The 115,343-nt window shown below is 71.9% G+C and carries 86 protein-coding genes and 6 pseudogenes (1 of these 92 cut by a window edge); 43 read left to right on the top strand and 49 right to left on the bottom strand.

Going from position 1 to position 115,343, the window contains the following annotated elements; all coding sequences use genetic code 11:
- Positions 1–494: 494 nt before the first annotated feature.
- From tuf to ABXS69_RS03165, 11 genes and pseudogenes are all read right to left on the bottom strand, one after another.
- A pseudogene (tuf, locus tag ABXS69_RS03215) lies at positions 495–1,686 on the bottom strand (elongation factor Tu).
- A 208-nt stretch (positions 1,687–1,894) separates the two neighbouring features.
- Positions 1,895–4,031: pseudogene (gene fusA / locus ABXS69_RS03210) on the bottom strand (elongation factor G).
- 141 nt (positions 4,032–4,172) lie between these two features.
- Complete coding sequence (gene rpsG / locus ABXS69_RS03205) at positions 4,173–4,643, bottom strand: 30S ribosomal protein S7 (RefSeq protein ID WP_006548368.1); 471 nt, start codon at positions 4,641–4,643, stop codon at positions 4,173–4,175.
- A complete protein-coding gene (rpsL, locus tag ABXS69_RS03200; RefSeq protein WP_017177329.1) occupies positions 4,643–5,017 on the bottom strand; it encodes a 30S ribosomal protein S12 in 375 nt (124 codons plus the stop codon). Before rpsL ends, rpsG begins: the two co-directional genes overlap by 1 nt.
- 534 nt (positions 5,018–5,551) lie before the next feature.
- Complete coding sequence (locus ABXS69_RS03195; RefSeq protein WP_366181151.1) at positions 5,552–7,294, bottom strand: FHA domain-containing protein; 1,743 nt, start codon at positions 7,292–7,294, stop codon at positions 5,552–5,554.
- Positions 7,291–8,175 carry a protein phosphatase 2C domain-containing protein gene (locus tag ABXS69_RS03190; RefSeq protein ID WP_366181150.1) on the bottom strand — a complete coding sequence of 295 codons (885 nt, stop codon included), beginning with the start codon at positions 8,173–8,175 and terminating at the stop codon, positions 7,291–7,293. Before ABXS69_RS03190 ends, ABXS69_RS03195 begins: the two co-directional genes overlap by 4 nt.
- 1 nt (position 8,176) lies before the next feature.
- On the bottom strand, positions 8,177–10,084 hold the full coding sequence (locus tag ABXS69_RS03185) for an FHA domain-containing protein (protein WP_366181149.1): 1,908 nt from the start codon (positions 10,082–10,084) through the stop codon (positions 8,177–8,179).
- A 301-nt stretch (positions 10,085–10,385) separates the two neighbouring features.
- Positions 10,386–11,351 carry a MoxR family ATPase gene (locus ABXS69_RS03180; protein WP_366181148.1) on the bottom strand — a complete coding sequence of 322 codons (966 nt, stop codon included), beginning with the start codon at positions 11,349–11,351 and terminating at the stop codon, positions 10,386–10,388.
- A 354-nt stretch (positions 11,352–11,705) separates the two neighbouring features.
- Positions 11,706–15,662: a DNA-directed RNA polymerase subunit beta' gene (locus tag ABXS69_RS03175; RefSeq protein WP_366181147.1), complete on the bottom strand. Its 3,957-nt coding sequence runs from the start codon at positions 15,660–15,662 to the stop codon at positions 11,706–11,708.
- 19 nt (positions 15,663–15,681) lie between these two features.
- Positions 15,682–19,203 (bottom strand): DNA-directed RNA polymerase subunit beta, encoded by a 3,522-nt coding sequence (gene rpoB / locus ABXS69_RS03170; RefSeq protein ID WP_366181146.1) that lies wholly within the window; start codon positions 19,201–19,203, stop codon positions 15,682–15,684.
- Positions 19,204–19,571: 368 nt separating this feature from the next.
- Complete coding sequence (locus tag ABXS69_RS03165; protein ID WP_366181145.1) at positions 19,572–20,003, bottom strand: prepilin peptidase; 432 nt, start codon at positions 20,001–20,003, stop codon at positions 19,572–19,574.
- A gap of 373 nt (positions 20,004–20,376) precedes the next feature.
- Between ABXS69_RS03165 and aroA the strand changes: the two genes are divergently transcribed.
- The 3 genes from aroA (at position 20,377) to ABXS69_RS03150 (ending at position 23,850) form a co-directional block, all read left to right on the top strand.
- Positions 20,377–21,828, top strand: a complete 1,452-nt coding sequence (gene aroA / locus ABXS69_RS03160) for a 3-phosphoshikimate 1-carboxyvinyltransferase (RefSeq protein WP_366181144.1) — start codon at positions 20,377–20,379, stop codon at positions 21,826–21,828.
- Positions 21,828–22,952, top strand: a complete 1,125-nt coding sequence (rsgA, locus tag ABXS69_RS03155) for a ribosome small subunit-dependent GTPase A (RefSeq protein ID WP_366181143.1) — start codon at positions 21,828–21,830, stop codon at positions 22,950–22,952. Before aroA ends, rsgA begins: the two co-directional genes overlap by 1 nt.
- Positions 22,953–23,097: 145 nt before the next feature.
- Positions 23,098–23,850 carry a helix-turn-helix domain-containing protein gene (locus tag ABXS69_RS03150; RefSeq protein ID WP_366181142.1) on the top strand — a complete coding sequence of 251 codons (753 nt, stop codon included), beginning with the start codon at positions 23,098–23,100 and terminating at the stop codon, positions 23,848–23,850.
- Between the two features lie 68 nt (positions 23,851–23,918).
- Here the strand turns inward: ABXS69_RS03150 and ABXS69_RS03145 are convergent, their stop codons facing one another.
- The 3 genes from ABXS69_RS03145 to ABXS69_RS03135 are packed head-to-tail and all read right to left on the bottom strand — an operon-like array spanning position 23,919 to position 27,917.
- A complete protein-coding gene (locus ABXS69_RS03145) occupies positions 23,919–25,412 on the bottom strand; it encodes a multicopper oxidase domain-containing protein (RefSeq protein WP_366181141.1) in 1,494 nt (497 codons plus the stop codon).
- Entirely contained in the window at positions 25,396–26,856 is a 1,461-nt protein-coding gene (locus ABXS69_RS03140) for a hypothetical protein (protein ID WP_366181140.1), read from the bottom strand. Before ABXS69_RS03140 ends, ABXS69_RS03145 begins: the two co-directional genes overlap by 17 nt.
- Complete coding sequence (locus tag ABXS69_RS03135; RefSeq protein WP_366181139.1) at positions 26,853–27,917, bottom strand: hypothetical protein; 1,065 nt, start codon at positions 27,915–27,917, stop codon at positions 26,853–26,855. Before ABXS69_RS03135 ends, ABXS69_RS03140 begins: the two co-directional genes overlap by 4 nt.
- A gap of 259 nt (positions 27,918–28,176) precedes the next feature.
- On the opposite strand from ABXS69_RS03135, the gene ABXS69_RS03130 reads away from it, so the two are divergent.
- From ABXS69_RS03130 to ABXS69_RS03120, 3 genes are all read left to right on the top strand, one after another.
- The gene (locus tag ABXS69_RS03130) at positions 28,177–28,479 is read left to right on the top strand and encodes a DUF2249 domain-containing protein (RefSeq protein ID WP_366181138.1); all 303 of its coding nucleotides are present in this window, start codon (positions 28,177–28,179) and stop codon (positions 28,477–28,479) included.
- A gap of 86 nt (positions 28,480–28,565) precedes the next feature.
- Positions 28,566–29,753, top strand: a complete 1,188-nt coding sequence (moaA, locus tag ABXS69_RS03125; protein ID WP_366181137.1) for a GTP 3',8-cyclase MoaA — start codon at positions 28,566–28,568, stop codon at positions 29,751–29,753.
- A gap of 80 nt (positions 29,754–29,833) precedes the next feature.
- Complete coding sequence (locus ABXS69_RS03120) at positions 29,834–30,103, top strand: MoaD/ThiS family protein (protein WP_366181136.1); 270 nt, start codon at positions 29,834–29,836, stop codon at positions 30,101–30,103.
- 47 nt (positions 30,104–30,150) lie between these two features.
- Here ABXS69_RS03120 and ABXS69_RS03115 read toward each other — a convergent pair whose 3' ends face one another.
- Positions 30,151–30,606 carry a molybdenum cofactor biosynthesis protein MoaE gene (locus ABXS69_RS03115; RefSeq protein ID WP_366181510.1) on the bottom strand — a complete coding sequence of 152 codons (456 nt, stop codon included), beginning with the start codon at positions 30,604–30,606 and terminating at the stop codon, positions 30,151–30,153.
- Positions 30,607–30,705: 99 nt separating this feature from the next.
- Between ABXS69_RS03115 and glp the strand changes: the two genes are divergently transcribed.
- The 3 genes from glp to ABXS69_RS03100 are packed head-to-tail and all read left to right on the top strand — an operon-like array spanning position 30,706 to position 33,252.
- Positions 30,706–32,067, top strand: a complete 1,362-nt coding sequence (gene glp / locus ABXS69_RS03110) for a gephyrin-like molybdotransferase Glp (protein WP_366181135.1) — start codon at positions 30,706–30,708, stop codon at positions 32,065–32,067.
- Between the two features lie 13 nt (positions 32,068–32,080).
- A complete protein-coding gene (gene moaC / locus ABXS69_RS03105; RefSeq protein ID WP_366181134.1) occupies positions 32,081–32,569 on the top strand; it encodes a cyclic pyranopterin monophosphate synthase MoaC in 489 nt (162 codons plus the stop codon).
- Positions 32,566–33,252, top strand: a complete 687-nt coding sequence (locus ABXS69_RS03100; protein WP_366181133.1) for an NTP transferase domain-containing protein — start codon at positions 32,566–32,568, stop codon at positions 33,250–33,252. The genes moaC and ABXS69_RS03100 overlap by 4 nt, the downstream gene beginning before the upstream one ends.
- Here the strand turns inward: ABXS69_RS03100 and ABXS69_RS03095 are convergent.
- Positions 33,246–33,740, bottom strand: a complete 495-nt coding sequence (locus ABXS69_RS03095; RefSeq protein WP_366181509.1) for a MogA/MoaB family molybdenum cofactor biosynthesis protein — start codon at positions 33,738–33,740, stop codon at positions 33,246–33,248. The two genes, ABXS69_RS03100 and ABXS69_RS03095, sit on opposite strands and share 7 nt — an antisense overlap.
- A 404-nt stretch (positions 33,741–34,144) precedes the next feature.
- On the opposite strand from ABXS69_RS03095, the gene ABXS69_RS03090 reads away from it, so the two are divergent.
- The 11 genes and pseudogenes from ABXS69_RS03090 to ABXS69_RS03040 all read left to right on the top strand — a co-directional run bounded on the left by ABXS69_RS03090 (position 34,145) and on the right by ABXS69_RS03040 (position 48,500).
- Complete coding sequence (locus ABXS69_RS03090) at positions 34,145–35,470, top strand: MFS transporter (RefSeq protein WP_366181132.1); 1,326 nt, start codon at positions 34,145–34,147, stop codon at positions 35,468–35,470.
- Between the two features lie 160 nt (positions 35,471–35,630).
- Positions 35,631–39,372: pseudogene (locus tag ABXS69_RS03085) on the top strand (nitrate reductase subunit alpha).
- Positions 39,372–41,057, top strand: coding sequence for a nitrate reductase subunit beta (gene narH / locus ABXS69_RS03080; RefSeq protein ID WP_366181131.1), 1,686 nt, complete (start codon positions 39,372–39,374; stop codon positions 41,055–41,057). Before ABXS69_RS03085 ends, narH begins: the two are co-directional and overlap by 1 nt.
- Complete coding sequence (gene narJ, locus ABXS69_RS03075; protein ID WP_366181130.1) at positions 41,054–41,821, top strand: nitrate reductase molybdenum cofactor assembly chaperone; 768 nt, start codon at positions 41,054–41,056, stop codon at positions 41,819–41,821. The genes narH and narJ overlap by 4 nt, the downstream gene beginning before the upstream one ends.
- A gap of 2 nt (positions 41,822–41,823) precedes the next feature.
- Complete coding sequence (gene narI, locus ABXS69_RS03070) at positions 41,824–42,615, top strand: respiratory nitrate reductase subunit gamma (RefSeq protein WP_366181129.1); 792 nt, start codon at positions 41,824–41,826, stop codon at positions 42,613–42,615.
- Between the two features lie 16 nt (positions 42,616–42,631).
- Positions 42,632–43,429 (top strand): molybdate ABC transporter substrate-binding protein, encoded by a 798-nt coding sequence (modA, locus tag ABXS69_RS03065; RefSeq protein WP_366181128.1) that lies wholly within the window; start codon positions 42,632–42,634, stop codon positions 43,427–43,429.
- The gene (locus ABXS69_RS03060) at positions 43,426–45,399 is read left to right on the top strand and encodes an ATP-binding cassette domain-containing protein (RefSeq protein ID WP_366181127.1); all 1,974 of its coding nucleotides are present in this window, start codon (positions 43,426–43,428) and stop codon (positions 45,397–45,399) included. Before modA ends, ABXS69_RS03060 begins: the two co-directional genes overlap by 4 nt.
- Before the next feature lie 337 nt (positions 45,400–45,736).
- Positions 45,737–46,755: pseudogene (locus tag ABXS69_RS03055) on the top strand (zinc-binding dehydrogenase).
- Entirely contained in the window at positions 46,718–47,404 is a 687-nt protein-coding gene (locus tag ABXS69_RS03050) for a DapH/DapD/GlmU-related protein (RefSeq protein WP_366181126.1), read from the top strand. The pseudogene ABXS69_RS03055 and the gene ABXS69_RS03050 overlap by 38 nt, the downstream one beginning before the upstream one ends.
- Positions 47,405–47,518: 114 nt before the next feature.
- Complete coding sequence (locus tag ABXS69_RS03045; RefSeq protein WP_366181125.1) at positions 47,519–47,992, top strand: Eco57I restriction-modification methylase domain-containing protein; 474 nt, start codon at positions 47,519–47,521, stop codon at positions 47,990–47,992.
- On the top strand, positions 47,913–48,500 hold the full coding sequence (locus tag ABXS69_RS03040) for a hypothetical protein (RefSeq protein ID WP_366181604.1): 588 nt from the start codon (positions 47,913–47,915) through the stop codon (positions 48,498–48,500). The genes ABXS69_RS03045 and ABXS69_RS03040 overlap by 80 nt, the downstream gene beginning before the upstream one ends.
- 338 nt (positions 48,501–48,838) lie before the next feature.
- Here the strand turns inward: ABXS69_RS03040 and ABXS69_RS03035 are convergent, their stop codons facing one another.
- On the bottom strand, positions 48,839–49,924 hold the full coding sequence (locus tag ABXS69_RS03035; RefSeq protein WP_366181124.1) for an ATP-binding protein: 1,086 nt from the start codon (positions 49,922–49,924) through the stop codon (positions 48,839–48,841).
- Between the two features lie 171 nt (positions 49,925–50,095).
- Here ABXS69_RS03035 and ABXS69_RS03030 point away from each other — a divergent pair, with 171 nt between their 5' ends.
- Positions 50,096–50,776 (top strand): response regulator transcription factor, encoded by a 681-nt coding sequence (locus ABXS69_RS03030; protein ID WP_366181123.1) that lies wholly within the window; start codon positions 50,096–50,098, stop codon positions 50,774–50,776.
- Between the two features lie 10 nt (positions 50,777–50,786).
- On the opposite strand, the gene ABXS69_RS03025 is transcribed toward ABXS69_RS03030, so the two are convergent.
- The 9 genes from ABXS69_RS03025 to ABXS69_RS02985 form a co-directional block, all read right to left on the bottom strand.
- Entirely contained in the window at positions 50,787–52,040 is a 1,254-nt protein-coding gene (locus tag ABXS69_RS03025; protein ID WP_366181122.1) for a S8 family serine peptidase, read from the bottom strand.
- Between the two features lie 56 nt (positions 52,041–52,096).
- Positions 52,097–52,465 (bottom strand): hypothetical protein, encoded by a 369-nt coding sequence (locus ABXS69_RS03020; RefSeq protein WP_366181121.1) that lies wholly within the window; start codon positions 52,463–52,465, stop codon positions 52,097–52,099.
- A 17-nt stretch (positions 52,466–52,482) separates the two neighbouring features.
- Positions 52,483–54,585 (bottom strand): prolyl oligopeptidase family serine peptidase, encoded by a 2,103-nt coding sequence (locus tag ABXS69_RS03015; protein ID WP_366181119.1) that lies wholly within the window; start codon positions 54,583–54,585, stop codon positions 52,483–52,485.
- Positions 54,582–57,101: an ABC transporter ATP-binding protein gene (locus tag ABXS69_RS03010; RefSeq protein WP_366181118.1), complete on the bottom strand. Its 2,520-nt coding sequence runs from the start codon at positions 57,099–57,101 to the stop codon at positions 54,582–54,584. Before ABXS69_RS03010 ends, ABXS69_RS03015 begins: the two co-directional genes overlap by 4 nt.
- 22 nt (positions 57,102–57,123) lie before the next feature.
- Positions 57,124–57,351 (bottom strand): actinodefensin-associated protein B, encoded by a 228-nt coding sequence (adfB, locus tag ABXS69_RS03005; protein ID WP_366181117.1) that lies wholly within the window; start codon positions 57,349–57,351, stop codon positions 57,124–57,126.
- Positions 57,348–58,511 carry an actinodefensin-associated protein A gene (gene adfA / locus ABXS69_RS03000; RefSeq protein ID WP_366181116.1) on the bottom strand — a complete coding sequence of 388 codons (1,164 nt, stop codon included), beginning with the start codon at positions 58,509–58,511 and terminating at the stop codon, positions 57,348–57,350. Before adfA ends, adfB begins: the two co-directional genes overlap by 4 nt.
- Before the next feature lie 100 nt (positions 58,512–58,611).
- On the bottom strand, positions 58,612–58,818 hold the full coding sequence (locus ABXS69_RS02995; RefSeq protein ID WP_366181115.1) for an actinodefensin: 207 nt from the start codon (positions 58,816–58,818) through the stop codon (positions 58,612–58,614).
- Between the two features lie 152 nt (positions 58,819–58,970).
- A complete protein-coding gene (locus ABXS69_RS02990) occupies positions 58,971–61,460 on the bottom strand; it encodes an FtsX-like permease family protein (RefSeq protein WP_366181114.1) in 2,490 nt (829 codons plus the stop codon).
- A complete protein-coding gene (locus tag ABXS69_RS02985) occupies positions 61,460–62,248 on the bottom strand; it encodes an ABC transporter ATP-binding protein (protein WP_366181113.1) in 789 nt (262 codons plus the stop codon). The genes ABXS69_RS02990 and ABXS69_RS02985 overlap by 1 nt, the downstream gene beginning before the upstream one ends.
- Positions 62,249–62,595: 347 nt before the next feature.
- Between ABXS69_RS02985 and hisN the strand changes: the two genes are divergently transcribed.
- The 4 genes from hisN (at position 62,596) to ABXS69_RS02965 (ending at position 69,175) form a co-directional block, all read left to right on the top strand.
- Positions 62,596–63,408 (top strand): histidinol-phosphatase, encoded by an 813-nt coding sequence (gene hisN / locus ABXS69_RS02980; RefSeq protein WP_366181112.1) that lies wholly within the window; start codon positions 62,596–62,598, stop codon positions 63,406–63,408.
- Positions 63,409–63,676: 268 nt separating this feature from the next.
- Positions 63,677–64,516: an undecaprenyl-diphosphate phosphatase gene (locus ABXS69_RS02975; protein ID WP_366181111.1), complete on the top strand. Its 840-nt coding sequence runs from the start codon at positions 63,677–63,679 to the stop codon at positions 64,514–64,516.
- 139 nt (positions 64,517–64,655) lie between these two features.
- A complete protein-coding gene (sbcD, locus tag ABXS69_RS02970) occupies positions 64,656–65,996 on the top strand; it encodes an exonuclease subunit SbcD (protein WP_366181110.1) in 1,341 nt (446 codons plus the stop codon).
- Positions 65,993–69,175 carry an SMC family ATPase gene (locus tag ABXS69_RS02965; RefSeq protein WP_366181109.1) on the top strand — a complete coding sequence of 1,061 codons (3,183 nt, stop codon included), beginning with the start codon at positions 65,993–65,995 and terminating at the stop codon, positions 69,173–69,175. The genes sbcD and ABXS69_RS02965 overlap by 4 nt, the downstream gene beginning before the upstream one ends.
- A 47-nt stretch (positions 69,176–69,222) precedes the next feature.
- Here ABXS69_RS02965 and ABXS69_RS02960 read toward each other — a convergent pair whose 3' ends face one another.
- The 6 genes and pseudogenes from ABXS69_RS02960 to ABXS69_RS02935 all read right to left on the bottom strand — a co-directional run bounded on the left by ABXS69_RS02960 (position 69,223) and on the right by ABXS69_RS02935 (position 75,540).
- Positions 69,223–70,161, bottom strand: coding sequence for a sugar ABC transporter substrate-binding protein (locus tag ABXS69_RS02960; protein ID WP_366181108.1), 939 nt, complete (start codon positions 70,159–70,161; stop codon positions 69,223–69,225).
- 45 nt (positions 70,162–70,206) lie between these two features.
- On the bottom strand, positions 70,207–71,175 hold the full coding sequence (locus ABXS69_RS02955; RefSeq protein WP_366181107.1) for an ABC transporter permease: 969 nt from the start codon (positions 71,173–71,175) through the stop codon (positions 70,207–70,209).
- A 10-nt stretch (positions 71,176–71,185) separates the two neighbouring features.
- Positions 71,186–72,670 (bottom strand): sugar ABC transporter ATP-binding protein, encoded by a 1,485-nt coding sequence (locus ABXS69_RS02950; RefSeq protein WP_366181106.1) that lies wholly within the window; start codon positions 72,668–72,670, stop codon positions 71,186–71,188.
- A 241-nt stretch (positions 72,671–72,911) separates the two neighbouring features.
- Positions 72,912–73,358 (bottom strand): annotated as a pseudogene (locus ABXS69_RS02945) (hypothetical protein); the annotation flags it as partial.
- 4 nt (positions 73,359–73,362) lie between these two features.
- Positions 73,363–73,929 carry a hypothetical protein gene (locus ABXS69_RS02940; RefSeq protein WP_366181105.1) on the bottom strand — a complete coding sequence of 189 codons (567 nt, stop codon included), beginning with the start codon at positions 73,927–73,929 and terminating at the stop codon, positions 73,363–73,365.
- Between the two features lie 837 nt (positions 73,930–74,766).
- Positions 74,767–75,540 (bottom strand): hypothetical protein, encoded by a 774-nt coding sequence (locus tag ABXS69_RS02935; protein ID WP_366181104.1) that lies wholly within the window; start codon positions 75,538–75,540, stop codon positions 74,767–74,769.
- Between the two features lie 114 nt (positions 75,541–75,654).
- On the opposite strand from ABXS69_RS02935, the gene ABXS69_RS02930 reads away from it, so the two are divergent.
- Positions 75,655–75,876, top strand: coding sequence for a helix-turn-helix domain-containing protein (locus ABXS69_RS02930; RefSeq protein WP_366181103.1), 222 nt, complete (start codon positions 75,655–75,657; stop codon positions 75,874–75,876).
- A 4-nt stretch (positions 75,877–75,880) separates the two neighbouring features.
- Here the strand turns inward: ABXS69_RS02930 and ABXS69_RS02925 are convergent, their stop codons facing one another.
- Entirely contained in the window at positions 75,881–76,411 is a 531-nt protein-coding gene (locus ABXS69_RS02925) for a Fis family transcriptional regulator (protein WP_366181102.1), read from the bottom strand.
- A gap of 134 nt (positions 76,412–76,545) precedes the next feature.
- Here ABXS69_RS02925 and ABXS69_RS02920 point away from each other — a divergent pair, with 134 nt between their 5' ends.
- Positions 76,546–77,412, top strand: a complete 867-nt coding sequence (locus ABXS69_RS02920) for a hypothetical protein (protein WP_366181101.1) — start codon at positions 76,546–76,548, stop codon at positions 77,410–77,412.
- 93 nt (positions 77,413–77,505) lie between these two features.
- The gene (locus tag ABXS69_RS02915; RefSeq protein ID WP_366181100.1) at positions 77,506–78,036 is read left to right on the top strand and encodes an Rv3235 family protein; all 531 of its coding nucleotides are present in this window, start codon (positions 77,506–77,508) and stop codon (positions 78,034–78,036) included.
- Between the two features lie 87 nt (positions 78,037–78,123).
- On the opposite strand, the gene secA is transcribed toward ABXS69_RS02915, so the two are convergent.
- Positions 78,124–80,943, bottom strand: a complete 2,820-nt coding sequence (gene secA / locus ABXS69_RS02910) for a preprotein translocase subunit SecA (RefSeq protein ID WP_366181099.1) — start codon at positions 80,941–80,943, stop codon at positions 78,124–78,126.
- 263 nt (positions 80,944–81,206) lie between these two features.
- Here secA and ABXS69_RS02905 point away from each other — a divergent pair, with 263 nt between their 5' ends.
- Both ABXS69_RS02905 and raiA read left to right on the top strand, forming a co-directional pair.
- On the top strand, positions 81,207–82,079 hold the full coding sequence (locus tag ABXS69_RS02905; protein WP_366181098.1) for a phosphoribosyltransferase family protein: 873 nt from the start codon (positions 81,207–81,209) through the stop codon (positions 82,077–82,079).
- Positions 82,080–82,340: 261 nt separating this feature from the next.
- Positions 82,341–82,979, top strand: a complete 639-nt coding sequence (gene raiA / locus ABXS69_RS02900; protein ID WP_366181097.1) for a ribosome-associated translation inhibitor RaiA — start codon at positions 82,341–82,343, stop codon at positions 82,977–82,979.
- A gap of 59 nt (positions 82,980–83,038) precedes the next feature.
- Here the strand turns inward: raiA and ABXS69_RS02895 are convergent, their stop codons facing one another.
- The 3 genes from ABXS69_RS02895 to mtrA are packed head-to-tail and all read right to left on the bottom strand — an operon-like array spanning position 83,039 to position 87,276.
- On the bottom strand, positions 83,039–84,784 hold the full coding sequence (locus ABXS69_RS02895; protein ID WP_366181096.1) for a GerMN domain-containing protein: 1,746 nt from the start codon (positions 84,782–84,784) through the stop codon (positions 83,039–83,041).
- Positions 84,781–86,592 carry an MtrAB system histidine kinase MtrB gene (mtrB, locus tag ABXS69_RS02890; RefSeq protein WP_366181095.1) on the bottom strand — a complete coding sequence of 604 codons (1,812 nt, stop codon included), beginning with the start codon at positions 86,590–86,592 and terminating at the stop codon, positions 84,781–84,783. Before mtrB ends, ABXS69_RS02895 begins: the two co-directional genes overlap by 4 nt.
- 3 nt (positions 86,593–86,595) lie before the next feature.
- A complete protein-coding gene (gene mtrA / locus ABXS69_RS02885; protein ID WP_073451082.1) occupies positions 86,596–87,276 on the bottom strand; it encodes an MtrAB system response regulator MtrA in 681 nt (226 codons plus the stop codon).
- A 191-nt stretch (positions 87,277–87,467) separates the two neighbouring features.
- On the opposite strand from mtrA, the gene ABXS69_RS02880 reads away from it, so the two are divergent.
- The 5 genes from ABXS69_RS02880 (at position 87,468) to ABXS69_RS02860 (ending at position 93,037) form a co-directional block, all read left to right on the top strand.
- Positions 87,468–88,640 carry a hypothetical protein gene (locus ABXS69_RS02880; RefSeq protein WP_366181094.1) on the top strand — a complete coding sequence of 391 codons (1,173 nt, stop codon included), beginning with the start codon at positions 87,468–87,470 and terminating at the stop codon, positions 88,638–88,640.
- 30 nt (positions 88,641–88,670) lie between these two features.
- Positions 88,671–89,405 (top strand): DUF4129 domain-containing protein, encoded by a 735-nt coding sequence (locus tag ABXS69_RS02875; protein ID WP_366181093.1) that lies wholly within the window; start codon positions 88,671–88,673, stop codon positions 89,403–89,405.
- Positions 89,402–90,616: a DUF4350 domain-containing protein gene (locus ABXS69_RS02870; RefSeq protein ID WP_366181092.1), complete on the top strand. Its 1,215-nt coding sequence runs from the start codon at positions 89,402–89,404 to the stop codon at positions 90,614–90,616. Before ABXS69_RS02875 ends, ABXS69_RS02870 begins: the two co-directional genes overlap by 4 nt.
- Positions 90,613–91,674 carry a MoxR family ATPase gene (locus tag ABXS69_RS02865; protein WP_366181091.1) on the top strand — a complete coding sequence of 354 codons (1,062 nt, stop codon included), beginning with the start codon at positions 90,613–90,615 and terminating at the stop codon, positions 91,672–91,674. The genes ABXS69_RS02870 and ABXS69_RS02865 overlap by 4 nt, the downstream gene beginning before the upstream one ends.
- 70 nt (positions 91,675–91,744) lie before the next feature.
- On the top strand, positions 91,745–93,037 hold the full coding sequence (locus ABXS69_RS02860; protein WP_366181090.1) for a DUF58 domain-containing protein: 1,293 nt from the start codon (positions 91,745–91,747) through the stop codon (positions 93,035–93,037).
- 107 nt (positions 93,038–93,144) lie between these two features.
- Here the strand turns inward: ABXS69_RS02860 and ABXS69_RS02855 are convergent, their stop codons facing one another.
- A complete protein-coding gene (locus tag ABXS69_RS02855) occupies positions 93,145–94,158 on the bottom strand; it encodes a stage II sporulation protein M (RefSeq protein WP_366181089.1) in 1,014 nt (337 codons plus the stop codon).
- Between the two features lie 3 nt (positions 94,159–94,161).
- Here ABXS69_RS02855 and ABXS69_RS02850 point away from each other — a divergent pair, with 3 nt between their 5' ends.
- Positions 94,162–95,019: an RDD family protein gene (locus tag ABXS69_RS02850; protein WP_366181088.1), complete on the top strand. Its 858-nt coding sequence runs from the start codon at positions 94,162–94,164 to the stop codon at positions 95,017–95,019.
- A 111-nt stretch (positions 95,020–95,130) separates the two neighbouring features.
- Here ABXS69_RS02850 and ABXS69_RS02845 read toward each other — a convergent pair whose 3' ends face one another.
- A complete protein-coding gene (locus tag ABXS69_RS02845; RefSeq protein ID WP_366181087.1) occupies positions 95,131–95,574 on the bottom strand; it encodes a DUF3499 domain-containing protein in 444 nt (147 codons plus the stop codon).
- Between the two features lie 94 nt (positions 95,575–95,668).
- Here ABXS69_RS02845 and ABXS69_RS02840 point away from each other — a divergent pair, with 94 nt between their 5' ends.
- The gene (locus ABXS69_RS02840; protein WP_366181086.1) at positions 95,669–96,130 is read left to right on the top strand and encodes a metallopeptidase family protein; all 462 of its coding nucleotides are present in this window, start codon (positions 95,669–95,671) and stop codon (positions 96,128–96,130) included.
- A 51-nt stretch (positions 96,131–96,181) separates the two neighbouring features.
- Here ABXS69_RS02840 and ABXS69_RS02835 read toward each other — a convergent pair whose 3' ends face one another.
- The 3 genes from ABXS69_RS02835 to ABXS69_RS02825 form a co-directional block, all read right to left on the bottom strand.
- Positions 96,182–97,699: a DUF5719 family protein gene (locus ABXS69_RS02835; RefSeq protein WP_366181085.1), complete on the bottom strand. Its 1,518-nt coding sequence runs from the start codon at positions 97,697–97,699 to the stop codon at positions 96,182–96,184.
- A 2,493-nt stretch (positions 97,700–100,192) separates the two neighbouring features.
- Positions 100,193–101,473 carry a glycosyltransferase gene (locus ABXS69_RS02830; RefSeq protein WP_366181084.1) on the bottom strand — a complete coding sequence of 427 codons (1,281 nt, stop codon included), beginning with the start codon at positions 101,471–101,473 and terminating at the stop codon, positions 100,193–100,195.
- Entirely contained in the window at positions 101,470–101,784 is a 315-nt protein-coding gene (locus tag ABXS69_RS02825; protein WP_073451071.1) for a WhiB family transcriptional regulator, read from the bottom strand. Before ABXS69_RS02825 ends, ABXS69_RS02830 begins: the two co-directional genes overlap by 4 nt.
- 210 nt (positions 101,785–101,994) lie before the next feature.
- Between ABXS69_RS02825 and ABXS69_RS02820 the strand changes: the two are divergent.
- Positions 101,995–102,714 (top strand): annotated as a pseudogene (locus tag ABXS69_RS02820) (TIGR03089 family protein); the annotation flags it as partial.
- A 26-nt stretch (positions 102,715–102,740) separates the two neighbouring features.
- On the opposite strand, the gene manA reads toward ABXS69_RS02820, so the two are convergent.
- Positions 102,741–103,934 (bottom strand): mannose-6-phosphate isomerase, class I, encoded by a 1,194-nt coding sequence (manA, locus tag ABXS69_RS02815; RefSeq protein ID WP_366181083.1) that lies wholly within the window; start codon positions 103,932–103,934, stop codon positions 102,741–102,743.
- Positions 103,935–104,004: 70 nt separating this feature from the next.
- On the opposite strand from manA, the gene rfbA reads away from it, so the two are divergent.
- The 4 genes from rfbA to ABXS69_RS02795 all read left to right on the top strand — a co-directional run bounded on the left by rfbA (position 104,005) and on the right by ABXS69_RS02795 (position 108,798).
- A complete protein-coding gene (rfbA, locus tag ABXS69_RS02810; RefSeq protein ID WP_366181082.1) occupies positions 104,005–104,877 on the top strand; it encodes a glucose-1-phosphate thymidylyltransferase RfbA in 873 nt (290 codons plus the stop codon).
- Positions 104,878–105,018: 141 nt separating this feature from the next.
- On the top strand, positions 105,019–106,845 hold the full coding sequence (locus tag ABXS69_RS02805; RefSeq protein WP_366181081.1) for an NTP transferase domain-containing protein: 1,827 nt from the start codon (positions 105,019–105,021) through the stop codon (positions 106,843–106,845).
- Positions 106,845–107,795 carry a DMT family transporter gene (locus ABXS69_RS02800; protein ID WP_366181080.1) on the top strand — a complete coding sequence of 317 codons (951 nt, stop codon included), beginning with the start codon at positions 106,845–106,847 and terminating at the stop codon, positions 107,793–107,795. The genes ABXS69_RS02805 and ABXS69_RS02800 overlap by 1 nt, the downstream gene beginning before the upstream one ends.
- Positions 107,796–107,919: 124 nt before the next feature.
- Positions 107,920–108,798, top strand: coding sequence for a LicD family protein (locus ABXS69_RS02795; protein WP_366181079.1), 879 nt, complete (start codon positions 107,920–107,922; stop codon positions 108,796–108,798).
- Here ABXS69_RS02795 and ABXS69_RS02790 read toward each other — a convergent pair.
- From ABXS69_RS02790 to ABXS69_RS02780, 3 genes are read right to left on the bottom strand one after another with little or no spacing between them, the layout of a single operon-like run.
- Complete coding sequence (locus tag ABXS69_RS02790) at positions 108,776–110,038, bottom strand: oligosaccharide flippase family protein (RefSeq protein ID WP_366181078.1); 1,263 nt, start codon at positions 110,036–110,038, stop codon at positions 108,776–108,778. The genes ABXS69_RS02795 and ABXS69_RS02790 overlap by 23 nt on opposite strands.
- A gap of 7 nt (positions 110,039–110,045) precedes the next feature.
- Entirely contained in the window at positions 110,046–110,963 is a 918-nt protein-coding gene (locus ABXS69_RS02785; protein ID WP_366181077.1) for a glycosyltransferase family A protein, read from the bottom strand.
- The gene (locus ABXS69_RS02780) at positions 110,953–111,798 is read right to left on the bottom strand and encodes a LicD family protein (protein ID WP_366181076.1); all 846 of its coding nucleotides are present in this window, start codon (positions 111,796–111,798) and stop codon (positions 110,953–110,955) included. Before ABXS69_RS02780 ends, ABXS69_RS02785 begins: the two co-directional genes overlap by 11 nt.
- A gap of 224 nt (positions 111,799–112,022) precedes the next feature.
- Here ABXS69_RS02780 and ABXS69_RS02775 point away from each other — a divergent pair, with 224 nt between their 5' ends.
- A complete protein-coding gene (locus ABXS69_RS02775) occupies positions 112,023–113,132 on the top strand; it encodes a glycosyltransferase (RefSeq protein WP_366181075.1) in 1,110 nt (369 codons plus the stop codon).
- Here the strand turns inward: ABXS69_RS02775 and ABXS69_RS02770 are convergent.
- The 3 genes in view from ABXS69_RS02770 to ABXS69_RS02760 are tightly spaced (each overlapping or abutting the next) and all read right to left on the bottom strand, a layout consistent with a single transcriptional unit that may run on beyond the window.
- On the bottom strand, positions 113,120–113,581 hold the full coding sequence (locus ABXS69_RS02770) for a DUF2304 domain-containing protein (protein WP_366181074.1): 462 nt from the start codon (positions 113,579–113,581) through the stop codon (positions 113,120–113,122). The two genes, ABXS69_RS02775 and ABXS69_RS02770, sit on opposite strands and share 13 nt — an antisense overlap.
- Positions 113,578–114,336: a glycosyltransferase family 2 protein gene (locus ABXS69_RS02765; RefSeq protein WP_366181073.1), complete on the bottom strand. Its 759-nt coding sequence runs from the start codon at positions 114,334–114,336 to the stop codon at positions 113,578–113,580. The genes ABXS69_RS02770 and ABXS69_RS02765 overlap by 4 nt, the downstream gene beginning before the upstream one ends.
- Positions 114,326–115,343 carry the 3' portion of a DUF2142 domain-containing protein gene (locus ABXS69_RS02760; protein WP_366181072.1) on the bottom strand. 764 nt of this gene lie beyond the right edge of the window, so 1,018 of the gene's 1,782 nt are visible here — the last part of the coding sequence; the start codon falls outside the window, past its right edge; the stop codon is at positions 114,326–114,328. The genes ABXS69_RS02765 and ABXS69_RS02760 overlap by 11 nt, the downstream gene beginning before the upstream one ends.

Below are 115,343 nucleotides of genomic sequence, written 5' to 3'. Positions count from 1 at the left end.
TCCTCCAACCGGCCACTGCGGCACGCGCGGCCCCCGGCGAACGGGCGAGCACGAGCCGGGCCCGACCCCGCACAAACCGTCTCACCCCCGGGATACCGTCTCACCCCGCACAAACCGCCTCACCTCACAGAAACCGTCTCGCCCCGCAGATACGGCCTCAAACTACGAGAATGAGGGCGCAAGGCCGGGCCGAGACGGTATCTGCGGGCCCAGGCGGTATCTGCGGGCCCAGGCGGTATCCCCGGGCCCAGGCCGCGAACCCGGCACCCCGGGGGCCAGCGAGGCCCTCGCCGTCGTCCTGGCGCCCTCTAGGCGCCCCCCCTCCAGGCGGGGCTCTCTAGCACTCCGCCCTCCAGGCGCTCCGAGCGCGCCGAGCCTCCGCGCACCCCGAGAGAATGGGCGCCACCCCGGAGAGAAAGCGGTTCCCCCGGCACTCACAGGGAGTGCCGGGGGAACCGGGTGCTCAAGAAGAGCGGCTGCTCACGCAGCGATCATCACTTGATGATCTTGGTGACGCGGCCGGAGCCGACGGTGCGGCCACCCTCACGGATGGCGAAGCCGAGGCCCTCCTCCATGGCGATGGGCTGGATGAGCTCGACGCTCATCTCCGTGGTGTCGCCGGGCATGACCATCTCAGTGCCCTCGGGCAGCGTGATGACGCCGGTGACGTCCGTGGTCCGGAAGTAGAACTGCGGACGGTAGTTCGAGTAGAACGGGTTGTGGCGGCCGCCCTCGTCCTTGGTCAGGATGTAGACGTGACCCTCGAACTGGGTGTGCGGCGTGATGGAGCCGGGCTTGCAGACGACCTGGCCGCGCTCGACGTCCTCGCGCTTGGTGCCGCGCAGGAGCAGGCCGCAGTTCTCGCCGGCCCAGGCCTCGTCCATCTGCTTGTGGAACATCTCGATACCGGTGACCGTGGTCTTCTGGGCCTCGCGGATACCGAGGATCTCGACCTCGGAGTTGATCGGCAGCTTGCCGCGCTCGACACGGCCGGTGACGACGGTGCCGCGACCGGTGATGGTGAAGACGTCCTCGATGGGCATGAGGAACGGCTTGTCCATGTCGCGCTCGGGAGTCGGGATGAAGGTGTCGACCTCGTCCATGAGCTCCTTGATCTTGGCGGCCCACTTGGCGTCGCCCTCAAGGGCCTTGAGCGCGGAGACGCGGACCACGGGGGCGTTGTCGCCGTCGTAGTCCTGGGAGGACAGCAGCTCGCGGACCTCCATCTCGACGAGGTCGAGGAGCTCCTCGTCCTCCACCATGTCGGCCTTGTTGAGGGCGACGAGGAGGGCGGGGACGCCGACCTGGCGGGCGAGCAGGACGTGCTCGCGGGTCTGGGCCATCGGGCCGTCGGTGGCGGCGACCACGAGGATCGCGCCATCCATCTGGGCGGCACCGGTGATCATGTTCTTGATGTAGTCGGCGTGGCCGGGGGCGTCGACGTGCGCGTAGTGGCGCTTGTCGGTCTGGTACTCGACGTGCGCGATGTTGATCGTGATGCCGCGCTGGCGCTCCTCGGGAGCCTTGTCGATCTCGTCGAAGGGGGTGAAGGGGTTGAGCTTCCGGGTACTCGTCGTGCAGAACCTTGGAGATCGCGGCGGTCAGCGTCGTCTTGCCGTGGTCGACGTGACCGATCGTTCCGATGTTGACGTGCGGCTTGGTCCGCTCGAACTTGGCCTTGGCCACTGGTGTCCTCCTGGGACTCGGGTAGTGCTCTTCGTCGGGATTCGACTAGCACATGCTAGCCGGTCCCCCTGCCAGAGCCACTACAGGATGGTTGTTGGAAATCTTACTGGAATGCGGGCTCGGGGCCGAACGGCCCGAGAAGTCCCGGGGACCGGGCCGGATCGATCCGGCCCCCGGGCTCATGAGGTCCCGCGCGGGACCGGCGGGCTCAGGCGCCCTTCGCCTTGGCGACGATCTCCTCCTGCACGTTGCGCGGGACCTCGGCGTAGGAGTCGAAGGTCATGGAGTAGACCGCGCGGCCCTGGGTCTTGGAGCGCAGGTCGCCAACGTAGCCGAACATCTCGCTCAGCGGCACGTTAGCGCGCACCACCTTCACGCCCACGGCGTCCTCCATCGACTGGATCATGCCGCGGCGGGAGTTGAGGTCGCCGATGACGTCGCCCATGTACTCCTCGGGAGTGCGGACCTCGACGGCCATGATGGGCTCGAGGATGACCGGGCTGGCCTTCTTCGCGCCCTCCTTGAAAGCCATGGAGCCAGCGATCTTGAAGGCCATCTCGGAGGAGTCGACCTCGTGGTAGGCGCCGTCGATGAGGGTGGCCTTGATGTCCACCATCGGGTAGCCCGCGAGGACGCCGGTGAGCATGGCGTCCTGGACGCCGGCGTCGACGCTGGGGATGTACTCGCGGGGCACGCGGCCACCGGTGACGGAGTTGACGAACTCGTAGTGGACCTTCTCCTCGCCCTCGGCGGCCTCCACGACCTCCAGGGGCTCGAAGGACATCTGCACCTTGGCGAACTGGCCCGAGCCACCCGTCTGCTTCTTGTGGGTGTACTCGACCTTGTCCACCTTCTTGCGGATGGTCTCGCGGTAGGCGACCATCGGGTTACCGACGTTCGCCTCCACCTTGAACTCACGGCGCATGCGGTCCACGAAGACGTCCAGGTGCAGCTCACCCATGCCGCCGATGACGGTCTGGCCGGTCTCTTCGTCCAGGCGGACGGTGAAGGTCGGGTCCTCCTCGGAGAAGCTTCTGGATGGCCACGCCCAGCTTCTCCTGGTCGCCCTTGGTCTTGGGCTCGATGGCCACGTGGATCACCGGGTCCGGGAAGGTCATGGACTCCAGGATGATCGGGGCGCTCTGCGACGAGAGGGTGTCACCGGTGGTGACGTCCTTGAGGCCGATGAACGCGTAGATGTGGCCCGCGGAGGCCACCTCCACCGGGTTCTCCTTGTTGGAGTGCATCTGGAAGAGCTTGCCGATGCGCTCCTTCTTGCCCTTGGTGGCGTTGAGCACCTGCTCGCCCTGGGCGACCTTGCCGGAGTAGACGCGGACGTACACGAGTTTGCCGTAGAAGGGGTGCGTGGCGACCTTGAAGGCCAGGGCGGAGAACTCGGCCTTGGCGTCAGCCGCACGAGTGTCGGACTCGTCCTCGTTACCGGGCTTGTGGCCCTCGACCGCCGGGACGTCCAGCGGGGAGGGGAGGTAGTCCAGCACGGCGTCGAGAACGGGCTGGATGCCCTTGTTCTTGAAGGCCGAGCCGGCCAGGACCGGGAAGGCCTTGCCGGCGATGGTCAGCTTGCGGATGCCGGACTTGAGCTCGGCGACGCTGAGCTCCTCGCCCTCCAGGTACTTCTCCATGAGGGCGTCGTCGGCCTCGGCGACCGTCTCGACGAGCTCGGCGCGCAGCTCCTCGGCCTTGGACACGAGGTCGGCGGGGATCTCCTCGTACTCGACGACGGAGCCACGGGTCTCCTTGCCATCGGCGTCCTTCTCGGGGAAGCGGATGGCCCGCATCTCCAGGACGTCCACGAGGCCGGAGAACTCGCTCTCGGCACCGATGGGGAAGTTGATGACGATCGGGGTGGCGTGGAGGCGGTCCCGGATGGTCTGGACGGAGAAGTCGAAGTTCGCGCCCAGCTTGTCCATCTTGTTGATGTAGCACACGCGCGGGACGTTGTACTTGTCCGCCTGGCGCCACACCGTCTCGGACTGGGGCTCCACGCCCTCCTTGCCGTCGAAGACCGCGACGGCGCCGTCGAGCACGCGCAGGGAGCGCTCGACCTCGACCGTGAAGTCCACGTGGCCGGGGGTGTCGATGATGTTGATCTGGTTCTTCTTCCAGAAGCAGGTGGTGGCGGCGGAGGTGATGGTGATGCCGCGCTCCTGCTCCTGCTCCATCCAGTCCATCGTCGAGGCGCCGTCGTGGGTCTCGCCGATCTTGTAGTTGATACCCGTGTAGAAGAGGATGCGCTCCGTCACGGTCGTCTTGCCGGCATCGATGTGGGCCATGATGCCGATGTTGCGGACCTTGGTGAGGTCGGTCAGCACGTCGAGTGCCACGTGTGGTGTCCTTCGTTCGAGAGATCTGTGGATTCGCGTCGGCCGGGGCGGGCCCGGTGGCCCGCGAGCGGGCTCATGCGGGACCGGCTCCCGCGAGCGGCGGGCGGGCGCCGTCGGGCCCGCCCCGGCCGACGATGGGCTTTACCAGCGGTAGTGCGCGAAGGCCTTGTTGGACTCGGCCATGCGGTGCATGTCCTCGCGGCGCTTGACCGCGGCGCCGAGGCCGTTGGAGGCGTCGAGGATCTCGTTCATGAGGCGCTCGGTCATGGTGTTCTCGCGGCGCTGCCGGGAGAAATCGACCAGCCAGCGCAGGGCCAGGGTGGTGGCGCGGTTGGGGCGGACCTCGACCGGGACCTGGTAGGTCGCGCCGCCGACGCGGCGGGAGCGGACCTCGAGAGCCGGGCGGATGTTGTCCAGCGCGCGCTTGAGCACGGAGACCGGGTCCTGGTCCGTCTTGGCGCGGACGCCCTCGAGGGCGCCGTAGACGATGCGCTCCGCCGTCGACTTCTTGCCGTCGAGGAGGACGCGGTTGACGAGCTGGGTGACGACCGGGGAGCCGTAGACAGGGTCGACGACGAGCGGGCGCTTCGGGGCGGGGCCCTTACGAGGCATTACTTCTTCTCCTTCTTGGCGCCGTACTTGGAGCGTGCCTGCTGGCGGTTCTTGACACCCTGGGTGTCGAGCGCGCCGCGCACGATGTGGTAGCGGACACCGGGAAGGTCCTTCACACGACCACCGCGGACGAGCACGATCGAGTGCTCCTGGAGGTTGTGCCCCTCGCCGGGGATGTAGGCCGTGACCTCGATGCCGGAGGAGAGGCGCACACGGGCGACCTTCCGGAGGGCGGAGTTCGGCTTCTTGGGGGTCGTGGTGTACACGCGGGTGCACACGCCACGACGCTGCGGGCTGGCCTTCAGCGCGGGCGTCTTGGACGCGGAGCGCTTGGTCGAGCGGCCCTTGCGGACCAACTGCTGAATCGTAGGCACTACGGATTCTCCATCTTGAGTGCATGCTGACAGTGCTGCTGCCCTCACCGGCCCCGCCCCCGGTCCGCGACGACGCGCACCGCCAACTGGCGAGGCCGGCCCGCCCGGGGCACGGCCCTCGGACGCCCGGAGCCCTCCGGCCACTGGGGCACGGGGAGGACCCGTCGGTTCCCGCCGCGGCAGACCCGCGTGGCGAGGGGAAGGGCGCGATTCGCGCCATGCCCGCCCGCTGGGAACGGAAATGGAGATCGGAGCCCGCATGCGGGCACCGGGGGACACAGTACCCGGGCGGCGCCAGCCGGGCCAGGCCCGCGGCTCCCGCCGGCGCATGATCCTCGCCACGCCTCCCCGCGCCCCTCACGACCGAGACCGGTCGATATCACGACCGAGACCGGTCGCGCACGCACAGCCCGACCGGATCGGAGCGCGCCCCGCCACTCCCCTGGACGACGGACCGGTCTCGTTCCTGTTTTCGACCGGTCTCGTTCCTGTTTTCGACCGGTCTCGCTCTTGTTTTCGACCGGTCTCGCTCCTTCAGGCCTCGACGAGGACCGAGACGCCGTCGCCCAGGTCGATGACGTCGCCCGTGCGCAGCAGCGCCCGCTGGTGCTGGGTGAGGCGGCGCGGGGGCTCCGAGGGCCGCATGAGAATCGTTCCGTTCGTGGATCCCAGGTCCTCGACGCTCAGGTCCCAGTCATCCAGCCTCACCGCGCAGTGCGACTTGGAGATCGCCTTCGAGGGGCTGATGACCGCCATGAGGCGCGGCTGCGGCTCGCCCTCCGGGGCGTCCGACTTGGGAACGCGCCCGATGATGATGTCCCCGTCGATAGGCAGGGCGGTGCCGTCTGAGGCGTGCAGCGTGCCGAGCACGGGCCGGTTGACGTGCCCGGTGCGGCTGGTCAGCGCCCCGCCGCACACCCGGCAGTGCGGGGCGTGGATCGGGCTCGGGTGACCCTCGGCGCAGAACGCGGCGAGAACCTTGACGGCGTTCTCCGGGACGACGGGCTCGTCCTCGCGCGCGGCGGCGGGCCCGCCCTCGCCCGACAGCCCCGCCGCGGGCATGCTGGTGAGCGTCTGCCCGTCATGCGACCAGGCCTCCGCGGCCTTCTCGCCGACGGCCCCGCCAGCCTGGGCGGGGATCGGCAGGACCGGCGTGGGCTCCGCGGCGGCGGCGATCTCGGCCTCCGCATAGGCCTCAAGCCTCTTCGCGGCACGAGTGAGCGCGGACAGGTCGTTGACGGCGGGGACGTCGCCGGCGGTGATGGGCTCGACGGCGGCGATCGGCTCTGCGGCGTCGGAGCGAGCCCGCCCGGCGGCAGCGGCCGCCTCGTCATCGGCACCGGGTCGGCGCTCAGCCTGCCACCGGCTGATGACGGCGTCCTCGGGCGCGCCGGTGGCGGAGAGCACCGGGGACTTCGCGGAGGAAGCATCCGTCGGGGCGAGCCGCGGGTCCGCGGGCTTCTCGGCGCCCGCGCCATCACCGGCGCCGGGCTCAGCGGCGGCGTCCTTGTCCCGGATGGGTCCCGTGGCGGCAGCCCGGGAGGGGAACCCCACGATCGCGTCGATCTCGGCGAGGTCGGCCTGCGAGGGATCACCGGCGGCGGCCTGGACGGCGGCGCGGCGGCCGCCGCGGCCGCGGCCCTGAGCGGCCTCGGCCGTGGGGTCAGCGGCGCCCGTCTCGGCGGCGGAGGAGGAATCAGAGTCGTCAGTGGTACCAGCGGAGCCCGCTGGTCCAGCCTCCTCGTCGTCGGAGGACGGCGCCTCCGGCCTCGACGACTTCCGAGAGCCCTCGGCCAGCGAGCCCAGGGCGACGGAGGATGCCGCGACAACGCCGGAGGCCACCGGCAGCGGAGCGGTGTCCGTGGAACCGGAGTCGGTGAGCTCCAGGCCGATGCCGCGCACGCCCCGCAGGCGGACCTCCTCCCAGGCGAGCACCTCGGGGGCGGAGATCGTCCGCATGCCCTCGTCAGTGTCGACGATGAGCTTGAGACTGCCGCGCACGGCCGCGGTCAGCTCGCCATCCTCCAGGACGGCGACGACGAACTCGGGCAGGTCGAAGACGCTCCCGCCGTGGGTGTCCATGAGCCCGTGAAGGAGGTCGATGAGGGGGGCGCCATCGAGCATCGAGGCCCAGAGCCGGGGGACGTCCTCGACGGAGGCCTGACCACCGGGGGCGGCGGCGACGGCGGCGAGGCCGCGGTCGCAGATGGCGGTGCGGGTCGATCCAGGGATATGGAGGGCGGCGGCATGGCCAGGGATGCTCTGCGCGTGCCTCATGAGGGGTTCTCCTTGTTGCTGTGCTGCTCCCGCGCTCGGGGCAGTGTGTCGTGCTTCGTCGACGGGATCGTCGAGCTGTCCACGTCCGTCGCCGCGTCCGGCGCAGCGGGCGGAGCGTGGGTAACGTCAATGACGATAACCGTCGCATTGTCTCTGCCACCAGCCCCCAGGGCAGTGGCGATCAGCGCATCCGCCGTCTCCTGGGGCCCCTGGCCTCGGTGAATGACCTCCGCGAGGGAATCGTCATCTATCTCACCACTGATGCCGTCAGTGCACACGATGAGTCGGTCGCCGGCCCGCGCGGGGATGAGGACGTGGTCGGCGAGGGCCACGGGGCCGATCCCCGCGCCCAGCGCGCGAGTGATGACGTGGCGGCGCGGGGAGGCCCGCGCCTCTCGCTCGGTGAGCTGGCCGGAGGACATGAGCTCCTGGACCTCCGAGTGATCCACCGTGATCTGCTCGACGCCGTCGGGCGTCATCCGATAGGTCCGAGAATCCCCGATGTTGAGCACTTGCAGACAGGGGCGCCCATCGATCCTCGTGACGACGACACCGCTCAGGGTGCAGCCAGGAAGGCCCATGAGGGGGTCGCGGCCAGCACCGAGGGCGTCGACGTCGCGCGCGGCGCGCCCCAGGCACTCCGCGAGGGCGTCGCCGGTGATCTCAGGGGCGCCGACGCACGGGGCGAAGGCGGCCAGGGCCGTCCGGGAGGCCACGTCCCCGGCCTCATGACCGCCCATCCCGTCCGCGACGAGGAAGACGGGACGGGCGGCGAGGTAGGAGTCCTCGTTGTGGCCGCGGGTGAGGCCGGTATCGGTGGCGGCGCCATGCTCCAGGAGGATCTCGTCGGAGCCCGCCCCCGACTCGCCTGCTCGCGACATCTCAGGCTTCCACTCGCGCCGCGCGCTCGCCCAGCCGGATCATGGCGCCGACGGGCAAGGGGACCATCATGCCGGGCAGCACCTGGGTCGCGGCCCCGTTGGGCTCCACGACGACCGTCCCGTTGGTGGACTGGAGGTCCTGGATGACGAGGCGGCCGCCGTCGTGGGTGATGACGGCGTGCGTCTTGGAGATGGAGAAGGCGGGGTCGTCCACGGGCACCGGCTGGGCATGCGCCCAGGGCCCCGCGGCCACGGGGGCGCGGCCGATGAGGGAGGGCCCTGCGAGCGGCACCACCTGGCCGGTGTCGAGGGCGAGGCGGAGCGCGGGAGCGCCGATCCCTGCCTGCTGGGCGGAGGAGCGGTCGAAGACGACGGTGGCTGCGGCGCCGGCTACCTGGGCCTCGTAGGCGCCGGGGCTCGGGGCCTGGGGCGCTGGGACGCCGGGGCTCGGGGCCTGGAACGGCGCCGTTCCAGCGGGCTCGCCCCCCTGGGCGGGCACGCCGTGCTGGGCCTGTGGGAACGACGACTGGTAGGGGGCCGGCTGCTGGAAGGGCTGCGCGGGCTCCACCGCGCCGGGCGCCTGGTGGGCCTGGCCGGGGGCCTGGTAAGGCTGCTGGGGGGCCTGCGGGAACCGCTGGCCGGTCTGATAGGCCTGCGCGAGCTGGTCCGCCGGGGCGTATCCCTGCTGGAGGGGCTGGGCGGTCTCGGGGGCGGCGGGGGCCTGGGCCCACCCGCCGGGCTGCCAAGGGCCTGAGGCGGGCACGCCCTCGGGGCCGGTCTGGGGGGCCTGCGGCTGGGCGGACTGGAGAGCGGAGAGCCAGCCGGAGGGGGCCGGGCCAGCGGGAGCCGCCCCCTGGGACTCGGGAGAGGGCCACTGGCTCGGCGTCCCGGCGCCGGAGGAGGCCACCGGGGCCGACGGCGCCTGGGGGGCCGAAGCGGCGTGAGGGGCCGCGTGGGCCTGGGGGGCCGAGGCGGCGTGAGCGCCCCGGGGACCGCCGGAGGAGTCGTCGAGATGGCCCTGGGAGCCCTCGAAGGCGGCGCGGGCCGAGCGCTGATCGATGTAGGCGGTCTGCGCCTGGAGGGGGGCGAGCATCTCGGCCGCGTCGGGCGCCGGCGCGAGGGCCGGCCCCGGCTCGGTGGCGGAGGGGAGCGGGACCGCGTCGGGCGCCGGGGCGGGGGCGACCCGCCAATCGGCCTGGCCCATGGCCTGGTCGTCCTGCTGCCAGGGGGCCTGGTGGGCCTGGGCCCCGAGGCCGGGGCCCTCAGCGCGCGGGGCCCCGTCGGGGCGGAGCCGGGGGTCGCCAGTCGAGGGCTCGGCGCCAGCGGCGCCGCCCATCGGGGAGCCCCCCATCATGGCCAGGGGCGATCCAGCCTCGTCGTAGGCGGGGGCCACCGCGATGGGCTCCTGGCCCCAGGGCAGGGAGGAGCTCTTGGCGTCGGCGACGTAGATGTCGGTGACCCGGTCGAACCAGAAGCGGTTGTACTCGTCGCGGGTGAAGAGGTAGACGATGATCGTCCCCACGTTGGCCGTGAGCGCGCCGATGAGCAGCTGGACGATCCTCTTGAGCAGGCCCTGCCGCCCGGGGTAGTCGGGGTAGGACCAGCGGACCCAGGTCACGCCGGCGATGCGCATGCCGGGCGTGGCCCCCGTCCTCATCAGCGCGATGAGCCAGCACCTGATGAGCGCCCACAGGACGACGATCCCGCCGACCGCGCCCCCGATCGCCGCCCCGGTCGCGTCGGCTGCCATGCCGCCGGCCCCGACGGCCACGCCCACGACGAGGCCAAGCAGTCCCAGGAGGATGCTGTCGAGCAGCAGGGCGATGAATCTCGCTGACAGCCGCGCTGGCGGCGCGCTTGCGAGATGCGGCGGGAGCAGCCTGGTACCGCTGGTGCTGGAGAGGGTCATAGTCACGTCCATCCTGATCAGCGCCGCCCGGCCAGTGGCTCGGGGCGCGGATTGCAGAGCCTTCCGCGCCTTAACGGGCCCGGAATCGGATGCGGCGCTCCGGCGTCGTCCTGGATGAATGACGGGAGTCTTGACCGATCCGTGATCAGAGCGTAGCGAGAACTGACCGCTCGCGCTCCCCCCGCACGAAGGCATGAGCGCATCCGCGGGCGTGGGATATCTCGCCCTCCGGACGGCCCGTGGGCCGTCCGGAGGGCGAAAGCGGCCCCCCAGGACGTCGCGGCGTCACGGCGCCGCGTCGTCACATGCGGGCCGTGGGAGCCGGGATCTTCTCCACGGCGTCCGCGATGACCTCCGTGGCCGTGGCCCCGGCGAACTCGGCGTCGGGATCCATGACGAGGCGGTGCGCCCACACGACCTCCGCGAGGGCCTTGACGTCGTCGGGCAGGACGTAGGCCCGCCCCTGGGAGGCGGCCCACACGCGGATCGCGCGCGTCATGGCGATAGCACCACGAGTGGACACGCCGAGGCGGGTGGAGGAGTTCTCCCGCGTGGCCTCGACGAGCGCGCCGATGTAGTCCAGGACGGCGGGCTCCACGTGGTTCTCCGAGGCCAGGTCGGACATGGAGGCGACGGCGGAGGAGGAGATGACCGCGGGGATCTTCTGGGAGCGGTCGGGCCGGGCCGAGTCGCTGAGCACCTTGGTGAGGGCGGAGCGGTCCGGGTACCCCACGGAGGTCTTCATGAGGAAGCGGTCGAGCTGGGCCTCCGGGAGCCGGTATGTGCCCGCCTGCTCCACGGGGTTCTGCGTGGCCACGACCATGAAGGGGCGGCCCGCGTCGTGGCGGACGCCGTCGACCGTCACATGCGACTCCTCCATGACCTCCAGGAGGGCGGACTGCGTCTTGGGCGAGGCCCTGTTGATCTCATCGGCCAGGACGATCGAGGAGAAGACGGGGCCGGGGTGGAAGTCCCAGGAGCCGGTCTTCTGGTCGTAGACGGTCACGCCCGTGATGTCACTGGGCAGGAGGTCGGGCGTGAACTGGATGCGCGAGTGCGAGCCCTGCACGGTGGCCGCGATGGCGCGGGCCAAGGCCGTCTTGCCGGTTCCCGGGGCGTCCTCCAGGAGGAGGTGCCCCTCGGCGAGCATCGTGGTCAGGGCGAGGCGGATGACATCCTCCTTGCCCAGGAGGGCCTGGCCGACGTTGTCGACCATCTTGCCGAAGGTCTCTGCGAACCAGGTCGCGTTCTCCTGGGTGATGGGCATGGCTGGGTTCCTGTTCGGGTCACGTAAGAGAGGAGGCTAGGGACGGGAGGGCTCCGCTGGAGCTCAGGCCCACTCCCGAGGCACCCCGCGCGTCAGGCCCGCCTGTTCAGGGATATGCGGACCGACTCGGCAGGATGCCTCCGTTCGCCAAGGATTCTCCCACACTCGCGGGCGCCGACCGCGGCAGGCGGGGCCCCTCCAGGCCACGAATTGGACTCAATGATGAATGCCCAGGTGAAGCACCATAACGACTGATGGCCGTGGGCCGGCCCCCGCTTGGGGGCCGGCCCACGGCCATCGTCCGCGTTCCGGGGCGCGGCCCGGCTCAAAGAGCCCACCGCGCCCCGGGGGCGGTCAGAACTCCACGTCCTGGCTGTTGAAGCCCGTGCGGAAGTCGTCGGAGAAATCCGCGCGGAAGTCGCCGCCGAAGGAGAAGTCGTCCAGCGCGATGCTCTCCCCCACGCCGAACATGTCCTCGGAGAAGCCGGTGCGGGAGAAGACCTCCGCCTTCGTCTCCTCGGTGGGCTCCACCTCGATGTCCGAGTAGCGGGCCAGGCCCGTGCCGGCGGGGATGAGCTTGCCCAGGATGACGTTCTCCTTGAGCCCCACCAGCGGGTCGGACTTGCCGTTCATGGCGGCCTCGGTGAGCACGCGCGTGGTCTCCTGGAAGGAGGCGGCGCTCAGCCAGGAGTCTGTGGCCAGGGAGGCCTTGGTGATGCCCATGAGCTCGGTGCGCCCGGAGGCGGTCTTACCGCCCTCGGCCACGACGCGGCGGTTCTCCGAGCGGTAGGTCATGACGTCCACGAGGTCGCCCTGCAGGAGCGTGGTGTCGCCCGGGTCGAGCACGGTCACGCGGCGCAGCATCTGGCGCACGATGACCTCGATGTGCTTGGAGTGGATGTCCACGCCCTGGGAGCGGTAGACCTCCTGGACCTCGTCCACGAGGTGGCGCTGGGTGGCGCCGACGCTGCGCAGGCGCAGGATCTTCTTGGGGTCCACCGGGCCCTCGGTAAGGGCCTGGCCGGGCTCAAGGCGCTGGCCGTCGACCACCAGGAGGCGGCGGCGCGAGGAGACGGGGACCACGAGGTCCTCCTCGCCGTCGTCACGCTTGATGACCAGGCGCTTTCCGTCGGCGTCCTGCTCGATGGCCAGCGTGCCCGCGGCCTCGGCCACGACGGCCTCGCCCTTGGGGGTGCGGGCCTCGAAGAGCTCCTGCACGCGGGGAAGGCCCTGCGTGATGTCCGCGGCGCCGGCGGCGCCACCGGTGTGGAAGGTGCGCATCGTCAGCTGCGTGCCGGGCTCGCCGATGGACTGGGCGGCGATGATCCCCACGGCCTCGCCGATGTCCACGCGCTTGCCGGTGGCCAGGGAGCGGCCGTAGCAGGCCGCGCAGGTGCCGACGGCGGAGTCGCAGGTCAGCACGGAGCGGACCGTGACCTCCTCGATGCCGGCCTCGATCGCGGCGTTGGCCTCGGCAGTGCCGATGTCGGCGCCGACGGGGATGATGACACGGCCCTCGGCGTCGACGACGTCACGGGCGGCGGTGGTGCCGATGACCGTGGTGTCGAGGATCTCCGAGACGTCCTTGAAGCGCTCGCCGTCGGCGTCCTTCCAGGTGAAGAGGCGCTTGGTGAGGCCCTTGCGGGTGCCGCAGTCGTCCTCGCGCACGATGACGTCCTGGGACACGTCGACGAGCCGGCGGGTGAGATAGCCGGAGTCGGCGGTCCGCAGGGCGGTGTCCGCCAGGCCCTTGCGGGCGCCGTGGGTGGCGATGAAGTACTCCAGGACGCTCAGGCCCTCGCGGTAGTTCGACTTGATCGGACGCTCGATGAGGCGCTGCTTGGGGTCGGCCACCAGGCCGCGCATACCGGCGAGCTGGCGGATCTGGTCCCAGTTGCCTCGCGCCCCGGAGACCACCATCTGGTAGACGGTGTTGCGGTGCGGGAAGTTCTCGCGCATGGCCTCGGCGACCTCGGCGGTGGCCTTGGTCCAGATGTCGATGAGCGAGGAGTAGCGGTCCTCCTCGGTCAGCGCGCCGAGATCGAACTGCTCCTCGATCTGGGCGGCCTCGGCCTCGTGGCGGGCCAGGATCGCCGCCTTGGACTCCGGGGAGACGACGTCGGCGAAGGCGACCGTGATGCCGGACCAGGTGGACCAGTAGAAGCCGTTGGCCTTGAGCGCGTCGAGGGAGGCAGCCACGTCCACGCGCGGGAAGGACTCGGCGAGGGTGTTGACGATGTTACCCAGGGCCTTCTTGTCCACCGTGTAGTTCACGTAGGGGAAGGCCTCGGGCAGCGCCGTGTTGAACAGGGCGCGGCCCAGCGAGGTGCGCAGGGTGATCGGGTCGCCCTCGCTCCAGCCTTCGGGGGCCTGCCAGCCCTCGGGGGCGACGATCCCCTCGGTGAAGCGGATGTCGCAGGCGGCGTTGACATCGAGCCTGCCGAAGTCGTGCGCCATGACCGCCTCCGCGAAGGAGGAGAAGGCCGGGACGATCTCCTCGCCGTCGGCGTCCCTGGCGACCTCGACGGCCGGGTCGGGCTCCTGGGTGAGGTAGTAGGTGCCGATGATCATGTCCTGGCTGGGCATGGTCACGGGGCGCCCGTCGGAGGGCTTGAGGATGTTGTTGGACGAGAGCATGAGGATGCGGGCCTCCGCGGAGGCCTCGGCGCCCAGCGGCAGGTGGACCGCCATCTGGTCGCCGTCGAAGTCCGCGTTGAAGGCGCCGCACACGAGCGGGTGCAGCTGGATGGCCTTGCCCTCGATGAGCTGGGGCTCGAAGGCCTGGATGCCCAGGCGGTGGAGGGTGGGGGCGCGGTTGAGCAGCACGGGGTGCTCGCGGATGACCTCGGCCAGGACGTCCCAGACCTTCGGGTTGGCGCGCTCCACCATCCGCTTGGCGGCCTTGACGTTCTGGGCCTCCTTGAGCTCGACGAGCCGCTTCATGACGAAGGGCTTGAACAGCTCCAGGGCCATCTGGCTGGGCAGGCCGCACTGGTGGAGCTTGAGCTGGGGGCCCACCACGATGACGGAGCGGCCGGAGTAGTCCACGCGCTTGCCCAGAAGGTTCTGGCGGAAGCGGCCCTGCTTGCCCTTGAGCATGTCGGACAGGGACTTCAGCGGGCGGTTGCCCACGCCGGAGACGGGGCGGCCGCGGCGGCCGTTGTCGAAGAGGGCGTCGACGGCGTCCTGGAGCATGCGCTTCTCATTGTTGACGATGATCGTCGGGGCGCCCAGGTCCATGAGCCGCTTGAGGCGGTTGTTGCGGTTGATGACGCGGCGGTAGAGGTCGTTGAGGTCGCTGGTGGCGAAGCGGCCGCCGTCGAGCTGCACCATGGGACGCAGGTCCGGCGGGATGACAGGGATGTTGTCCAGGACCATCGACTCCGGCTTGGTGCCGGTCATGCGGAAGGCGTTGATGACCTTGAGGCGCTTGATGGCGCGGGTCTTGCGCTGCCCGGCGCCGGAGGCGACCACCTCGGACAGGGCCTCGGCCTCGGCCTCCAGGTCGAAGCCGCGCAGGCGGTCCTGGATGGCCTGGGCGCCCATGGCGCCCTTGAAGTAGATGCCGTAGTCCGCCTGCATGTCGCGGTAGAGGACCTCGTCACCCTCGAGGTCCCCGACCTTGAGGCCCACGAAACGGTCCCAGACCTTGTCCATGTGCTCCAGCGTCCGCTGGTTCTTGCGGCGCATGGCGCCCATCTCGCGCTCGGCGGTCTTGCGGAGCTTGTCGCGCTGGGAGGCCTCGGCGCCCTCCGCCTCGGCGGCGGCCAGGTCCTCCTCCAGGCGGCGCTGGCGGGCCTCGACGTCGGCCTCGCCGGCCTGCTCGACGTGCTTCTTCTTCACCTCGAACTCGGCGCGAAGGGAGGGCAGGTCGTCGTGGCGGCCCTCCTCATCGACCTCGGTGACCATGTAGGCCGCGAAGTAGATGACCTTCTCCAGGTCCTTGGGGGCGAGGTTGAGCAGGTACCCCAGGCGGGAGGGCACGCCCTTGAAGTACCAGATGTGGGTGACGGGGGCGGCCAGCTTGATGTGGGCCATCCGCTCGCGGCGCACCTTGGAGCGGGTGACCTCCACACCGCAGCGCTCGCAGACGATGCCCTTGTAGCGCACGCGCTTGTACTTGCCGCAGGCGCACTCCCAGTCCCGGGTGGGGCCGAAGATCTGCTCCCCGAACAGGCCGTCCTTCTCCGGCTTGAGCGTGCGGTAGTTGATGGTCTCGGGCTTCTTGACCTCACCGTGCGACCAGGACTTGATGTCCTCCGCGGTGGCCAGTCCGAGCTGGATGCGATCGAAGACGTTGGCGTCGAGCACAGTTCCTACTTCCGATGGGTCAGATCTCGTCGATGGTGGAGGCCATGGCCCCGCCCGGGCGGCGGCCCAGGTCGAAGCCGAGCTCCTCGGAGGCGCGGCGGCCGTCGTCGTCGGTGTCGTCCAGGCCGATGACATTGCCCTCCGCGTCCAGTGCCTCGACGTTCAGGCACAGGGACTGCATCTCCTTCATGAGCACCTTGAAGGACTCGGGGATGCCGGGCTCGGGGATGTCCTCGCCCTTGACGATGGCCTCGTAGACCTTGACCCGGCCCACGACGTCGTCGGACTTGACGGTGAGCAGCTCCTGGAGCGCGTGGGCGGCGCCGTACGCCTCCATGGCCCACACCTCCATCTCGCCGAAGCGCTGGCCGCCGAACTGGGCCTTGCCGCCCAGCGGCTGCTGCGTGATCATCGAGTACGGACCCGTGGAGCGGGCGTGGATCTTGTCATCCACGAGGTGGTGGAGCTTGAGGATGTACATGTAGCCGACCGAGACCGGGTACGGGAAGGGCTCGCCGGAGCGGCCGTCGAAGAGCCGGGCCTTGCCGTTGGGGGCGACCAGCTGCTCGCCGTCGGCGCCCGGGATGGTGGAGTTCAGGAGGCCCATGAGCTCGTCGTCCCGCACGCCGTCGAAGACCGGGGTGGCCACGGGGGTGCGCGGCTCGGCGGTCACGCCGTTGTCCGGCAGGCGCAGGGCCCACTCCTCCCCCGCCTCGCGGGCCGCGGTGGCGTCCCATCCGCGGGAGGCCACCCAGCCCAGGTGGAGCTCGAGGACCTGGCCGATGTTCATCCGGCTGGGCACGCCCAGGGGGTTGAGGATGACGTCCACGGGAGTCCCGTCGGCGAGGAAGGGCATGTCCTCCACGGGGAGGATCTTGGAGATGACGCCCTTGTTGCCGTGGCGGCCGGAAAGCTTGTCACCCACGGTGATCTTGCGGCGCTGGGCGATGTAGACGCGCACCATGCGGTTGACGCCGGCGGGCAGCTCGGCGTCCTCGCTGGCGGCGTCGAACTCGCGCACGCCGGTGACGATGCCGTACTCGCCGTGGGGGACGCGCAGGGAGGTGTCGCGCACCTCGCGGGCCTTCTCACCGAAGATGGCGCGCAGGAGGCGCTCCTCACTGGTCAGCTCGGTCTCCCCCTTGGGGGTGACCTTGCCGACGAGGATGTCACCGCTGCGGACCTCGGCGCCGATGCGGATGATGCCGCGCTCGTCGAGGTTGGCCAGGGTCTCCTCGGAGACGTTGGGGATGTCCCGGGTGATCTCCTCGGCACCCAGCTTGGTGTCGCGGGCGTCGACCTCGTGCTCCTCGATGTGGATGGAGGTCAGGATGTCCTCGGAGACGACCCGCTGGGACAGGATGATGGCGTCCTCGAAGTTGAGGCCCTCCCAGGTCATGAAGGCCACGAGGAGGTTCTGACCCAGGGCGAGGTCGCCCTCGGCGGTGGCGGGGCCGTCGGCCAGGACGGTGCCCTCCTCCACGCGCTCGCCCTCGGAGGCCACGACGCGCTGGTTGTAGCAGTTGCCCTGGTTGGAGCGCAGGAACTTGGCGACCTTGTAGACCGTCTCGGAGCCGTCGTCGTTGGCCACCCGCACGAAGTCCGCGCACACCTCGGTGACGACGCCCGCCTTGGAGGCCACGAGCACGTCCCCGGCGTCGACGGCGGTGCGGCGCTCCATGCCCGTGCCCACGAGGGGGGCGTCGGGGCGGATGAGCGGCACGGCCTGGCGCTGCATGTTGGCGCCCATGAGGGCGCGGTTGGCGTCGTCGTGCTCCAGGAAGGGGATGAGCGAGGTGCCGACGGAGACCATCTGGCGCGCGGAGATGTCCATGAGGTCCACCTGGTCCGCGGGGACCAGGGCAGGCTCGCCGCCGGTGACGCGGCACAGGACGTGGTCCTCGGCGAAGCGCCCCTCCGCCGTGAGCTCCACGTTGGCCTGGGCGATGACGTGGCGGTCCTCGTCGTCGGCGGTCAGGTAGTGGGTCTCATCGGTGACCAGGCCGTCCTTGACGACGCGGTACGGGGTCTCGATGAAGCCGAAGGGGTTGATGCGGGCGAAGGTCGCCAGTGAGCCGATGAGGCCGATGTTCGGGCCCTCGGGGGACTCGATGGGGCACATGCGCCCGTAGTGCGAGGTGTGGACGTCACGGACCTCCATGGAGGCGCGCTCGCGGGACAGGCCCCCGGGGCCGAGGGCGGACAGGCGACGCTTGTGCGTCATGCCGGCCAGGGGGTTGTTCTGGTCCATGAACTGGCTCAGCTGCGAGGTGCCGAAGAACTCCTTGATCGCGGCCGTGACGGGCCGGATGTTGATGAGGGTGTTCGGCGTGATGGCCTCGACGTCCTGGGTGGTCATGCGCTCGCGCACCTGGCGCTCCATGCGGCTCATGCCGGTGCGCACCTGCGCCTGGATGAGCTCTCCGACGGCGCGGATGCGGCGGTTGCCGAGGTGGTCGATGTCGTCGTACTCCACCGGCATGTCCACGATCTCCCCGCCGCGCAGACCCTCGATCGTCTCGGCGCCGGCGTGCAGGGCGAGCAGGTACTTGATCGCGGCGGTGATGTCCTCGATGCGCAGCACCGAGTCGGTCAGGTCCGCGTCCAGGCCCAGCTTCTTGTTGATCTTGTAGCGGCCGACCTTGGCCAGGTCGTAGCGCTTGGGGTTGAAGTAGAAGTTCTCGATGAGGGTGCGGCCGGCCTCGACGCTCGGCGGCTCGCCCGGGCGGATCTTCTTGTAGATGTCCAGGAGGGCCTCGTCCTGGGTGGTGATCTTGCGATCCTCGTCCAGGGCGACGGTCAGGGCCGGGTAGTCGGCGAACTCCTTGCGGATCTCCGCCTCGTCCATGCCCAGGGCGAGCAGGAAGATGGTGATGTCCTGCTTGCGCTTGCGGTCGATGCGCACGGCGACGCGGTCCGACTTGTCGATCTCGAACTCGAGCCAGGCGCCGCGCGAGGGGATGAACTTGACGTTGTAGACGTACTTGTCGGTGGTCTTCTCGGTGGTGCGCTCGAAGTAGACCCCCGGGGAGCGCACGAGCTGGGAGACGACGACGCGCTCAGAGCCGTTGACGATGAAGGTGCCCTTGTCCGTCATGAGGGGGAAGTCGCCCATGAAGACGGTCTGGGACTTGATCTCGCCGGTGGAGAAGTTCTCGAAGTCGGCCACCACGTACAGGGGGGCGGAGTAGGTGAGGTCCTTCTCCTGGCACTCCTCGGCGGTGTACTTGGGCTCCTCGAAGCGGTGATCGTGGAACGACAGCGCCATGGTCTCGCCGAAGTCCTCGATCGGGGAGATCTCGTCGAAGATCTCCTCCAGGCCCGAGGTCTCGGGCAGGGAGCCGGGGCGGGCGGCGTTGGCGGCGTTGACGCGGGCGCGCCACTTCTCGTTGCCGACGAGCCAGTCGAAGGACTCGGTCTGCAGGGCGAGGAGGTTGGGAGCCTGCATGGGCTCCGGGATCTTCGCGAAGTTGATGCGACGCGACGCGGTGCGCGCGGCGATGTCAGCGGCAGTGGGTACAGAGGTGCGCGAGGCAGCCAAGTGGGGATCCTTCCCTCAGTCCGGGGATCACTCTCGCGTCCGACGGCGTGTCCGACACCGACCTCCTCCCGGGACGACGCTGATCATGGCAGGGCTCGTGGCAGGCTCTGGCCGCGCCGTCCGAGAGGGCCATCGAGGACAGCACGCACACTGGACGCAAAGCGCTAGCGTACACGGCGGGTTTTGCGCCTTCCACATCGGGGCAAGACTCGATCTTGCGATTCCCACCACAGTCACGCATACTGCCCCGCCCCGAGGGCAGGTTCTCCACGCGCCGGCGGGGATCGAGGCGCGAGGCGCCCGCTGGCTGGGCGCGGATGCGAGAGGCGAGCCCGGCCGGGGCCCTCGCCGTCATGCGCGACTCGCCGCTATAGCGCCGCCAGCGCCCATGCCACGAAGGAGCCCAGGACCAGGTACGGGCCGTAGGCCATGGGATCCTCACGGCTGGCGCGCCGGGAGATCAGCAGCACCAGCGCCGCCAAGCCCCCGGCCATGACCCCGACCCACACGCCGAGCACGAGCGCCGTCGCCCCGTACCACCCCAGCCACAGGCCGATGAGCGCGCAGAGCTTGACGTCACCGAGCCCGAGCCCAGCGCGCCCCACAGCGGCCAGGAGGCCGATCGCCCCCGCGCCCAGCGCGCACAGAACGGCCCGCGCGGCGTCATGAGCCAGCGCGGGCCTCATCACGACAGCCACGCCGCCGCACGCGATCAGCCACGCCGCGGCGCAGCCGAGAAGCCGGTTGGGCAGGATGTGGGCCACGGCGTCAGCGCTGGCCGCCACAACCAGCAGCGCCACCACCGGCAGCGCCGTCGCCGCTGCGACATGGCCACCCGTGCGAGCCCCCCACCACGCCGCGCCACCACAAGCGGCCAACACCAGCACGGCCTGCGGCAACGACCCCAGGAGCCAGGCGCGCCGCGCGGCAGGGGGCCACCCGCCCCCGACCGACCCGGGGCGCGCGAGCTCGCGAGCACGGCTCCGCGCCCATCGCGCGACGGGACCCGCCGCCACCCCCACAACAGCGACGGTCTCACCAGCGAGAAGCCAATCCATACCGCGCATCATGCCCGCCCCTCCCCTGACGGGGAAGACCTGAGGAAGACCCTCGCCCGCCCGGCGCTCCATCTCAGGACCAGCCGCGCCCCGACGACGCCGTAGAGTCAGCCCCGTGGATGACGAGCCGACCGACGCCCTCGCCTGGGCCGCGCCGCGCGCCGTGGGGCCGCTCAACGCCGTCGTGGAGCTGCCGGGCTCGAAGTCGCTGACCGCGCGGGCGCTCGTGCTGGCGGCCACGGCCGCCGGGCCCAGCACGCTGGCCGGCGTCCTGCGCGCCCGCGACACCGATCTCATGATCGCCGCCCTGACCACGCTCGGCGCGCGCTTCGAGGAGGACGGCTCCCCCACGCGCCTGCGCGTCACCCCGGCGCCGGTCCCGTTCCCCGTCAGCCGGTCCGAGCGCCCGACGGCCGACGCGACCGCCAGCGCCCCCGCGCGCGTGGACTGCGGCCTGGCGGGCACCGTCATGCGCTTCATCCCGCCGCTGGCCGCGCTCGCCGACGCCCCCGTCCTCTTCGACGGGGACGGAGCGGCCCGGTCCCGCCCGCTCGGACCGCTGCTCGACGCCGTCTCCGCCCTCGGAGCGCGAGTCGACAGCCTGGCCGCGCCCGGCTTCCTCCCCGTCCTCATCACCCCGGGGGCGCCGGACAGCGCGGTGACGGGCGCGGTGACCGGGCCCCGGGACCTCGTCATCGACTCGAGCGCCTCCTCCCAGTTCCTCTCCGCGCTCCTGCTCGCCGCCCCCCTGCTGCCCGGCGGCGCGCGGATCACCCCGACGGGGCGCGTGCCCTCCCTGCCGCACGTGGCCATGACCGTGGCCTCGCTGCGGGAGCGGGGAGTGGAAGTCGAAGAGCCCGCCGCGGGCATTCCCGAGGGCGAGCGCGCCTGGACGGTGGCGCCAGGCCGGCCCGAGGGCGCCAGGGCCACCATCGAGCCGGACCTGTCCAACGCCGGCCCCTTCCTCGCCGCCGCGCTCGTGGCGGGCGGGAGCGTGAGGGTGCCCCACTGGCCCGCCTCCACCGCGCAGGCCGGCGACGCCTGGCGGAGCCTCCTGCCCCGGCTCGGCGGGACCACCAGGCTCATCCAGGAGCCGAACGGCGCCCCCGTCCTCGAGGCCACCGGCACCGGGGAGCTGGCGGGCATCGACGCCGATCTCTCCGCCGTCGGCGAGCTCGCACCCACCGTCGCCGCCCTGGCCGTCCTCGCCTCCGCCCAGGGACGCGCCTCCCGGCTGAGGGGCATCGCGCACCTGCGCGGGCACGAGACGGACCGGCTCGCCGCGATCGCCGCCGAGGCACGCAGGCTCGGCGCCCCGGCCCGCGAGACCGCGGACGGCATCGAGGTCGGCGCCCTGGCCGCCGGGGCCCGGCTGCGCCCGGCCCTGCTCCGCTCCTACGCGGACCACCGCATGGCGACCTTCGCGGCCGTCATCGGGCTGGCCGTCCCCGGGGTGCGGATCGACGACGTCGCCTGCACCTCCAAGACCCTTCCGGGCTTCACCGGGCTGTGGGGGCGGATGCTCGCCGGCGCCTCACCGGCCGCCCCCGGGCAGGAGGCGCGCTGATGGCCCGCCGCGATATCGGCACCGACGACCCCCGCGTCCACGTGCGCCCGGGACGGGGATCGCGGCCGCGCACCAAGCAGCGCCCGGCCCATGCCGACGCCGCCGAGGGCATGGTCACCCGCATCGACCGGGGCCACTACCGCATCCGCCTGGCCGACCCCTCCCCCACGCTCGACGCCACGGGCGATATCACCGCCATGAAGGCCCGCGAGCTCGGGCGGGGGAAGATCGTCGTGGGGGACCGAGTGGCCGTCGTCGGGGATCTCAGCGGCCGCGATGGCACCCTCGCCCGCCTGGTGCGCATCGAGGAGCGCCGCACGCTCCTGCGCCGCAGCGCCGACGACGGCGACGCCGCCGGCACCGAGCGCCCCGTCGTCGCCAACGCGGACATGCTCGTCATCGTCACCGCGGTGACCGACCCCGAGCCGCGCCCCCGCATGATCGACCGCTACCTCGTGGCGGCCTACGACGCGGGCATGGAGCCCCTGCTCGTCCTGACGAAATCCGACCTCGCCGACGCCGCGTCGCTGCTCGCCCTCTACGAGCCCCTCGGCGTGCGCTCCCTGCCCACACGCCTCGACGCGGCCTCGCGCGCCGAGGCCTCCTGCGCCGGAGAGGGCGTGGACGCCGTGCGCGGGGCCATCGAGGGGCGGACCTCCGTGTTCGTCGGCCACTCGGGCGTCGGCAAATCGACCCTCATCAACGCCCTGGTCCCCGGAGCGGACCGCGCCACCGGGCGCGTCAACGAGGTCACCGGCCGGGGCCGGCACACGTCCACGAGCCTGCAGGCCCTCGAGCTGCCCGGCGGCGGCTGGGTCATCGACACCCCCGGGGTGCGCTCCTTCGGCGTGTCGCACGTCTCCAGCGCCGACGTCCTGCGCGGCTTCCCCGACCTGGCCGCCGTGGCCGAGGAGTGCCCCCGCGGCTGCACCCACGAGACCGGCGTCATCGACTGCGCGCTCGACGACTGGGCCGCCGGAGGCGCCCCCCGGGACGCCGACGACGGCCCGGCTCCGACGCACGGGGCCGGAACAGGGATGCGCCCGGCCAGGGTCGACTCCTTCCGCCGTCTCCTGGCCCCCTCCCGCCTGGCCGAGGACCCCACCAGGCCGGCGCTGAGATGAGCGCTGGGGCGATCACGACGCTCTCCTCCCCGCCGCCGAGCCCTCCCGGCGATCAGCGGCCGTCCGCCCCGGCCGACGGCGACCACCGGGGCGCGGATGCCCTCCGATGCTGTCCTCCGGGGCGCGGCGCGCATAGGCTCATCTCATGCCCGACTCGCCAGCGGCGCCAGCCGCTCCTGATGCCACGGCCGACCTCCTGCCCCGGCCCACCTGGTCGGACCTGTCGGCCCGGGCGGACCTCACCGTGGCGCGACGCCGAGTCCTCGAGCTCGTCGAGGCCTCCACCGTCCCGCTGACCGCCGCCGAACTGGCCGACCGCCTCGCCCTCCACCACAACACGGTCCGCGAGCACCTCGACGCCCTCGTGGAGGCGGGCTTCGTGACGGCGTCGACGCGCCCCACGGGCAGGAGGGGGCGTCCCGCGCTGCTCTACACAGCGACCTCCCCCGACCCGAGGATCGTCATCGACTCCTACCTCACCCTCCTCGAGGCGGTCGTCGAGACCTTCGGCACCGGCCACGAGGCCCAGGAGATCGCCCTGAGCGTCGGGCGCCGCTGGGCCGAGCTGAGCCCAGCGCCGGCCGCCGCCGACCCCCTCCCCGAGAGCGCCAGCGACTCGGACCGCCTCGCCGCCCTCCTCCCCGACCTCGCCCTCATGGGATTCGCCCCGCGGCTCGACGGCGAGAGGGTCGTCCTCAAGGCGTGCCCGCTCATCACCCGGTCCCGCGCGCCCCACCCGCTGGTCTGCGCGATTCATGAGGGCTTCCTCAACGCCATCGCTCGGCGACGGGGCCTTCTGCCAGCGGTGCCCGAGGGGGCGCCGGACCACGGCGACCGTCCCCTGCTCGCGATCTACCCCCTGCTGGACGACGGCTGCCACGCCCGTTTCGAGGCCTGATCCCCCGGGGCCAGCCCCGAGCGGGACCCGTGGATGAGGGACCGGCCGCCCGCCGGGAGCGCCGTCGCCTAGTCGCCCGCCTTGAGGATCGCCTTGGCGCCCTTCTCCATGTCCGCGAAGGCGTGCGTCACCACCGCGTAGCTGCCCGGCGCCGGCACCACGGCCTCCACGAAGCCCCCTTGCGCGGGCTGGAGGCCGAGCGCCTGCGAGCCGCCCCGCCAGGAGCGGCCAGCGCCGTCGGGCCCGCCCAGCAGATAGGCCCCCTCGAGGAAGACCGTGTCGAACTGGAGGCCCACCACGTGGAAGGACGTGGGCAGGGAGGGCCCCGCGTCCAGCACCCAGAAGCGCACCCTCTCCCCCGGGCGGGCCTGGAGCGGCTGGAGGGCGTGCTGGAAGGCCACCCCGTTGAAGCACATGAGATCCGGGGTCTTGGCCGCCACCTTGTCGGCGTCGGTGACGCCCCCCTCGGGCCCCAGGTAGATCTCGGACTGGATGAGGACGTACTCGCGATCCACGCTCGCCAGCCCATCGGGATCGATGATGACGGCGCCGTGCATCCCGGAGGCCAGGTGGACGCTCATGGGCGCCGTCGAGCAGTGGTAGAGCCAGATGCCGGCGTGCTCGGCGGTGAAGGAGTAGACGAGCGACTCCCCGGGGTTGATGGAGCGCATGACCGCGTCCGGGGAGACGATCCCGGCGTGGAAGTCGATGGAATGACTCATGGAGCCGTTGTTGACCAGCGTGATCTCGAAGGTGTCCCCCACCTTCCCGCGCAGAACGGGGCCGGGGGCGGTGCCGTTGAAGGTCCAGCGGGTCTGGGTGACGCCCGCGCCCACATAGACGCCGGGAACCTCCGTGACGGTGAGGGTGTGCCGGTGGAGGGTCCCCGCGGGCGCAGGGGCGAGGGCGGCCTCGAAAGGGGTGAAGCCGTCCGGCAAGGGCGCCCCGAGGCTCGGCCTGGCGCTCGGGCCTCCCGACGCCGAGCCGTGCCCCTCGTGGTCGTGCCCCGTGGCGGACCGGCTCGACTCGGCCGTGCCCCGCGCATCCCGCCCGTCGGCGGTGATGCGCAGGACCATGCCCTGGGCGCGGTGCCCGGCGATGGAGCACCAGCCCTCGACGGGCCCGGAGATGACGCCGGCGTCCACCCGCGCGCTGGCTCCCGCCGCGACGCGCCCGGTGGTGGCGCCGCCGGCCAGGACGAGGTCGTGGACCTGGTCGCCGGTGTTCTCCAGGGTGATGACGAGACGATCCCCGCTGGCGACGTCGATCGTGTCGGGCACGAAGCGCATTCCCTCCACGGTGACCGTGGCCTCAGTGGTGCAGCCGCTCCCGGTGGCGCCGCCCCGGGAGGGCCCGTCCCAGGAGTGGAGCGCCGTGCCGACGACGACGGCCGCTCCTGCGGTGGCCACGCCGAGGATCGCCCCGCGCCGGTCGAGAGCGCGGGCGGGAGGGGCTCCCGCGGCCCCGGCGGGGCCCGAGGCGCCGGGGGCGGCCGGCACGCCGGGGGCGCTGGTGGCTCCAGGGGCGCTGGGAGCGCTCGGCTTGTCAGGGACGTCGGTCATGGTGCTCTCCAGTGGTGGGCCCGCCCGCGGGCGCGGGTCGGGAGGGGACGGGATGGGCGTGGCTGGGGCGATGGGGGCCGCGGGCCGGATCACTGGCCCCGCGGGGCCGCGGCTCGAGCGCGCAGCGCGCCATGGCCACGGGCACGAGGGCGGCGAGAGCGCCCGCCAGCAGCGCCCCGGTCAGGCGCACTGGCGCGGCGAAGAAGGGCGCGAGGGCGATGAGCAGTCCCGCGTTGGCGGCGGTGACGCGGAAGGAGGCGGCGCGGTCGAGGATCGCGTTGGTGGCGCGCGTGGCGGCGGGACCGCCCCCGAGCATGACGGGCGTGAGATAGGACAGCGCCCCGACCAGCACCTGGAGGGCGAAGCCCGCGGCCAGGGGGAGGCGCAGCCCGTGGATCGCCTGGCGCGTGGCGGCGGCCGCTCCGGCGCCTCCCGCGCCGTCGGCCAGGGCGCCCACGATCCCGCTGCCGAGCAGGACGACGCCGGCGATGAACCAGCAGACCGCGGCCGCCGTCGAGGCGGTGGCGTAGGAGTTCGGGGGCACTCGGCGGGCGGTGCGCAGCGCGGGGCCGATGACGCTCGCGGCGCCCAGCAGGTAGACCGCCACGCCGAGCGCCCCGAGCGGCGCCCATGCGCCGGTGCTGGCGACGAGCGCGGTCCCCGCCACGAGGACCGGCAGCCCCCGGACCGCCCGGCGCGGGGCGTCGGGCTCCATGCGGGTGCGCAGCATCGTGGGCCACAGGACCGTGAGGGTGCCCAGCACGGTGATGCCCACGAAGCCCAGGAGCATCGTCGTCGTGTGAGCGATGTAGAGGGCGTCGACCAGGCGCGGGCTGACCGCTCCGGCCTCGCCGCCGCCCCCGCCGCGCTCCCCCGCCCAGCTGGTGAGCCAGCCGAGGAGGGCGCCCGCGGCCAGGGCCACGAGGGCGACGGCGTAGTGGAGGGCGAGCGCACCCATCCGAGGCGCGACGGCGCGGCGGCGCTGGACGATGATCGCCGCCACGCCCAGAAGGGCCTGGGCGATGACCACCGCGGCGCCGGCCAGGGCGAGCCGGTCCAGGCCCGAGGTGATGCCGGTGAGCACGGCGATGGCGCCGAGGCCGTGGGCGGCGAGCCGGGCGTCGAGGAGCGCGGCGCCGCCCCAGGCGGGCCGGTGGAGGAGGGTGTCGGCGAAATGGGCCGACCAGGTGGTGATCGCCGAGCCGATACCGCCCAGCAGCAGGATGTGCAGGGGCAGCCAGGCCCCCCAGGCGGCCAGCGGGCCGGCGAGGACGCCCACCGTCACCGCGCCCGCCGCGGCGAGCCAGGCCAGGACGACGCCATTGCGGCGCGTCTGGGCGGCGCGCCGGCCCGAGCGCCCGCCTCCGGGTCCGCGCCCGGGGCGTTGGGGCGGCCTACCGGGAGCACGGCCGGAGGGGCCGGGCACGGGGGTCGGCGGCATCATGGGCGGCCCCCGATCCTGCCCGAGGACACCGCCCGGGTGACGGCGATGAGCATGAAGGCGAGGATCCCGATGACCCCCGCCACGCCGCCGGCCTGCCACGGGCGCAGGGCCCCGGCCGCGAGCGCGCCCACCCGCAGCGCCAGGCCACCGTGCAGGAGGGCGAACGGCAACCACATGAGGGGGTGGTAGGGCAGCCTCCGTTGGACGACGGAGGGGATGATCGTGGGGGCGTGGGCCAGGATCATGGAGAAGGCGAAGCCCAGGCCGAGGCTGTGGATGATGATCTCGTAGGCGTTGCCCTCCAGGCCCCGGACGGTCCAGACCGCCCCGGCCACCGCGGCCCAGAGGTAGCCGGCGAGCATGGAGGCGGCGGAGAAGCGGATGGCGCCGGCGGCCCGGCCCCGGGAGCGGATCGTGCGGCGCGCGACGTCGTGATAGGCCATGGTCACGGCCAGCCCGAGGAGCGCGGGGCCGATGATGATCGCTGCCCAGTCCCCCGCGGGGTGGAGGCAGGCTCCCAGCAGCGCGGTGGCCGACAGTCCCGCCACAACCGCCTCGACGGCGCCGTCGAGGAAGGCGACGCGGGCGAGCTCGAGGCGCTCACCGACGATCGTGAGCGTGGGCAGGAGGAGCCACAGGGGGACGCACCCCTCGATGGGGGCGCCCGCGATCCACAGCAGGATCCCGAGGATGAGGGCGATAGCCCCCAGGGCCTCGACGTCGCCGGCCACCGAGGGGGCGCGGCGGTGGACGGCGACGTAGATGGCGCCCAGGGCGAGCGCCCCGGCGAGCATGATCAGGCGGCCGACGCCCTGCGGCGCGCCGGCCGGGCCGAGGAGCGCCCCGAGGGCCAGCCCGGCGGGGGCGAGGAAGGCCCAGGCGGCCCGCGCGGCCACGGCCCGCTCCAGGGAGATGACCGTGCCGAGGAAGCCCACGAGCATGAGAGGGCCGTGGAGGGAGGCGAGGGACCCTGGGGCGAGCCCCGCGCCGGTGAGCGGCGCGGGGAGGCTGAGCCGCAGGAGAGCGGCCTCGAGGCCGGTGAGCAGGCAGGCGCCAGCCATGGCCAGGGTGAGGAGGCGGGGAGCGATCCCGGGAGGCGGAGGCCCCCCGGCCCCCCGGGGCCCGCCCGTGGGGGCGCCCGGCTCGCCCCGGCCAAGCGTTTTAATCACAAGGAGTACCGTATTAAAGTCGTGCTGAGGCGAGCAACGCCCGCGGCAGCGGTCCTGCTCACCCGGCGGCCCCGGCCACCGCGCGACAGCCATTCAGCATCCGGAAGGCCCCCTCGGGCCCTTCGGCCCACCCCACGCCAAGGAGCACCACATGAGCGAGAACCCGAGCCTCCTGCCGATCGAGGAGAAGAAGTCCGGCGGTTGCGGATGCGGGTGCGGGTGCAGCGACGAGCGCCTCTCCCTCGACGCCCGAGCCATCCCCCACCGCCTGCGCCACGCCGCCGTCCTGGGGGCCGCGTCCAGCCTGACGGTCGGCGAGTCCTTCGACCTCCTCGCCCCGCACGTGCCCACGCCGCTGCTGTCCCAGATCGACCAGCTCGACGGCTCATTCGCCTACGAGTTGCTCGAGGCCGAGGACGGCTACGCGCGCGTCGAGATCCGCCGCACCGCCTGAGCGGCTCGCCCCCTCACGGTCGGGGCCATCGCCGGGCGCCGCGGGCCCGAGCCCTGCCCGCGAGCGCCATCCGTATCCTTGACCCCATGACCCCCGCCCCCGCTCGCGCCCCGGGTAGCGGCACCGCCAGGACGCTCCTGCCGGTGCCGCGGGCGGTCGCGCCCACGGGGCCGGGCGGGGCGGGCACCGAGTCGCCCGGCGCCGCGGAGGCCCCCTGGCCGGGCCCTCCACCGAGCGCCCTGACCGACCGTTACGGGCGGGTGGTGCGGGACCTGCGCCTGTCGATCACCGACCGCTGCAACCTGCGCTGCTCCTACTGCATGCCCGCGCAGGGACTGGACTGGCTCGCCTCCCCCCTCCTGCTCACCGCCGCCGAGATCAGCCGCCTCGCCCGCATCGCCGTCACCCGCCTGGGGGTGGAGCGGATCCGCATCACCGGCGGGGAGCCGCTCATGCGCCGGGACCTTGAGGAGATCATCAGCGCCATCGCCTCCCTGCGCACCCCCGGCGGCGCGGTGCCGGACATCGGGCTGACCACCAACGGGCTCGGGTTGGACAAGCGCGCCGCCGCCCTGCGCGACGCGGGACTGGCCCGCGTCAACGTCTCCATCGACGCCCTGGACCGTGAGGCCTACGCGGGGCTCACCCGCCGCGACCGGCTCGACGACGCCCTGGTCGGCGCCACCGCCGCCCAGGCCGCGGGCCTGGAGCCCATCAAGGTCAACGCCGTCGCCCTGCCGGGCACGCTCGACGCCCAGGCCCCCCGCCTGCTCGCCGAGTGCCTGCGGCGCGGGTGGCAGCTGCGCTTCATCGAGCACATGCCCCTGGGGCCGCGCGAGTCCTGGAGGGCCGACGACGTCGTCGGCGCCGAGCGGATCCTCTTAGCGCTGACCGGCGCGGGATTCGCGCTGGAGGAGGCCGGGCGCCCGGACCGCCGCCCCGCCGCGCTGTGGCGCGTGGCGGCCGGTGCGTACGACGGCGCCGCCCATCCCGCCGGGAGCGTGGGGATCATCGCCTCGGTGACCGCGCCGTTCTGCGCCAACTGCGACCGCGCCCGCATCACCGCGGACGGCCGTCTCATGACCTGCCTGTTCTCCTCCACCGAGACCGACCTGCGCGCCCCCCTGCGCTCGGGCGCGACGGATGAGGACATCATGCGCCTATGGGCCGCCGCCGCGTGGCGCAAGCCCCTCGCCCACGGCTCGGATGACCCCGGCGCGCTGCCCTCGGGCTTCGAGAGGCCGGGCCGGACGATGTCCGCCATCGGCGGATGAGGCCCCGGCCGCCCAGCGCCCCGTGCGCCCCGCCCCTCAGTCGCGCGGACCCCGCCCCTCAGTCACACGGAAGGACCACCATGACCGCATCGGATCTCGCGGTGATCGAGCTGCGCTACTTCGCCGCCGCCGCCCAGGCCGCCGGCCGAACCGAAGAGCGCCTGGAGGCCGCCGGCCCGCTCACGCTCGCGGGCCTGCGCGAGCGGCTGGCGGGGCGAGGCGTCGAGATGGCGAGGATCATCGGCATCTCGACCTTCCTCGTCAACGGCCTGTCCACGCCCGCGGACTCCCTGGCACCGCTGGCGGACGGCGACCGGGTGGACGTCCTGCCGCCCTTCGCCGGGGGCTGAGCCCGGGCCGCGCCCGCCCCTGGCCCTCCCGGGGCCGGGCGCGCCGTTCAGGCGCAGTTGCTCCACTCGGCAGTGCCGTCGGGGAAGCGCTGGTTCTTCCACACGGGCAGGCGGCGCTTGACCTCCTCGACGGCGTCGCTCACGGCGGCGAAGGCCTCGGCGCGGTGGTCGGCGCTGGCGGCCACCCCCAGCGCGGCGTCCCCGATCGTGAGCTCGCCCGTGCGATGGGCGATCGCCAGGGCGCGCAGGCCGGGTCGCGCCGCGATATCCGCGGCGATCCGCTCGATGACCTCCCCCGCGCTCGGATGGGCGGAGTAGGCGATGGACTCCACGGCGCGGCCGTCGTCGTGATCACGGACCATCCCGTCGAAGGTGACGACGGCCCCGGCCGCGCGATCGGCGACGGCGCGCGCCAGCTCGGCGGCGCTCACGGGGCCCTCTGTCATCTCGGCGCGCACGATCCGCGCGCGCGCGTGCCCCTTGGCACCGGTAGCCTCGCGCATAGCGCCGTCATCTGTCTCGCGCGCCATCCCGCCCTCCTCGACCGCATGATGGACGCGCCAGACCCTACACCGCCCGCCTGAGCGCCCCGAGGAGGAGCCATGCCCAGCCCCGCGATGATCCCGCCCGAGCGATACGTCGACGAGGCCCTGGCCGCCCTGCGCCCGCTCGGCGCCATCCCCGTACGGCTGGAGGACGCGCACGGGCTGGTCCTGGCCGAGGACGTCACCGCCGCGCTCCCGGTGCCGCCGTGGACGAACTCGGCGATGGACGGGTACGCCCTGCGGGCGGAGGACGCCGCCGGGGCCGCCGAGCAGGCGCCCGTCGTCCTGCCGGTGTCGGGCGACGCCCCGGCGGGCAGCGCTCCGGCGCCCCTGCCCCCGGGCACCGCGATGCGCATCATGACCGGCGCGATGCTGCCCGAGGGCGCCGACGCCGTCGTGAGGGTGGAGGACACCGACCAGTCCCCGGGCCCGCGCCCGCTGCCCGGGAGGGTCGCGATCCACGCCGCCCCCGCCATCGGCCTCAACGTGAGGCGGGCCGGGGAGGGCTGCGCCGCGGGGGACCCGGTGATGAGGGCGGGGACCCTCCTGGGCGCCACCGCGATCTCCGCGCTCGCCTCGGTCGGCCGGGACGAGGCGCTCGCCCGCCCGCGCCCGAGGGTCGCCATCGTGTCCACCGGCGCCGAGCTCGTCGATCCGGGGCGGGTCCTCGCCCCGGGCACGATCCCGGACTCGAACTCCCTGCTGCTGGCAGGCCTCGTCCGCGAGCGCGGCGCCGCCCTCGCGGGAGCGCGCCGCAGCGCCGACACCGCCGAGGGCCTGGCCCGAGCCCTCGTCGAGGCGGCCGAGAGCGCGGATCTCGTGGTGACCTCGGGCGGGGTGTCCGCCGGGGCCTTCGACCCGCTCACCATGCTCGCCACGCGCCCCGCCGGCCCCGGGGCGCGGGTGCGGATCAGCTTCGCCAAGGTCGCGATGCAGCCGGGCAAGCCGCAGGGCCGCGGCACCATCCTCGCCGACGACGGGCGCGAGGTTCCACTGCTGTGCCTGCCGGGAAACCCGGTCAGCGCGCTGGTGTCCTTCACGCTCGTCGTCGCCCCCGCGCTCGCCATCCTCGCCGGCCACCCGCGGGCCTCCGCCACCGCGGCGGCCCCCGCTTCGCGCGCCAGGGCCACCGCCGGGTGGAAGGGCCCGAAGGGGCGGCGCCAGTACGTCCCCGTGCGAGTCGTCGGCGCGCCGAGCCCCCTGCCCGAGCCGTTGCCAGCGCCCCCGGATGGGACGGGGCCGGCCCTGCCCTGGGTGGAGCCCACCCACCGCCTCGGCTCGGGCTCGCATCTCGTGTCCTCGCTCGGCGCCGCCCAGGCGCTCGCCGTCGTCGACGAGGGCTCCACCGGGGCGCGGCCCGGCGACGTCGTCGGCCTTATCCCGCTCCCCTCCCCGCCCTCCCCCGCCCGCCCCTACTGACAAGGAGCCCGATATGGCCGATCCCTCCCCCATCCGACTGACCCACCTCGACTCCTCGGGCGCCGCCCGCATGGTCGACGTCACCGGGAAGGCCCCCACCACGCGCTCGGCCAGCGCCGCGGCCACCGTGCGCTGCTCGCCCGCGATCGTGGAGGCGCTGCGCTCGGGGACCGTCCCTAAGGGCGATGTGCTCGCCGTGGCGCGCATCGCCGGCATCGCCGCCGCCAAGCGCGTCCCCGAGCTGCTGCCGCTGGCGCACGTCATCGGCGTGCACGGGGCGAGCGTGGACCTGAGGATCGTCGACGAGGGCGTGGAGATCCGCGCCACCGCGCGCACCGCGGACCGCACCGGGGTGGAGATGGAGGCGCTCACCGCCGTGACCGTGGCCGGCCTGGCGGTGGTGGACATGGTCAAGGGCGTCGACCGCGACGTCATGCTCACCGACGCCCGCGTCACCGCGAAGTCCGGTGGTCGCAGCGGGGACTGGACGCGCCCGGAATGACGGGCGCGCTTGACGCCGTCGTCCTCGCGGGAGGGACCGCCCTCCGCATGGGCGGGGTCTCGAAGCCGGATGTGCTCCTGGCCGGTCGGCGCCTGCTCGACCACGTCCTGGAGGGGATCGGAGGCCTTCGCGCCAGTGGGGTGATCCCCCCGGGGCGGACCGTCGTCGTCTGCCCCGAGGACGTGGCGCTGCCCGAGGGGGTGCTGCGGGCCCTGGAGGACCCGCCGCTGGGAGGGCCGGTGGCGGGGATCGCCGCCGGGCTGGCAGCCCTGGCCCAGGGCGGCGGACCGGTCGGGGCCGCGCCCGTGACGGCCGTGCTCACCTGTGACGCACCCGGGGCCCCGGCCGCCCTGCCCGCGCTCCTGGGGGCGCTTGAGGGGGAGCGGGCCGGAGCGGGGGCGGACGGCGCCTGCGCCCGGGCCGAGGATCACGCGCAGTACCTGCTCGGCGCCTACCGGACCCTCGCGCTGCGCAGGGCGGTGGCGCCGGGGGGCCGGCCACTGCGGGATGTCGCCGTGCGCCGGGCGCTGGGGGCTCTGCGCGTGAGGGAGGTGACCGGCACGGCCGACGCCGCCGCGGACCTCGATACCTGGGAGCAGGTGCGCGCCTGGCGGGGACGGGGGCGGACGGCCCCGCCCCACTGGTCCGCGCGGATCCTGACTCAGCGGGTCCCGCCTCAGTGATCCCCGCCGCCGAGCTGCTCCAGCACATGCGGGATGAGCGGCCCGACCACGGTGATCGAGTCCTTGACCCCGCCCTTGGAGCCAGGGGCGTTGACGACGAGGGCGCCGTCGGAGCCCCGCGAGGTGACCCCCACGTAGCCCCGGGACAGGCCCGCGAGCGGCGTCTTGGTCAGCCCGTGGGAGCGGATCTGGGCCTCAACGCCCTCCAGGCGCGCGACCAGGAGCGGCGCGGTGCCCTCGGGCGTGAGGTCCCTGGGGGTGACGCCGGTGCCGCCGGTGGTCAGGATGACGCGGGCGCCGGCGGCGATGGCCTCCTCGATGGCGGCGCGGACCTCCTGGGCGCCGTCGGGGATGAGCCGGACGGTCTCGACGACGACGCCGTGATCCGCCAGGAGGCGCTGAGCGAGAGGGCCGGACTCGTCGGGGCGGGAGCCGCTCGCGCAGCGGTCGGAGACGGTGATGACCGCCCCGCGCACGGTGCCGGTCATGGGGGCGAGGCGCTTCTGGGCGATGGGCTCGTCCCCCGGCGCGGGGGCGGGGCCAGTCGTGGCGCTGGTGACGCCGGTGGCGGAGGATGGGGGCGTCGGAGTGCTCATGACCCCACCGTAGCGGCGCCCGGACCGGTCTCGATGCCGTTTTCGACCGGTCTCGCGAGGGGGGAGAGGAGATTAAGTGACTCGTCCGTGACCTTAAGGGGGGAGGCCCCACTTCGAAGGGCGCGCCCCTTCCGCCACTCCGCCAGCGCCTTTCCTTTTACACCGGGCTCCTCCTGCATATTTCAGGCATCATGGTCGGACGCCCCCTCGCGGGGCCGCTCGCCGCGCGCATTCGCCGCGAACGATCACGATGCGCGCTCGGCGACGACGACGCCACCCACCTCCCAGGAGACATCTTGCCCACGCTCGACACCACCGGCCGGACGCTCACCGGATGGAACCCCGAGGAGCCCGAGAACTGGTCCTCGTCCATCGCCTGGCGCACCCTGGCCATCACCACCTTCTCCCTCATGCTCGGCTTCACGGTCTGGTTCCTGCCGAGCGCCATCGCCCCGCGCCTCAACGAGATCGGCTTCGCGCTGAGCAAGAACCAGCTCTACTGGCTGACCTCGATGCCCGGCCTGTCCTGCGGCCTCCTGCGGCTGATCTACATGTTCCTGCCGGCCACCATCGGCACGCGCAAGATGATCGGCATCTCCTCCCTGCTGTACCTGCTGCCGATGCTCGGCTGGTTCTTCGCCGTCCAGAACCCCTCCACCTCCTACGGGGTCCTCCTCGGCCTGGCCTTCACCTGCGGCATCGGCGCCGCCACGTTCTCCGGCTACATGCCCTCCACCGGCTTCTTCTTCCCCAAGCGCCTGTCGGGCACGGCCCTGGGCCTCCAGGGCGGACTGGGCAACATCGGAGCGGGCATCATCCAGCTCGCCGCGCCCCTGCTCATGTCCACATCCCTGTTCGGCCTGACCTGGGTGGAGCGCCACTCCGAGGGCGCCCCCATGGTCGTCAACGCGACCGTCTTCTTCCTGCCCTGGTCCGTCCTGGCCGCCCTCCTCGCCTTCGCCTACCTCAAGGACGTGCCGGTCAAGGCGAACATCAAGGAGCAGTTGGACATCTTCGGCAATGTCGACACCTGGCTCATGACGATCCTGTACATCATGACCTTCGGCATCTTCTCCGGATTCGCCGCCCAGACGGCCCTCATCATCAACAACAACTACGGCGCCGCCTCCGCCCTGGCCGACGCCGGGCTCACCGGTCTGCCCAAGGGCGCCAGCTACGCCTTCCTGGGCACCTTCATCGGCTCGCTGCTGCGCTTCGCCTGGGGCCCCCTGTGCGACCGCTTCGGAGGGGCCATCTGGACCTTCGTCTCCGCGATCGGCATGGCGGCGACCCTCGGGTTCTGCGGATGGCAGCTGACCATGATCGACTCCGCCGGGGACTTCAAGGTCTTCATGGCCGGCCTGCTGGGCATGTTCTTCTTCGCGGGCGTCGGCAACGCCGCCACCTTCAAGCAGATGCCCATGATCATGCCCAAGCGCCAGGCCGGCGGCGCCATCGGCTTCACCGCCGCCGTCGCCTCGCTGGGCCCCTTCCTCGTCGGCGTGGCGCTGGCCGCCATGCCGGCCTCGGCCTTCTTCTTCTCCTGCGCCGCCTACTGCGCGCTGTGCGCCGTCATCTGCTGGATCCGCTACGCGCGCCCGAACGCCAAGCGCCCGGGCTGATCACGACCGGCCCCGGCGCCCGGAGCCATCCGCGGCGACGGGGCCGCATCGGGCGGCCGAGCCGACCGCCCCTCCGCCCACCACTCCACCCACTCTCACTGAAGGACTCCAGATGACCAGTCCAGCAGACCCGAGGCACCTCGCCCAGCCGAGCGCCCCGATGATCTCCGAGGATGCGGCGGCGGTGGCAGAGCCCGGCGCGCCCCTGTACAGCCTCGGCTCCTACCTGCGCCGGGGCAAGGCCTCCAACGACGCGCGCAGGCTCTTCCTGGAGGGCGGGCGGGAGGCCGACGCCTTCTACCGCCACCGGTGGAGCCACGACAAGATGGTCCACTCCACCCACGGCGTGAACTGCACCGGATCATGCGCCTGGGAGGTCTACGTGACCGACGGCGTCATCACCTGGGAGAAGCAGATCACCAACTACCCGGCCACCCCGGCGGACATGCCGGACTACGAGCCGCGCGGCTGCCCGCGCGGCGCGGCCTTCTCCTGGTACACCTACTCCCCCACGCGCATCCGCTACCCCTACGTGCGCTCCGTCCTGCTCGACGCCTTCCGCGACGCCAAGGAGCGCAATGGGGGCGACGCCGTCGCCGCCTGGGCCGAGATCACCGACACCCCCGAGACCGCCCGGGCCTACAAGTCGGCCCGCGGCAAGGGCGGGATGGTCAGAGTCGGCTGGGACGACGCCATGGAGATCATCGCCGCCGCCTACGTCCACACGATCCGGACCTGGGGGCCGGACCGCTGCGCCGGCTTCTCGGTCATCCCCGCCATGTCCATGATCTCCTACGGGGCGGGCGCCCGCTTCCACGAGCTCATCGGCGGCGCCATGCTGTCCTTCTACGACTGGTACGCGGACCTGCCGCCCGCCTCGCCGCAGGTCTTCGGGGACCAGACGGACGTGCCCGAGGCCGGCGACTGGTACAACTCCGACTTCCTCATCATGTGGGGCTCCAACATCCCCCTCACCCGCACGCCCGACGCGCACTTCATGGCCGAGGCCCGCTACCACGGCACGAAGGTCGTGGCGGTCTCCCCCGACTACACCGACAACACGAAGTTCGCCGACCAGTGGCTGCGCGTGGCCCCCGGCACCGACGGCGCCGCCGCGATGGCCATGGGGCACGTCATCCTCAAGGAGTTCCACGTGGGGGCGCGCACCCCCTACTTCCTGGACTACATGAGGAAGCACACCGACGCGCCCTTCCTCGTCGAGCTTCCGGCGGGCCCCCGACGGAACCGGCATGATCCCCGGGCGCTTCCTCACCGCGGACCGGGTGCCGGGCGTGGCCGAGGGCATGCCGAAGAACGAGTTCCGCCCCCTGGTGTGGGACCGCGCCAGCGGCCCGGCCGACCCGCGCGGCACCCTGGCCGACCGCTTCACCGATGAGGGGCTCGGCCACTGGAACCTGCGCATGGACGGCGTCGACCCGATCATGAGCATCGAGGAGCTGGAGGGCGCCGGCGCGAGGGTCGAGCCCACCGAGCTGCTCCTGCCCCGCTTCGACCTGCCCGCCTCGGCCACCCCCACCGGCACCGTGGGCGGCGGCATCATCCACCGGGGCGTGCCCGCCACCCGGCTGGCCGACGGCACGCTGGTGACCACCGTCTACGACATCCTCCTGGCCAACTACGCCGTCGAGCGCCCGGGGCTTCCGGGGGCGTGGCCCGTCGACTACCAGGACGCCACCGTCCCCGGCACTCCCGCCTGGGCCACCGAGCACTGCGGCGTCTCCGGGCCCGCCCTCATCCGGGCGGCGCGCGACTTCGCCGCCAACGCCGCCCAGACCCGTGGCCGCTCCCAGATCATCATGGGCGCGGGCATCAACCACTACTACCACGCCGACGAGATCTACCGGGCGATCCTCGCGCTGACCTCCATGTGCGGCACCCAGGGCGTCAACGGCGGCGGATGGGCCCACTACGTCGGCCAGGAGAAGGTCCGCCCCATCGGGGGATGGCAGCAGTGGGCCTTCGCCCTGGACTGGGCGCGCCCCCCGCGCCACATGATCTCCACCGGCTTCTGGTACCTGACCACCAGCCAGTGGCGCTATGACGCCACCCGGGTCGAGCGCGTCGCCTCGCCGCTGGGCCCGGGCACCCTGGCGGGCAAGACCACCACTGACGTCATGGTCGAGGCCATGAAGCGCGGATGGATGCCCTCCTACCCCACGTTCAACCGCTCCCCGCTGCTGCTGGGCCAGCAGGCCAAGGAGGCGGGCATGAGCGAGGCCGACTACGTGGTCTCCCAGCTGACCAGCGGGGAGCTGCGCTTCGCCTGCGAGGACCCCGACGCCCCGGAGAACTTCCCGAGGATCCTGGCCAACTGGCGCACCAACCTGCTCGGCTCATCCGCCAAGGGCACCGAGTTCTTCCTGCGGCACATGATCGGCGCCGACAACGACGTCAGCGCCCAGGAGACCCCCGAGGAGCTGCGCCCGGCCTCGGTCACCTGGCGCGAGGCGCCCAAGGGCAAGCTCGATCTCATGTGGACCGCGGATTTCCGCAACACCTCCACGACCCTGCACTCCGACATCGTCCTTCCCGCGGCCACGTGGTACGAGAAGTACGACCTGTCCACCACGGACATGCACCCCTTCATCCACTCCTTCAACATGGCGATCGACCCGCCGTGGGAGGCCCGCAGCGACTTCGACATCTACCAGCAGCTCGCGCGCATGGTCTCCCAGTGGGCGCCGACCCACCTGGGCACGCAGACCGACGTCATCGCCGCGCCCATCAACCACGACACGCCCGAGGCCCTGACCATGGCCCACGGGGACATCTCGGGGCTGCCCGAGGGCTGGGTGCCGGGGGTGACCATGCCCAAGCTCGTGCCCGTGGAGCGCGACTACACCCAGATCCTCAACAAGTTCAACGCCCTGGGCCCGCTGGCGGACAAGGTCGGCATCCCCGCCAAGGGCATCATGCTCATCCCGGACAAGGAGATGGGCGACCTCGCCGCCGCCCACGGCACCGGCGAGGGCGCGGCGGAGGGCCGCCCCCTCGTGGACACCCCCATCCGCGCCGGCGACGGCGTCATGCACATGTCGGGGGCCACCAACGGGCGCCTGGCCACTCAGGGCTGGGCGACCCTGTCCAAGCGCACCGGCACCGATCTCATCGAGCTGAGCCAGGAGGAGGCCGGCAAGCAGGTCACCTTCCGACAGACCCAGGACGCGCCCGTCGGCGTCATCACGACCCCGGAGTGGTCCGGATCCGAGCACGGGGGGCGCCGTTACACCGCCTTCTGCGTCAACGTCGAGCACGACAAGCCCTGGCACACGGTCACCGGCCGCATGCACTACTACCTCGATCACGACTGGATGATCGACATGGGCGAGTCCCTCCCCCAGTACCGGCCCCCACTGGACCTCACCGCCCTGTACGGGGAGAAGCCCGTGGGCCACGTGGGGCCCTCGGAGGAGGGCGCCGTCGAGGTGGCGGTGCGCTACATCACCGCGCACAACAAGTGGTCGATCCACTCCCAGTACTACGACAACCTCCACATGCTCACGCTGGGCCGAGGCGGCCAGCAGGTGTGGATGAGCCCCGCCGATGCCGCGAAGATCGGGGTGCGGGACAACGAGTGGGTGGAGGCCTACAACCGCAACGGCATCGTGGCTGCCCGGGCCAATGTCTCGCACCGCGTGCCGGAGGGCATGGTCCTCATGCACCACGCTCAGGACCGCACCATGAACACCCCGCTGACCGAGCGCTCGGGGCGGCGCGGGGGGACGCACAACTCGCTCACCCGCATCATCCTCAAGCCCAGCCACTTCACCGGCGGCTACGGCCAGTTCACCTACGCGTTCAACTACATCGGCCCCACGGGCAACAACCGCGACGAGGTCACCCTGATCCGCCGTCGGACCAACCAGGAGGTGACGTTCTGATGAAGGTCATGGCACAGATCGCCATGGTGATGAACCTGGACAAGTGCATCGGCTGCCACACCTGCTCCGTGACCTGCAAGCAGGCCTGGACGAACCGCGAGGGCACCGAGTACATGTGGTTCAACAACGTGGAGACGCGCCCGGGCGTCGGGTACCCGCGCGCCTGGGAGGACCAGGAGCGCTGGAAGGGCGGCTGGACGCGCACCCCCGGCGGGCGCCTCAAGCCCCGCTCCGGCGGGCGCCTGCGCAAGCTCGCCACGCTCTTCGCCAACCCGGACATGCCGGTGGTCGAGGACTACTACGAGCCGTGGACCTACGAGTACGACAAGCTCCTGTCGGCCCCCAAGGACTCCCCCGCGCTGCCGGTGGCCCGCGCCAAGTCCCAGCTGACCGGCGAGTACATGCCCACGATCTCCTGGGGACCCAACTGGGACGACAACCTGGGCGGCTCCACGGAGACCATGGCCGAGGACCCGGTGCTCGCCCGGATGAACGAGCGCGTCTCCACCGAGATCGACCGCACGTTCATGTTCTACCTGCCGCGCATCTGCGAGCACTGCCTCAACCCCACCTGCGTGTCCGCCTGCCCGAGCGGGGCCATGTACAAGCGCGCCGAGGACGGCATCGTGCTGGTGGACCAGGACGCCTGCCGCGGTTGGCGCATGTGCGTCTCGTCCTGCCCCTACAAGAAGGTCTACTTCAACCACGCCTCAGGCAAGGCCGAGAAATGCACCCTGTGCTACCCGCGCCTGGAGATCGGCATGCCGACCGTGTGCTCCGAGACCTGCGTGGGGCGCCTGCGCTACCTGGGAGTCCTCCTCTACGACGCCGACCGCGTCTCCCAGGCGGCCGCCGTCGAGGACCCCCGTGACCTCTACATGGCCCAGCGCGACATCCTCCTGGACCCCCATGACCCGGAGGTCATCAGGGGCGCCCGCGCCGAGGGCGTCCCGGAGACCTGGATCACCGCGGCTCAGCAGTCTCCGGTGTGGGACCTCATCTCCACCTACGAGGTGGCCCTGCCGATCCACCCCGAGTACCGCACCCTGCCGATGGTCTGGTACATCCCGCCGCTCTCGCCGATCGTCGACGAGGCCGTGGCCGCGGGCCTGGACGGGGAGAACCACAGGGTTCTGCTGACCGCCGTCTCCGAGATGCGCATCCCGCTGGAGTACCTGGCGGGCCTGTTCACAGCGGGCGACACCGACGTCGTCGAGAGGGTCCTGCGGCGCCTGGCCGCCATGCGCTCCTACATGCGCGACATCCGCGTGGGAGACGAGCCCGATGAGGAGGTCGCCGCCGCCGTCGGCATGACCGGCGACGCCCTGAGGAGCATGTACGACCTGCTGGGCATCGCCAGCTACGACGACCGCTACGTCATCCCCACCGCCAAGCCGGAGATCCCCCGCGGCATGGCGGCCATGGGAGAGGACGTGCGCATGCTGCTGGGCGACGGCGCGCCGTCGGCCTGTCACTCCGACGCCTCGGGCTTCCACGGTCAGGCGGGCAACGGCCCCGTGGCCCTGCCCCTGCCGACCATCCGCCGCTCCCCCGTGCCCGCGGCGGGGCCGGGCGCCCAGGGCGCGGCGAATCGCCCCGGCATGCCCGTCCTCGGCATGCCCATGGAGGACGACGACACCCGCCCGGTCCCCGTGGTCGAGCGCCTCGGGGAGGCGCGTCGATGAGCGCGCCCGGCGCCTTGTTCGTGCGCTCCCCCAGGGCGCTGGAGCCCGTGGAGGCGGTCGAGATGACCGCCTCCCAGCGGGCCGCGGCGCACATGTGCGCCTCACTCCTCCTGGACTACCCCTCCGAGGGGGAGCTGGGCAGGCGCCTGGCCGCCGTCGAAGAGGCGCTGGCGGGCGTGCCCGGTCCCGTGCGGGAACGCCTGGCCGGGTTCGTGTCGGAAGCCCGACGGCGCGGTGAGCGCGCCCTGGCGGAGCACTACGTGGACGTCTTCGACCGGCGCCGGCGCTGCTGCCTGTACCTCACCTATTACGCGGTGGGTGACACGCGCCAGCGCGGGGCCGCCCTCGTGGCCTTCAAGCAGGCCCTGGCCGCCTCCGGTTACGAGATGGCCGGCGACGAGCTCCCCGACTACCTCCCGGTGGTCCTGGAGTTCTCCGCGCGCAGCGCCGAGCACGGCGACGAGATCGCCGGCGCCCTTCTCGCCTCGCATCGCGAGGGCATCGAGGTCCTGCGCAGCGCCCTGACGGACATCGGCTCCCCCTACGCCGGCCTCGTCGAGGCGGTCTGCATGACCCTGGCGCCGCTGGACGAGGCCACCGCGGAGCGGATCCGCCGACTCGTAGCGGCCGGACCTCCCACGGAGACCGTGGGCGTCACCGAGGTCCTGCCCTTCCCCTCCGCGCCCGTCTCGATGCCCGTCGCGGGCCCCTTCCAGCAGTTCCAGAGCGAGGCCGTCCTCGGCGTCGCCCCAGTCCAGGAGTGAGCATGAGCACCTTCGAGCACTACGTCCTGTGGGTCGGCCTGCCCTACGCCGCCTTCTTCCTCCTCGCCGTCGGCCTGTGGTGGCGGTGGCGCACGGACCAGTACGGCTGGACCTCCCGCTCCTCGCAGTGGAATGAGAGCCGGATCCTGCGCTGGTCCTCCCCCTTGTTCCACTTCGGCGTGCTCTTCGTGGCGCTCGGGCACTTCATGGGGCTCGTGATCCCCAAGTCCCTCACCACGGCCGTGGGCATCCCTGAGCGCGTCTACCACCTCATGGCGGTCATCCCCGGGACCCTCGCCGGGCTGATGACGATCGTCGGGCTGGCGGGCCTGCTCTACCGGCGCATCGTGGTCAAGTCCGTGCGCCTGGCGACCACGCGCAACGACGTGGTCATGTATGTCATGCTGCTCATCCCGATCCTCCTGGGGGCGTGCGCCACCATCACCACCCAGCTCTTCGGTGGCGAGCACGGCTACGACTACCGCGAGACGATCAGTCCCTGGTTCCGCTCGATCTTCCTGCTGAGCCCCGAGCCGGTCCTCATGACGGGCGTGCCGATGGTCTTCAAGCTGCATATCGTGGCCGGCCTGCTGCTCTTCGCGATCTGGCCCTTCACCCGACTGGTCCACGTGGTCTCGGCGCCCGTTGGGTACCTGACCCGGCCCTACGTGGTCTACCGCTCCCGCGCGCCGCGAGTCTCGGCCGTCACCCCCAAGCGCGGCTGGGACCCGGTGCGCACGCAGGGCACCGGCAACCAGGGCCCCGACGACGTCACCGCCTCCCAGGGAGCGTAGGATGGCTACCGCGCCTATGCGACTCCGCCTCCCCCAGTGCCGCGCGGCCCTGGTCTCACTCCTCCTCGCGCCCGCCTGCGCGCTGGCGGCGTGCGCCGGGGTCCCATCCTCCTCACCCCCGGCGCCCGGCGCCGGCCCGGTCTCCGGGGCCCTCACCGTCTTCGCCGCGGCCTCCCTCAAGGAGTCCTTCGAGGAGATCGGGGCCGCGCTCACCGAGAAGAACCCCGGCCTGACGATCACCTACGACTTCCAGGGGTCCCAGGACCTCGTCGCCAATCTCGCCAACGGCGCACGGGCCGACGTCCTGGCCACCGCGGATGAGCGGTCGATGGCCTCGGCCGCCGGGCAGTCCCTCGTGGCCGACGCGTCCGATCTCGCCACGAACCGGCTCACCCTCATCGTCCCACCGGGCAATCCCGGGGGCATCACCGGCCTGGACTCCTCACTGGATGGCAAGGCCCTCGTCATCTGCGCCGACGCCGTCCCCTGCGGAAATGCCACGAACAGGCTCGCCGAGGCGCTGGGCGTGACCCTGTCCCCCTCCTCCGAGGAGCAGAAGGTCACCGACGTGCGCGCCAAGGTGGAGTCGGGCGAGGCCGACGCCGGCATCGTCTACAAGACCGACGCGGCGGCCTCCGGGGACAGGTCGGATGAGGTCACGATCCCCGACGGCGGGGTCGTCAACCACTACCCGCTGGCAGTGACCTCCTCACCCGCCAACCCGGCCGCTGCCAAGGCCTTCGTCGACTTCGCGCTGTCCAGCGAGGGCCGGTCGATCCTCGCGGCGCGCGGCTTCGGGGCCCCGGGACAGTGACGGGCGCCCGGGCGGCCCGATGGCCGCTGCCGCGCCGCCCCCGGGCCGCCCACGCCCCGCTGCCGCTGGCCGTGGTGCTCCTCGGGCTGGCCGGCGCGGCACTCATCCTCCTGCCCCTGGCGGGCATGGGGTCGCGAGTGGCCTGGGGCAGGCTGCCGGCGCTGCTGTCCTCCCCCTCCGCGAAGGCGGCGCTGGGCCTGTCGCTGCGCACCTGCCTGGCCTCCACGGCCGTCTGCACCGCCCTCGGAGTGCCGCTGGCGCTGCTGCTGTCCCGGCAGTGGCGCGGGGTGCGCGTGGCACGGGTGCTCATCGTCCTGCCGATGACGATGCCGCCGGTCGTGGCGGGGATCGCTCTGCTGGCCACCCTCGGGAGGAAGGGGGTCCTGGGAGGGACGCTGGACGCCTGGGGGCTGCGCATCGCCTTCTCGACGACAGCGGTGGTCATCGCGCAGGTCTTCGTCGCCATGCCCTTCCTGGTGGTCACGCTCGAGGCGGCGCTGCGCTCACGCGATGAGCGGGCGGAGATGATCGCCCGCACGCTCGGCGCCGGGCCGTGGAGGATGCTCACCCGCATCACCCTGCCGATGGTGGGACCCGCGCTGGCGCGAGGTATCGCCCTGGCGATGGGGCGCGGCCTCGGTGAGTTCGGGGCCACCATCGCCTTTGCGGGCTCGAAGGAGGGGGTCACGCGCACGATGCCGCTGGCCATCTACCTCCAGCGGGAGGAGGACACGGCCACCGCGTTGGCGCTCGCCGTCGTCCTCATCGCCGTCTCCCTCCTCCTTGTGGGGGCCACGGCCCTGCCGTGGGGGGCCCTGATCCGGCGATGGCGCCTCCCCGTGCCCCCGCCCCAAGACGACCAGGGCCGCACTCCCCCCGATCAGCCCCGCGCGCGCAGCCTGCCGCTGGCGCTCTCCTTCACCTCCGTCGAGCGCGACGTGTCGATGTCCCTGGAGATCGGGGCGGGGCGCGCGCTGGCCCTCATCGGCCCCAACGGCTCGGGGAAGTCCACGGCCTGCCTCGTGGCGGCAGGGCTCCTCGACGCGACGGGCGGCGAGGCCCGCCTCGGTGGGCGCGTGCTCGACGGACCGGGGGGCTTCGTGCCCGCGGGTCGGCGAGGAATCGCCCTTCTCTCCCAGGAGCCGGGGTTGTTCGCGCACATGTCCGTGCTGGAGAACGTCGCCTTCGGGCCGCGCTGTCAGGGCCTGGGCCGCCGGGCCTCGCGACGACGGGCCCTGGCGGAGCTGGCGGCCGTCGGCGCGGAGCGCCTCGCCATGAGATCCGGGGGCGCCCTCTCCGGGGGGCAGGCCGCGCGGGTGGCCCTGGCGAGGGCGCTGGCGACATCGCCCCGCGCGCTCATCCTCGACGAGCCGATGGCCGCCCTCGACGTGGCGGCCCGCCAGGAGATGCGGGCTCTCGTGGCGCGGCGGGCGAGCGAGGAGGGCCTGACGGTCCTGCTCGTCACCCATGACGTACTCGATATCGCCTCCCTGGCCGACGACGTCGTCGTCCTGGAGGCGGGGCGAGTGGTCGAGCGCGGGGAGGCGGCGCGGGTGCTGTCAGCCCCGGGCAGCGACTTCACCGCGCGCTTGACCGGCACATCCATCCTGATGGGCACCGCCGCGGGCAGTCGGGAGGACCCCCGCGTCGACCTGGGATCCGGGCTGGTCATCCACGGGCGCCCGGGCCAGGGGGCCCGGCAGGGCGAGCCCGCGGCCGCGCTCGTCCCGCCGGACGCCGTCGCGCTCTACGAGGAGGCCCCCTCGGGCTCGCCGCGCAACGCGCTGCCCGTCGTCGTGCGCGCGGTGGAGCGCTCGGGGGCGCTGGTCACGGTCGGGCTGGACAGCGGTGGGCGCCGTCTGGCCGCCACCGTGACGGCGGGCGCGGTGGCCCAGCTCGGCATCGCCCCCGGCCGCGAGCTCATCGCCGTCATCAAGGCCGTCGAGGTCCGCATCGTCCCGCGCGGCTGATCCGCCCGCCCGCCGCGGCCACAGTGGCGCAGTTTGAGGACTCCTTTTTATGACGCCATGCCATGTTGGATGATGGCGCAGGTCAGGAAGGGTCAATGAGAGCGCGCAGCCCGCTCGTGGCGGTGAATCGCCCAAGGAATCCTCAAAACCCGCCATCTTCCATGGGTCACGGCCCCTCACGCCGCCCCTCACCCCCGCCCTGCGGCAGGCCTGGCACTGAGAGGGCCTGGCTGCGAGCGCGGCGGCCCCCGTAGGCTCTGACGCATCGACGGATTCTTATCAGAGAGGCCCCGCCATGAGCACCACCGCACCGACAGCCCCCGCCCTGCCCGCCACCATGCGCGCGGTCGTCATGAACGCGCCCGGCGACGTCGCCGTGGAGACCATCGAGACGCCGCGCGTGGCGGGGCCCGGCGACGTCGTCATCAAGCTCGCCGCCGCCTGCGTGTGCGGCTCCGACCTGTGGCCCTACCGGGGCGCCCAGCCTGTCGACCACCAGTACATGGGCCACGAGTACGTCGGCACCATCGTGGAGAAGGGCGAGGATGTCCGCACCCTGGAGCTCGGGGACTTCGTCATCGGCTCCTTCATGCTCTCCGACGGCACCTGCGAGATCTGCCGCGCCGGCTACCCCTCGCGCTGCGCCAACGCCGGCAGCTACACCGGCAGCCAGGCTGAGTACATGCGCGTCGAGCTCGCCGACGGCTCCCTCGTCAAGGTTCCCGGCGGCGAGCCGGATGACCCCGAGCGCCTCGCCGACTACCTCGCCGCCTCAGACGTCCTGGGAACCGGCTGGTACGCCGCCGTCGCCGCGAACGCCGGCCCGGGCAAGACGATCGCCGTCGTCGGCGACGGCGCTGTGGGCCTGTGCGCGGTCCTGGCCGCCAAGACCCTGGGCGCGGAGAGGGTCATCATCTTCTCCCGCCACGAGGACCGGGCGGCGCTGGCCCGTGAGCTCGGGGCCGACGTCGTCATCACCGAGCGTGGGGAGGAGGGGGCCGCCAAGCCGAGGAGCTCACCGGCGGCTACGGCGCGCACGGCGTGTGCGAGGCCGTGGGCACCCAGCTGTCCATGGACCAGGCGCTGGCCTCATGCCGTCCCGGCGGCCGTATCGGCTTCGTCGGCGTCTCGCACGACCAGGCGATCGACGGCCTCGACCTGTTCCTCCACCAGGTCCACCTCGAGGGCGGGCCCGCGCCCGTGCGCCGCTTCCTGCCCGACCTCATCAAGCGCATCGACGCCGGGGAGATCCACCCTGGCCGGGTCTTCACCAAGCGCCTGCCGCTGGAGGAGGCCGCCAAGGCCTACAAGGCCATGGATGAGCGCCGCGAGATCAAGGTCCTCCTGGAGGTCTGAGACGATGGCGTCCGCGGCTCAACCGCCGGACGCGTCGCCGTCGTCGGGCATGCAGCCCGGCGGCGACGCACTCGGCCCGCAGGACCTTGTGGCCCACACGGCCGCGGAACTGCCGATCACGTCTGACTCACCGCTGGAGGGCGTGGTCGGCCGGACGATGCAGGAGGCCCTGCGGGTGACGGCCGAGCTCAACGGGGCCTATCACTCCCCCGCCGAGGTTCAGGAGCTCTTCGCGCGCCTGACCGGCACGCCGGTGAACCGGACGCTGGGCCTGGTGCCCCCGTTCCACACGGACTTCGGCCGCAACATTCGCATCGGAGACAATGTCTTCATCAACGCCGACTGCTGCTTCCAGGACCAGGGCGGCATCACCATCGGTAACCGGGCGCTGATCGGCCATCGCGTGGTGCTGGCTACCCTCAACCACGCCGAGCCCGTGACCGAGCGCGGCACGCTGCTGCCCGCCCCCATCAGCATCGGCGACGACGTGTGGATCGGGGCGGGCGCTGTCGTCTGCCCGGGGGTGAGCATCGGGGCCGGTGCGATCGTGGCCGCCGGGGCGGTGCTCACCCGGAATGTGCCCGCGGGCGTTGTGGTAGGCGGCGTGCCCGCCCGGGTGCTGCGGGAGGTGAAGACGGCGCGGGACTAGCGGCGACCAGACCTCCCGACGCTCCCTGCACCCAGTCATCCGAGAACAGGTCCTGCCGACGCGGCAGACTCTCTATGCCGCGGCCTGACCTGCCCGACCTGGCCGAGCGTCTGGATGCAGTTCTGCGCACCGACCATTACTAGCCAGCAAGTTCGCGTCACAGCGGACCGGTACGCTGGCTGGCATGAGCCTTTTGGGCCGTGCCACTGCACGCTGATACTAATCGAGCCAGGAGTAAACACCTTGTTAGAATCCGATCCTCGCAGCGTAGGCATAGCCGTTCCCAATATCTACGCTGGTTTCATGGCGCTTGGCGCACTCCTACTGGACACCGGCAGACAGCAGGTTTCCATCGCACCGCGCTCGTGGATGAACGGCACCTACTTCAGCCACTTCCGTCGCACCCTGCTGACATCGTTTGGGATCGACGCCATCCACACCTTCCAGTCGCGTTCCGAGGTATTCGGCAACCTGGGAGTACTTACAGGATGCCGAGGCGGTCAAGTGGATGAACTGCGCCAGATGCACACTTGCCGACCTCGGCATGACGGTTTCAACCGGACGCGTGGTGGAGTTCCGATCCCGTGAATACTTGGCACACGAGCAGTCCGACGGCGCCGTACCGATGGTGTACCCGGCCAATATCACCCGGCAGCGAGTGGTGCATCCCCGCGATAGCGTAAGGAAACCGCAGTGGTTCCGCGCGACCGAACCGGTGCACACCAAGTTCCTGGTCCCAGCAGGCACATATGTTCTGCTCAAACGCTTCTCCGCGAAGGAGGGGAAGCGGCGTCTGGTCGCCGCCGTGTGGCCCGAGGACGGCAGGCAGCCAGCGTTCGACAACAAGTTGAAGTACATCCACCGCGCTGGGCACAGGCGGGACCCGGAGGTTGCCATCGGCGGGGCGGTCTGGCTGAATTCGAACCCGGTTGACGATTACTACCGAGCCTTCTCCGGCCATACCCAGGCCAACGCCGGTGATCTGCGGCAGATGCGGTTCCCCAGCCTGGACCAGCTGTGTCAGCTCGGTCAAGGCTCACACATTCACCCTGAGAACAACCCGTGCGGTCACCTGGCGCAGAGACCAATACGTTGACCAGCAATGACGGGACAAAAATTGATATTGGCCGGCGCGACGAAAACAGCAGCCTCAGCATCACCGACAAACCGCTGACTAAAACCTTCTACACCACTAACCGACAGCGAACACACGAGAGCAGAACTGACGAACAGAGCAGGAATGCGGACGCACGAAGACATGAACAACCTCCCTTTGGTTTGGACGCTCAGCTCCATCATGCATCGCGACGCCTCGCAACATCCATACCACATAGGTCCACATTCGCACGCAACTTTCGTAGCACCTCCATAGCATCCGCCCCCAGCGGAAGGAGTGGATTTATACATCGGGCAGGTCAGTGACGACTCCAGCTTCTACGCGTTCTTCCACGCACCTCGCACAGGTACAGTAAAAGTCACCGCCCAGCGCCCTCCACCCTGGTTAGTGACAAGCTCTCCACCCAGAGTCTCTACCCGTCGACGGGCACCCTCCAGACCGATTCCCGACGAGAGCGCGACATCCTTCGAGGGGCTCACATCAACGGGGTTCGTTACCATACATTCGAGTGCACGGCCATTGATCTCAACCGTTATTCGGACTCGACCATCGGCGGATGTATATTTGGTAGCGTTATCAATAAGCTCGTTGACCACCCGCAGCACCTGTTGCTGCATACCCGGAGTGAGGACTCCCTCACTCTTAAATAGCTCTGCCCCTTCAACCTCCAACGAAGCTCCACGCGCCTCTAGCACGCGCCGCGCATCCGCGAGCACTGATGTAATAGGCCGCGGCGATGTGACAGACGAAAGCAGCACAGCGTCATCATTGTCTGTCGCGGTTATATTCTGCAGGCTGCGCCGTAGTTGGCCTACGGCCATGCGCACGGGTTCGATCACACCATCAAGTCCACGCACAAGATCAACGTCTTCTGGGTGAGCGAGCTTCAATTGCTCGGCAGTCATTACCGCGTAGGCGAGGTCACGCGCGACCGTGTCATGCAGCTCGGAGGCGATAAGCCGACGCTGCCGCGCCAGCGCCTGACGCTTGTCACGAACGTCTTCTTTGGCACGGTCGCGCTGACGGCGCAATAGTTCACCTAGCACCACACAGGGAATCCCGACAAGCACTATCCAAATAAAACCATTAACCCATTGCCCTTGACGTGCCGCGACCCAAACTACTGGAACAGCAACCAGATACGCGAAGCAATAGACTATCCACCTGGGGCAACCGCGAGCGATCAATACGCTAATGACACTCCATACCGCCAGAGTCGCAACGATACCTGTGTCCTGTTCAACAGATGAAGCAACCCACGTCGCCACGATGCCCAGCAACATGCCGGCTACCGGCATCGCAGAGAACACAGGGAGCGCAATGCAGGCGAGCACCGTCAGCCCAACTGGCACTGGTTCGTGAGGCAGTCCCGTGAAGAGGTATGCGAAGACCAGCAGGAACACGGCCACACCCAGGTGCAGCAGGTGTGTCCGGCGGGTTGGTCGCCACAGACCCGGCTCCTCCTGCGCGGGCAGGAGGGATGAGTGCAACGAGACGAGGGACGAACGTGGCGACGACCACACAGACACGGTGACAGCTCTCGACGGGAACGGGTTCGCGTCTAACCTTAGGCCATGCCTACTCCTGACGTCCTCCCCCCGGCAGGCGGAGCCAGCGACGCCCCCATCCGGGTGGTCGCCGTGGACAACGACGCCTACGTCCTGTACGCGCTGCGCACCTACTTGGAGAGCGCGCCCCAGATCGAGCTGTTGCGCGCCTTCGAGTCCGCCACGGACGCACTGGCCTTCCTGCGCGGCAGGCGCGTCGATGTTGTGCTCACCGATGTACGGATGCCCGGGATGGACGGCCTTGAGCTGCTTTCACGCATCAAGCAGGAGTCCGCCGGGACAGCCGTGGTGCTCCTGACCGGCTTCGACGATGACACCGCCATGCTGACGGCGCTGACACAGCACGCCAACGGCTTCCTGTACAAGACCGATGAGCCGAATGAAGTCGTCCGTGCCATCGTCGCCGCGCACCACGGCGGCACCAGCATCTCCCCGGACGCTGCCTCCAGACTGGTCGCCGACCACCTGCGCCCGGTGCAGCGAAGGCGGGATCCCGACGGCGTCACCCCGGCCGAGCAAAACGTCCTGGGCCTGCTGTGTGAGGGCATGTCCAACGCAGAGATCGCGGAGAAGCTGTTCATCGCCGAGAGCACCGTCAAACGCCACATGTCGAGTCTGATGCACAAGTACGGCGTCGATTCACGCCTGCGGCTCGTAATTGAAGCCACCAAGGCGCAACATCCGTAGCCTGAGACCGTCACCACCTAGCATACCTTCCCAGTCGGAGGGTCCCGGAGCCGTACCACGTGTTACCTCCGGCCGCCCGGTCCTGGCACAGCAGTTCACTGCCCTGCGCGGGACAGCTTCTCGGAGACGCCAGAGCCGTCAGCTTATCCTCCACGCGGGAGGCTGGAACACCGCGCGACATAAGGATCGCTGCCGCCGCGGCCACCTGCGGCGCAGCGTAGGACGTGCCTGACACGTACCAGTAGTAACTGCATAAGTGGGTGCTCTGGTCGCATTCGACAGCGATCTCCGAGTGCGAGGAACTGCCATCGTCGATGAGCACACCGGCCTTGCGGAGCAGGCTCTCCGGAGCAGTGGTCAGAATCGCCGTGTCCTGCCCGCGCAACACGTTCTCCTCGTCGTACCAGAGTGGCTCGCCGCCGGGTGCGACGATATCCACGGCCTGACCGATGTTGGAGTAGCTCGTTCGCTCCCCGGCCGCGTTGACCGCACCCACGGTGATGACGGCGTCGGACTGGGCGGGCATGGTGAGGCAACTGTCGTTGACCTCACGTGGCCCCTGCCCGGAATAGCCGGAGCTGAACCAGTCGGCTGTGCCGTGGTCCAGATCGAAGTCCTCGTTTCCGGCCGCCGCGACGAGAATAGTGCCGAGATCCGCCGCATAGCTCAGAGCGGAGTCAATGACGTCCAGGTCGGCGGCCTGCTGGGCGCGTTCCTCTGCACTGTCGCCGGGAGCATCGGTGCAGTACCGGAACCACGGATCAGTGGTGAAAGCCATCACCAGGATGTCCAGATCAGCGTCCGCACCGTAGCGGATCGCCCGAGCGACTGCGCCGGCAGAGAAGGTGCCAGTGGCGTCGCCCGCCTTCAGGCTGACTAGGTCGACTCCGGGCGCTGCCCCACCGATGCCGCGACCGTCCCGTGCCGCCGCGATGATGCCGGCAACGCCGGTGCCGTGCCCGAGCGGGTCCACTCCGGGATCGGCACAGTCGGGGTCCATGCTGCAAGCCTGGTCCGGCAGGAAGGAGCGGCTGTCCTCGGTGTTGTACGCGGCGGACAGTTCCGGGTGGGTGGCGTCGACGCCGGTATCGATGATCCCCACCGAGACTCCGGCGCCGTCCCAGGGCCGGGTGCCGCGTTCGTTCCAGTTCAGGTACCACTGCTGGGATGCGAGCGGCTCCGTACGCCTCCATTCGGTCCGTGGCGCGGCCGAGGCGAGCGGCATGCTTACCAGCGCCAACACGAGCGCGATCACGGCGACCATGAGGCTGCTGCTCGACCAGCGCCTCGGAGGCGACGTCGGCAGCGGTGAATCAGCCGTCACCATCGGGCGACCTCCTCATACAGCTGTCGCACGGGCGCGGTGGTCAGTGCGACCTCGCCATTGTGCTCGATCCACGACAGGAATCCGGCCTCGCCCCTATAGGGCGCGCGTTCCCTACCGATCACCAGATCAATTATGTGGCCCTGGCGTCTGGCGGCGAGGACGACGGCGGCGTCGCGTTCCACGTCCCCGACGAGTTCGCGTCCTTCCTTCTGCAGCAGGTCGCGTAGACGCAGCAGTGTCGCTTCAACCTGTTCCAGGGATTCATGGGAGGGATCACCGGTGCGAGGTGTCCAGTCCTGCATGCCTGCTTCCTCTCGGGAGGAGCGGACGGTGCGGACAGCGGCCTTGAGCTCGGATCGCATGCTGCGGTTCATAATGCTTACTGCCCTTCAGAGTCAGAGGTTGTTCGATGTTGCAGGTATGCGGTTTGGCTGAAGCTCTGGGAAACGACGCCTGATCTACCAGCCCGTTCGGACATCCATTCGGCTTCGAGCCTGCGCTGCTCCAAGATCGACTGTCTGGCAGCGAAGACGTGCCCCTCGCCGCCGAAGACGGCAAGAGTGGCATCCGCGCCACACAGCGTCAGGTTCTCGTAGAGGGTCTGGGACTGGCGGGGGGTGGTGGCGGAATTCTCATCGTCGCCACCGCAGGTGATCAGGAACGGTATGCCCCGATGTGCGTCGGCTCGTGAGACCACGCTCATCAGGCGGTACAGATCGGGGGCGGAGGCGACGGTGCGCCGGTCGTGCTCGAATCCGCCGGGAGTGGCGTAACGGTCGTAGGCACCACTGCGCAGGATCACTCCGGCAGGGGACACCAGGTCACGGAGCACGGCCACGGCAGCCAGCGCAGCCCCAAAGCTATGGCCGCCGAGGAACGGTGCGCCGGTATTGCCGGGGAGCGTCTCGGCGATCACGTTCAGGGCCGCCTGCCAGGCCTGAGTTAGGACGTTCACGATTCCGTCGGTGTCCGTGCAGGCCAGGGACTCGTAGTCGATGCCTATGCGGATCACTGGGCAGGAGTCAGCGTGGCACCACTGGGCGGAGCCGACCGGCAGCGAGACGACGTCAATGCGCGCCAGCTGCGGGGCCAGCCCGGGGACGGTCCAGGATGAGTCGAACCAGACCAACGGTGCGGTGCCCAGTGCCGATTCGCAGACAATCGCTTCGATTTGATGTCCCAGCACACTGCGAGTAACGACCGACGCGGAGGTGCCCACCACAGGGTCGTCAACGCTATGAACCCATAGCGCCCGGCTTGGCCGGGATACGGATTCGCGCCTTCCGTATGCCGTTGGTGCCGCGTTTGCAGAAACAGGTGGTATGGCGTCGGGGTCGGCGAGGCCTCCGGCCTGGTCCGCTGTGATCGCAATCTGCCGGTAGCCGTGAGTGCGTCCGGTCTTCACCCGCACCCGGCCGCGGTCGTCACCCGGGAGGAGTCGTTCCACTTCGGTTCCGTCACACCACCAGCCTCCGGGCCAGCGCACGGTGTCCGGCCTCCGACGCTCGACCCAGGCGCCGTTGAGCCCTGGCACGCCGGTGTAGTGATCCACCGCCTCCCCCAGCGTGGCGACGACCGCGCCGTCCTCCACCGTGTAGGAGGTGGTCCGGCCCGGCAGGCGCTCGGTAAAGACCACGGCCCTGCCGTCCTCGGTGTCACGGTGGGCCACCGAGGTTCGAGGCAGGTCTCCTATCGGCGAGGATTCGCAAATGTCTCCGTGCGAGGTCACCGATACGACGTAGTGGTCGACGTGATCCTCTCTCAGAAATGCCGCCAACTCGGTCGCAGTGGCGGCGATCCCGAGGATGAGCGAGTCCTCCGCCTCAAGCAACACTGCTGCTCCGGTCGGCAGTCCGGTGAGTGGGACGTCATCCATCATGACGGTGCACGCCCCAGCGCAGAACAGGTCCTCGACGACCGCATCCGGCCACCCCCCCTCCCCTGTGCTGTGCCGGGGAATCGTCCGGCAAGCCGGGTACTCCCGGCGGAGCCAGATCACGTGTTTGCCGAGCCGCCACAGGCGGGTCCGCCCGGCATTGTTCGGACGCAGGCCGAGCAGTGAGCGGGTGGACAGGCCCCAGCCGACTGGCCTGGCCTCCGCATACTCACGCACGCTGACCTGTACTCGCCCGTCGCCTTGACGGTGGCAGTAGACCCAGCCGTGTTCACCGTGCCCGCGGGGCAAGCCCTGCGCGGTGTCTGCGAGCAGCGTGCTCTTCCCGTCCGGTTCGACGACGCCTAGGTATCCCTCGGGCACGGGGGTGGGGATGAGATCGCCGCTGATGCGGTCGTAGGCGATGCCCCGGTGACGCAGCAGGTCTGTGCGCGGGCGCGCTGAGGTGGGGTGCGTGGGCTGCTCCAGCCGGACCTGTGCACCCGTCCGGGCGTCGGTAAGCGTGTGGATCTCCACGCGTCCCAGCCCCGTACCAATCGCTTCGGGATAGCCCTCCGTCGGGTCGTGCCCGGCCGCTTGCCCCATCATGACGGGACTCCGGCTCCCACTACTCCCGCTGTAGCGGTGGTCATCGGGGTGAGCCGGCCGGCGTCCATGCGATACCTGCGGTCGGTGACCGGGGCGAGGCGCGCATCGTGAGTGGTGACGACGATGCAGTGATCCCGGCGCAGGTCGAGCAGGGTGGCGATGAAGCGGTCGGCGGCCTCGTCGTCGAGCGCAGCCGTGGGCTCATCAAACAACAGCACGTAGGGGTCCAGCGCAAGCATCCGGGCGCTAGCCAGGCGTGCGCGCTCACCGCCACTGATGCGCATGCCGTGCTCGCCGAGCATGGTGTCCATGCCCGAGCGGTCTCCCAGGCGGTCCAGGTCCAGGCCCACGCGTGCGCAGAGCTGCCGCACGCGTTCCTCGCTGATGTCAGGTCGCACCGCGCGGAAGTTCTCCAGCAGCGTCCCGCTGCGAAAGAAGGGCTCCTGCGGGCAAAGCTGCACCATGCCGTTCCACGCCTCGGTCCCGGTTTCGGTCGGGGAGTAGCCGCCCACGCTTATGCTGCCGTGTGTGGGGCGGTTGGCTCCGGCAATAAGGGTCAGCAGCGTGGTCTTCCCACTGCCGGAGGGCCCGACCACGGCGACGATCTCCCCGGGGCGGGCGGTCAGGTCGACGGCGTCGAGCAGTACGGTGCTGCCGGTGTCGGTCGGGACCGAGTAGTCGACCTCGCGGACAGCGAGGGTCTCACTGCCGCGCGGCGTGATGGCGGTGCCGACGTTGGCCGGTTCGTACCAGTGCTCGTCCGCCTCCAGGAACTCGTTCACGCGTGAAAGCGCCGCCCAGGAGGTGGCCAGGCCGGTGCGGATTCCCGAGGACCCTTGAAGGGGCGCATACAGTTGTGGCACGAGCACGGCGAGTGCCGCGAGCTCGCCAGCAGTCATCTCCCCACGGATGACGGACCGGCCGCCGATCACGAGTACCATGACGGTTCCCACCGTGCCGATCAGGTCCAGCGCCGTTGAGAAAAGACTGTCGATCGTGATCATGCGCGCGTAAGAGGTGCGTACCCCCGCCGCTGTCTGCTCGGCGCGACGGTGATCACCACGGATACTGGCCGCGGTGCGGGCGAAGAGGTGCCCAGAGACCCCCATGCGGTCGGCGACGGTGTTGCTGAAGGCGGACATCGCCTCAAGCATGTGGTCGGTCGCCGCACTCAGCATGCGCGAGACCTTCTCGGTGGGCACCATGAGCACCAGCGCCAGCACCACGACGGTCAAGGTGATGGTGTAGGAGCGCGACCACATGACTCCCAGCAGCACGCCCAACCGCGTCACCAGTCCGGCCAGCTGCGGAAGCATGCTCGAGACGAACGACTGCGCCTGCGCGGTGTCATTGGTGATGCGCGAAAGCGCGTCTCCATTCGGCGCCGCGGCAACGTCCGAGGTCGGCAGCCGAGTGAGCTTGTCCAGCATGAGCACCCTGAGGCGCTCCTGGAAGCGCTGTCCGGTGACGACGGTCATTCGTTGTGCGGCGAAGTCAACGACCGCGTTCGCCAATGCGGCGGCCGCAGCGAGCAGCCCGGGGATGATGACCACCGTGACCGAGGCGCCGGGTCCGGCAGCGTCGATGATGCGCTGGAGCATGAGCGGAGAGACCACCGCGAGTCCGGCCTGAAACGCCAGCAGCACGGAGATGCCGCCGACGGACGGCAGGATGCCCCGTGTCGCTCGACCGCCGGCGGAGGACCAGAAGTGCAGCAGAGAGCTGCACGGCTGGACGACTAGGCGACGTTCCCGCCATGATTGCAGCACCTCCCGGCACTCCTGTAGTCCTGATTCCACGTGGGCGTCGCTTGGGTCCGCGGCGGACATGGAGACGACGGCCGGGAACGCGGATACGTCTACGCCGACCTCGCGCAGACGAACGGCGGGTTCGGAATCGCGATCGACCCAGCGGATCGTGCCTCCCGCCTCAATGTCATTGACATCATGCTTCTCCATGATCTTGAGCGCGGAGCAGGCGGTGCAGGTCGGGGAGAGCACCACTAGGAGGCGGTCGTGCTCCGCGCTGGGCGCATGTGCCTGCTTGCTGCGCCGGTTCCACAGGGCGATAGCCAGCGTTATGACCAGTGCTGAGGCCGCCGTGGCGGCCAGGCGCGCCAGCAGAGGCGAGGCGACTCCGTCGCCGAGTACGGCGGCCGAGGTCAGCGCCACGGCGGCGAGCGCGCAGCCCCAGATATGCAGCCTGCCGACCTTCATTCCGGCCACGCCGAAGCAACCGCATTCCTGCCCGCGCAGGGTGGTGGCACCGATGACGAAGGCGGCGTAGACACCCGCGAGGATGAGGCAGGCCAGGCGGACGCTCGGTAGGGCGAGCGCGGCCGCCGCGGTAAGGATCTCGACGGCGATGACGAACCCGCTGGACAGGTGGAGGTTGAGGAAGTTGGCGCCTTCGGGCCAGGCCAGGCGCATGCGCGCGGTGGTCCAGAGCTTGGCTCCGGCGGTGCCGAGCAGGACCCCGGCTGCTCCTCCGATCAGGGCGGTGATCAGTGCATTCATGTTTGTGTCTCCTTGTCCTTCTTCAATGCGCCGAGTCGACGTGTCCGGGTTCGACTGCCCCGCTACTGCCCGCGTCGGTCAGTACGCCGGAGGTGAGCGCCTCCCGAAGAACCGGCGAACTCAGGGACACGGTGCCGCCGCGCAGGGCCTGTTCGATCAACACGCCGGTGTCCTCATCGAGCTCGTATACGGACAGCCGGTGCAAGTCGGAGACTGCCCAGCCGCCGTTCTCAAGGTGTGTGAGGCTCATTCCTTCAGCGAGCCGCCAGCGTCCAGCCATGACGTCAACCACCTCTCTGTCTCTACGGTTTTCTTCACATCCGGGGCGTACTGCTGCCTGAGGAAGGGGTCCTGGCCGATCTGCGCCAGCCCCTCGGTGTCGATGAGACCGCGGGCGGCGAGGGTGCCGTCGGCTAGTTCCTCCTGCCAGGTGCTCCAGGCACTTCCAGCCTCGTGCAACGCCTGGAGCCGTGCGGCTGCGCCGTCGTCGATCGGGTCTCGTCCGTAGCAGCGGCAGATGGCGGCGTCATGGGTGCGCACGTCGGGCCGTATGCTCGCCGAGCGCTCCTCGTAGGGGACCGCGGCGAAAGCGGCGATCACCTGCGGATCGTGGGCGGGACGGTAGGCGCTAGTCTGAGAGGTTGCTGGGTTGTCCGCCGCGGTCCACAGGACTTGGCACACCCGCGGGGACAGACCTTTCATGGCTTCCTGCCAGGACGCGAGCGACACGATGCGGGCCACCTCGATCATATTGATGGCCTCGGCGGTGAGCCACTGCGGGGCTACTTCGACCTCCGGGGCGGCATCCTGCGAGGCCGGTCCGCGCTCCGCCTGATCCGGGTTCGACTTCCGCCGGTCGCCGTGAAGCAGGCGGTCGAGAAACCCGCCGCGTGACTGGTGTTGCTCCCGCTCGGCCTCAACTGCGCCGACCAGGTCGCGTATGCCGCGCAGGTCGATGCGTTCCTGCGCTTCCGCCTGCGTGGGAGGCTCGGATGAGAACCCAGCATCGGCCGTGGCCAGTTCGTTGGCGTAGCGAACCACCAGGTCATCGACAACATGCGCCGGCCGGATGGCGTTCCCCACAGCATGCTCACGCAGCGCCTGTGCGAGCACCTGCTCGGCCTCGCCCAGTGAGCGGGGTTCAAGGTCGTATTGCGATTGCTCGTACGGGGTGATCGCGTCCCCATTGAGGTGGGTTCCGGGAGTGCGGCACAGCACGCCCTCGAAGAGTGACTGGCCGAGGGGCGGGCGCACGCCGGCGATTCCGGCGATCACGAAAATGAGGCTGGCGGAGGCGTAGCCCTCAGCCAATGCCTCCTCCGTCACGGGCTGCCAAGTGCCGGCCTCGTTGCGCAGCAGCTCCGTGGGCTCTGTCCAGGGGGAGGCAGAAGATGTAGTCTTGGGGTTCATTGGTGTGGACCTTGAGGTTCTCAGAGGTTCGGGCCGTGGCCCTGTTCCGAGCCGGTGCGACGGCTCGGAACAGGGCCACGCACGATGCCTGCGCTACCGATCAGTAGCAGGTGCAGCGGAGTCGCAGCGTCCAGAAGTCGCAGTAGCCGCCCCGGTAGCCGACACTCTTGCAGTGGTTGTTGCACTTGTACTCATTGGGGCAGCCGAAACCCTCGGCACCCTCGAGGGGCGCCTGGCTCTCGGACCGGAGCGCCCGCTCGAAGCTGACGGCGGCGAGGCTGCTGCTGCGGCGAATGAACTTCTTCATAGTGCGTTCCTCTCGGATGTTCCGGGGCGTGTTCGTGCCCGGAGTTGTTGGCGCACGGAGGTTTCCGCACGCCTTCCCCGATTCGGGGAAGGCTGTGTGTTCTCTGATGAAGGGACGGATGTGGTGATGGCAAACTTGCTTGTATACCGGCTTCACTCCTGGGCAATCGCGGTCACCGGGGCTACCGACGCGGCACGGGTGCTGGGACGTAGGGCAGCGAGCACACCGACTGCTGCAGCCGACAGCAGGATTGCCACGAGTCCTAGCCATGGCACTCGCAGTACGAGTTCCGATCCGCTGTCGGCTCCCATGACCGCGGCTACGCCAGCGAGGCCCAGGACCGCCCCCAGGACAACTCCGATCACGCCGCCCAGCAGCGAGGTCAGGACCGACTCCGTGATGAAAAGTCCTCCTAGCTGACGCCGCTGTACGCCCGTAGCACGCAGCACCCCGATCTCTCGGATCCGTTCCAGCACGCTCACATCCGTGGTGTTGGCCATGCTGGACAGGGCGATCAAGAGCGTGAAGGCCAGGACCACGGCAATGACCGCGATAATCCAGTTGAGGTACTCGGCAAATGCGGTTCGACCTGCTGCCGTGGTCGTGATGTAGTAACCCTCCCCTTGTAGGAGTTGACGCACCTGCGAACCTGGCACGGCGTTACTACCGTCGCCAACAGTGCGCATCCACAGGGATGAACTCGTGGGATGGTCTCCGACCAGTTCCTTGGCAACCGCGGGCGTAATGACCGGCCCGAAGCCGCCCTCCTCCACATGTACGGTCAACTCTGCACTGCCAGCAGGGCCCGCGAGCGTCACGGGCGTACCCTCGGGAAGGTCATAGATTTCTCCAACGATCAGCGTGTTGTCATCGAGGCCTTCCAGTCCGTTGCGGGAGCGGATGACCGGAGCAACTTCGGCTACATCCACTGCGGACACGGTAATTTCGTTGTCTGACGTCGTTTCCGGAGTAATCCCCACATCAAACGTCGGTACCAGCACAGTTCTGTCCACATTGTCCACATTCTCCACCCGAGCTTTAAGGGCGGACGTATCCGCATTGGCGGGGATACCGCCGACCCGGATATCTATGGGGCTACCGCTGTTAATATACCCATCCATGGATGCCCGAACGCTACTAACACCGGTGACCAAGGTAGAGGCCACGGCCACGGAGACCAACAGAGAGGCGGTGGTAGCGGCGGCACGCCCCGGGTTACGGGCCAGGTTACGGGTGGCGAGCTGCAGCACCGGCCGACGCGCCCCGCCAGCAAGCCACTCCATGGCGCGGGAGCTACCGATAACCAGCAGCGGCAGTCCTACCAACACACCCAGCACCAGAAGCACTGCGCCAACTGCCGTGTACTCGATAACTCGCGCCTGAACGCTCAATCCGGTAACAACCAAACCGATCACAACTACCACAAGCCCAACGATTGCACTCACCACACGCCCGCGGCTGAGCGACCGTTCATCCGCCACCTGCCCGGTCAGGGCCACCAGGGGCGAGACTCGGGTGGCGCGACGGGCCGGACGCACCACCGCCACCAACGTCACCACGGTACTGAGGACAATCCCCAGGAGGAGCGACTGCCACGATACCGTGAAGTACTGCGGTTCCAGACCTTCGACCAAGCCTGCACGTGAAACCAGTGCCGCCAGTCCAACACCAAGCCCGGCACCCAGTACCGAGCCCACCAGCCCGGTGATCAGCCCCGTGCGCAGCACCGACCCGAGCACTTGGCGGCGGGTTGCGCCGATGCAACGCAGCAGCCCGGTCTGGCGAGCCTGCCTGGCCACCAGCGTAGCGAACGTCGTCGCAATGACGATTCCCGCCACCACGGCACATACCGGCCCCAACAACTGAAATAGCGTCATCGTCACCGAATTCACCGAACTTTGTCCTAAAGTCCGCATGATCACAATATCGGAGGCGTTGTAAACACCCGCACCCGGCTGGGAGACCTGAACAGCCTGCTCGATTGATTTCATGAGCGCTTCAGTATTCGTAGCCGCCGATCCTCTCACGTAGAGGACTACAGGAGTCTCCGGCACCCCGAGTACCGCACGTTCTTCCGCAGTCACAAAGACATACTCGCCGGCCGCACCGCGTCGGGTTATCTCAGCACCGGCTTGAATTATGCCCACAACCGTCGCGGTTGAACTCGCTTCGGAGACAGAATCCACTTTGAAGGATACGGTACTTCCAACTTCAAGGTCCTGGGCCTGCGCAGCGGCCGGGGAGATGGCTACCTCTCCTTCCTTCTCCGGCAGACGTCCCGCCGTCAAGCGTGTCCCGCCACCTATTTCGGGCACCTCGAGCACGAACGGATGTGTGTCGCGTGCGGAACCCGCCGGGTGCACAATCCAAGTCGAGCCCTCAATGTAGGGACGCACACTGGCCACGCCGTCGGCGGCGGCGACGTCCCGGACCGCCTGTTCGGGCAGGGTCCCGTCCGTGGCGTCGTCATTGCTGTCGGCGACGACGACCACATCGGCGTCGCCGACCGAGGCGCGAGCCGCCGCCGTCATCTGGGCGGTCGAGGAATCGGAGATGATGAGACTTACAACGATGAGCGCCGCGCTCATGGCGACCGCTACCAGGGCAGCCACGGTGCGGCGTAGGTCAAGCATGGCGGGCATCAGCGCACCCCCTGCACGGCGGCCGCCGGGGCGGCGTGCTGGCCGGCGGGGCGGGCGAGCACGTCGTCGCCGACGATCCGCCCGTCCCGCAGCCTGACGATCCGGTTGGTTGCCTCGGCCGCGTTCTCATCGTGGGTGACCATGACCACCGTCTGCCCCAGCACCTCGCACATGCGGGCCAGCGTCTCCAGCAGGGAGACGGCCGAAGCGCTGTCCAGGGCTCCGGTGGGCTCGTCGGCGAAGACGACCTCCGGGCGTCCCACCAGGGCGCGTGCCACCGCCACCCGCTGCTGCTGCCCGCCGGACAGCTCACTGGGCCGGTGCCCGAGCCGATCCCCGATCCCCAGGGAGTCGATGACGACGTCGTACCAGTCCTGCTCGGGCTTGCGGTGGGCCAGCCGCAGCGGCAGCACGATATTCTCCTCCGCCGTCAGCTGGGGCAGCAGGTTGAAGGCCTGGAACACGAAGCCGAGCCGGTCACGGCGCACCGCCGTCAGCTGGCGGTCATTCATCCCGGCCAGGTCCTCCCCGGCGATGAACACGCTGCCTGTGTTCGGGGTGTCCAGGCCCGCCAGGCAGTGCAGCAGGGTGGACTTGCCCGAGCCGGACGGACCCATCACCGCCACGAACTGGCCGCGACTGACTGCCAGGGAGACATGGTCCAGGGCCGTGACCTGCGCGCCGCCGGTGCCGTAGACCTTGCTCAGCATGCGGGCCTCGACCACGGTCGGCGAAGCCGCATCGGCTCCGGACAGTCCCGGATAGGCGGATTCGGTGGAAGTCAGCATTGAGGGTTCCTCCATCACTGCTCGTATCGGCTGACGTGTTCCACAGTAGAAGCCTGGGAAATCACCGGGAATACGCCTGAGGACGGAACTCTCCAGCCGCTGGGCACATATATATGGCAGCCCCGTCTACTACCTCCGTACCATCCCACCTCGTCCCCCCGGGCGAGACCGCGGTCACAACCGCACGGCCCCTGAGCCTTCGCACCACCACCACTCACTGAGCAGGGCACCGGCTGCGCGACCGGACGCACGACGGCCCCGGTCAGGGGTCCTCGCACCAGAACCGTCCGCACGCGTCACCGGCCGGAATCCCCGATCCGTGCTCCTGCGCACGATACGGTCGAGCCATGGCTGACACCCCGTCCCCGGAGCGCCGCTGGCGCGACGACCTGCACCTGGCCCACACCATCGCGGATCAGGCGGACGCCCTCACGCTGCCCCGCTTCGAGGCCCAGGACTTCAACGTCGAGACCAAGCCCGACCTGACCCCCGTCACCGAGGTCGACCGCACCACCGAGAAGCTGGTGCGCGACTACCTCGCGCGCGCCCGCGGTCGCGACTCGGTGCTGGGCGAGGAGCTGCCGCCCACCGGCCACGCCCCCCGGCAGTGGGTCATCGACCCGATCGACGGCACGAAGAACTTCGTGCGGGGCGTGCCCGTGTGGGCCACGCTCATCGGGCTCGTCGAGGACGGGGAGGTCGTCGTCGGGCTGGTGAGCGCGCCGGCGCTGGGCAAGCGCTGGTGGGCGGTGGCCGGCGGCGGCACCTGGACCGGGAGGTCCCTGTCCTCCGCCAAGCGCCTCGGGGTCTCGAGCGTCGCCTCTCTCGGGGACGCCTCCCTGTCCTACTCCTCCCTGTCCGGGTGGGCTGAGTGCCGCCGCCTGCGCGGGATGCTCTCGCTCATGCAGTCCTGCTGGCGCACGCGCGCCTACGGCGATTTCTGGTCCTACATGCTGCTCGCCGAGGGGGCCGTGGATCTCGCGGCCGAGCCCGAGCTCGAGCTGTACGACATGGCCGCCCTCGTGCCCATCGTCACCGAGGCCGGCGGCACCTTCACCTCGCTCGACGGCGAGGCCGGGCCCTGGGGAGGCAGCGCCGTCGCCTCCAACGGGCGCCTTCACAAGGCGATCATGAAGCACCTCGGCTCCGAGACCGACTGAGATCCGCCCCGGGCGGCGCCGTCCCCACCCCGGCGGCGCCGTCCTGCCCGCGCCAGCGGGCGAGGCGCGCCAGTCGGTGCGGATGGCGCATCTCACCGCCCCGCCGCCCCCTCGTATCCCCCCTTCCGCGGGAGGGCTCAGCGGGGGATGAGGGGCGTTGCACATCCGCGGAGCGGGCCGCGAGATTCCGCCGGGGGCATCGCGCCGGTAGCCTTCCGGGAGCATCGCGGAGGCCACGGCCCCGTCGTCGTTCCTTGATCGGAGTCCCATGAACTGGCTGCACGCCGTCCTCCTCGGCATCGTCGAGGGCATCACCGAGTTCCTGCCGGTGTCCTCGACCGGGCACCTCAACATCGTCGAGAAGCTCCTGGGCTACGACATCAGCAATGTCGGGATGACGGCCTTTACCGCCGTCATCCAGATCGGCGCGATCCTGGCCGCCGTCGTCTACTTCTGGTCCGACATCGTGCGGATCGTGACCGCCTGGGGCAAGGGCCTGGCGAATAAGGAGGCCCGCCGAGACCCCGACTACACGCTCGGCTGGGGCATCATCCTCGGCTCCATCCCGGTGGCGGTCATCGGGCTGCTCCTCAAGGGCTTCATCGAGGTGACGTCGCGATCCCTGTGGGTCATCGCCGGCGCCCTCGTCGTGTGGTCGGCGGTCATGTGGCTGGCGGACCGCCGGATGGATCTGACCAAGGGGATGCGTGACGTGACGGTCAAGGACGCCCTCATCATCGGCCTCTTCCAGGCGCTGGCGCCCGTGCTGCCCGGCATCTCCCGCTCCGGGGCGACGATCTCCGCGGGACTGTTCCTGCGCTTCGACCGGGTGACGGCCACGCGCCTGTCCTTCTTCATGGGCATCCCGGCACTGGTGGCCGCGGGTCTGCTCGAGGCCGTGACGGCCTTCGACGACATCTCGGACCCGAGCATCGGCTGGAGCGCGACGATCATCGCCACTGCCGTGTCCGGCATCGTGGCCTACGCGACCATCGCCTGGCTGCTGAAGTTCGTCTCCTCCAACAAGTTCACGGGCTTCCTCGTCTACCGCGTGGCGCTCGGAGGCGTCATCGCCGCCCTCGTGGCCATGGGCGTCGTCGGGGCCTGACGGCCCATCCGGGCGGTGGACGGCGGTCAGGGGCCGTCATCTGCCTGAAGCAGGTGGTCAGCGGCCACGCGCGAGGCACCCTCCGCGGCCCCTCGGAACGTGGCGGATTCGTGTCGTGCCCCCGTGAGATCGTCCTCCTATGCGGATCCTGCACACCTCCGACTGGCACCTGGGGCGGACCTTCCACGGGCGCGCGCTCGACGACGCCCACGCGGCCTTCGCCGACCACCTCGTCGAGCTCGTGCACGATGAGGGCGTCGACGCCGTGCTCGTGGCCGGGGACGTCTACGACCGGGCCATCCCGCCGAACGCCTCCGTGGCCCTCCTCGACGAGACCCTGCGGCGCCTGACGGAGCGGACCCGGGTGGTGCTCATCCCCGGGAATCACGACTCGGCGCGGCGGCTCGGATTCGCCGCCGACCTCATGGGGGAGCGCCTCCTCATCCGGGCGCGCGCGAGCGGGCTGGACCGGGGCATCGTCCTGCCGGACGCAGATGGCCGGGACGGGCTGATCATCCACGCCCTGCCCTATCTCGACCCCGACGCCGCCCGCGAGTCCCTCCCGCCGCTTCTCACCGAGCGCCTCGGGGAGCGGATCGGGAGCGACACGGCCGGTCGGCCCGGCGGGGAGGGGGCCGACCGCGCCCCCGGGGGCGACGGGGGCACCGGGGACGACCGCTCCTCCGGCTCGCGCCTGCCCCGCTCCCACGAGGCCGTCGTCGCGGCCGCGCTGCGGCTCGTGGCGCCGGACCTGGCGCGCCTGCGCGCCCGGCACTCGTCCCGCCTGCCGAGCCTGCTCATGGCCCATGCCTTCGTCGTCGGCGGCCGGGCCAGCGATTCCGAGCGGGATATCCGCGTGGGCGGAGTGGATTCCGTCCCCGCCGGGGTGTTCGCCGACCTCGGCGGGTCGGAGGCGGCAGGGGCCTCGGGCGGCCTCGACTACGTGGCGCTCGGCCACCTCCACCGCCCGCAGGAGCTCGCCCGCCCGCCCGCCCCCGGCGGCGAGCCGGGCCCGCGCCTGGCCTACTCGGGCTCGCCGCTGCCCTTCTCCTTCGACGAGACCGGCGCCAAATCCTCGATCATCGTCGACCTGGGGCCGCGGGGGGTGGAGTCCCTGGAGCGCGTGGACGCGCCGGCCATCCACCGCGTGGCCTCCGTGCGCGGAACGATGGAGGAGCTCCTCTCCCCCGCGCACGACGGCGACGTGGGCGCGTGGGTGCGCGCCGTGCTCGTGGGCGAGCGCCCACCTGGCGCCCTGGCCACCCTTAAGGAGCGCTTCCCCGACCTCCTCGCCTTCAGCCATGAGGCGCCTGAGCGCGCGCAGCGGGAGCGCATCGCCGTCACGTCCGCGATCGACCCGATGGTCGTCGCCGCGGGCTTCCTCCAGGACGTCACCGGGCGCTCCGCCGCACCATCCGAGCTCGCCGTCATGCGCGGCGCCTACGAGGCCGCCCTGGCCGATGGGAGGAGCGCGCGATGAGGATCCACTCCCTCACCATGACCGCGATCGGCCCCTACCCGGGCACCGAGACGATCAACTTCGACGCCTTCGGCGACTCGGGGCGCTTCCTTCTCACCGGCCCCACCGGATCGGGCAAGACCACCATCATCGACGCCATCGTCTTCGCCCTGTACGGCTCCGTGGCCGATGCCGACGACTCCTCCAAGGACCGCATCCGCTCCACCTTGGCAGGCCCGGAGGTGGAGAGCGTCATCGAGCTCGTCTTCTCCACGAGCTCGGGCATCTACCGGGTGCGGCGCGCCCCCGCCTATGAGCGGCCCAAGAAGCGGGGCTCGGGAACCACCACCCAGGGCGCCACCGTCAAGCTCTGGCGCCTCTCCGCCGTCGGCGGCGAGGCCCTCGATGAGCCTGTCACGCGCGCCGAGGACGCCGGGGCGGAGATCACCCGCGCCGTGGGGCTGACCCGCGAGCAGTTCACCCAGACCGTGGTCCTGCCGCAGGGGAAGTTCGCGCGCTTCCTGCGCTCCACCTCGGCCGACCGCCAGGAGCTCCTGCGCGATGTCTTCGGCACGGGCCTCTACCGACGCATCGAGGACAGGCTCGCCAAGGACTCCGCGGCTGAGCGCAAGAGGGTGGAGGCCGCGCGCACCACCTTGGCCTCCACGGGGGCCGTCCTCGCGGCGCTGCCCCAGCTGGGCGCGGCCGACCTGCCCGAGGGGCTCACCGAGCGTCTCATCGCCAGCGGCCACGCGCCCGACGCGGCCGCCATGCGCGACGCGGCCCGGGCCATCAGCGAGGCCTCCTCCGCCCTCGCCGAGGAGGCGAGCCGGCGCCGCGCGGCCGCCGCCGGAGCGGAGCAGCGCGCCCGTGAGGCGGTTGAGGCCGCCCGCGGCACCCATGCCGCTCTTCAGCGGCGCGCCGAGCTCCTCACCGAGAGGACCGCCCTGGAGGCGCGCGCTCAGGAGGACTCCGCGCGCGCCGAGCGCCTGGCCGCGGCCGAGCGCGCCGCCCGGGCCCTGCCCGCCATCGACGCCGCGTCCCGCGCCGCCACGGCGGCGCGGGACGCGGTGAGAGCGCTGCGGGCGCTGCTGGAAGCCCCGGCGGAGGGCACCGCCCCCATGCATGTGGTGGAGCTGCGCGATCGGGTCGCTGCCACGGCCGCGCCCCTGCTCGCCCGGGCTGAGGCCGCCTGGCGGCGCCTGCGCGAGGGGGCCCCGACCGGCGCTGCCGAGCGGTCCGGCGCCGCTGAGGCGATCGGCGTCGGCGCGCCCACCCCCCTGGAGGAGCTGGCAGCCGCCCTGGCCCAGGAGGAGGGGGCGCTGTCGGCCCTGGTGCGCACCGAGGAGGGCCTGGCGGACACGCTCGCTCAGGCGGAGGCCCTTGAGGCGGGGCAGGGGCCGATCCGCGCGCGCCTCGCGTCGATCGAGGAGGAGCTGACCACCACGTGGCCCCAGGAGGAGCAGCGCCTGCGCGAGCGGATCGGGAGCGCGCAGGAGGCCAGCGCCCGGCTCGATGTCCTCGTCGCCGCGCAGGAGGCGGCCACCGCCCGCCACAGGGCGGCCCAGTCGGTCCCCGCCCTCGCCGAGCGGGTCGAGGAGGGGAGGGCGGGACTGTCGGCTGCCGCCGGGCGCGCCGAGGAGGCCGCGCGCCGGGTGGCAGCGGTGCGCGCCTCCTGGATCTCGTCGACCGCGGGCGCCCTGGCCGGCGAGCTCCGCGACGGCGAGGCCTGTCCGGTCTGCGGCGCCGCCGATCACCCCTCGCCAGCCGTTGTCGACGGTGCCGAGCCCACCACTCGGGCCGATGTCGAGGCCGCCGAGGCCGCCGCGCGCCAGGCCGGGGACGCCCTGGACCTCGCGCGCAGGGAGCACGACGCCGCCGAGGCCGCCCACTCCCTGGCCGTGAAGGAGGCCGATGGCGCCGGCCCTGAGGAGGCCTCCACCGCCCTGGCGGACGCGCGGGCGGCGCTTGCCCGGGCGCGCGAGCACGCCGATTCCCTGGACGGCCTGCGCCAGGCGCTGGAGGAGCACGCGTGGCGGGCGCAGGAGCTGCGCGAGGAGCAGTCGGTGCTGCTGGCCCGCAAGGTCGAGGCCGACGAGCGCGCTCGCGCCCTGCGCCAGGCCCATGCGGACGGCCTCGCCGACTGCGAGGCCGCCCGCGGGCCCTGGGAGTCCCTCGCCTCCCGCCGCCGGGACCTGCGCCTCGCCGCGGCAACCGCCCGCGACGCGGCAACCGCTGTCTCGCGCGCCGACGGCGCCTTGAGGGACGCCGACGAGGCGCGCTGGGCGGCGCGCACCGCGCTGGAGGCCGAGGAGTTCGCGGGCGACGACAGCGTCCGCGCGGCTGCGCTGCCCACCGGCGAGCTCGCCTCCCTGAGGAAGGCGGTCGCGGCCGCCGGGGCTCAGCGCGAGCGCGTCGCGCGGGACCTGGCGGCCCCGGGGATCGCCTCCCTGCCCGAGGACCTCATCGATCCCCTTCCCGCCGCTCAGAAGGACCACGCCGTCGCCGCCGCGGCCCTCCAGGTGGCGGCGGACGCCTCCTCCCGGGCCGCGGAGGCCCACCGCCAGGTGGAGGGCGCGGCGGCCGCCGTCATCACGGCGGCGGACGCCTACGAGGCCGCGCTCGGGAGCGCCGCGGCCCTCCTGCGCGTGGCCGACCTCGCGCGCGGGGACAACCCGGCGGGCACGCCCCTGTCCTCCTGGGTGCTGCTCAGCCGCTTCGAGGATGTCCTGGTCTTCGCCAATGAGCGCCTCACCGAGATCTCCTCGGGCCGCTACGAGCTCATCCGGGTCGATGACGAGGCGGGGTCCCGCGCGCACCGCAAGGGCCTGGGGCTCGCCGTTGTCGATCATCTCGACGAGCGTGATGAGCACGGCCGAGGACGCGCCCGCGATCCCAAGACGCTGTCGGGCGGGGAGACCTTCTACGTCTCCCTCGCGCTGGCCCTGGCGCTGGCCGACGTGGTGAGCGCCGAGTCCGGCGGGGTCAGCCTGGACACGCTGTTCATCGACGAGGGCTTCGGCGCGCTCGACCCGGCCACCCTCACCGCCGTCATGGCCCAGATCGACCGCCTGCGGGCCGGCGGGAGGACGGTCGGGATCGTGTCGCACGTGGCCGAGCTGCGCGAGCAGATCCCGGACCGCGTCACCGTGCGACGCCTGGGCGGCGGGGCCTCATCCCTCACCGTCACCGGCGCCTGAGCCCGCCGCGGGGACCGCCCCGCCAGCCATCGTGACGCCCGCGGGCGTCACGCGCCCGCCAGGGCGTCGGCGTTCTCCTTCGTCACCCAGGTCGCCTGGGTGAAGTTGACGGCCTCCACCTGCTCCCCGCTCATCTTCTTGGCGAGCGTCTCAACGGCCAGCGCCCCCATGCCGGCCGTGTCCTGGGAGACGGTGCCGACCATGCCCCCGGACTTGATCGAGGCGATGCCGTCATCCGTGGCGTCCACGCCGAAGACCTTGATGTCCTGGCGGCCGGCATCGCTCAGGGCCTTGAGGGCGCCAATGGCCATGGAATCGTTCTGCGCGACGATCACGTCGATATCCCGCCCCGAGGACAGCCAGTTCTCAGTGACCTTGAGGGCCTCGGCGGTGTCCCAGTTCCCCGTCTGCTCCGCGACCAGCTCCACCCCGGGGCTCTCATCCAGGACCCGCGCGTAGCCGTTGGAGCGCTGCACCTGCCCGTCGGAGCCCATCGGCCCCAGCAGCACGGCGACGCTGCCGGATCCCCCGATCGCCTCGATCGCCTTCTCCATCTCCAGCCTCCCCGCCGCCGCGTCGTCCCCGCCGACGTAGAACGCGGCCCTCTCCTGCTGGCGCGCCTGCTGGATGATCGTGCCGATGGGGATGTCGGCGTCATCCGCCGCCTTGAGGGCGGGGGCGATCCCCTCCTGCGAGACCGGCTCAACGAGGATACCGTCGTAGCCCTGCGCCACGGCGGACTCGATCTGGCCCAGCTGGGTGGCGGCGTCCTTCTTCCCGTCGAAGACCGTGACCCGCAGGCCCAGCTCCACCCCCTTCTTCTTGGCGGCCTCGGCGACCGTCGTCGTGAAGGAGTTCGACAGGTGGCTCATGACCACCGCGATCTTGGGCCCGGCCCCTCCCGTCGTGGAGCCGGCCGCGCAGCCGGTGAGCATGGCCCCCACCAGCACGACGCTGCTGAGCAGCGCCACCAGTCTCTTGCTCATCCCTCTGATCCCCCTCCATCGAGCGCGTCTGCCGTAACCGCCCGCTCAGTCGCGGCGGGTCTTGACGTCCAGGAGGACGGCGAAGACGATGATGAGGCCCTTGACGACCTTCTGGAAGTTCGAGTCGATCCCCAGGATGTCCAGGCCGTTGGCGATGACGGCGATCATGAGGGCGCCGATGACGACGCCCGCGGCCCGCCCGCGCCCACCGGTCATCGAGACCCCTCCGATGACGACGGCCGCGATGGCGTCGAGCTCGTAGGACTCGCCGGCGGTGGGCGAGCCGGTGATCGTGCGCGAGGCGAGCAGGACGCCGCAGAAGCCGGCCAGGATGCCCGCGATGACGAACACTGAGATCTTTGAGCGCCTGACGCTCACGCCGGAGACCTCGGCGGCCACGGGATTGCCGCCGACGGCGTAGACGCGGCGCCCGAAGACCGTGCGGTTGAGGACGAAGGCGGCGAGGGCGGCGATGACGATGAAGTAGATGGCCATGATGGGGAGCCTGCCGATCCGCGCCGAGGCGATCGCCTCGAAGCCCGAGGACACCCCGTAGATCGGCGAGCCCCCGGACACGAGGAGCGCCAGGCCCCGCACCGCCGTCATCATGCCCAGCGTGACGATGAAGGAGGGGATCGCCCCGTAGGCGACCCCGATCCCGTTGAGCAGGCCGACGCCGGCCCCCACGGCGACTCCCGCCACGATGGGCACGACGAGCGGGTGGCCACCGGGGTGGGCGAGCATGGTGGCCACGACGCCGGACAGAGCGATCGTGGAGCCCACGGACAGGTCGATCTCCCCGGAGATGATGACGTACATCATGCCCATGGCCAGGATCCCGTTGATCGTGGTCTGCACGAGGATGAGCAGGATGTTGTTCAGCCCGAGGAAGCTGTGGTCCGGCGAGACGCCCCACAGGACGACGACGAGCGCGAGGAACACGGCGGCGATGCCCGTATCTCGCAGGGAGGCGTTGAGTCTCCGGGGCAGGGGGGTGGATGGGGCGCTGGGCATTGCTGTGCTCCTAGAATCGCGAGGCGAGTTCCATGACCGCCTCCTGGGAGAACTGGGATGAGTCGAGGGCGCCGGTTATCCGCCCCTCGGCCAGGACGATGACCCGGTCGCTGAGGCCGAGCAGCTCGCCCATCTCCGAGGAGATGAGGATGACCGCCTTGCCCTGCTCGACGAGCTCGCCGATGAGCTCGTAGATGTCGCGCTTCGCCCCGATGTCGATCCCCCTGGTCGGGTCGTCGAGGATGATGACGTCGGGGTCGGTCTCCAACCATTTGGCGAGGACGACCTTCTGCTGGTTGCCCCCGGACAGGGTGGCGCAGCGCCGCCGGACCGACGGCGTTCTGATGCCGAGCCGGGACACGTGCCTCTCGGCGAGGCGCGACTCCGCGCGAGGGCGCACCATCCCGTTGCCGAAGAGGCGCCCCAGCGAGGGCAGGGCGATGTTCGCGGCCACCGAGCCCTCCAGATCGAGGCCGGTGCCCTTGCGGTCCTCCGTGATGAGGGCGATCCCGTGGCGGATCGCGTCGGCCGGGCGGCGGACCATGATCTCCTGGCCGTCCTTGAGGATCCGCCCCGATCGGTGCGCGCGCATCCCGAAGAGGGACTCCACGAGCTCCGAGCGGCCCGCTCCCACGAGTCCCCCGATGCCGAGGATCTCCCCGGCGCGCGCCTCCAGGTCGATTCCCGCGATCCGCTCGTCGACGGCCCAGTCCCTCACCTGGAGGACAGGGGCGCCGATGGGGACCCGGCGCTTGGGGAACGCGTCATCGAGGGTCCGGCCGACCATCGCCGTGATGAGCGCCTTCTCGTCGAGCTCGGAGGCGTCGTCGACGCGGATGAGCTCGCCGTCGCGCAGGACGGTGACGCGATCAGCGATGCGGAAGATCTCGTCCATCTTGTGCGAGATGTAGATGATGCCCACCCCCTTGCCCTTGAGGGAGGAGATCTGGGCGAAGAGCGCCTCGACGTCGTCGTCCGTGATGGCGGAGGTGGGTTCGTCCATGATGATGATCCGGGCGCCGGCGGAGAGGGCCTTGGCGATCTCCACCTGCTGGCACTGGGCGACGGACAGGGTGCGCATGAGCGCGTCGGGCCGGATGCCGATCCCCATGGAGTCCAGGAGCTCGGCCGTCCGGTGTCGCATGCGCGAGTGGTCGGCGAGCCCTCCGCGACGCAGCTCCCTGCCTAAGAAGATGTTCTCGTAGACCGGCATGTCGAGGACCGGGTTGAGCTCCTGGTGGATCATGGCGATGCCCAGGGCGATCGCGCGGGAGGGATCGGTGATCCTCTCCTGGGCGCCGTCGATGAGGATGCTGCCGGCGTCGGGAGCGTGGATGCCCATGAGGATCCTCATGAGCGTGGACTTGCCTGCGCCGTTCTCACCCATGAGGGCGTGGACCTCGCCGGGGCCCAGGGTGAGCGTGACGTCCTTGAGGACGGTGACGCCGGGGAAGGACTTCGAGATCCCCCGCATCTCGAGGATGGTGTCGGTCATGGCGTCACCTCCGGGCTCCGACCCCGGGGCCCGTCCCCATCGGCGGGCCCGATGGGCTCCGGAGCGTAGGCGCCCTCAATGGCGCCGCCCCCGACTCCGTGACCCAGGTCTCACTGGAAGGATATCGCCGCTAACACCAGTTGACAAGAGTTGTCCGGACATTAGGTCGATGATGTGGCTGCGCGCCTGGGACCTTGACCGGTCCCGGATCGTCGGGGCGGCTCAGACTCCCAGCTTCCGAGGCGAGCGCGGGGCGCTCGGAGACGTCGTACCAGAGCAGGTCCGCCTCGGCGGCGCGCTCGAAGGCCTCCTCATCGCCGGTGCGGGCGGCCCGGACATCGGCCTCCGCGCGCGGCTCGTCGACGAGGATCGCCGCGACGTCGTCCCATGGGACATCCGCGCTCAGCTCCACGGTGCCGGGCAGGACATCATCGGAGGGCGCCAGCTCGCGCGGCGAGTCGACGTCGGCGGCGATGACCACGCGGCGGTCCGCCAGGCCGCTCGCGCCCGGCTCCGAGAGCAGCAGGACGGAGGCGTCGGCGGCGCACAGGCTCGCCGAGACCTCCAGGCCCTCCTCGTCCTCATCGGGCAGGGCGGCGGCCAGGGAATCCGTCGCGGCATGGGCCCGGCGGGCGGTGATGGGATCAGCGGCGAGGTCGGCGGCCGTGGCGGGCAGGTAGATGCGCATGGGCCTAGTGTGCCCGTCGGCGGCCGTGGCGGCCGTCCCCGGCGGCTCGCGTGTTCCCGCGCCGCGATCGGGCGGCCCGCGAGCAGTCGGCGGACGGGTCGAGGGCGTCCACCAGCCCGGCCAGGGCCCGCCCCAGCGCCGATCCGGGGCACAGGTCGAGAACGGCGCGGGCCTCCAGGACGCAGCGGTCTGCCACCTGGGGGTCCTCGGGCAGCAGGATCGGATCGGCGACGCCGCCGAACCTGCCCAGGGACTCCCGCACCGCCCGCGCCGGTGAGGGCCCGGCCGCGGAGGCCCGCACCCGGTTGACGACGACGCGCGGCGCGCGCCCGACCCCCAGGGCCTCCTCGCAGTCGGCGAGCAGCTGGAGGAGGCGGCGCACACCGATCGGGTCCCCCGCGCCCACGAGCAGGACCTCGTCGGCCTGGCGCAGCAGCTCGGCGGCCATGGCCCCGCGGCCGGGCTCGAGGGAGTACTCGTCGACGGCGTCGTCGATCGGGCCGCCCGCCAGGTCCACCACCGTCCAGGCGGCCGCACGGCGCGCCCGCCCCCAGACGGCCTCCATCGCCACCGGCGGCAGCTCCGCCAGCGACCCGGCCTGCCGAGCCCGGACAGGAGCCCGACCCCCGCGCCGATCGGCACGACGAGCCGGGCGAGCTCCGCGTCGTCCAGGCGCCCGTGGGCGGCCAGGCGCGCGGCCGTGGCCAGCGAGGAGGAGTCCTCGGGAAGACCGAGGAGCTCCACGAGGCTCGGGGCCTCCACATCGGCGTCGACGAGCAGAGCACCGCCGGAGGGGGCCAGGCCGTGGGCGAGGCTGGCGGCGATCATGCTGCGGCCGGGGGCGCCGTGGGGCCCCCACACCGCCACGATCCTCCCCCGCCGACCGGCGGTGGGCGCCCCCGGTGGGGGCGGCGCCGCCCCCACCACCCCTTCGGGCCGCGCCATCGGCTCCCCCGGGACGGGCGCGCCGCCGACGGCCGCCCGGGCCCCCCGCGGAGCCGCACCGGTCGTGATCGCCGCACCGCCCCAGCCCCCGGCGGGAGGCGGGGGAACCGCCTGGCGGGCCAGCGCCTGGAGGGCGCCGCGCACCTCGTCGGGCCGGGCCGCGGCGCCCAGGACGATCCAGCCGGGCGTGGACCACTGGGCCTCCTCGCCATCCGGCACGAGGAGCACGCCGACGGCGCCGCAGCGGGTGATCCGGTCGACGACGGCGCGATCGACGTCGTCGAAGGCCGTCTCGAGGACGACGAGAGAGGCGAGCCCGGCCATGGCCGCGCCCACGAGGTCGGTCAGGTCCGCGCACCGGCGCACCACCCGCAGCCCCGACCCCTGGGCGTCGATGGCCCGCAGCGCCTCCGCGTCCGAGCCGGCCAGGCCCAGGAGGACGCCGCTCGCTGGCGCCGCCACGTCAGGAGCCCTGCCCGGTGGGCACGAGCACGAGCGGCCACCCCGAGCCGACGGCGGTGAGGACGTCGGCCACGGAGCCCTCGGGCACGAGCACCTCCACCGCGGTGGTCCCGGTGGACACGAGGCTGGAGCGCTCCTGGTTGACGGCACGGATGACGAGGTCCTGGGCCACGACCCGCGCGCGACCGGCGCCCTCCTGGGGGGAGGCGCCCACCGGCGCCGCGTCGGCCGATGGCTCGGCCGTCACCGCGCCCGCCACGAGGGGCACCGATCCGGCGGATCGCGGGGAGCCGCCGTCCGGCAGCTGCCACAGGTCGACGCCGTCGCCAGCACCAGTGCCCTTGGGCAGCCCGAGGGACGCCTCGATGACGATGGAGCGCTGGGACGCGGCCGAGGCGGGGGCGACGGCGGCCGCGGGCAGCAGCTCACCCTTGCCCAGGGAACGGGTCGCGATCGCGCCGCCGGGCAGGCCACCCGCCGGGATGTAGGCGCCCGAGCCGGGGCGGGAGTCGACGAGGGCGAGCACGCCGTCGGCGGTGAGGTCCGTGCCGGGGGCGACGTCGCGCGTGAGGACGTAGACCTCCTGGGTTCCCGCGGCGGAGTCGACCGCCCAGGCGCCCAGGGCGACGGCGCCGCCGATGAGGGCGAGCCCGCCCGCCAGGCGCGGGTCCCGCCAGCCCGGGCGCCGCCACCTGGCGGGGGCCGGGGACGGGCGCGGGGAGGAGGGAGAGGGGCGCGCGGGAAGTGGGGCCTGGGAGCGCCGGGCGGCTGGCACGAGATCCTCCTTGATGATTCGCAGCCGATCCTGATGATCGTTGATGACTTCTCGTTATCCACAGGGATGCCCGAGGGGTGGCGCGCCCAGGGTGCGCGGTGAGACCATCGTGCCATGCCCAGACGCTTCTTGACCATCGCCGATGTGGCCGACCAGCTCCAGCTCTCGGCGCAGGGCGTGCGCGCGCTCATCCAGTCCGGCGACCTGCCCGCCATCCAGGTAGGGGCCCGGCACCTGTGGCGGATCGAGGAGGCGGCGCTGGACGAGTACATCGACCGCCAGCTCGACGCGACCCGGGAGATGATCGCCTCCGGCCGGGTGACGAGCGGGGCCTGACCCCCTACCCGCTCCGGACCAGGTCGATCGCGTCGAAGGCGACGCTGATCCTGGCCTGCCGCTCCGCGGCGGCCTCCAGGAGATCGACATGGTCGGCGCCGACCCGCGCGATCCGCCCCACGACATCGCCCGCGGGCATGAGCAGGCGGGTCCGCGAGCCCCTGCGCCCCAGCTCTCGGAGCACGGTGGCCAGGGTCGCGCGCGAGGGGCGCCGCGGTTCCGGGGCCGCCGCCACGAGCCCGACCACCACCGCGATCGAGGCGAGCGGAACGACGGCCTGGAGGCCACCGGGCTCGTCGATGAGCGCGATCCCATCCCCCACCTGGGCCAGAGCGCCGTCGACATCGTTGCCGCCACGGGTGCGCAGCCGGACCCGCTGGCCGACGCGGCCCCGGAGCCGATCGACGAGGCGGATGAGCGCGGCGTCGGCGGCGGCGCTCTCGACGCTCTGAGCGGCGACCTGCGCCCGCCGCTCGGCGTCGAAGCGGTTCTCCAGGTCGTCCAGCATCCGGCTCCAGCCCGCGCCTCCGTCCATGGGCGTAGCCCACCACAGCTCCAGCGGCGGGGCAACAGGTAGGATCAACGAGACTCCACACCAACCTCTTGACGCATCTCACACAATCATGCATCCTTAAACATCATCAAACATGATCTTAAAGAGGTGGGAGCATGACCGTCGAACGCCGCCTCCTTCTCATGGCCGCCGTGAGTGCCGCTGTCACCGTCGCTCTCGCCCTGGCCAGCACGGACGCCGTGGGCGTCCTGCTGCGCGCCGCCCCCTCCCGGTGGGGCCGCGCCGAGCTCAGCTCGGCCCTGGTGGCGGCCCTGGGCGGCCTCGGATCGCTCGGAGCCGCCTGGCACCTGCTCTCCGCGGTGGTCGCGATCGCGGCGACCCGGATGCCCACGAGCGGTCTCGCCCGCACTGCCGTGGAGCGCTGGGGCGCGCCCCTGGTCCGCAGGATCGCTGTAGGCGCGCTGCTGGCCGGCATGGTGGCCGCGCCGGCGGCGGCATCAGAGCCCCCCGGCCCGGACGCGCCGTACCTGGGCTGGCAGCCCACGAGCAGCCAGACCGGGCCCACGGCGACCCCGGCGTCCTCGGGCTCGCCCGCAACGGGCCCCTCAGCGCCAACGCCCGCGCCCGACCTGGTAGGGGACCCGCCGTCCGCGCCGTCAGCGGCACCACTCGCCCCGGAGCCTCCCAGCCAGGGCGGGGAGCCGACGAGCAGCGGGGACGGCGGGCAGGGGGCCGGGAGCCCGCGACCCCAGGAGGACGCCGCCGGTCCCACGCGGGACGCGGGCAGCGCTCCTTCGGCCGGCACCGGGGAAGAGGACGCGCTCGTCGTCGAGCCCGGCCAGAGCCTGTGGTCGATCAGCGCCGAGAGGCTCGGGCCCCGGGCATCCGCGGCGGACATCGCCCGGGCCTGGCCCCTCCTCTACCGGGCCAATGAGGGGGCCATCGGCTCCGAGCCCAGCCTCATCCACCCCGGCCAGAGGCTCACCGTCCCCGAGGACCTCGCTCCCCCGGGGCAAGGCTGATCACGCCACCCGCTCCGTCACCGCCCTCCCCGCTCTCCCGCGAAGCCCTGACACGCGCATCCATCCATCACCGACGATGAAACGGAGCCCGTCATGAGCGCCCTCCTCGAAGCCCCCGCCCCGTCCCTCGAATTGCGCCGGACCCATGCGCTTGCCTCGACACTCGCTCCCGCGAGGGCGGCGCGCCGCGTCGTCAACGGCGCGGAGAGGGACCCCCTGCCCCCGTCGGCCCGATCATCGAGCAGCGCCTCAGCGCCCTCCCGGTTGCCGGGCGGGGATCACGCGGGCACGGCCGCGAGCGCCGACGCCTCCCGCGCGGCCCGCGTCCTCATCACCGCGGCCGTCGAAGTGCTCCTCGGCCTGCGCGCGCCGAACCAGCTCGACCGCTGGACGGAGCCGGACCTCATGGACGCCCTCATGCGGCGCGCGGGGCTCGCCCAGCGCCGTTCGGGCGCGGCCCGCAGGCGCGGGCCCGTCATCCGCTCCGTTCACACCCAGCCCACCGCCCACGGGGACTGCGAGGCCACAGTGCTCCTCGACTGCGGGGACCGGGTCCGGGCGGCGGCCGCCCGCCTCGTCCCGCGCCGGGAGAAGTGGGTGCTGGCGAGCCTGGAGGTGATCTGAGGCCCGCGCCCCTAGGGAGTCGGGGGCGCGGGCCTCAGCTCTGCCACCGCGCTGCCGCGGGGCTCACCGCCGGGGCAGTGGCGCGCGTCAGCGGCGCTTGCGCTTCTTCTTGGCGGAGCGGCGCTCGGCGCGGTTGGCGCCCTGGGGGGCATCGTCGTCGCTCGACTCGGCCGCGGGGCTCCCGCCGCCCGTGGCGGAGGTGGCCTCGCCGTCCTCAGCGGGCCCGGAGTAGGAGATCCGCTGGCTCATGGCCTCCTGCCCCATGTCCCCCATCACGGTGCCGCGCAGGCGGCCCACGGCGGCGGTGGCGTCGGCGGCGGCCACCATGCGGGCGGCATCGGCGGTGCCGTCGGCCTCGGCGCGCTCGGCGGCGGCCTTGAAGCGGGCCGCGTTGGCGAAGACCTGCTCGACGGTCTCCTCCCGGATCCCCTCCATCATCGCCTTGAACATGTGGGCGCCCTCATTGGCGTACTCGACGAGCGGGTCCCTCTGGGCCATGGCGCGCAGGCCGATGCCCTCCTTGAGGTAGTCCATCTCGTAGAGGTGCTCGCGCCAGCGCTTGTCGACGACGGCGAGCAGGACCCGGCGCTCCAAGGCGCGCATGGGCTCGTCGCCGAGCTGGACGTGGGCCAGGGCGTTGCCCTCCATCTGGGCCTCCACGTCCTCGTACGCGACGGCGGCGTCCTCGGTGAACTCGGTGGCCAGGCGCTCGGGGGTGAGGCGGTCGATGCCGCCCACGGCGCCCTCGAGCTCCTCGGCGGTCAGGCCCACCGGGTAGAGGTGACCCAGGTCGTTCCACAAGGCGCCCAGGTCCCACTCGTCAGGGCGCCCCTCGGCGGTGTGGGCGCCCACGATGGCCTCCACCGCCTGGGAGCGGAAGTTGGCCATCTGCGGCTCGAGGTCCTCGCCGTCGAGCACGCGGCGGCGCTCGTCGTAGACCTTCTCGCGCTGCTCGGTCATGACGTCGTCGTACTTGAGGACGTTCTTGCGGATCTCGTAGTTGCGGGACTCCACCTGGCGCTGCGCCGAGGCGATGGCGCGCGAGACTATCTTGGACTCCAGGGGGACGTCGTCAGGGTAGGCGCCCGAGGCCATGATGCGCTGGGCCGCGCCGGAGGCGAACATGCGCATGAGGTCGTCCTCCATGGACAGGTAGAAGCGGGACTCGCCGGGGTCTCCCTGGCGGCCCGATCGGCCCCGCAGCTGGTTGTCGATGCGGCGGGACTCGTGACGCTCGGTGCCCAGGACGTAGAGGCCACCGAGCTCGACGACCTCGTCGTGCTCCGCCGAGCAGGCCTCCTTGGCGGCCGCCAGGGCGGCGGGCCAGGCCTTCTCGTACTCCTCGGAGTCCTCCTCCGGGTCGAGGCCGGCCTCCTTGAGGGCGGCTACGGCGATGTGCTCGGCGTTGCCTCCCAGCATGATGTCGGTACCGCGGCCGGCCATGTTGGTGGCCACGGTGACGGCGCCCTTGCGCCCGGCGAGCGCCACGACGGCGGCCTCCCGGGCGTGCTGCTTGGCGTTGAGGACCTCGTGGGGGATGCCGCGCTCGGTGAGCATGCTGGAGAGCTGCTCGGACTTCTCCACGCTCGTGGTGCCCACGAGGACGGGCTGGCCGACCTCGTGGCGCTCCTCGATGTCGTCGACGACGGCGATGAGCTTGGCCTTGACGTTGGTGTAGACGAGATCCGGCTGGTCGACGCGGATCATCGGCTTGTTCGTGGGGATCGGGACGACGCCTATCTTGTAGGTGCCGGCGAACTCGGCGGCCTCGGTCTCCGCGGTGCCGGTCATGCCGCAGCGCGAGCCCTCGGGGTAGAGGCGGAAGTAGTTCTGCAGGGTGATGGTGGCCAGGGTCTGGTTCTCAGCCTTGATCTCCACGCGCTCCTTGGCCTCGATGGCCTGGTGCATGCCCTCGTTGTAGCGGCGCCCGGGCAGGACGCGACCGGTGTGCTCGTCGACGATGAGGACCTCGCCGTCACGCACGATGTAGTCCTTGTCCCGGTGGAAGAGCTCCTTGGCGCGGATGGAGTTGTTGAGGAAGCCGATGAGGGGGGTGTTCTCGGACTCGTAGAGGTTGTCGATGCCCAGGTAGTCCTCGACGCGCTCGATGCCGCGGGCCAGGACGCCCACGGTGCGCTTCTTCTCGTCGACCTCGTAGTCCTTGCCCGCGCTCAGGCGCTCGGCGATGGTGGCGAACTCCTTGTACCACTTGTTGACGTCCCCGGTGGCGGGCCCGGAGATGATGAGCGGGGTGCGGGCCTCGTCGATGAGGATGGAGTCGACCTCGTCGACGATGACGAAGGCGTGCCCGCGCTGGACGAGGTCCTCGGGGCGCTGGGCCATGTTGTCGCGCAGGTAGTCGAATCCGAACTCGTTGTTGGTGCCGTAGGTGATGTCGCAGGCGTACTGCTTGCGGCGCTCGGCGGGGGTCTGACCGGTCAGGATGCATCCGGTGGTCAGCCCGAGGAAGCGGTGGACGCGGCCCATGAGGTCGGACTGGTACTCGGCGAGGTAGTCGTTGACGGTGACCACGTGGACGCCCTTGCCGGTCAGCGCACGCAGGTAGGAGGGCAGGGTGGCGACGAGGGTCTTGCCCTCACCGGTCTTCATCTCGGCGATGTTGCCCAGGTGCAGGGCCGCGCCGCCCATGAGCTGGACGTGGTAGGGGCGCATGCCCAGTACCCGCTCAGCGGCCTCGGCGACGGTGGCGAAGGCCTCGGGCAGGAGCTCGTCGAGGGTCTCGCCCTCGTCGTAGCGCTTCTTGAGCTCGTCAGTGGCGTCGCGAAGCTCCTCGTCGGTGAACTCGCTGTAGGCGTCGGCGAGGGCCTCCACCTGGGTCGCGAGGGCGTCGAGCCTCTTGAGGGTTCGTCCCTCGCCGATGCGAAGGATCCGGTCGACGATCGACACGCTGCTTACTCCCTTGGACGTGGATGGGCCACCCAGCCCCGAGGCGCTGGATGAGTCCAGATGGGCCGAGGGCGCGGGCCTTGCACATGCTAGTGGACCCCCGCCCCGCTCCCCAAGGCGATCGAGCCCTCCTCCCCAAACCGAGACCCGGCACGGCCGGCACGGCGGACCGCGGGGAACCACAGGGCGCGCGGCGCCGCCCTCCCGGCGCCCCTCGTGGGAGAGCCTCATCCTCGGCGCGCCCGCGCGTCGAGACTGGTGCCATGGCACCACTGGCACGACCGGCATCACCGCCGGGGCCGCGGGCATGGCTCGCCGCCCTCCCCACGGCCCTGGGCCTCGCGCTGCCCGAGGCCTGCGCGGGTTGCGGCCGCTGGGAGACGGCGCTGTGCCCCGGATGCGCCGCGCTCCTGGACGCGCCCCTGGCCGAGGTCGCGAGCGCGCCGGCGGCGGAGGAGCTGCGCGTCCACGCCGTCCTGGCCTACGCCGGCCCCGGCCGCGCCCTCATCCTGAATTGGAAGAACGGGGCGCGGGAGGACCTCGCGCCGGTGATGGCCGCCGTCGGGGCTCGCGCGGGCGAGCAGTGGGCCGCGCTCTCCGAGTGGCCGGGGGACGGGAGCGGCACCGGGGCGCCCGCTCCCCCGCGGCTCATCGTGGTCCCCGCCCCCTCCGGGATCGCGCGCCGGGCACGCGGCAGGCTCGTGGCGGCGGCCCTGGCCGACGCCGTCGCTCAGGGGATCGCGCGGGCGCCGGCGCCCCCTCCTGGCGGGGCGGGCGGCCCCGTCCCGCTGATCGTCAGCGCGGACATCCTGCGGCGGGAGAGCGGCCGCGCCTTGCGCGGCGCGCACCAGGCCGGCCTGTCGGCAGCGCAGCGCCGCCACAACCGCCAAGCCCCTCCCCGGGTCCTCGCGGATGCCAGCGGCTGGGACGCGCTCATCGTCGACGACGTCGTGACCACGGGCTCCACGCTGCGCTCCTGCGCGGCGGCGCTGAGAGGCGCTGGCGCCCGGCCGCTCGGGGCCCTCGTCCTGGCGGCGACGCCACCCCCGGCCCGCCCTGCCGCGCGGCTTCCCGCCCCCGCAGGGCCGCCGGGCGAGGCGGAGCAGAGGAGGCGCGCAGCCGCGAAGAGGCTCTGATCCGCCCCTTCCGCCCGGGGCGATCGCGGGCATGGACTCCCCCGGGCGCGAGCCCGAATGGTGTAGATTGTGTGTCACAAGGCACACGGGGCGCATAGGGTCCGACGGAGGATCTGCTCCGCCGACGAGGACGCCGAGCAGCGCTCCCCGCGACGCGCAGGAGGTGAGACCACCGCTCCAGAGCCCGCCGCGAGGCGCGGCGGGCGCCCATCGCATCGGGTCCCGGTTCCCGGGCCGCCCAGGTCCCAGAAAGGTTCCACCATGGACATCACCGTCGTCGGCCGCAACGCTGAGATCAGTCCCCGCCTGCGCGACTACATCGAGGAGAAGGCCACCAAGGTCGAGCAGTTCGACCCCCGCGTCCAGCGCGTCGAGGTCGAGGTCACCCACGAGCGCAACCCGCGCCAGGCGGACACCGCCGAGCGCGTGGAGATCACCGTCATCTCCAAGGGCCCGGTCATCCGCGCCGAGGCCAGCTCCTCCGACCGATTCGCCGCCTTCGACATCGCCATGGGGAAGCTGACCGAGAGGCTGCGCCGCGCCCGCGACCGCAAGAAGGACCACCACCGCACCGACACGGCTCCGGCCCCCAAGGACCTCCCCGTGGTGGAGGAGAGGGCCGAGGCCGCCGATGAGGCCGAGAAGGCCGACGAGGCCCCGAGGGTGCCCACGGAGAAGGGCGTCGCCGTCGAGTCCCAGCTGGGGGACTCCCCCGTCATCGTGCGCCAGAAGCTCCACGACGCCACGCCGATGACCGTGGAGGAGGCCCTGGACCACATGGAGCTCGTCGGCCACCCGTTCTACGTGTTCATTGAGAAGTCCACCAGGCAGCCCTGCGCGGTCTACCACCGCCACGGCTGGACATACGGCGTCATCCGCCTCGACGCCCAGGTGCTCTAAGAGCGCTGGGCCCGGCCGCTCGGCGGGCCCAGCGGGCTCGGGCCCGGTGAGCGGCGCCGTCACACGATGGGGTAGCCGGCGTCCGTGACGGTGGTCGAGATGACGCGCCACGTCCCCGAGGCCCTGCTCCACAGCTGGCCGTCGGAGTCCGAGAGCAGCAGGGTCTGATTGAGGCGGTTGGCAGCGATCCCGCTGGCGGTGGGCGGGCCCGGGGAACGCGAGGCCTCCAAGCCCCCCAGCGAGGCGATCACGAGGCTCGGAGTGCCCTGGCCGTCCTGGGACGGCTCGATGGTGATGAGCTCGGTGCCCGAGTACCAGGCGAGCTCATGGGCGCCCTGCCCCGTCAGGCCGGCCACGGGGTACGGATCGCCCAGGCGCGTGGGGCGCCCCTCCCCGTCGCGGATGATCGCCGCGACATCCACTCGCTCGCCGGACTGGTTGGAGGGATCGGCGGCATCGCGATGACGCACGGCGATCCGGTCCGACTCCGCCGAGATGTCCATGCTGATCACGCCGCGGCCACCGAGCCAGGCAGCGGCCACCTCCGCCCGCACGCCCCGCGCGTCGACGACGATGAGCCTGCCCTGGCTGGCCGTCCATATCCAGCGGCGCCTGTCCTGGCGGGGAGGGAGGAGGTCGACGGCGTCCTCGGGCGAGTCGCCGACGGACAGGATCGAGGCGGCCTGGGTCCCACCGGGCCCGATTCTCAGGATGCTGGGACCCGAGACGACGCACACGCCCCCATCGACCCCCAGGGAGGGGTGCCGGGCGCCCGCGGTGCCCAGCGTCGAGGGCTGCATGAGCACGGCGCGGGTCGTGCTCGTGCCGCGCACCACCGCGCCGCCGCTCATCCCCACGACCGCGCCCGGTTCCACGACAGCGTCGAGGGGGGTGACCTGCGCGGCGAGCCGCTGATCCCCGGCCATGACGATGACGGTGTCGATCCCGCTCACCTCCTTCATGGTGGCGGTGATCTGGGCGACGGCGAGCGCCTGGGCCTCGGGGCCCCAGGAGGAGGCGTCCGCGCGCAGGCGCACGGTGGCCACCCGGTCCACGACCTTGACGTCCTGGAGCCTCGTCCCGCTGGGGATCGCGGTGGTCGCCACGTCCTTCAACCAGGCGGCGGGCCCCATGAGGAGCGCCTCGAGGGCGGCCTCCTCCAAGCGCTTGCGCGACAGCCAGCGGGGGTCGGGGACGGGGCGGTCGCGAGCGGCGTTGAGGAAGGTGATGCTCTGCTGGGTGAAGGCGGTGCGCAGCACGGAGCCCTGCACGATGGCGCCCGGCGGTGGCGAGGCGATCCGCCACTGCCCCCGTGCCGTGGTGACGAGGGTGAGGGCCTCGGAGTAGTCGAGGCCCTGAGCGCTCAGCACCCCAGTGGAGTCGAGGCTGCCCTCCACCCTCCCGGAGATGGCGACCCCGCCGTCGTCCGTGCGGCGCACGGTCAGCGGCTCAGTGCCGGAGGCGAGCAGAAGGGGGGTCATGGGCTGCCATGAGTCGGCCGCGCTATCGACGAGGAACTCGCGCGCGGTGGCGAAGCCGTCGGAGAGCCCGGCGGTGCAGGCCCGTAGGAATCCCTCGACGATCGCCACGGGGTCCGCGCCGTCGACGGGGCCGGGAGCCGTCTGGACGAGGACGCCGCCGCCCTCGTCGACGGCGCCGGACAGGAAGACGTCCCCCTCCTTGGGGAGGCTGGAGCATGCCGCGAGGGAGCCCGCTCCCCCGACGGCGAGCATCGCGATGGCCGCGCGCCGGCTCGGGAGGCGCGCGGGAACGGCCGAGTCGCGAGCGTCGCGCGGCGCGCTCACGACGTCCTCCCGCCGGACACCTCCGGGGTTCGGGCCGTGGGCGCCTGGCCGGGGGCGATGACGGTGACGTGCCCCGGGGTGACGGGGGCGTCGGCGACGGCCAGGGGCTCCTCCCCGTCCCCGTGGGGGCGCGCCGAGCGGCGCGAGACGGGCCCGGGCCCGAGGACGGTCCCGGTGACGGCCTCGGGGGCGCGGCGGGGCTTGACGCGCGCGACGGCGGGCGCGTCGTCGGGGATGCAGGGCAGGGGGCCGGGCTCGGAGTAATGGCCGGGGGTCCCGCCCTCGCCGAGCTCGCGCGGGAGCGTGAGGAGGAAGGAGGCGCCGTCAGCGGGCCACCCCCACGCCTGGAGGGAGCCGCCGTGGAGATGGGCGTCCTCGGCGGAGATCGACAGGCCGAGCCCCGTGCCCCCCAGGGTGCGCTTGCGGGAGGGATCGGCGCGGTAGAAGCGGTCGAAGACGCGCCCGACCACGTCAGGGCTCATGCCCACGCCGTGATCGCGCACGCGCACGGCGACGGCGTCGTCGTTGACCGCCATGGTGATATCGATCGGGTCGGACTCGGCGTGCTCGATCGCGTTGAGGATGAGGTTGCGCAGGATCCGCTGGACGCGCACGGAGTCGACCTCCGCCGTGACGGGCTCATCGGGGACCTGGAGGCGGATCTCACAGCCCGAGGACTGGATGTGAACCTCGTTGTCCTCCAGGACGCCGGACAGCAGGTCGCGCAGGTCCACCTCGTCCGAGCGCAGCGTGACCCGCCCGGAGTCGATCCTGGAGATCTCGAGCAGGTCGGTGAGCATCGTCTGGAAGCGGTCGACCTGGCCGTGCAGCAGCACCGCGGCGCGGCGCACGAGGGGGTCCTCGATCTCCTCGCGGAGCTCGAAGATGTGCTCGGCCGCCATCTTGATCGTGGTCAGCGGGGTGCGCAGCTCATGGGAGACGTCGGAGACGAACAGCTGCTGGGAGACGGACATGGCGTTGAGCCGGTCGATCTGGGACTGGATGGACTCCGCCATCATGTTGAAGGACGTGGCCAGGGCGGCGAGCTCGTCCTCCCCGTTGACGGCCAGGGGCTCATCGAGGCGCCCCTCCGCCAGGCGCTTGGCGGCCAGGGAGGTCCGCCGCACGGGGATGAGGACGCGCCAGGTGAAGACCGCCACCGCCAGGATGATGATGGCGAGGAAGCCGACCCCTGTGAGCACCACGGAGCGCTGGACCGTGTCCACCACCTGCTGCTGTGACTCCAGCGAGTAGACGATGTAGAGCTCGTAGTCCCCGGCCAGCGGCATGGAGACGCGCGATCCGACCACCATCCCGGCCACGGTTCCGGCACGCTCCCCGGGAACGCTCACGGACTGCCAGTAGCGCCGGCCGGCCCGGCCATTGCGGACCTCACGCTCCATGCGATCCGTGATGAGGCCGATCAGACGGTCGTCGGTGGCCAGGGTGTTGATGGCCACCGATGACGACTCCCCACTGCCCTGGACGACGGCTCCGATCACCCCGGCGCCCGACGCGTAGTCGCTGATACCCGATAACTCGGCTTGGATGACCGCGGAGACCTCCTCGGAGGTGGAGGCCGTCGTCGTCGCCAGGGCCGACTGGGCGGCGGCGATGCGCTGCTGCGCGTTGGCCAGGATCGCGTCGCGCCGGTCGTTGAAGACGTTCTGGTGGATGGTGATGTTGACGATGCTCAGCAGGATGGCGGTGGCCAGGGCCCCGATGATGACCGCGCCCAGGGTCATCCTGGCGACGAGGCTGTGCCGGAAGAGGAGGGTCGGGCGCCATCGGGCGCGCCGGAAGCGCACGGGTCAGCGGGCGTCGCCGGCGCGGTACCCGACGCCGCGGACCGTGAGGACGATGGTCGGGTGCTCGGGATCCTGCTCGATCTTGGCGCGCAGGCGCTGGACGTGCACATTGACGAGCCGGGTGTCCGCGGTGTGCCGGTAGCCCCAGACCTTCTCCAGGAGCTCCTCGCGGGTGAAGACCTTCCAGGGGGTGCGGGCGAGGGCCAGGAGAAGGTCAAACTCGAGGGGGGTGAGGGCGATGCGCTGATCGCCGCGGCGGACCTCGTGCCCGGCGACGTCGATATCGAGGTCGCCGGCGCGCACGTGCTCGGCCACGGGGTCGACGCCCCGGCGCAGGCGGGTGCGGATGCGGGCGAGAAGCTCCTTGGAGCGGAAGGGCTTGGTGACGTAGTCATCGGCGCCGGCCTCCAGCCCGGCCACGACATCCATCGTGTCGGTGCGGGCTGTCAGCATGATGATGGGGACGTCGGACTCGGCGCGGATGAGGCGGCATACCTCGACGCCGTCGAGGCCGGGGAGCATGAGGTCGAGAAGCACCAGGTCCGGTGTGTTCTCGCGGAAGGCCTCGAGCGCCCGCGAGCCGTCCGTGCAGAACGACGGCGTGCACTCCTCAGCCTCGAGCATGATCCCGATCATCTCGGCCAGGGCGGTGTCGTCATCCACGACGAGGATACTGGTGCTCATGGGGCGTATCTTGGCACGACCATCCCACCTGGGAACACGCTGACACCCCGACTGATTCCTCCTTGTGATATGCGAGGGCCTCCCAGGTCCTCTGAGGGCCGGGGCTCCTCTGCGCGGCCCATGGCCGAGGCCCCCTCAATTCCTCCTCCGGATGGAGGAGAGCGCCGCGCCGCGCGTGACAGCATGGGGGCATGAGCGATGACAGCAGTGACTGGCTGCCCCCCTCTCAGCCCGATGCCGAGGACCCCGGGGGCATCGGCGGCGAGCGGCCGGCGCCGGGCGCGAGCGGCGCTCCCGCGCGGCCCGCCTATGGTGCCTACGGGACCCCGCCCGCCGGCCAGGCGCCGTCGGCCGAGGGCATGGCCGGCGATCCCCACTGGGGCGCCCAGGGCTTCCTCGTGGCCCCCAAGCCGGGCATCATCCCCCTGCGGCCGCTGGGAATCGGGGACATCATCTCCGGCGCCTTCGAGTCGATGCGCGCCAATCCCAGGGCGATGTTCCTCCCGGCCCTGCTGACCATGGCGGTCGTCGGCGCGATCAACGCCGTCGCCACCTACTCCTTCGGGGACCTCCGCCTCCCCATCATCCCGGACCCGGGGACGGGGGAGGCCCTCACCCCCGAGGAGGCTTGGGCGCGGCTGCCCTCCCTCCTGCTCGGCCAGCTGGGCTCGCTCATCCTGACCTTCCTGGCGACGACCGTGCTGTCCGGGCTGCTCATCATGACCGTCTCCCGCTCCGTCCTGGGCAGGGTCGTGAGCGCGAGCGAGGTGTGGAGCCGGGTCAAGGGGCGGATGTGGGCCCTCATCGGGCAGTCGGTGCTCATCGGCCTCATCTCCGTGGGCGCCGTCGTGGTCCTCGGGGGCGCGGCCCTCCTGGTGGTCTACGGCATCATCAAGGACGTGGGCCCGTCCCTCCCGCCGGCCCTGTCCCTGCTCATCATCCTGACCGCCTTCGCGGTCGCGATCCTGGCCATCGCGCTGTCCTGGGTGTTCCTGGTCCGCTTCACCTGCGCCCCCAGCGCGCTCATCCTGGAGGACATCGGGATCATCGAGTCGCTCAAGCGCTCCTGGCGCCTGAGCCGGGGGTCCTCCTGGCGCGTGCTCGGCGCCCTCCTGCTGGCGGCGCTCATCGCCGGCACCGCCTCGAGCCTGCTGGGGCTCCCAATCTCCCTACTGACCTCCACCAACGTGCTCGTGGGGGCCAGCGCGCTCCCCCTCATGGCGGCCCTGCAGGCCTTCTTGACCGATCTCGTCCAGGCGATCGTCCTCCCGTTCAGCGCCGCGGTATCCGCCTTGATCTACATCGATCTGCGCATGCGGGGCGAGGGCCTCGACGTCGAGCTGCGCCGCGCGGCCCAGGCCTGAGCCCATGGCGGAGCGGTGACGGGATCACGCATGATCGCGCTGGAGCCGACGGCCATCCAGGGCTGGGAGGCGTCGAGGGCGCTCGCCCGGGCGGGGAGCCCACCGGCGACGCCGGATGCCTCGCAGGCCGGCGAGGCGGCCCGGCGCGAGCTGGCGAAGCCCGCCTACGCGGAGAGGGTCGACCCGCTGACGGCGATGTGGCGCTGGATCCAGCACCACATCGATCCCGACTCGGTCATCCCCGGCATTCCGCCGTGGGCCTCCGTGACGATCGTGGTCCTCGCGCTGGCGGCCCTCGTCGTCGTCATCGGCGTGATGGCGAGGCGGGTCACGATCGCCAGGCTCGGCGGCGAGGCCCGCGGCCCGCTGCACGAGGACGACCGCGACGCGGCCGCCCTGACCAGCGCCGCGGACCTCGCCGCTGATCGGGGCGACTTCGCCACCGCGGTCGTCGACCGCTTCCGAGCGATCATCCGCCTCCTCGATGAGCTCTCCATCCTCGAGGACCACCCGGGGCTGACCGCGCACGAGGCGGCCGGGCTCGCCGCGAGCGCGCTGCCCGGGCTGTCCACCGGCCTCCACTCCGGCGCCCGCCTCTTCGACGCCGTTCGCTACGGGGACGTGCTGGCCAGCCCGGACAAGGACGCCTGGATGCGGGCCCTGGCCAGCGACGTCGAGGCCCAGGCGGGCCGCGCGCGGCCGGGCGCCCGGGTCCGCGCCGGACGCCCCGCTGACGCGGCGACCGCGAGCGGGGAGCGCCGATGACCCCCGTCGGGAGGCTCCCCAGGACCGCGGGCCCCGTCCCATCGTCCCCGGAGCCGGGGCCGGCGGGCGGGGACCAGGTCATCGGCGCGACCATCCGTCAGCGCCTGCGCTCCTGGAGGCCAGGGCTCCTGACGCTGCTCGCCATGCTCGTCCTGGTCCTCCTCGCCCAGGCCCTCAAGCCCACTGAGTCGACCGCGCCGCTGGCCTTAGACAACCCGCGCCCGAATGGGGCCCGGGCCCTCGCTGCCCTCGTGGGCGAGTGGGGCGTCGAGGTCGATGCCGTCTCCAGCGCGCGCGCCGCGCGCGAGGCCTCAGCCGAGGGCGCGACCGTCGTCCTCATCAACGCCGGGCGCCTCAGCGCCGAGGAGCGGGAGCGGCTCGCCTCGGCCGGCGGCGACGTCGTCGTCCTCGGCGCCCTCTACAACGACCTCGGGGGGCTCACCGAGCTCACGCCCAGCGGCGTCAGCGCCGCCCCCGGCGCCGCCGTCAGCGCCCAGTGCGGCGACGTCGACGCCCAGGCCGCGGGGACCATCCAGGCCGGGCGCGGATCGGTGGGGCTGGGCGGCGCGGAGGGGGCCACGGGCTGCTTCCCCGTCGCCGACGGCATGTACGGCTACGCCACGGCGCCGCTCCCCTCAGGCGGGACCCTGCGCGTCCTGGCCTGGCCCGACACCGCGATGAACTCCCACCTGACCGATGAGGGGAACGCGGCGCTGGCGATCCGCGCGATCGGCGCCTCCAAGCGCGTCGTGTGGTACGACGCCGCCCAGGCGCAGGGCCGGAGCATCTGGGACGAGCCATCGGTTCCCCGCTTCCTGCCGGTCGTCCTGGCACAGCTGACCATCGCGGCGCTCGCCCTGGCCGTCGTCCAGGGCCGCCGGTTCGGACGCGTCGTCGTCGAGGACCTGCCCGCCATCGCGCGCTCCACGGAGACCACGATCGGCAGGGGCCGCCTCTACCGGCGGGCCCGGGACCGTGGCCGTGCCGCCACCGCCCTGCGCGCGGGGACGGCCCTGCGCCTCGGCAAGCGCCTCGGGCTGCCCACGGGCGCTGGGCGAGGCGAGCTCATCGACGCCCTGTGCCGTGACGGGCGCCTGCGGCCGGCCGACGTCGACCGCGTCCTCTACGGCCCCACGCCCCCCGACGACCGGTCCCTCGCGGACCTGGCCGCCCAGCTCGACCGACTCGAGAGCGAGGTCCACTCATCATGAGCACCACTGACACCGGCCGACCGGATCAGGCCGATAGCCGCCCCGCGGCGCCGGTCCCGCCCGGGGCCCCGGGGGCCCCCGGAGGCGCTGGGAGGGCGGAGAGCGCCGGCCCCGACCCCCGCTCCCGCCTCGTCGCCCTGCGATCGGAGATCGGCAAGGCGGTGGTCGGCCAGGACGCCGCCATCACCGGGCTGGTCATCGCCCTCCTGGCCGGCGGTCATGTCCTGCTCGAGGGCGTGCCCGGCGTGGCCAAGACGCTGCTCGTGCGCTCCCTGGCCCGGGCCCTCGAGATCGATACCAAGCGCGTGCAGTTCACGCCGGACCTCATGCCCGGAGATGTCACCGGCTCCCTCGTCTACGACGCCCGCAGCACCGAGTTCTCCTTCCGCGCGGGCCCTGTTTTCACCAACCTGCTGCTGGCTGACGAGATCAACCGCACTCCCCCCAAGACGCAGGCGGCCCTCCTGGAGGCCATGGAGGAGCGCCAGGTGAGCGTCGACGGCGATCCCCGCCCCCTGCCCTCGCCCTTCATGGTGATCGCCACCCAGAACCCCGTCGAGTACGAGGGCACGTACCCGCTGCCCGAGGCCCAGCTGGACCGATTCCTCCTCAAGCTCGTCCTGCCCCTGCCCGAGCGCGGTCAGGAGGTGGAGGTCCTGAGGCGCCATGCCGGCGGCTTCGACCCCCGTGATCTGGCGAGCGCGGGCCTGACGGCGGTCGCCGGCTTCACCGATCTCCTCGCGGCCCGCGAGCAGGTGCGCGACGTCGGCGCCTCCCAGGAGGTCCTGGGATACATCGTCGATCTCGTGCGCGCCACGCGCGAGGCGCCCTCGGTGGCCCTGGGGGTCTCCCCCCGTGGCTCGACCGCCCTGCTCGCGGCCGCGCGCGCCTGGGCCTGGCTCTCAGGGCGCGCCTTCGTCACCCCCGACGACGTCAAGGCGCTGGCTCTGCCCGTCCTGCGCCACCGCATCGAGCTGCGAGCAGAGGCCGAGCTCGAGGGCGTGACGGCGGAGGCGATCGTCACCGGCGTCCTGCGCTCCGTCCCCGTCCCCCGCTGAGCCCGATGCGCGAGCCCCGGGTGCTTCATCGATTCCCGCCCTCCACGGCGCCGCTGAGGGGAGAGCCGCCATGTTCCTAGCGCGGCGCACGGCCGTCGTCCTCGCCCTCGGCGCTCTCCCCGGCCTGATCTGGCCCCGGCCCGCGACCATCGTGGTCGTCCTGGCCGCGACCGTGATCGCGGTGGGGGCCGACGCGCTTCTGGCCGCGTCGCCGCGCGATCTGCGCGTCCAGCGGAGCCTCGACGGCGCCATCATGCTCGGCGAGACCGCCATCTCCACCCTGACCGTGACCAACACCGGCTCGCGGACCGCGGCGGCCGAGGTCCGCGACGCCTGGGCGCCGTCGGCCGGGGCCACCGGTGAGCGCTGCCGGATGACGATCCCGGCCGGGCAGCGGCGCCGGGCCCGCACCGCGCTCACACCCACGCGGCGCGGGGATCGACGGGCCGATCTCGTCACCGTGCGGCTGATCGGTCCTCTGGGGCTCGCCGGGCGCCAGGCCTCCCTGGCCGCCCCCGCGCGCCTGAGGGTGCTGCCGCCCTTCGCCTCCCAGCACCACCTGCCCAGCAAGCTCGCCCGCCTGCGCGAGCTGGATGGGCGCAGCGCCGTCATGGTGCGCGGCGCAGGGACGGAGTTCGACTCACTGCGCCAGTACGTCGTCGGCGACGACGCGCGCTCCATCGACTGGCGCTCGACAGCGCGCCGAGGGGAGGTCGTGGTGCGGACCTGGCGCCCCGAGCGGGACCGCCGCGTCCTCATCGTCCTGGACACCGGGCGCCGGGCGGCGGCGAGGCTGGGGGACGCGCCCCGGCTCGACTCCCAGATGGAGGCCGCCCTGCTCCTGGCCGCCCTGGCCTCGCGCGCCGGTGACCGCGTGGACGCGCTCGCCGTCGACAGCGCTGTGCGCGCCCAGGTGCGGGGCGCGTCGGGCGCCTCCCTCATGAGCTCGCTCGCCGACGCCTTCGCCCCTCTCGACGCCTCACTGGTGGAGACGGACTGGTCGCTGCTGGCCTCAGCAGTGCGGCGGCTGCTCCCCCAGAGGTCGCTCGTCGTCATCCTGACCGGCATCGATGGCTCCGCCACTGACGCGGATATGCTGCGCGCGACCGCCACGCTGGCCAAGGACCACGCGCTCATCATCGCCTCGGCCCTCGACCCCGGGCTCGCCGGGCTGCGGGAGGACAGGGGCGACGCCGTCTCCGTCTACACGGCCGCCGCCGCCGAGAGCGAGCTCGTGGAGCAGCACGCGGTGCGCGCTCGCCTGGCCCGCTCGGGAGCCGAGGTCGTCCAGGCCGATCCTGCCGGGCTGCCACCGGCCCTGGCCGACACCTACCTCGCGCTCAAGGCCTCGGGGCGGTTATGACGGCGGCGACGGGCATGAGAGCGCCGAGCGCTCCCCCGGCGCTGACGGCGCGGCCGGATCGAGCATGGCGCCCTGCGGGCATCGCGCCCGGGGGAAGCGCCCGCCGCTCAGCCCGCCTCGGGCGCGGCGTAGCCCATCTCATCGATGAGCACGGCGTCGTCGCCATCGGCGAGGGCGCGCTCGGCGCGGCGCCCCAGGACGAGCGTGTAGGCCCACATGACCGCCAGGGCGAGCAGCCCCAGCGCCGCCTTGAGCGGCCAAGGGATCTGGGAAGCGGTGACGAAGCCCTCCAGGAGCCCGGCGATGGCGAGCGCTCCCGTCAGCCCCACCGCGGCGGTGATGAGCAGCCGGCCGTCCTCGGCGAGCGCCCGTCCACGAGAGCGCGGCCCCGGGGCAAGAAGGGTCCAGAAGAGCCTGAGGCCCACGCCGCCGGCGAAGAACACGCAGGTCAGCTCCAGCAGTCCGTGCGGGATGATGAGCGCGAGGAACTGCAGGAGGCGATCATGGTCGGCCATGACGGCGCCGGCCTGGCCGAGGGCCATGGCGTTGACGAGCACGAGGCAGGCGGGCACGACACCGGTGATGCCCGCGGCGACGCAGATCGCCGCGATCTGGGCGTTGTTGGCCCACACCAGGGCGGAGAACTCGTGGGCGTCGTAGGCCGAGTAGTAGTCCTCGAAGCCCTGGCCGGCGTACCTGTCCAGCTCGCCGGGCGTCCCGAGGGCGCCCATGGCCTCCGGGCTGCGCAGGGTCCACACGCCGACGATGACGGCGATCATCGTGAACGCGGCCCCCACGCCGATGGCCCACCAGCGAGCCCGGTAGAGGGCGAGGGGGATCGTCTCCGTGAGGAAGCGGGTGATGTCCCCGACCCGGATCTCCCGAGCGCCGGTGATCCGCCCCCTCGCTCGGGCCACCCGCGCCGACATCTCGGCGATGAGCTGAGGGTCGGGCGCGGACGCTCTCAGCCGGGACAGGTGCTGCGCGGCGATCCTGTACAGGATCACGAGCTCATCGGCCTGGGCGCCACTCAGGCGGCGTCTCGCGACCAGGGCGTCCAGCCGCTCCCACTCATCGCGGTGCGCGGCGGTGAAGGCATCGATATCCACGGTTAGGAGCATGGCATGGAGGATGAAACGGCGGCCTCATCCGAGCGGATGATGGAGGAGGTCCGGATCGTCACGGGCGAGGCGGTGCTCCTCGACGCCGCCCCGGCCTCGGCCGCGGTGCGGATGCTCAGCGGCCTCATCGACCACGGCCTGGTGATGGTCGGGCTCGTCCTGTCCCTCATCACCCTCCTGTCCCTCCGGCCCGTGAGCGCGGCGGTCTTGGACCCACCGACCATCATCACGCTCTCACTCCTCCTCCTGACCTGGCTCATCGTCCTTCCGCTGACGATCGAAACCGTCTCGCGGGGCTCCTCCGTCGGCCGATGGGTCCTGGGATTGCGAGTGGTGCGGGACGATGGCGGTGCCGTGAGGCTGCGGCACTCCCTGGTCCGCGCACTCGTGGGCATCTTCGAGATCTACACCGCCTTGGCGACGCTGGCGATCGCCTCGTGCGCCGTGACCAGGCGCGGCAAGCGGCTGGGGGATCTGCTCGCGGGGACCTACGTGGTCCGTGATCAGGTGGAGACGGCCGCGGCACCGCCGATCCTCATGCCGCCCGAGCTCGCGTCCTGGGCGGAGCGGGCTGATCTGCGCGCCCTGCCTGGGGACCTGGCGCTGGTCGCGCGGACCTTCCTGCAGCGAGCCTCGACGGTCGAGCCCCGCTCGCGGGAACGGATCGGCGCCGAGCTCGCCGCGAGCATCTCCTCCAGCGTCTCGCCCCCGCCACCGGAGGGCACGCACCCGGAGAGATTCCTCGCGGCCATGCTGGCGGAGCGGCGGGATCGCGAGCTCGCCCTGGCATGGAAGGACCGCCAAGTGGCCGAGTCGACTCGCGCCCGGATGGCCCTCCTGCCCCACGGCGTCGGCGAGTAGGGGGGAATCCCACCTTCCTCAACCACCCATCACCCCTCCTTATGGGCGAGACCGGTCCGTGGACCGGTCTCGCTCCTATTTTCGACCGGTCTCGCAGGGAAGAAGAGGGGGTCAGTCCTCCTTCTCGCCGCGCAGGACCCGGAGATGGCCGCGGCGGGCGATCTCCCCGTCCCCGAGACCCGTGAGGCGGTCGGGCAGGACGTCGGGATCATGGGTGAGCGGGGCCGGCATGATTCCGCCGGGGCGGCCCACGCGCTCGGCGGGACGGGCCGGGGGCCTGGGGGCTCGCGAGGCCTCGCGGACGGCATCGGCCAGGGCGAGCAGGTCGTCCTCCGACGGCGGCGCGGGAGCGAACTCGGTGGCCAACCGGATGATCTGCCAGCCCCTGGGGGCGGTGAAGGACTCGACGTGCTTGGAGCACAGGTCGTAGGCCTCGGGCCGGCGCTCCGTCGACAGTGGTCCGATGACGATCGTGGAATCCGCGTAGACGCTCGTGAGCGTCGCGACAGCAGGGTTCTCGCAGCCGGGCCTCCGGCAGCTCCTCACATTCCTCACCAGCGCAGGTTATCGCGCCCGGCCACCGGGAATCACTCCGGGCGACGGCGGGGCGCGCGCGGCCGCCCCTCGGCGAGGCACGTATGGTGGCCGCGTGAGACGCTCCCGCTCCTCCCGTCCCCGAGCCCTCCCGGCCCCGGCCCCGAGGTCGGCCAGGCGCCACCGGGACCGTCACGGGCACGGCCTGCGCGGCCCGCTCATGCCCCCGGTGCTGCCGGCCTGGCGGACCCGCGCCGAGCGCTTCGACGCCCTGGTCATCGAGGTCGCCGACGATCTGGCCCGGAGGCACCCCTTCGTCGCGGATGTGCAGTTCGCCGTCGAGGAGGTCCCCCCCTCCGACCCCGCTCCCTGGGAGCCGGGGATCGTCCTGGGGCGCGGTTTCGCGCCGGAGCCCCGCGCGGGGCTGCCCGGACGGGTGGTGGTCTACCGCCGGCCCGTGGTCTCCCGGACCCGGGACATCACCGAGCTGCGCGCGCTCGTTCGCCACGTCGTCGTCGAACAGGTCTCAACGATGATGGGCCGCCGTCCGGAGGAGATCGATCCGGACTCCTTCTGACGCCCCGCCCGGGCCGCGATCCCCGGCGGAGCCCCTCTCGCCCGGGGCCGGTCAGCCGAGGCTGATCCGCGTGGGGGCCTGCGAGGCGGAGTCGGCGATGACCGGCAGGACGGCGATGAGCGGACCGGCCGCATCCCCCGAGGCCTTGCGGTTGAGCAGCACGGCGGCGCCCAGGCCATCGGGCTTAGCGGCGCTCAGCCGCACGGCGCTCACCCCTGTCGGCACCTGGGCCGTCACGCTCGACCCCGCCGGGACGTCGACGGTGGTCGACCACGACCCATCGGGACTGGCCAGGTCCACGGTCCTGGCCTCGCTCGCCGTCGAGGAGATGACGAGCCCCGGCGAGACGCCGTCGCGGGGCATGAGGGCCGTCGCGGAGGCGAGAGCGCCGGGTGGGGCCGCCTGAATCCAGGCGACGTCGTGAACGAGAGCGCCGGAGCCCGCGGGCAGCTCGCCGCCGACGCGGACCATCCTGGCGGCGGCGCTGACGGGAGCGTCGGAGGTGACCTGGATGCCGTACACGCCGGGGTCGACGCCGGTCAGGGTGATGTCGAAGACGGAGCCGGGATCGATGGTGACCGCCTGCGCGCCGGGCAGTGGGGAGGGGCCGGCGCTGCCGGAGAGCGCGACCGAGACGGTGGCCGTCGTGCCCCCGGGGTTGACCACGCGCAGGACGGGCTCGTCGGAGGACTCCGCCCCGCCCACGGGCTCGGAGCCCTGCTCCGCGGCCTTCGCCATGGCCACCATGGGGATGGTCTGCTCGGTGGCGGGCGCGGCGCCCGGGGTGAGCATCTCCACCCCGGCGGCAGTCTCACCGTCAAGGCCCTCGGTGACGAGGGTGGAGACGATGCTCCCGCCGTCGGACTCGACGGACAGGGCGATCCTCGGATCGGCGGCGCCAGCGGACTCCAGGAGGAGGGACGAGGTCTTCCCCGGCCCGACGACGACCTCGCCGTTGGAGGGGAGGGAGATCGCCCCGGCCGAGCCGTAGAGGCGCACGCGGGCGGTCACGGTGGTGACGCCGGGGTTGGTCAGGCGCAGCTCGGCGGAGGAGCCGAGAGCGGTCGAGCCCCCGACGATCCATGCGACGGAGCGGGCGGGCGCGCAGGTCGCGGCGGCCAGCCCGCGCAGGTCCCCCGCATCGGTGGCCGAGGTGACGACGCCGGCGGCGCCGGCGGGGCTGGAGTCGTTGGCGGGGGCGGCCGTGAGGATTCCGCCGCCGGAGCCCTGGGAGCCGGTGAGCGTCGTCGGCGAGGAGGGCGCGGCATCCACCGCCCCGCCCGCGTAGCTCAGCGAGGCGGGCGATCCGACGGGGAAGATCGTGGTGGTCGTGGCGGCCTGCCGCGTATCGACGCCGCCGAGCGTGTTGGCGGGGGCGGCGGGGCAGCCGTAGGCAACGGTCCCGGCGGGCGCGTCGACAGCGACGGCGCCGACCTCCCGGCTGGGCGCCGCGGGAGCGGGGCCAGCCCAGGCCGCCAGGGCGACGGCGCCCGCGAGGAGGAGGGCCCCGGCGCCCAATCCGGCGGCGCGTCGAGCAGGGCTCGGCCCGAGGCTGAGACGGGGGCTCATGCGGACCTCCTACGGCGCAGCGGGAGCGCGGCCAGGGCCGTGATCGCCCAGACCGTCACGATGCCGACGGCGAGGATCCGCTCGTCGGGAGAGGAGTGGGTAAGGGTGAGCTCGCCGCCGCTGGCGGGGACGAGGAAGGCCTGCTGCCACTGGCCACGGCCATCGGTCCGGGTGGTGGCCTGGAGGGGCTCGCCGTTGAGGGTGGCGCTCCAGCCGGGATCGGCACGCTCGGCGAGCACGAGCACGCGGTCGCCCCCGGAGGCGGAGTCGGGGATGGTCGTGGTGGCGCCCTGGCCGGAGAACGGGACGGTGGAGGCGCTCGGGGCATCACCGTCGGCGGCCTCGAGGAGGACGGCGCGCGCCGACCGCGCGGCATCGCTGGGGCTGACGCGCCAGGAGACGCCGGCGTCCGTGCGCGCGAGCTCCTCCAAGCCGGGGGTGGAGGCCAGTCCGGCGCGGGCAGAGGCCGTGGCCTCATCACCCTGCCTGATGGCCAGCAGGACGACGCCGATGCCGTGCGCCGAGAGCTGGTCGGCGACGGTCCTGCCCTGGCCCTCGACGGCGTCGGCGATAGCCGCCGCCAGTGAGGAATCGGCGGCGTCGGCGAGGTCCGCGGCCCCGTCCACGGCCGAGCCCGCTGAGGCGGGCCTGCCGGCGCGGCTGTCGAGACGGGCGCCGGTGGGCTCGGGCAGCGCGTCGGTGAGCAGGAGACCGTCGCCGCGCCAGATGGAGGCGGTCAGCACCGATCCGTCGCCGATCCCGGTCGAGCCCAGGACGAGGACGCGGTTGGCCTCAGGGGCGCGCTGGAGATCGCGGGCGATGAGCGGGATCTGCCGGGCTGCCGGCCGCAGGGCCATGAGGGGGGCCCCCGGGTTGATGGCCCGCGCCTGGCCGGGGACGCGGTCGCCGTGCGCGACGGCGAGGGCCCATCCGCCGCCGAGCAGAAGGGGCGGGGCGAGGACGAGCGCGCAGGCCACCGGGGCAACGATCTGGAACCATCCGTGGGAGCGCTGGACCAGGGCGGCGCGGGCGGCGTCGACCCCGGCCAGGGCCGCGGCGAGCATCCCCGCCAGGGCGAGGCTCTGCGCGGCACCCGGCCAGCCGGCCACGGTCATGCGGGCGCCGCTGGGCGCGAGGCCGGTGCCGATGATGGTCCCGGTGGTGACGACGGCGAGGGCGAGGGCTCCGATCGCCGTGAGGGCGCCCGCGCGCGCTCTGCCGCCCCGGCGCCCGGAGGCCAGCAGGCCGACGAGAGCGAGGAGCGGGAGGACCGAGAGCAAGAGGCGGACGGCCAGGACCGCGTGCGCGCCGGGGATGAGCGAGGCCAGGTCGATGGGCGCGCCGAGGAGGAGGTCCGCGCGGCCGGGCGCCGGGGTGACCACGGGCGCGCCGGGCTCGGTGACGAGGAGACGGAGCGCCGCGGCCCCGTCGCCCGCCTCGCGCAGCTGCCAGGCGCGCCACCACACGGGGGCCGGGGTGACGGCGGCCGGGACGAGGGCCAGCAGGAGGCGTCGTGCCCCGCCGGAGGCCCGGACGGGGCCGAGCGCCCGCTGGAGCGCCTTGACGACGATGAGCAGGAGCAGCGCGGGGACGATGACGGCGGCTGTGGCGGGGACTGCCGCGGTGATGGCGGCCAGGAGCAGCCCGGCCACGGCGGCGGCCGTCGGGGAGCCGGGGCCGTAGTGCTCGACGGCGGCGGTGGCCCGGGCCGCGGCGGCCGCCTGCTGGATCCTGGCGGCCAGCCGTTCGGACAGGGGCCGCCCCGCCGGGGCCCCGATGCCGTCCTCCGTGTCGTCCGCATCAGCCTCGTCCGCCTCATCGGCGTCGGCCCCGGGGCCCTCGGGCCCATGCTGCTCGCCCAACTCCCCGAGCTCCTCGATGCGGGCGCTGCTGATGCTCTCGGCGCGGGCGAGCTCGTCGTCGGAGACGCGGTGGGCTCCCGCGAGGCCCGAGAGCACGCGATCACGGCGGTCGGCGCCGACGGCGCGGGCCAGCGCCACCAGTGCCCAGGGCAGGAGGATGTGGACGATGAGCGAGGCCAGGCGCCCCTGCCCGGCGGCGAGCAGCAGGCTGGGGGCGGCCGTCCAGGTCAGGGCGGCCCAGGCCCGCAGGGCGACGCGGCGGGTGACCGTGCCCGCGGCGAACCAGGCGCCGGCGGCGGCCAGTGGCAGCGAGACGAGCAGGAGCAGGTGGACGAGCATGTCCCCGCTGATCCCCACCGCGCCGGCCAGCGCCATCGGCAGGGCGAGGACCGCGAGGAATGGTGTCATCGCGGTGGGGTAGCCGTCGGCCGAGCCCGCCCATGTGCTCCAGGCCGCCTCCCACAGGGCCCGCCAGTCCTCGCCGAGCGAGGCGAGCGCCCCACCCATGACGGCGCGGGCGGTGAGCACGTCGCCCAGGGCGGCCAGGCCGCAGATGGCGGCCAGGAGCAGGACGACCCCCAGGGTCCGCCGACGGCGGGTGGCCAGGACCGCGAGCTCGCCCAGCTCGAGCTCACTGGGCGCGGCGGCGCGGGCGAGGCGCTGGCGCTCCTGGCGGCCCCTGTCCCTCCTGGCCGCGCGGATCTCGGCGGGGTCGAGGTAGAGCTCGGCGAGCACGCCGCGCGGGACGGCGGCGAAGGAGGCCAGGCGCCGCCGGCCGCGCCGGATGCGGGCGGGCCGGGAGGCGGCGGTGAGAGCGGCCGCCAACTCGTCGCCCGCCAGGCCCGGGTCCTTGGTGAGCAGGCGCCAGGCCCCCCGCCCGAGGGCGAGGAGGATCATCCAGGCGAGCAGCGGGAGCAGGGGCCGGGTCGAGATCGTGGCCCAGGCGGTCAGCTGGGCGGTGCGGCGGGCCCGGAAGGAGCGGTCGGGTCCCGGTGGATCCACTGGGGCGGCGGCCTCCTCTGCGTCGGTGGGAGCGCCGCCCTCCTCGGCGCCGCGCAGGCCGAGGTAGGTGGCGCGCCGGTGCCGGATGACGGCGCTCGGGACGACGACGACCCTGTGCCCGGCCAGCCGCAGGGCGTGGGAGAAGCTCCAGGCCCTCGGAGAGCAGGGGCATGTCGGGCGAGGCACCGCCAACCCCCTCCCAGGCCTGATGGGAGATGAGCGCGCCCGCGGTGCCCACGGCGAGCACATCGCTGCGGTCATCGTGCTGCCCCTGGTCGATCTCGCCGGGGGCGATGTCGTTCGCGCGGCGCGCCGAGCCCGTGGCCCGCAGCCCGACCTCGAGGAGCAGATGGGGGTTGTCCCAGTCCACCTGCTTGGGGCCGGCCAACGCGATCGAGCGGGCGGTGGTGACGGCCTGGAGGAGCTCGGCGAGGCAGTCGGGCTCCGGGGCGGAGTCGTCGTGGAGGAGCCAGAGCCACTGGGCGTCGGAGGGGTCGAGGTCGAGACTGAGGAGCGGGCGGCCCTCATCCTGGTCACTGGTCTCCGGGCGGGGCCGGGCCGCGGCCCGCTCCTGGGCGAGGGCGAGGCCCCGGGCGACGGCGCCGCCGAGGGTGGGCGCGGCGGGGGCGCGCAGGATGCGCACGGCGGTGACGAGGTCGAGGCCGGAGGCCTCCACGGCCTCCTCGACGGGGGTGCCGTCGCCCAGGCCGTTGGCGCGCGAGGCGACGTCGACGATGAGGACGGCGGCCGGGACGGCGGTCTGCGCCGTGAGCGCGACCAGTGTCTGGGGCAGGAAGGCAGTGACCCCCGCGGTCACGACGACGGCGAGGGTCTCATCCTGAGCGCGGCCGGCCCCGGCGCCGGGACTGCTCTCGGCGCTCGAGCGGGCTTCGGGGCCCGGCGCGGTCATACGGCCCGGCGCTTGAGCTTGCGGCGCTCCCGCTCCGACAGGCCTCCCCAGATGCCGAAGCGCTCGTCATTGGCGAGGGCGTACTCAAGGCACTCCTCGCGGACCTCGCAGCTGGCGCACACGCGCTTGGCCTCGCGGGTGGAGCCGCCCTTCTCCGGGAAGAAGGCCTCAGGATCGGTCTGGGCGCACAGCGCGCGCTCCTGCCACGGCAGCGGGCCGGACTCGTCCCCACCCCCGAAGAGAAGGATGATCGCGGCGTCGTCAGCATCATCGGGCAGCGCCAGAGGCCCGTCGCCGAGGATGTTCCACACGATGGCTTCCCTTCAGAGAGGATCGACTGATGAAACCAAACTACACGTCTGTAAGACCAGGTATCAAGCCGGGAAAGGCCACATGATCTGCTGAGACCGAGTTGAGACGCGCCACTCAAGCCCGCAGATCACCCGCTGTTCTGCGGAAATCTCCCCACCGGACATCGCTGGTGACCCTCAGAAGTTCCCCGACTCTGATTGAATCAGACTATGAACGATCCCCTCACCCCGCTCCTCCCGACCTCCGCCGACGGCGATCGCCCCTGGCTGATCTGGTACGCGCCCGAGGAGCGCATCGAGCTGACGGGGCGCGTGCTGGCGATGTGGTCGTCGAAGACCGCCGCCTTCCTCGACGCCGAGGCGGGCCCCGCGCCCCTCGTCCACTGCGCGCTGGAGCCCCACTGGAGGGCGGTGACCTGGTGGCTCGGGGCCTGGCAGGCGGGGGGCGGCGTCCTGGACGCGGGCGCCCTGGGGACCAGCACCGCCATCGCGCCCGCTGTCAGCGTCGCTTTCTCCCCCGACAGGCTCCACCAGGGCGCCGACGTCCAGGCGCTCGTGGCCCGAGCCTCGCTCGCCCTGCGCTGGCCGGGCGGGCTGCCGCCCCTGGTGAGCGACGGCGTCGCCGATCTCATGGCCCATCCGGACTCCTTCCCGGCCCTCCCCGCGGCTCCCGGCGCCCCGGCGCTCATCGAGGCCACCGGGGCGCCTGGCGGGCCCGGCGCGGCGCGGGGCCTCGACCGGGGGGCGCTGGTCGACTCCCTGCCTCCCGCCACGGGCTCGCCGGGCGCCCCGCCCGGGACTCCCGGCGCGGTCCTCATCCGCCGAGAGACGATGCCGGCCGCGATGCGCGCCATCCTCGCCGCCTGGCGGGATGGGCGCGCCGCCGTGCTCCTCGCGCCGGGCGCCGACGACGCGCTCGCCACCGCGGCCGCCCGTCAGGAGGGGCCGCCTGAGGGTCAGGGCACATCCGCCTGGACGACGACGCCGTCACCCTCGACGGTGAGCGCCCGCTCGTCCGCCCCGACGAACAGCGCCTGCCCCCGCTGGAGCCGCTCGCGCCCCGCCGTCGTCGAGACCTCCACGCGGCCGTCGATGCCGAGCAGGATGCGCGGACCGCGCCCGGGGACTCCGACGGCACCATCGGCCGCCGACACGTCGGTGACGAGCAGCTCGAAATCGTCCACCGGCGCGTAGTACGCGCGGGTCGCCCGCGAGAGGTACTCGGGGGCGGGGCGCACCGGCGGCGCGGCCACGTAGTCAACGCAGGCGAGCATCTCCGGGATGTCGATGTGCTTGGGGGTGAGCCCGGCCCGCAGGACGTTGTCGGAGGAGGCCATGATCTCCACGCCGAGCCCGCCGATGTACGCGTGGACGGAGCCCGCGGGGACGAAGAGGGCCTCTCCCGCACGCAGGGTCACCGGGTTGAGCAGGAGAGCGGCGGCGATCCCGGGGTCGCCGGGGAAGGCGCGGGCCATCCCCACCGCGTTGGAGTCCGCGCGCCGCGACGGCGAGGCCCCCGCGGCCAGGCGGGCCGCGAGCTCGGCGACGAGCTCGTCGATCTCCTCGCCGCTGGGACGGCTGTCGACGGAGACGATGTCGGTGAACGCCTGGCGGATGCCGAAGCGGCCGGGCGCCAGGCGCAGGGTCCGGCGCATGCGGCGGGCCAGGGGGGAGGAGAGCCCCGAGAGCACCTCCGCCGCGCTGCGGGGGGCGCGGAAGCCGGCGACCGCCTCGAAATCGGTCAGGGCCAGGACCATCTCGGGCTTGTGGTTGCGGTCCTTGTAGTTGCGCACGGGGCTGGCCAGGTCGATGCCGGCCCGGTCCTCGGCCTCGTAGCCCTCGATGGCCTGGCCGATGGAGGGGTGGACCTGGAGGGACAGGGCGCGCGCCGGGGCGATGATCTTGAGCAGGAAGGGCAGCCGGGGCCCGAAGCAGAGCATGACGTCCTCGCCCAGGAGGCGGGCGGGCTCGGCGGCGATCCGCTGGGCGAGGGTGCCCACCCCCTCCCCCACGGTGGTGGGCCCGAGGGGATGGGCCCCGAACCACTGCTCGGCCCAGGGCTCGCCGTCGGGCGCCTCCCCCAGGAGCTCGGGGACGGCGGAGGCGTGCCCCCAGTCGTACCTCTGCCGGAAGCCGTGGAGTCTCTCCATGGGCACACCGTAGCGGCAGCACCGGCGGTTTTCACCCGCGGGGGGTTCGGATGGTACACACTTGGGGACTATGCGAGGCATCATCCTGGCCGGCGGCTCCGGCACACGACTCAACCCGATCACCCTGGGCACCTCCAAGCAGCTGGTGCCGGTCTATGACAAGCCGATGATCTACTACCCGCTGTCCACGCTCATGCTGGCCGGCATCCAGGACGTCCTGGTCATCACCACCCCGCACGACGCCCCCAGCTTCCACCGCCTGCTGGGCGACGGCTCGCAGCTGGGGGTCAACCTGTCCTACGCGGTCCAGGAGGCGCCCAACGGGCTGGCGCAGGCCTTCGTGCTCGGCGCCGAGTTCATCGGGGGCGAGAGCGCGGCCCTGGTCCTGGGCGACAACATCTTCTACGGCCCCGGCATGGGCACCCAGCTGCGCCGCCACACCAACCCCGACGGCGGGGTCGTCTACGCCTACCAGGTGGCCGACCCCACCGCGTATGGCGTCGTGGAGTTCGACGAGAACCGCAAGGCCGTGTCCATCGAGGAGAAGCCCGCGCACCCGAAGTCCGACTACGCCGTGCCCGGCCTGTACTTCTACGACAACGACGTCGTGGAGATCGCTCGCAACCTCCAGCCGTCGGCGCGCGGGGAGTACGAGATCACCGACGTCAACCGCGCCTACCTGGAGGCCGGGCGCCTGACCGTGGAGGTCCTGCCCCGCGGCACCGCCTGGCTGGACACCGGCACCTTCGACTCGCTGGCGGACGCCACCTCCTTCATCCGCACCATCCAGCACCGCCAGGGCCTCAACATCGGCTGCCCGGAGGAGATCGCGTGGCGCATGGGCTTCATCGACGACGACGGCCTGCGCCGGCGCGCCGAGCCCCTGGTCAAGTCGGGCTACGGCCAGTACCTCCTCGACCTCCTGGCCCGCGAGCGCCGCTGAGGGCCGGGGACGGGCCCGGCGCCCGCCAGGGCGCCGGCGGCAACGAGACGAAGGCGACACACCCTCCTGTTCATTTTTGGATCGTGCGGGACTATTCTCGAACATGAGAGAGTCCCGCACGATCCCGAACAGGAGGCCGCCATGCCCGGCGCGCTCACCCAGCCGCAGTTCGACGTCCTCGCAGCGCTCCTGCGCTCGGACGCGGCCCTGACCCAACGGCAGATCCAAGAGTCCACGGGCATGTCGCTGGGCAGCGTCAACGCCGCCGTGCGCGAGTGCGAGGCCGCCGGCTACGTCGTCGACAGGTCCCTGACCGACTCCGGCAGGGCCGCGCTGGAGCCCTACCGGGTGGACAACGCGATCATCCTGGCGGCGGGCATGTCCAGCCGCTTCGCCCCGATCTCCTACGAGCGCCCCAAGGGCATCCTCAAGGTGCGCGGGGAGGTCCTCGTCGAGCGCCAGATCCGCCAGCTCCACGAGGCCGGGATCGACGACATCACGATCGTCGTGGGCTACAAGAAGGAGTACTTCTTCTCCCTGGCCGAGCGCTACGGGGCGAGGATCGTGGTCAACAAGGAGTACGCGACCCGCAACAACAGCTCCTCCCTGTGGCTGGTCAAGGAGGACCTGGCCAACACCTACATCTGCTCCTCAGACGACTACTTCACGATCAACCCCTTCGAGTCCCACGTCTACCAGGCCTACTACTCAGCCACGTACATCGCCGGCCCCACCCAGGAGTGGTGCCTGACCACCGGCGCGGGCGGGCGGATCACCGGGGCGACCGTCGGAGGGGCGGACGCCTGGACGATGCTCGGCCACGTCTACTTCGACCGGGCCTTCTCCACCGCGTTCCGGACGATCCTGGAGTCCGTCTACGAGCTGCCCGAGACGGCCCCCAAGCTGTGGGAGTCCATCTACCTCGATCACATCAAGAGCCTCGACATGGTGATCCGGAAGTACCCCGACGGCGTCATCCACGAGTTCGACTCCATCGACGAGCTGCGCGCCTTCGACCCCGCCTTCATGGAGAACATCGACTCGGAGGTCTTCGAGAACATCTCGACCGCCCTCGGCTGCGAGCGCGGCCAGATCGGCGCCTTCTACCCCCTCAAGCAGGGCATCACGAACCTGTCCTGCCACTTCTCCGTGGGCGAGGACGAGTACGTCTACCGCCACCCCGGCGCCGGGACGAACCAGCTCATCGACCGCCGCGCGGAGATCGAGGCCCTTCGGCTCGCCGGCGAGCTCGGCCTGGACTCCACCTTCCTGGCCGGGGACCCGGAGCAGGGATGGAAGATCTCGCGCTACGTCCCCGACTGCCGCAACCTGGACGTGTCCAATCCCAGCGAGCTGGAGCGGGCCATGCGCATGGACCGTGCCCTGCACGAGTCGGGGCGCGAGCTCGCCCGCACCTTCGACTTCGTGGCCGAGGGGCTGCGCTACGAGTCCCTTCTGGCGGCCCGGGGCCCTATCGACATCCCCGGCTACGACGAGCTGCGCGCCAAGGTGCTGCGCCTCAAGAAGTTCGCCGACGCCGACGGCTTCGGGCTGGCCCCCAGCCACAACGACTTCTTCCCGCTGAACTTCCTTGTGGACGCCTCCGGCGAGCTGTCGCTCATCGACTGGGAGTACGCCGGCATGTCCGACGTCGCCGCCGACTTCGGCACGATGGTGGTCTGCGCGCAGCTGGGAGCCGAGCGCGCCGAGGACGCCCTGGGCTACTACTTCGGCCGCACCCCCACCCCCGTCGAGCGGCGCCACTTCTGGTCCTACGTCACGTTCGCCGGCTGGTGCTGGTACGTGTGGTCCCTGGTCAAGGAGGTCGAGGGCGACGACGTCGGCGAGTGGTTCCTCATCTACTACCGCCACGCCGTCGACTACGTCGACTCCCTCCTGGACTCCTACGCCTCCGGCGCGGACCTCACGAGCGCCCCGGCGGCCCTGAGCGCGAGGAGGGGCGCCTGATGCGCTACGGGGCCATCAGCGGGGCCACCTGGGGCCTCGACACCGTCATCCTGGCCATGGCCGTCGCCCTCGCCCCGTTCATCGGGGCCTCGCAGGCGCCCATCGCCAGCGCCCTCATCCACGACGTCATCTCCGCGCTGCTCCTCGTGGCCTACATGGGCGCGCGCGGGCGCCTGCGGCACACGCTCGCCGCCCTGCGCACGCGCTCGGGCAGGGTCGTGGCGCTGGCCGCGCTCCTCGGCGGGCCAGTGGGCATGAGCGGCTACCTCATCGCCATCAACAACATCGGCCCCTCCTACACCGCGATCATCTCCACCTTCTACCCTGCCCTGGGCACGCTCCTCGCCTTCCTCGTCCTCGGCGAGCGCATGAGGCCACGCCAGATCGTGGCCCTCCTCGCGGCCCTGGCCGCCATCGTCGCGATCGGCTGGTCCTCCTCCGCCGAGTCCGGTGGCGGCAACGCGATCCTGGGCATCATCGCGGCCCTGGCCTGCGTCTTCGGCTGGGGCTCCGAGGCCGTCATCCTCACCTGGGGGATGCGCGACGACTCCGTGGACAACGAGACCGCCCTGCAGATCCGCCAGACGACCTCGGGCCTGGCCTACCTCCTCGTGGTGGCCCCGATCACGGGAGCCCTCGGCTTCTCCGCCAGCGCCTCCCTCACGCCGGCCACCGGCGTCATCGCCCTGGCGGCCATCGCCGGGACCGCCTCGTACCTCTTCTACTACAAGGCCCTGGGCACGATCGGCGCCTCCCGGGGCATGGCCCTCAACATCTCCTACTCCGCGTGGGCGGTCATCTTCGCCCTCGTCCTGCAGGGGACCGTCCCCACCGCTCCGCAGGTGGCGTGCTGCGCCGTCATCCTCGTGGGCACGGTCCTGGCCGCCACCGCCGACTGGTCCGACCTGCGGCTCACGCGCCGCGCCCCCGCGCTCGCGGAGGAGGCGTGAGGACGGGGCCGGTCGCGCCCGGCGCCACCCGCTCTCCACGGCCGGTCCCGCGCCGGGGGCGGGGCGGCCCGACACGTCGCGCCACGGCTTCCCGGTCGGCGCCCCGCCGGGAGAGGATGCGCCCATGAGCACCACCGGCTACGACGACCCCGCCCTCCTCAAGCGCGTCCAGAGGGCCACCGCCCGCGCCCTGGCCGAGCTCGACCGCGTCTGCGCCGAGCTGGGCCTGGAGTACGCCGCCTACGGGGGCACCGCGATCGGCGCCGTCCGCCACCAGGGCTTCATCCCCTGGGACGACGACGTCGACGTCGTCATGCCGCGCCCGGACTACGAGCGCCTCCTGGACGGGGCCGATCGCGTCCTCGGCCCCGGCTTCGTGCTGCTCAGCCCTCGCAGCTCCCCGGACTACCCCAAGACCTTCGGCGTGCTGGGCCTGGCCGGGACCGCCTTCATCCCCGAGATCGCGCGCGACCGCGCCTACCGGGTGCCCATCGGCGTCGACATCTTCCCCTTGGACGTCCTGCCCGACGACGAGCGGGCCTTCAAGCGCATGGCGCGGCGGACCTGGGTGTGGGGGCGGCTCATGTACCTGCGCGGGACGCCCACCGCCGAGGTACCGCTGCCCGCGCCCGCGAGGCAGGCCGCCGCCGTCGTCCTGCGCGCCGTCCACTGGGGGCTGAGGGCCGCCCGTGTCCCCCCGCGCGCCCTGTACGGGCGCTGGGAACGCGCCGCGCGCTCCCACGAGGGCGAGGACTCGGTGTGGCTGGGCGATTTCTCCACCCAGGACCCCCGGCGCTGGTCCATCCGCCGCGATGAGCTGCTGCCCACCGTCGCCCTGCCCTTCGAGGGCATGACGATCCGGATGCCCCGCGCCTATGACGCGGTGCTCACCCGGGGCTATGGCGACTACATGGCGATCCCGCCGGCCTCCGAGCGGGTCAACCACAAGCCCTCACTGGTGGACTTCGGGGATCACGACGTCACTGAGGGCGCTGAGGACTGAGTCCGCGGCCAGCCCCGAGCCGACGGTAGTCGCGGGCCAGGAACAGGGACAGCAGCGCGACGGCCAGGGAGTAGGACAGCACGCCGACCCAGCTGACCCCGTTCATCCCGAAGGCGTCCACGAGCGCCTTCATCGAGACCAGGGAGGCCAGCGCGGCGAGGGCGTTGCCCAGGAAGCTCGCCTTGAGGTCGCGCACGGCGATGAGCAGGTCGTTCATGAACCAGGCGAAGGCCGTCATGACCGTGCACACGACCGCGGGCAGCAGCAGGCCCGTGTGCCCGATGATCTTGTCGCCGAAGATGAGCCGCAGCACTGGATCGCCCAGGAGCAGCAGCAGCGCCGCCGTGACGGCGGTGACCACGAGGATCCCGCCGATGGTCCGCCACAGGAGGGCCAGGGCCGAGCGCTTATCGGAGAGGAAGCGGTCCGCGAACTCCCCCATGAGGGGGCTGTAGACGTAGACGGCGCCCATCTGCACGATGACGACGGGCGAGGCCACGGAGTTGTAGATCCCCAGCGCCTCGCTCCCGACGGAGGACTCCAGGTACTGGCGGGGCAGCGTGAGCACGGAGGAGCTGCAGACCTGGGCGATGACGAGGGGGAAGAGGGTGACCAGCAGGGACAGGGCGGGGCGGAGGTCGATGACGGGGCGCAGGCGCTCGAACTGGGCCGAGCGCGGCACGTCGTAGACGACGCCCACGAGGATGGTCGCCACCGCCATGGCGACGATGGCCGCCATGAGCGAGTTGGCCAGCCACAGGACGGCGCAGAAGCCCACCAGGGTGGTCACGCCCTGGAGGATGTAGGACTTGCCGATATAGTCCATCCGGCGGTGCCGCTGGTCGATGGCGTGGAGGACCTCGATGAAGTTCGCCGCCAGGGAGTAGACCAGGTACACGGCGATGAGCGGCAGGGCGTCGAATGAGGCCGTGGCCAGGGAGTAGACGATGCCGATGAGGAAGGCCAGGGCGGTGGTCAGCACTCGCAGGCCCACGTACTCCCCGGCGCTCCGCTCGCCCTTGGCATCGGTGACCTGGATCGTGCGCAGGCGGTAGTCGGCGAAGGGGTTGATGAGGTTCGCGATCGCCATGACGAGCGCGAGCCCGCCCGCGGCGTCGAAGCCGTGCGAGAGGCGCACGACGGCGACCCCCACGAGGTAGTTGCAGACGAGTCGGGTGATCGAGCCCACCGAGCTCCACAGCATGTTCGTCCGGAGGGACAGGGCCTCGGGCTGTGCCATCGTTCTCCTACTTGAACAGCGTGTGCCTGGCCACCAGCGCGGGCAGGTAGCAGGCCAGGGCCACTGGCTTGTTGGGCGCCATGCGCAGGGAGCCGGGCTGCCCGGCGAGGCGGCAGCCCACAAGGTACAGGATCGTCTCGCGGACGACGCCCTTGAGCGTGGTGGAGCGCTCGGCGCAGTAGCGCTTGTGCTTCCAGTAGCCGACGGGGTTCCGCTTGGCGTTGGCCGCGAAGTTGTGGGTGAGCCCGTCGGGCAGGTAGTGGCAGATCGTGAGGATCGTGTTGTCGGCCAGCATGACGTAGCGCTCGTCGAGCCGGTAGTAGACCGAGGTCTCGGCGATGAAGATCTCCCCGGGGGCGACGTCGTAGGGGTAGTCCCGCAGGACCTCGGTTCGATGGATGAGGGAGGTGTCCCCCCGGAATCCCATCGTCTCGAAGAGGTCCCAGTACTTCACGTCGCGCGCGCCCTCGGGCATCCACGTGTCCATGGGGGTGTGGTCGTCGGTGCCGCGCAGGGCGACGATCCCGGCGTAGCGGTCCTGCCCCTCGATGGTCGCCCAGGTGGCCAGCACGTGCTCGATGGCCCCGGGGAGCAGCCAGTCGTCGGAGTCGACGACGAAGAACAGCGGGCTGGTGGCCCGCTCCACGCCGAGGTTGATGGCCCGGGGCTTGCCACCGTTCGCGGTCTTGACGTAGTCGATCTCGATCTCGCCGCGCTCGATCCATGAGGCGACGAGCTCCTCGGTCCCGTCGATGGAGCCGTCGTCGACGATCATCCACACGAAGTCGCGGGAGGTCTGCGCCACGAGGCTGTCGTAGAGGACCGGCAGGATGTAGGCGCGCTCATAGGTGGGGGTGAAGACGCAGACGGTCTTGGGCGCGGGGCCGGTCCGGCCCTCAGCGGGCTCAGGGCTCTCAGGCGTCACGGTCGGCCCCCTCCGCCCAGGTGACGGCGCGCAGGTGCGCGGGCGGGCGCTCCTCAGCGGGCGGGACGCGCTCCCAGTCGCCGTAGTAGTCGGCGAGCACCTGAGCCGCCTTGGCGGGCACGGGGTACGTCCCGCCCTCGAAGGCCGCGCGGGCCGCGGGGAAGAGCGCCCGGGGCTCCAGGGTGTTCCTATCCATGTGGTCGTCCACGAGCAGGACATAGCGGATGTCGTCATCCTGGGCGGGGGCGTCCTTGATATTCGCCCCCCGCGCCAGGGCATCGGCCTTGGCGGCGATCCGGTAGGGGTCGAGGCGGCGGGTGGCCGGGTAGATGACGCGCTTGACGAGCCTGGCGGTGCCGGAGGTGGCGTAGCGGGGATCGGTGGCGGCGAGCGAGCGCCATCGCACGAGCCGGGCCGCCTTGGCGCGCACCTGGCGCATGCGCGGGTCGGACAGCCTCACGCGCTCCAGGGGGAAGATGTCGACCCACAGGCCCAGGGCCCGCTCCTCGTCGATGAAGGCCTCCTCCGCGCGCGTGCGGGTGTCCACGAGCTTGAAGAAGGGGTAGATCGACGTGCGGTCCCGGTAGGAGACCAGCTTGTAGCGGTCCGCGAGGGCCCCCGCGCGGCACAGGCGGAAGAGGGCCTCGTAGTCGTCGCGGGGCATGACGACGTCGATGTCGTCATCCCAGGGGATGAATCCCTCGTGTCGCAGCGCGCCGATGAGAGTGCCGTAGGCCAGGAAGTAGGTGAGGCCGTGCTCCGCGCACACGCGATCCAGCTCGCGCAGGACGCCGAGCTCGATCTTCTTGATCTCCTCTTGTGAGAGCGCTTCCATCGCTGGCCTTTCTCATCGCGGGCGCCTGATCATGCGGGGATCGAGCGGGGCGGGCGCCCCGGTCGCGGGGATGGGCTCGCCGTCGATGCTACCCGCTCCGCCCCCGCCGCCGGGGCCGCCCGGGAGCCGCCGCCCCAGCGCCGCTCCGCCGGTGACCCCGCGTATGAGACCATTCCCCCTGAGGCGCGCCTTCGCCGCCCCGCGCCCCACCGATGGAAGCACGTATGAGAATCGCCCTGGTCACCAACACCTACCCGCCCCGCCTGGGCGGCCTGGAGAACCACGTCTCCTGCCTGGCGCAGGGACTGCGCGAGCTGGGGCACGAGGTGTGGGTGCTCACCCTCTCGGACGCCCCCGGGCTCCGCGATGACGACGGCGTGCGGGTCCTCACGGGGCGCGGCCGCCTCCCCATCGCGGAGGTCATCAGCTTCCCGCGCGTGGGCACGACGAGGCGCATCGCCCGGTTCCTGCGCGAGAACCGGATCGACATCGTGAGCACGCACACGCGCTTCTTCCCCATGAGCCTCGTCGGGCTGCGGGCGGCGCGCATGGCCGGGCTCCCGGTGATCCACACCGAGCACGGCTCGGGATTCGTGTCCACCCCCTCCCCCATCATCTTCGCGGGCTCGCGGGCGGTCGACCTGACGATGGGCCGCTACGTGCTGCGCCACGCCGATCGAGTACTGGCGATCTCCTCGCAGTCGGCCGCCTTCATCAAGCGCTTGGGCGGGGTCGGCGCCGAGGTCTTCCACAACGCCATCCCGGCGCCCGAGCCCCATCCTGCGCCCGCGGACAGGCCGGGTCACCTCGTCTTCGTCGGGAGGGTCGTGGCAGGCAAGGGCTGGGACGCCTTCCTGTCCTCCGTCGCCGCCCTGCGCGGGCGCGGCATCGACGTCGACGGCGAGCTGCTGGGCGCGGGCGCCGACCTGGAGGCGGCCCGGGCGATGGCCCGCGGGCTGGGCATCGATGACGCCGTGTCGATCCCGGGCCGCGTGCCGCCCAGCCAGGTGGGCCGGGCGCTGGCCGGGGCCACCCTCGTCAACCCGACGGTGCTGTCCGAGGGCTTCCAGACCACGCTCCTGGAGGCGATCGCCGGGAGCGGCCGCGTGGTGACCTATGAGGTCCCCGGCGCCCAGATCCTGGCCGACGAGGGGGCGCCCGTCGTGATCACGAGGGAGCGCAGCGCCGAGAGCCTCACCGATGTCCTGGCGACGATGCTCGCCGCCCCGCCGTCCCCGGCTCCCAGCGGCCTCATCGAGCAGTGGACCTGGCCCGTGCGCTCACGCCAGTACGCGGGCATCCTCGCCGAGGTCCTGCGCGATCACCGCGCCTGAGGGCCCGGCCCCTCGTCGTCCGCGGATCCCGTGGAGGCGGTGCCCGCGGATCCCGTGGGGGCCGCGGCGCCCGGACCCCGCGCACCGATCCCCGCCTCATCGATCCGGGCGGTGAGCCGATCGACCTCGGCGCGCAGGATGGCGATCTCCTCGGCGAGGCGCCGCCGGTCCTCGGCGTTGCGGGACAGGTCCACGCTGAAGCGCAGGGAGAGCAGCAGGAGGATGATCCCCGCGACGAAGAAGCCCAGGTTGAGCGGCACCTCGACGCCCAGTCGGCTGGATACCGCGCGCAAGCCGCCGGGGATGAGCGCGAAGACGACGCAGCCGACGGAGATGATGATCCACCACGTCGCGTAGGCCTCCTTCATCCCGGAGTTGCGCATGCGCAGGAAGATGGAGACCAGCACGATCATCGCGAAGATGATGCCGAGGATGTAGGTGGAGCTCATCGTTGTCCCTCCTGGTCCTCCGATGGAGGGGCGGCCCGGTTGGGCCGACTGAGCGCGATCCCCAGGGCGAGGAAGGCCCGCAGCAGGAAGCGCGCGGCCTTGAGCGGGTTGTGGGAGGGCTCGCCGCCCGCGCGGGGGCGCATCCGCACGGCGACCTGGCGGACCCTCAGGCCGGATCGCTTGGCGACGACGAGCGCCTCGATGGTGTCCCCCAGGTACTCGGCGGGGTAATCGCGGGAGAAGACCGCCAGGGCCCGGCTGTTGTAGAGCTTGAAGCCGCTGGTGCTGTCCGTCAGGCGGGTCCCGCTGACGCGCGAGAGGATCGCGGAGAGCACCTTCATCGCCCATTGACGGGGGCCGCGCACCGAGTAGTCGCCCTTGCCGGCGAAACGGGCGCCGATGACGAGGTCCGCCCCCGTGGCGCGCGCGCATTCGAGCATCACGGGAACCTCAGAGGGATCGTGCTGGCCGTCGGCGTCGAGCTGAACCGCGTAGGAGTAGCCGTAGCGGACGGCGTAGACGAAGCCGGCCCTCATGGCGCCGCCGACTCCCAGGTTGATGGGCAGATCGAGAACCGTCACCCCGGCGTCGCGGGCGAGCGCCGCCGTGCGATCCGTCGAGCCGTCCGAGACGACGACGATATCGGCGGTGCCCCCGAGCCTCGCCAGGACCTCGGCGATCACTCCCGGCAGGGCGATCTCCTCATTCCACGCGGGGATGATGATGAGGAGGTCGTGGCGGCGCTCAACGCTCATCGGGGCCCTCCGCGGACGGGTCGGCCGAGGGGCGGCGCGGGGGATCGACGGGGTGCTCGGCGCCAGGGCCGTCGGTGGCGCCGGGAACGGCGGGGCCCCCCGGGGCGGTGGTCTCCCGCTGGACGTCCTCGACCCGCGCGTGCCGCCCCGACGGTCTCCCGCTCACGAGCGTCTCGGCCGGCTCCTGGCGCTCCGGCTCGACCCGGCCGGCCGCGGGCGGCTCGGTGATGGCCCGCGCGGGGCGGCGCCACACCAGGAGGGACATCGAGGCGACGGCGACGGCGTAGACGAGGACGAGCACCCTCCAGGTGTACTCCGGGGTGAGCGGGAAGTCGGGCCACCACCATCGCAGGAAGAGGTCGAGGCTGTAGACGGGGTGGTCGAGGTCGAGGCGCCCGTGCGTGTAGCGCTCCATGACCCGCCGCAGCGCGTAGGCGTTGACGATCACCGAGCTGATCCCGATGAACCAGACCTGCGCGCCGACCACGTGCCTGCCCTTGACCGACATCGCGAGCCAGAGGAAGAGCAGGATCGCCAGGAGCGGCAGCATGTAGCGGGGCTGGTACTGGTAGACCCTCGAGTAGCCGGCCTGCAGGGAGATGACCAGGGGGATCCCGGCGATGGCGCCGAGGACGACGAGGGCGCTCAGCGCCTTGCGCCGCCCCACTCTCCGGGCGCCGATGAACAGGCAGATGGCGGCCAGGCCGATGGCGATGCTCGACGGGGCGCCGTCGAGGGGGACGTCGAACCAGCCCGCCCCCCAGCGCTGCCCGTAGAAACCCGCGAAGTACTCGGGGAGGGAGGTGATCAGGGAGTTCAGGCGCTTCATCAAGGGGGCGGTCTCCTCCGGGGAGGAGGCCGAGCTGAGCGCGCTGGCCTGGCCTGTGGACCGCATGATCCACACGCCTACGGCGCTGGCGGTCAGGGCGAGGGCGGCCTCCGGGAGGATCCTCCTCGTCCATGGCGCGCCGACGAGCACGGCGAGCGAGATGACGAGCACGAAGAAG

This window comes from Actinomyces timonensis (assembly GCF_040702965.1).
Classification (GTDB): Bacteria; Actinomycetota; Actinomycetes; order Actinomycetales; family Actinomycetaceae; genus Actinomyces; species Actinomyces timonensis_A.
This window is presented reverse-complemented; position numbering and strand designations above follow the sequence as displayed.

Bases quoted from the DNA above. Each gene is read 5' to 3' on its own strand.
- rpsG (WP_006548368.1), bottom strand. From the start codon at position 4,643: ATGCCTCGTAAGGGCCCCGCCCCGAAGCGCCCGCTCGTCGTCGACCCT.
- ABXS69_RS03195 (WP_366181151.1), bottom strand. From the start codon at position 7,294: ATGAGGCACGCGCAGAGCATCCCTGGCCATGCCGCCGCCCTCCATATC.
- ABXS69_RS03190 (WP_366181150.1), bottom strand. From the start codon at position 8,175: ATGTCGCGAGCAGGCGAGTCGGGGGCGGGCTCCGACGAGATCCTCCTG.
- ABXS69_RS03185 (WP_366181149.1), bottom strand. From the start codon at position 10,084: ATGACCCTCTCCAGCACCAGCGGTACCAGGCTGCTCCCGCCGCATCTC.
- ABXS69_RS03180 (WP_366181148.1), bottom strand. From the start codon at position 11,351: ATGCCCATCACCCAGGAGAACGCGACCTGGTTCGCAGAGACCTTCGGC.
- rsgA (WP_366181143.1), top strand. From the start codon at position 21,828: ATGGCCCGCCGCGATATCGGCACCGACGACCCCCGCGTCCACGTGCGC.
- ABXS69_RS03150 (WP_366181142.1), top strand. From the start codon at position 23,098: ATGCCCGACTCGCCAGCGGCGCCAGCCGCTCCTGATGCCACGGCCGAC.
- ABXS69_RS03145 (WP_366181141.1), bottom strand. From the start codon at position 25,412: ATGACCGACGTCCCTGACAAGCCGAGCGCTCCCAGCGCCCCTGGAGCC.
- ABXS69_RS03140 (WP_366181140.1), bottom strand. From the start codon at position 26,856: ATGATGCCGCCGACCCCCGTGCCCGGCCCCTCCGGCCGTGCTCCCGGT.
- ABXS69_RS03135 (WP_366181139.1), bottom strand. From the start codon at position 27,917: ATGGCTGGCGCCTGCCTGCTCACCGGCCTCGAGGCCGCTCTCCTGCGG.
- ABXS69_RS03130 (WP_366181138.1), top strand. From the start codon at position 28,177: ATGAGCGAGAACCCGAGCCTCCTGCCGATCGAGGAGAAGAAGTCCGGC.
- moaA (WP_366181137.1), top strand. From the start codon at position 28,566: ATGACCCCCGCCCCCGCTCGCGCCCCGGGTAGCGGCACCGCCAGGACG.
- ABXS69_RS03120 (WP_366181136.1), top strand. From the start codon at position 29,834: ATGACCGCATCGGATCTCGCGGTGATCGAGCTGCGCTACTTCGCCGCC.
- ABXS69_RS03115 (WP_366181510.1), bottom strand. From the start codon at position 30,606: ATGCGCGAGGCTACCGGTGCCAAGGGGCACGCGCGCGCGCGGATCGTG.
- glp (WP_366181135.1), top strand. From the start codon at position 30,706: ATGCCCAGCCCCGCGATGATCCCGCCCGAGCGATACGTCGACGAGGCC.
- moaC (WP_366181134.1), top strand. From the start codon at position 32,081: ATGGCCGATCCCTCCCCCATCCGACTGACCCACCTCGACTCCTCGGGC.
- ABXS69_RS03100 (WP_366181133.1), top strand. From the start codon at position 32,566: ATGACGGGCGCGCTTGACGCCGTCGTCCTCGCGGGAGGGACCGCCCTC.
- ABXS69_RS03095 (WP_366181509.1), bottom strand. From the start codon at position 33,740: ATGACCGGCACCGTGCGCGGGGCGGTCATCACCGTCTCCGACCGCTGC.
- narH (WP_366181131.1), top strand. From the start codon at position 39,372: ATGAAGGTCATGGCACAGATCGCCATGGTGATGAACCTGGACAAGTGC.
- narJ (WP_366181130.1), top strand. From the start codon at position 41,054: ATGAGCGCGCCCGGCGCCTTGTTCGTGCGCTCCCCCAGGGCGCTGGAG.
- narI (WP_366181129.1), top strand. From the start codon at position 41,824: ATGAGCACCTTCGAGCACTACGTCCTGTGGGTCGGCCTGCCCTACGCC.
- modA (WP_366181128.1), top strand. From the start codon at position 42,632: ATGCGACTCCGCCTCCCCCAGTGCCGCGCGGCCCTGGTCTCACTCCTC.
- ABXS69_RS03050 (WP_366181126.1), top strand. From the start codon at position 46,718: ATGAGCGCCGCGAGATCAAGGTCCTCCTGGAGGTCTGAGACGATGGCG.
- ABXS69_RS03045 (WP_366181125.1), top strand. From the start codon at position 47,519: ATGCAGTTCTGCGCACCGACCATTACTAGCCAGCAAGTTCGCGTCACA.
- ABXS69_RS03040 (WP_366181604.1), top strand. From the start codon at position 47,913: ATGAACTGCGCCAGATGCACACTTGCCGACCTCGGCATGACGGTTTCA.
- ABXS69_RS03030 (WP_366181123.1), top strand. From the start codon at position 50,096: ATGCCTACTCCTGACGTCCTCCCCCCGGCAGGCGGAGCCAGCGACGCC.
- ABXS69_RS03025 (WP_366181122.1), bottom strand. From the start codon at position 52,040: ATGGTCGCCGTGATCGCGCTCGTGTTGGCGCTGGTAAGCATGCCGCTC.
- ABXS69_RS03020 (WP_366181121.1), bottom strand. From the start codon at position 52,465: ATGCGATCCGAGCTCAAGGCCGCTGTCCGCACCGTCCGCTCCTCCCGA.
- ABXS69_RS03015 (WP_366181119.1), bottom strand. From the start codon at position 54,585: ATGATGGGGCAAGCGGCCGGGCACGACCCGACGGAGGGCTATCCCGAA.
- ABXS69_RS03010 (WP_366181118.1), bottom strand. From the start codon at position 57,101: ATGAATGCACTGATCACCGCCCTGATCGGAGGAGCAGCCGGGGTCCTG.
- adfB (WP_366181117.1), bottom strand. From the start codon at position 57,351: ATGAGCCTCACACACCTTGAGAACGGCGGCTGGGCAGTCTCCGACTTG.
- adfA (WP_366181116.1), bottom strand. From the start codon at position 58,511: ATGAACCCCAAGACTACATCTTCTGCCTCCCCCTGGACAGAGCCCACG.
- ABXS69_RS02995 (WP_366181115.1), bottom strand. From the start codon at position 58,818: ATGAAGAAGTTCATTCGCCGCAGCAGCAGCCTCGCCGCCGTCAGCTTC.
- ABXS69_RS02990 (WP_366181114.1), bottom strand. From the start codon at position 61,460: ATGCCCGCCATGCTTGACCTACGCCGCACCGTGGCTGCCCTGGTAGCG.
- ABXS69_RS02985 (WP_366181113.1), bottom strand. From the start codon at position 62,248: ATGCTGACTTCCACCGAATCCGCCTATCCGGGACTGTCCGGAGCCGAT.
- hisN (WP_366181112.1), top strand. From the start codon at position 62,596: ATGGCTGACACCCCGTCCCCGGAGCGCCGCTGGCGCGACGACCTGCAC.
- ABXS69_RS02975 (WP_366181111.1), top strand. From the start codon at position 63,677: ATGAACTGGCTGCACGCCGTCCTCCTCGGCATCGTCGAGGGCATCACC.
- sbcD (WP_366181110.1), top strand. From the start codon at position 64,656: ATGCGGATCCTGCACACCTCCGACTGGCACCTGGGGCGGACCTTCCAC.
- ABXS69_RS02965 (WP_366181109.1), top strand. From the start codon at position 65,993: ATGAGGATCCACTCCCTCACCATGACCGCGATCGGCCCCTACCCGGGC.
- ABXS69_RS02960 (WP_366181108.1), bottom strand. From the start codon at position 70,161: ATGAGCAAGAGACTGGTGGCGCTGCTCAGCAGCGTCGTGCTGGTGGGG.
- ABXS69_RS02955 (WP_366181107.1), bottom strand. From the start codon at position 71,175: ATGCCCAGCGCCCCATCCACCCCCCTGCCCCGGAGACTCAACGCCTCC.
- ABXS69_RS02950 (WP_366181106.1), bottom strand. From the start codon at position 72,670: ATGACCGACACCATCCTCGAGATGCGGGGGATCTCGAAGTCCTTCCCC.
- ABXS69_RS02930 (WP_366181103.1), top strand. From the start codon at position 75,655: ATGCCCAGACGCTTCTTGACCATCGCCGATGTGGCCGACCAGCTCCAG.
- ABXS69_RS02925 (WP_366181102.1), bottom strand. From the start codon at position 76,411: ATGGACGGAGGCGCGGGCTGGAGCCGGATGCTGGACGACCTGGAGAAC.
- ABXS69_RS02920 (WP_366181101.1), top strand. From the start codon at position 76,546: ATGACCGTCGAACGCCGCCTCCTTCTCATGGCCGCCGTGAGTGCCGCT.
- ABXS69_RS02915 (WP_366181100.1), top strand. From the start codon at position 77,506: ATGAGCGCCCTCCTCGAAGCCCCCGCCCCGTCCCTCGAATTGCGCCGG.
- ABXS69_RS02905 (WP_366181098.1), top strand. From the start codon at position 81,207: ATGGCACCACTGGCACGACCGGCATCACCGCCGGGGCCGCGGGCATGG.
- raiA (WP_366181097.1), top strand. From the start codon at position 82,341: ATGGACATCACCGTCGTCGGCCGCAACGCTGAGATCAGTCCCCGCCTG.
- mtrA (WP_073451082.1), bottom strand. From the start codon at position 87,276: ATGAGCACCAGTATCCTCGTCGTGGATGACGACACCGCCCTGGCCGAG.
- ABXS69_RS02880 (WP_366181094.1), top strand. From the start codon at position 87,468: ATGAGCGATGACAGCAGTGACTGGCTGCCCCCCTCTCAGCCCGATGCC.
- ABXS69_RS02875 (WP_366181093.1), top strand. From the start codon at position 88,671: ATGATCGCGCTGGAGCCGACGGCCATCCAGGGCTGGGAGGCGTCGAGG.
- ABXS69_RS02870 (WP_366181092.1), top strand. From the start codon at position 89,402: ATGACCCCCGTCGGGAGGCTCCCCAGGACCGCGGGCCCCGTCCCATCG.
- ABXS69_RS02865 (WP_366181091.1), top strand. From the start codon at position 90,613: ATGAGCACCACTGACACCGGCCGACCGGATCAGGCCGATAGCCGCCCC.
- ABXS69_RS02860 (WP_366181090.1), top strand. From the start codon at position 91,745: ATGTTCCTAGCGCGGCGCACGGCCGTCGTCCTCGCCCTCGGCGCTCTC.
- ABXS69_RS02855 (WP_366181089.1), bottom strand. From the start codon at position 94,158: ATGCTCCTAACCGTGGATATCGATGCCTTCACCGCCGCGCACCGCGAT.
- ABXS69_RS02850 (WP_366181088.1), top strand. From the start codon at position 94,162: ATGGAGGATGAAACGGCGGCCTCATCCGAGCGGATGATGGAGGAGGTC.
- ABXS69_RS02835 (WP_366181085.1), bottom strand. From the start codon at position 97,699: ATGAGCCCCCGTCTCAGCCTCGGGCCGAGCCCTGCTCGACGCGCCGCC.
- ABXS69_RS02830 (WP_366181084.1), bottom strand. From the start codon at position 101,473: ATGACCGCGCCGGGCCCCGAAGCCCGCTCGAGCGCCGAGAGCAGTCCC.
- manA (WP_366181083.1), bottom strand. From the start codon at position 103,934: ATGGAGAGACTCCACGGCTTCCGGCAGAGGTACGACTGGGGGCACGCC.
- rfbA (WP_366181082.1), top strand. From the start codon at position 104,005: ATGCGAGGCATCATCCTGGCCGGCGGCTCCGGCACACGACTCAACCCG.
- ABXS69_RS02805 (WP_366181081.1), top strand. From the start codon at position 105,019: ATGCCCGGCGCGCTCACCCAGCCGCAGTTCGACGTCCTCGCAGCGCTC.
- ABXS69_RS02800 (WP_366181080.1), top strand. From the start codon at position 106,845: ATGCGCTACGGGGCCATCAGCGGGGCCACCTGGGGCCTCGACACCGTC.
- ABXS69_RS02795 (WP_366181079.1), top strand. From the start codon at position 107,920: ATGAGCACCACCGGCTACGACGACCCCGCCCTCCTCAAGCGCGTCCAG.
- ABXS69_RS02790 (WP_366181078.1), bottom strand. From the start codon at position 110,038: ATGGCACAGCCCGAGGCCCTGTCCCTCCGGACGAACATGCTGTGGAGC.
- ABXS69_RS02780 (WP_366181076.1), bottom strand. From the start codon at position 111,798: ATGGAAGCGCTCTCACAAGAGGAGATCAAGAAGATCGAGCTCGGCGTC.
- ABXS69_RS02775 (WP_366181075.1), top strand. From the start codon at position 112,023: ATGAGAATCGCCCTGGTCACCAACACCTACCCGCCCCGCCTGGGCGGC.
- ABXS69_RS02770 (WP_366181074.1), bottom strand. From the start codon at position 113,581: ATGAGCTCCACCTACATCCTCGGCATCATCTTCGCGATGATCGTGCTG.
- ABXS69_RS02765 (WP_366181073.1), bottom strand. From the start codon at position 114,336: ATGAGCGTTGAGCGCCGCCACGACCTCCTCATCATCATCCCCGCGTGG.